The organism is Neorhizobium sp. LjRoot104 (assembly GCF_964253725.1).
GTDB lineage: Bacteria > Pseudomonadota > Alphaproteobacteria > Rhizobiales > Rhizobiaceae > Neorhizobium.
This window is the reverse complement of record NZ_CAXURS020000002.1, coordinates 1,193,682-1,307,193: the sequence shown is the minus strand read 5'-3', so window position 1 is coordinate 1,307,193 and position 113,512 is coordinate 1,193,682. Positions and strand designations below refer to the sequence as shown.

102 protein-coding genes and 1 riboswitch (2 of these 103 only partly in view) are annotated in these 113,512 nt (G+C 61.2%); of the genes, 48 read left to right on the top strand and 54 right to left on the bottom strand.

Annotated elements, in window-relative coordinates; all coding sequences use genetic code 11:
• From ACSQ8R_RS28270 to ACSQ8R_RS28260, 3 genes are all read right to left on the bottom strand, one after another.
• Window positions 1-166, bottom strand: the 5' portion of a protein-coding gene (locus tag ACSQ8R_RS28270) for a LysR substrate-binding domain-containing protein (protein WP_436256652.1). It extends 776 nt beyond the left edge of the window; only the first 166 of its 942 coding nucleotides appear in the window; it begins with the start codon at window positions 164-166; its stop codon lies beyond the left edge, outside the window.
• A 460-nt stretch (window positions 167-626) separates the two neighbouring features.
• On the bottom strand, window positions 627-1,235 hold the full coding sequence (locus tag ACSQ8R_RS28265) for an ABC transporter permease (protein ID WP_436256651.1): 609 nt from the start codon (window positions 1,233-1,235) through the stop codon (window positions 627-629).
• Window positions 1,236-1,245: 10 nt separating this feature from the next.
• The gene (locus tag ACSQ8R_RS28260) at window positions 1,246-2,154 is read right to left on the bottom strand and encodes an ABC transporter substrate-binding protein (protein WP_436256650.1); all 909 of its coding nucleotides are present in this window, start codon (window positions 2,152-2,154) and stop codon (window positions 1,246-1,248) included.
• Window positions 2,155-2,196: 42 nt separating this feature from the next.
• On the opposite strand from ACSQ8R_RS28260, the gene tnpA reads away from it, so the two are divergent.
• From tnpA to ACSQ8R_RS28240, 4 genes are all read left to right on the top strand, one after another.
• Entirely contained in the window at window positions 2,197-2,583 is a 387-nt protein-coding gene (gene tnpA, locus ACSQ8R_RS28255) for an IS66-like element accessory protein TnpA (protein ID WP_436252705.1), read from the top strand.
• Window positions 2,580-2,927 carry an IS66 family insertion sequence element accessory protein TnpB gene (gene tnpB / locus ACSQ8R_RS28250; protein ID WP_132442462.1) on the top strand — a complete coding sequence of 116 codons (348 nt, stop codon included), beginning with the start codon at window positions 2,580-2,582 and terminating at the stop codon, window positions 2,925-2,927. Before tnpA ends, tnpB begins: the two co-directional genes overlap by 4 nt.
• Before the next feature lie 72 nt (window positions 2,928-2,999).
• Window positions 3,000-4,565 carry an IS66 family transposase gene (gene tnpC, locus ACSQ8R_RS28245; protein WP_436252704.1) on the top strand — a complete coding sequence of 522 codons (1,566 nt, stop codon included), beginning with the start codon at window positions 3,000-3,002 and terminating at the stop codon, window positions 4,563-4,565.
• Window positions 4,565-4,870 (top strand): hypothetical protein, encoded by a 306-nt coding sequence (locus tag ACSQ8R_RS28240; RefSeq protein WP_436252703.1) that lies wholly within the window; start codon window positions 4,565-4,567, stop codon window positions 4,868-4,870. The genes tnpC and ACSQ8R_RS28240 overlap by 1 nt, the downstream gene beginning before the upstream one ends.
• Before the next feature lie 6 nt (window positions 4,871-4,876).
• On the opposite strand, the gene ACSQ8R_RS28235 is transcribed toward ACSQ8R_RS28240, so the two are convergent.
• A complete protein-coding gene (locus ACSQ8R_RS28235; protein WP_436256649.1) occupies window positions 4,877-5,986 on the bottom strand; it encodes an ABC transporter substrate-binding protein in 1,110 nt (369 codons plus the stop codon).
• A 531-nt stretch (window positions 5,987-6,517) separates the two neighbouring features.
• Entirely contained in the window at window positions 6,518-7,417 is a 900-nt protein-coding gene (locus ACSQ8R_RS28230) for a LysR substrate-binding domain-containing protein (RefSeq protein WP_436256648.1), read from the bottom strand.
• A 173-nt stretch (window positions 7,418-7,590) separates the two neighbouring features.
• On the opposite strand from ACSQ8R_RS28230, the gene argH reads away from it, so the two are divergent.
• The 6 genes from argH (at window position 7,591) to ACSQ8R_RS28200 (ending at window position 13,965) form a co-directional block, all read left to right on the top strand.
• Window positions 7,591-9,057 carry an argininosuccinate lyase gene (argH, locus tag ACSQ8R_RS28225; RefSeq protein ID WP_436256647.1) on the top strand — a complete coding sequence of 489 codons (1,467 nt, stop codon included), beginning with the start codon at window positions 7,591-7,593 and terminating at the stop codon, window positions 9,055-9,057.
• A complete protein-coding gene (locus ACSQ8R_RS28220; RefSeq protein ID WP_436256646.1) occupies window positions 9,054-9,923 on the top strand; it encodes an amino acid ABC transporter permease in 870 nt (289 codons plus the stop codon). The genes argH and ACSQ8R_RS28220 overlap by 4 nt, the downstream gene beginning before the upstream one ends.
• 10 nt (window positions 9,924-9,933) lie before the next feature.
• Window positions 9,934-10,704, top strand: a complete 771-nt coding sequence (locus ACSQ8R_RS28215; RefSeq protein WP_436256645.1) for an amino acid ABC transporter ATP-binding protein — start codon at window positions 9,934-9,936, stop codon at window positions 10,702-10,704.
• Window positions 10,705-10,764: 60 nt separating this feature from the next.
• The gene (locus tag ACSQ8R_RS28210; RefSeq protein ID WP_436256644.1) at window positions 10,765-11,595 is read left to right on the top strand and encodes an ABC transporter substrate-binding protein; all 831 of its coding nucleotides are present in this window, start codon (window positions 10,765-10,767) and stop codon (window positions 11,593-11,595) included.
• 88 nt (window positions 11,596-11,683) lie between these two features.
• Complete coding sequence (locus ACSQ8R_RS28205) at window positions 11,684-13,075, top strand: MmgE/PrpD family protein (protein ID WP_436256643.1); 1,392 nt, start codon at window positions 11,684-11,686, stop codon at window positions 13,073-13,075.
• Window positions 13,076-13,086: 11 nt separating this feature from the next.
• Window positions 13,087-13,965: a polysaccharide deacetylase family protein gene (locus ACSQ8R_RS28200; protein WP_436256642.1), complete on the top strand. Its 879-nt coding sequence runs from the start codon at window positions 13,087-13,089 to the stop codon at window positions 13,963-13,965.
• 80 nt (window positions 13,966-14,045) lie between these two features.
• On the opposite strand, the gene ACSQ8R_RS28195 is transcribed toward ACSQ8R_RS28200, so the two are convergent.
• From ACSQ8R_RS28195 to ACSQ8R_RS28175, 5 genes are all read right to left on the bottom strand, one after another.
• On the bottom strand, window positions 14,046-14,462 hold the full coding sequence (locus ACSQ8R_RS28195) for a cyclophilin-like fold protein (RefSeq protein ID WP_436256641.1): 417 nt from the start codon (window positions 14,460-14,462) through the stop codon (window positions 14,046-14,048).
• On the bottom strand, window positions 14,459-15,100 hold the full coding sequence (locus tag ACSQ8R_RS28190; RefSeq protein ID WP_436256640.1) for a DUF4405 domain-containing protein: 642 nt from the start codon (window positions 15,098-15,100) through the stop codon (window positions 14,459-14,461). The genes ACSQ8R_RS28195 and ACSQ8R_RS28190 overlap by 4 nt, the downstream gene beginning before the upstream one ends.
• A gap of 75 nt (window positions 15,101-15,175) precedes the next feature.
• Window positions 15,176-15,649 (bottom strand): hypothetical protein, encoded by a 474-nt coding sequence (locus tag ACSQ8R_RS28185; RefSeq protein WP_436256639.1) that lies wholly within the window; start codon window positions 15,647-15,649, stop codon window positions 15,176-15,178.
• Between the two features lie 167 nt (window positions 15,650-15,816).
• Window positions 15,817-16,923 (bottom strand): alpha/beta hydrolase, encoded by a 1,107-nt coding sequence (locus tag ACSQ8R_RS28180; RefSeq protein ID WP_436256638.1) that lies wholly within the window; start codon window positions 16,921-16,923, stop codon window positions 15,817-15,819.
• Between the two features lie 62 nt (window positions 16,924-16,985).
• The gene (locus ACSQ8R_RS28175) at window positions 16,986-18,218 is read right to left on the bottom strand and encodes an MFS transporter (RefSeq protein ID WP_436256637.1); all 1,233 of its coding nucleotides are present in this window, start codon (window positions 18,216-18,218) and stop codon (window positions 16,986-16,988) included.
• Between the two features lie 427 nt (window positions 18,219-18,645).
• On the opposite strand from ACSQ8R_RS28175, the gene greA reads away from it, so the two are divergent.
• The 8 genes from greA to ACSQ8R_RS28135 all read left to right on the top strand — a co-directional run bounded on the left by greA (window position 18,646) and on the right by ACSQ8R_RS28135 (window position 26,518).
• Window positions 18,646-19,128, top strand: coding sequence for a transcription elongation factor GreA (greA, locus tag ACSQ8R_RS28170; protein WP_436256636.1), 483 nt, complete (start codon window positions 18,646-18,648; stop codon window positions 19,126-19,128).
• A 125-nt stretch (window positions 19,129-19,253) separates the two neighbouring features.
• Window positions 19,254-20,186 (top strand): MYG1 family protein, encoded by a 933-nt coding sequence (locus ACSQ8R_RS28165; RefSeq protein ID WP_436256635.1) that lies wholly within the window; start codon window positions 19,254-19,256, stop codon window positions 20,184-20,186.
• An 89-nt stretch (window positions 20,187-20,275) separates the two neighbouring features.
• Entirely contained in the window at window positions 20,276-21,499 is a 1,224-nt protein-coding gene (locus tag ACSQ8R_RS28160; RefSeq protein ID WP_436256634.1) for a LysR family transcriptional regulator, read from the top strand.
• A gap of 304 nt (window positions 21,500-21,803) precedes the next feature.
• Window positions 21,804-22,982: an ABC transporter substrate-binding protein gene (locus ACSQ8R_RS28155; protein ID WP_436256633.1), complete on the top strand. Its 1,179-nt coding sequence runs from the start codon at window positions 21,804-21,806 to the stop codon at window positions 22,980-22,982.
• Window positions 22,983-23,161: 179 nt separating this feature from the next.
• Entirely contained in the window at window positions 23,162-24,019 is an 858-nt protein-coding gene (locus ACSQ8R_RS28150; RefSeq protein ID WP_436256632.1) for a branched-chain amino acid ABC transporter permease, read from the top strand.
• Window positions 24,016-25,053 carry a branched-chain amino acid ABC transporter permease gene (locus tag ACSQ8R_RS28145; protein ID WP_436256631.1) on the top strand — a complete coding sequence of 346 codons (1,038 nt, stop codon included), beginning with the start codon at window positions 24,016-24,018 and terminating at the stop codon, window positions 25,051-25,053. The genes ACSQ8R_RS28150 and ACSQ8R_RS28145 overlap by 4 nt, the downstream gene beginning before the upstream one ends.
• Window positions 25,053-25,802 carry an ABC transporter ATP-binding protein gene (locus tag ACSQ8R_RS28140; RefSeq protein WP_436256630.1) on the top strand — a complete coding sequence of 250 codons (750 nt, stop codon included), beginning with the start codon at window positions 25,053-25,055 and terminating at the stop codon, window positions 25,800-25,802. The genes ACSQ8R_RS28145 and ACSQ8R_RS28140 overlap by 1 nt, the downstream gene beginning before the upstream one ends.
• A complete protein-coding gene (locus ACSQ8R_RS28135; RefSeq protein WP_436256629.1) occupies window positions 25,799-26,518 on the top strand; it encodes an ABC transporter ATP-binding protein in 720 nt (239 codons plus the stop codon). Before ACSQ8R_RS28140 ends, ACSQ8R_RS28135 begins: the two co-directional genes overlap by 4 nt.
• A 134-nt stretch (window positions 26,519-26,652) precedes the next feature.
• Here the strand turns inward: ACSQ8R_RS28135 and ACSQ8R_RS28130 are convergent, their stop codons facing one another.
• The 3 genes from ACSQ8R_RS28130 to ACSQ8R_RS28120 are packed head-to-tail and all read right to left on the bottom strand — an operon-like array spanning window position 26,653 to window position 29,612.
• Complete coding sequence (locus ACSQ8R_RS28130; protein WP_436256628.1) at window positions 26,653-27,405, bottom strand: ABC transporter ATP-binding protein; 753 nt, start codon at window positions 27,403-27,405, stop codon at window positions 26,653-26,655.
• Window positions 27,399-28,469, bottom strand: a complete 1,071-nt coding sequence (locus tag ACSQ8R_RS28125; RefSeq protein ID WP_436256627.1) for a FecCD family ABC transporter permease — start codon at window positions 28,467-28,469, stop codon at window positions 27,399-27,401. The genes ACSQ8R_RS28130 and ACSQ8R_RS28125 overlap by 7 nt, the downstream gene beginning before the upstream one ends.
• 6 nt (window positions 28,470-28,475) lie before the next feature.
• Window positions 28,476-29,612 carry an ABC transporter substrate-binding protein gene (locus tag ACSQ8R_RS28120; protein WP_436256626.1) on the bottom strand — a complete coding sequence of 379 codons (1,137 nt, stop codon included), beginning with the start codon at window positions 29,610-29,612 and terminating at the stop codon, window positions 28,476-28,478.
• A 115-nt stretch (window positions 29,613-29,727) separates the two neighbouring features.
• Here ACSQ8R_RS28120 and ACSQ8R_RS28115 point away from each other — a divergent pair, with 115 nt between their 5' ends.
• The 3 genes from ACSQ8R_RS28115 (at window position 29,728) to ACSQ8R_RS28105 (ending at window position 34,682) form a co-directional block, all read left to right on the top strand.
• The gene (locus tag ACSQ8R_RS28115) at window positions 29,728-30,513 is read left to right on the top strand and encodes a class I SAM-dependent methyltransferase (protein WP_436256625.1); all 786 of its coding nucleotides are present in this window, start codon (window positions 29,728-29,730) and stop codon (window positions 30,511-30,513) included.
• Window positions 30,514-30,831: 318 nt separating this feature from the next.
• Window positions 30,832-31,335, top strand: coding sequence for an invasion associated locus B family protein (locus ACSQ8R_RS28110; protein WP_436256624.1), 504 nt, complete (start codon window positions 30,832-30,834; stop codon window positions 31,333-31,335).
• A 245-nt stretch (window positions 31,336-31,580) separates the two neighbouring features.
• A complete protein-coding gene (locus ACSQ8R_RS28105; protein ID WP_436256623.1) occupies window positions 31,581-34,682 on the top strand; it encodes a response regulator in 3,102 nt (1,033 codons plus the stop codon).
• A gap of 143 nt (window positions 34,683-34,825) precedes the next feature.
• On the opposite strand, the gene thiD is transcribed toward ACSQ8R_RS28105, so the two are convergent.
• Genes thiD through thiM form a run of 3 tightly spaced genes read right to left on the bottom strand, consistent with a single transcriptional unit; the run spans window position 34,826 to window position 37,061 of the window.
• On the bottom strand, window positions 34,826-35,629 hold the full coding sequence (gene thiD / locus ACSQ8R_RS28100) for a bifunctional hydroxymethylpyrimidine kinase/phosphomethylpyrimidine kinase (protein WP_436256622.1): 804 nt from the start codon (window positions 35,627-35,629) through the stop codon (window positions 34,826-34,828).
• Window positions 35,626-36,264 carry a thiamine phosphate synthase gene (gene thiE, locus ACSQ8R_RS28095; protein ID WP_436256621.1) on the bottom strand — a complete coding sequence of 213 codons (639 nt, stop codon included), beginning with the start codon at window positions 36,262-36,264 and terminating at the stop codon, window positions 35,626-35,628. The genes thiD and thiE overlap by 4 nt, the downstream gene beginning before the upstream one ends.
• Window positions 36,261-37,061, bottom strand: a complete 801-nt coding sequence (gene thiM, locus ACSQ8R_RS28090; protein WP_436257298.1) for a hydroxyethylthiazole kinase — start codon at window positions 37,059-37,061, stop codon at window positions 36,261-36,263. The genes thiE and thiM overlap by 4 nt, the downstream gene beginning before the upstream one ends.
• Before the next feature lie 50 nt (window positions 37,062-37,111).
• Window positions 37,112-37,207, bottom strand: a riboswitch (TPP riboswitch).
• A 112-nt stretch (window positions 37,208-37,319) separates the two neighbouring features.
• Here thiM and ACSQ8R_RS28085 point away from each other — a divergent pair.
• Entirely contained in the window at window positions 37,320-39,569 is a 2,250-nt protein-coding gene (locus tag ACSQ8R_RS28085) for a heavy metal translocating P-type ATPase (protein ID WP_436256620.1), read from the top strand.
• Window positions 39,570-39,591: 22 nt separating this feature from the next.
• Here ACSQ8R_RS28085 and ACSQ8R_RS28080 read toward each other — a convergent pair whose 3' ends face one another.
• Window positions 39,592-41,286, bottom strand: a complete 1,695-nt coding sequence (locus ACSQ8R_RS28080) for a glycoside hydrolase family 13 protein (RefSeq protein ID WP_436256619.1) — start codon at window positions 41,284-41,286, stop codon at window positions 39,592-39,594.
• A 143-nt stretch (window positions 41,287-41,429) separates the two neighbouring features.
• Here ACSQ8R_RS28080 and ACSQ8R_RS28075 point away from each other — a divergent pair, with 143 nt between their 5' ends.
• The gene (locus ACSQ8R_RS28075) at window positions 41,430-41,612 is read left to right on the top strand and encodes a hypothetical protein (protein WP_345928358.1); all 183 of its coding nucleotides are present in this window, start codon (window positions 41,430-41,432) and stop codon (window positions 41,610-41,612) included.
• Window positions 41,613-41,623: 11 nt separating this feature from the next.
• A complete protein-coding gene (locus tag ACSQ8R_RS28070) occupies window positions 41,624-41,851 on the top strand; it encodes a hypothetical protein (protein WP_436256618.1) in 228 nt (75 codons plus the stop codon).
• A 78-nt stretch (window positions 41,852-41,929) separates the two neighbouring features.
• Here ACSQ8R_RS28070 and ACSQ8R_RS28065 read toward each other — a convergent pair whose 3' ends face one another.
• The 3 genes from ACSQ8R_RS28065 to ACSQ8R_RS28055 form a co-directional block, all read right to left on the bottom strand.
• A complete protein-coding gene (locus tag ACSQ8R_RS28065) occupies window positions 41,930-42,736 on the bottom strand; it encodes a class I SAM-dependent methyltransferase (RefSeq protein WP_436256617.1) in 807 nt (268 codons plus the stop codon).
• 276 nt (window positions 42,737-43,012) lie between these two features.
• A complete protein-coding gene (locus ACSQ8R_RS28060; protein WP_436256616.1) occupies window positions 43,013-43,783 on the bottom strand; it encodes a gamma-glutamyl-gamma-aminobutyrate hydrolase family protein in 771 nt (256 codons plus the stop codon).
• 81 nt (window positions 43,784-43,864) lie between these two features.
• Entirely contained in the window at window positions 43,865-44,194 is a 330-nt protein-coding gene (locus tag ACSQ8R_RS28055; protein ID WP_436256615.1) for a DUF6665 family protein, read from the bottom strand.
• 364 nt (window positions 44,195-44,558) lie between these two features.
• On the opposite strand from ACSQ8R_RS28055, the gene ACSQ8R_RS28050 reads away from it, so the two are divergent.
• Window positions 44,559-46,007 (top strand): hypothetical protein, encoded by a 1,449-nt coding sequence (locus ACSQ8R_RS28050; protein WP_436256614.1) that lies wholly within the window; start codon window positions 44,559-44,561, stop codon window positions 46,005-46,007.
• Between the two features lie 123 nt (window positions 46,008-46,130).
• On the opposite strand, the gene ACSQ8R_RS28045 is transcribed toward ACSQ8R_RS28050, so the two are convergent.
• The 4 genes from ACSQ8R_RS28045 to ACSQ8R_RS28030 form a co-directional block, all read right to left on the bottom strand.
• Entirely contained in the window at window positions 46,131-47,201 is a 1,071-nt protein-coding gene (locus ACSQ8R_RS28045) for an HlyD family secretion protein (RefSeq protein ID WP_436256613.1), read from the bottom strand.
• A 37-nt stretch (window positions 47,202-47,238) separates the two neighbouring features.
• Complete coding sequence (locus ACSQ8R_RS28040; protein ID WP_436256612.1) at window positions 47,239-48,975, bottom strand: MFS transporter; 1,737 nt, start codon at window positions 48,973-48,975, stop codon at window positions 47,239-47,241.
• Window positions 48,962-49,417, bottom strand: a complete 456-nt coding sequence (locus tag ACSQ8R_RS28035) for a MarR family winged helix-turn-helix transcriptional regulator (protein WP_436256611.1) — start codon at window positions 49,415-49,417, stop codon at window positions 48,962-48,964. Before ACSQ8R_RS28035 ends, ACSQ8R_RS28040 begins: the two co-directional genes overlap by 14 nt.
• 694 nt (window positions 49,418-50,111) lie before the next feature.
• Window positions 50,112-51,533 (bottom strand): DHA2 family efflux MFS transporter permease subunit, encoded by a 1,422-nt coding sequence (locus tag ACSQ8R_RS28030; RefSeq protein ID WP_436256610.1) that lies wholly within the window; start codon window positions 51,531-51,533, stop codon window positions 50,112-50,114.
• A gap of 249 nt (window positions 51,534-51,782) precedes the next feature.
• Here ACSQ8R_RS28030 and ACSQ8R_RS28025 point away from each other — a divergent pair, with 249 nt between their 5' ends.
• The 3 genes from ACSQ8R_RS28025 (at window position 51,783) to ACSQ8R_RS28015 (ending at window position 56,093) form a co-directional block, all read left to right on the top strand.
• Window positions 51,783-52,610, top strand: coding sequence for an IclR family transcriptional regulator (locus ACSQ8R_RS28025; RefSeq protein WP_436256609.1), 828 nt, complete (start codon window positions 51,783-51,785; stop codon window positions 52,608-52,610).
• 287 nt (window positions 52,611-52,897) lie between these two features.
• Entirely contained in the window at window positions 52,898-54,133 is a 1,236-nt protein-coding gene (pepT, locus tag ACSQ8R_RS28020) for a peptidase T (RefSeq protein ID WP_436256608.1), read from the top strand.
• 1,228 nt (window positions 54,134-55,361) lie between these two features.
• On the top strand, window positions 55,362-56,093 hold the full coding sequence (locus ACSQ8R_RS28015) for a hypothetical protein (protein ID WP_436256607.1): 732 nt from the start codon (window positions 55,362-55,364) through the stop codon (window positions 56,091-56,093).
• A gap of 22 nt (window positions 56,094-56,115) precedes the next feature.
• On the opposite strand, the gene ACSQ8R_RS28010 is transcribed toward ACSQ8R_RS28015, so the two are convergent.
• Window positions 56,116-57,192, bottom strand: a complete 1,077-nt coding sequence (locus tag ACSQ8R_RS28010; RefSeq protein ID WP_436256606.1) for a glycosyltransferase family 4 protein — start codon at window positions 57,190-57,192, stop codon at window positions 56,116-56,118.
• A gap of 7 nt (window positions 57,193-57,199) precedes the next feature.
• Entirely contained in the window at window positions 57,200-58,618 is a 1,419-nt protein-coding gene (locus ACSQ8R_RS28005) for an NAD(P)-binding protein (RefSeq protein WP_436256605.1), read from the bottom strand.
• Between the two features lie 302 nt (window positions 58,619-58,920).
• Here ACSQ8R_RS28005 and ACSQ8R_RS28000 point away from each other — a divergent pair, with 302 nt between their 5' ends.
• On the top strand, window positions 58,921-60,885 hold the full coding sequence (locus tag ACSQ8R_RS28000; protein WP_436256604.1) for a hydrolase: 1,965 nt from the start codon (window positions 58,921-58,923) through the stop codon (window positions 60,883-60,885).
• Between the two features lie 180 nt (window positions 60,886-61,065).
• Window positions 61,066-62,502 carry a lipopolysaccharide biosynthesis protein gene (locus ACSQ8R_RS27995; RefSeq protein ID WP_436256603.1) on the top strand — a complete coding sequence of 479 codons (1,437 nt, stop codon included), beginning with the start codon at window positions 61,066-61,068 and terminating at the stop codon, window positions 62,500-62,502.
• A 4-nt stretch (window positions 62,503-62,506) separates the two neighbouring features.
• Here the strand turns inward: ACSQ8R_RS27995 and ACSQ8R_RS27990 are convergent, their stop codons facing one another.
• The 4 genes from ACSQ8R_RS27990 to ACSQ8R_RS27975 all read right to left on the bottom strand — a co-directional run bounded on the left by ACSQ8R_RS27990 (window position 62,507) and on the right by ACSQ8R_RS27975 (window position 68,380).
• Complete coding sequence (locus tag ACSQ8R_RS27990) at window positions 62,507-63,598, bottom strand: glycosyltransferase family 2 protein (RefSeq protein WP_436256602.1); 1,092 nt, start codon at window positions 63,596-63,598, stop codon at window positions 62,507-62,509.
• Window positions 63,595-65,265 (bottom strand): Wzz/FepE/Etk N-terminal domain-containing protein, encoded by a 1,671-nt coding sequence (locus ACSQ8R_RS27985; protein ID WP_436256601.1) that lies wholly within the window; start codon window positions 65,263-65,265, stop codon window positions 63,595-63,597. The genes ACSQ8R_RS27990 and ACSQ8R_RS27985 overlap by 4 nt, the downstream gene beginning before the upstream one ends.
• Window positions 65,262-67,292, bottom strand: coding sequence for a glycosyltransferase (locus ACSQ8R_RS27980; RefSeq protein WP_436256600.1), 2,031 nt, complete (start codon window positions 67,290-67,292; stop codon window positions 65,262-65,264). The genes ACSQ8R_RS27985 and ACSQ8R_RS27980 overlap by 4 nt, the downstream gene beginning before the upstream one ends.
• 368 nt (window positions 67,293-67,660) lie before the next feature.
• On the bottom strand, window positions 67,661-68,380 hold the full coding sequence (locus ACSQ8R_RS27975) for a sugar transferase (protein ID WP_436256599.1): 720 nt from the start codon (window positions 68,378-68,380) through the stop codon (window positions 67,661-67,663).
• A 286-nt stretch (window positions 68,381-68,666) separates the two neighbouring features.
• Here ACSQ8R_RS27975 and ACSQ8R_RS27970 point away from each other — a divergent pair, with 286 nt between their 5' ends.
• The 3 genes from ACSQ8R_RS27970 to ACSQ8R_RS27960 all read left to right on the top strand — a co-directional run bounded on the left by ACSQ8R_RS27970 (window position 68,667) and on the right by ACSQ8R_RS27960 (window position 71,639).
• Window positions 68,667-69,785, top strand: a complete 1,119-nt coding sequence (locus ACSQ8R_RS27970) for a glycosyltransferase (RefSeq protein WP_436256598.1) — start codon at window positions 68,667-68,669, stop codon at window positions 69,783-69,785.
• A gap of 125 nt (window positions 69,786-69,910) precedes the next feature.
• Window positions 69,911-71,146, top strand: a complete 1,236-nt coding sequence (locus tag ACSQ8R_RS27965; RefSeq protein WP_436256597.1) for a polysaccharide biosynthesis/export family protein — start codon at window positions 69,911-69,913, stop codon at window positions 71,144-71,146.
• Window positions 71,147-71,285: 139 nt separating this feature from the next.
• Window positions 71,286-71,639, top strand: a complete 354-nt coding sequence (locus ACSQ8R_RS27960) for a hypothetical protein (RefSeq protein ID WP_436256596.1) — start codon at window positions 71,286-71,288, stop codon at window positions 71,637-71,639.
• On the opposite strand, the gene ACSQ8R_RS27955 is transcribed toward ACSQ8R_RS27960, so the two are convergent.
• Window positions 71,620-72,603, bottom strand: coding sequence for an NAD-dependent epimerase/dehydratase family protein (locus ACSQ8R_RS27955; protein WP_436256595.1), 984 nt, complete (start codon window positions 72,601-72,603; stop codon window positions 71,620-71,622). The genes ACSQ8R_RS27960 and ACSQ8R_RS27955 overlap by 20 nt on opposite strands.
• A gap of 16 nt (window positions 72,604-72,619) precedes the next feature.
• Window positions 72,620-74,266 carry a GMC oxidoreductase gene (locus ACSQ8R_RS27950; RefSeq protein ID WP_436256594.1) on the bottom strand — a complete coding sequence of 549 codons (1,647 nt, stop codon included), beginning with the start codon at window positions 74,264-74,266 and terminating at the stop codon, window positions 72,620-72,622.
• A gap of 185 nt (window positions 74,267-74,451) precedes the next feature.
• On the opposite strand from ACSQ8R_RS27950, the gene ACSQ8R_RS27945 reads away from it, so the two are divergent.
• Both ACSQ8R_RS27945 and ACSQ8R_RS27940 read left to right on the top strand, forming a co-directional pair.
• Entirely contained in the window at window positions 74,452-75,594 is a 1,143-nt protein-coding gene (locus ACSQ8R_RS27945) for a glycosyltransferase (protein WP_436256593.1), read from the top strand.
• A gap of 40 nt (window positions 75,595-75,634) precedes the next feature.
• Window positions 75,635-76,564: a glycoside hydrolase family 16 protein gene (locus tag ACSQ8R_RS27940; RefSeq protein WP_436256592.1), complete on the top strand. Its 930-nt coding sequence runs from the start codon at window positions 75,635-75,637 to the stop codon at window positions 76,562-76,564.
• On the opposite strand, the gene ACSQ8R_RS27935 is transcribed toward ACSQ8R_RS27940, so the two are convergent.
• Both ACSQ8R_RS27935 and ACSQ8R_RS27930 read right to left on the bottom strand, forming a co-directional pair.
• A complete protein-coding gene (locus ACSQ8R_RS27935) occupies window positions 76,555-77,991 on the bottom strand; it encodes a hypothetical protein (RefSeq protein ID WP_436256591.1) in 1,437 nt (478 codons plus the stop codon). The genes ACSQ8R_RS27940 and ACSQ8R_RS27935 overlap by 10 nt on opposite strands.
• 28 nt (window positions 77,992-78,019) lie before the next feature.
• Window positions 78,020-79,120 carry a sterol desaturase family protein gene (locus ACSQ8R_RS27930; RefSeq protein ID WP_436256590.1) on the bottom strand — a complete coding sequence of 367 codons (1,101 nt, stop codon included), beginning with the start codon at window positions 79,118-79,120 and terminating at the stop codon, window positions 78,020-78,022.
• Window positions 79,121-79,507: 387 nt separating this feature from the next.
• On the opposite strand from ACSQ8R_RS27930, the gene ACSQ8R_RS27925 reads away from it, so the two are divergent.
• The 4 genes from ACSQ8R_RS27925 (at window position 79,508) to paoC (ending at window position 84,464) form a co-directional block, all read left to right on the top strand.
• On the top strand, window positions 79,508-80,407 hold the full coding sequence (locus ACSQ8R_RS27925; protein ID WP_436256589.1) for a LysR family transcriptional regulator: 900 nt from the start codon (window positions 79,508-79,510) through the stop codon (window positions 80,405-80,407).
• Between the two features lie 264 nt (window positions 80,408-80,671).
• A complete protein-coding gene (paoA, locus tag ACSQ8R_RS27920; RefSeq protein WP_436256588.1) occupies window positions 80,672-81,307 on the top strand; it encodes an aldehyde dehydrogenase iron-sulfur subunit PaoA in 636 nt (211 codons plus the stop codon).
• Window positions 81,304-82,254: an FAD binding domain-containing protein gene (locus ACSQ8R_RS27915; RefSeq protein ID WP_436256587.1), complete on the top strand. Its 951-nt coding sequence runs from the start codon at window positions 81,304-81,306 to the stop codon at window positions 82,252-82,254. The genes paoA and ACSQ8R_RS27915 overlap by 4 nt, the downstream gene beginning before the upstream one ends.
• A 5-nt stretch (window positions 82,255-82,259) precedes the next feature.
• On the top strand, window positions 82,260-84,464 hold the full coding sequence (gene paoC / locus ACSQ8R_RS27910; RefSeq protein WP_436256586.1) for an aldehyde oxidoreductase molybdenum-binding subunit PaoC: 2,205 nt from the start codon (window positions 82,260-82,262) through the stop codon (window positions 84,462-84,464).
• A gap of 118 nt (window positions 84,465-84,582) precedes the next feature.
• Here paoC and ACSQ8R_RS27905 read toward each other — a convergent pair whose 3' ends face one another.
• From ACSQ8R_RS27905 to ACSQ8R_RS27890, 4 genes are all read right to left on the bottom strand, one after another.
• Window positions 84,583-84,813 (bottom strand): hypothetical protein, encoded by a 231-nt coding sequence (locus ACSQ8R_RS27905; protein WP_007773523.1) that lies wholly within the window; start codon window positions 84,811-84,813, stop codon window positions 84,583-84,585.
• 156 nt (window positions 84,814-84,969) lie between these two features.
• A complete protein-coding gene (locus ACSQ8R_RS27900) occupies window positions 84,970-85,752 on the bottom strand; it encodes an SDR family oxidoreductase (RefSeq protein WP_436256585.1) in 783 nt (260 codons plus the stop codon).
• Between the two features lie 76 nt (window positions 85,753-85,828).
• Window positions 85,829-86,248 carry an HD domain-containing protein gene (locus ACSQ8R_RS27895; protein ID WP_436256584.1) on the bottom strand — a complete coding sequence of 140 codons (420 nt, stop codon included), beginning with the start codon at window positions 86,246-86,248 and terminating at the stop codon, window positions 85,829-85,831.
• A gap of 57 nt (window positions 86,249-86,305) precedes the next feature.
• Window positions 86,306-86,680, bottom strand: a complete 375-nt coding sequence (locus tag ACSQ8R_RS27890; protein ID WP_436256583.1) for a GFA family protein — start codon at window positions 86,678-86,680, stop codon at window positions 86,306-86,308.
• Window positions 86,681-86,842: 162 nt separating this feature from the next.
• On the opposite strand from ACSQ8R_RS27890, the gene ACSQ8R_RS27885 reads away from it, so the two are divergent.
• On the top strand, window positions 86,843-87,346 hold the full coding sequence (locus ACSQ8R_RS27885) for a hypothetical protein (protein ID WP_436256582.1): 504 nt from the start codon (window positions 86,843-86,845) through the stop codon (window positions 87,344-87,346).
• A 24-nt stretch (window positions 87,347-87,370) separates the two neighbouring features.
• Here ACSQ8R_RS27885 and ACSQ8R_RS27880 read toward each other — a convergent pair whose 3' ends face one another.
• The 6 genes from ACSQ8R_RS27880 to ACSQ8R_RS27855 all read right to left on the bottom strand — a co-directional run bounded on the left by ACSQ8R_RS27880 (window position 87,371) and on the right by ACSQ8R_RS27855 (window position 95,815).
• Complete coding sequence (locus tag ACSQ8R_RS27880; RefSeq protein WP_436256581.1) at window positions 87,371-88,747, bottom strand: FAD-binding oxidoreductase; 1,377 nt, start codon at window positions 88,745-88,747, stop codon at window positions 87,371-87,373.
• Window positions 88,744-90,399 carry a thiamine pyrophosphate-requiring protein gene (locus tag ACSQ8R_RS27875; RefSeq protein ID WP_436256580.1) on the bottom strand — a complete coding sequence of 552 codons (1,656 nt, stop codon included), beginning with the start codon at window positions 90,397-90,399 and terminating at the stop codon, window positions 88,744-88,746. Before ACSQ8R_RS27875 ends, ACSQ8R_RS27880 begins: the two co-directional genes overlap by 4 nt.
• Window positions 90,400-90,428: 29 nt before the next feature.
• Window positions 90,429-91,658: an alpha-hydroxy acid oxidase gene (locus ACSQ8R_RS27870; RefSeq protein ID WP_436256579.1), complete on the bottom strand. Its 1,230-nt coding sequence runs from the start codon at window positions 91,656-91,658 to the stop codon at window positions 90,429-90,431.
• Between the two features lie 13 nt (window positions 91,659-91,671).
• Entirely contained in the window at window positions 91,672-93,372 is a 1,701-nt protein-coding gene (locus tag ACSQ8R_RS27865; protein ID WP_436256578.1) for a thiamine pyrophosphate-requiring protein, read from the bottom strand.
• A gap of 46 nt (window positions 93,373-93,418) precedes the next feature.
• Window positions 93,419-94,882, bottom strand: a complete 1,464-nt coding sequence (locus ACSQ8R_RS27860) for an NAD-dependent succinate-semialdehyde dehydrogenase (protein ID WP_436256577.1) — start codon at window positions 94,880-94,882, stop codon at window positions 93,419-93,421.
• Between the two features lie 141 nt (window positions 94,883-95,023).
• Entirely contained in the window at window positions 95,024-95,815 is a 792-nt protein-coding gene (locus tag ACSQ8R_RS27855; protein WP_436256576.1) for an SDR family NAD(P)-dependent oxidoreductase, read from the bottom strand.
• A 287-nt stretch (window positions 95,816-96,102) separates the two neighbouring features.
• Here ACSQ8R_RS27855 and ACSQ8R_RS27850 point away from each other — a divergent pair, with 287 nt between their 5' ends.
• Both ACSQ8R_RS27850 and ACSQ8R_RS27845 read left to right on the top strand, forming a co-directional pair.
• Window positions 96,103-96,834 carry an alpha/beta fold hydrolase gene (locus tag ACSQ8R_RS27850; protein ID WP_436256575.1) on the top strand — a complete coding sequence of 244 codons (732 nt, stop codon included), beginning with the start codon at window positions 96,103-96,105 and terminating at the stop codon, window positions 96,832-96,834.
• Window positions 96,831-97,991, top strand: coding sequence for an LLM class flavin-dependent oxidoreductase (locus ACSQ8R_RS27845; protein ID WP_436256574.1), 1,161 nt, complete (start codon window positions 96,831-96,833; stop codon window positions 97,989-97,991). The genes ACSQ8R_RS27850 and ACSQ8R_RS27845 overlap by 4 nt, the downstream gene beginning before the upstream one ends.
• A gap of 455 nt (window positions 97,992-98,446) precedes the next feature.
• Here the strand turns inward: ACSQ8R_RS27845 and ACSQ8R_RS27840 are convergent, their stop codons facing one another.
• Window positions 98,447-98,749, bottom strand: a complete 303-nt coding sequence (locus ACSQ8R_RS27840; protein WP_436256573.1) for a hypothetical protein — start codon at window positions 98,747-98,749, stop codon at window positions 98,447-98,449.
• On the opposite strand from ACSQ8R_RS27840, the gene ACSQ8R_RS27835 reads away from it, so the two are divergent.
• A complete protein-coding gene (locus ACSQ8R_RS27835; protein ID WP_436256572.1) occupies window positions 98,749-99,420 on the top strand; it encodes a spermidine synthase in 672 nt (223 codons plus the stop codon). The genes ACSQ8R_RS27840 and ACSQ8R_RS27835 overlap by 1 nt on opposite strands.
• Window positions 99,421-99,472: 52 nt before the next feature.
• On the opposite strand, the gene ACSQ8R_RS27830 is transcribed toward ACSQ8R_RS27835, so the two are convergent.
• Complete coding sequence (locus ACSQ8R_RS27830; RefSeq protein ID WP_436256571.1) at window positions 99,473-100,180, bottom strand: GntR family transcriptional regulator; 708 nt, start codon at window positions 100,178-100,180, stop codon at window positions 99,473-99,475.
• 200 nt (window positions 100,181-100,380) lie between these two features.
• On the opposite strand from ACSQ8R_RS27830, the gene ACSQ8R_RS27825 reads away from it, so the two are divergent.
• The 5 genes from ACSQ8R_RS27825 (at window position 100,381) to ACSQ8R_RS27805 (ending at window position 106,337) form a co-directional block, all read left to right on the top strand.
• Window positions 100,381-100,992 carry an NADPH-dependent FMN reductase gene (locus ACSQ8R_RS27825; protein ID WP_436256570.1) on the top strand — a complete coding sequence of 204 codons (612 nt, stop codon included), beginning with the start codon at window positions 100,381-100,383 and terminating at the stop codon, window positions 100,990-100,992.
• Between the two features lie 69 nt (window positions 100,993-101,061).
• Window positions 101,062-102,186, top strand: a complete 1,125-nt coding sequence (locus tag ACSQ8R_RS27820) for an LLM class flavin-dependent oxidoreductase (RefSeq protein WP_436256569.1) — start codon at window positions 101,062-101,064, stop codon at window positions 102,184-102,186.
• A 14-nt stretch (window positions 102,187-102,200) separates the two neighbouring features.
• Entirely contained in the window at window positions 102,201-102,980 is a 780-nt protein-coding gene (locus tag ACSQ8R_RS27815; RefSeq protein ID WP_436256568.1) for an alpha/beta fold hydrolase, read from the top strand.
• Window positions 102,981-103,252: 272 nt separating this feature from the next.
• Window positions 103,253-105,604, top strand: a complete 2,352-nt coding sequence (locus ACSQ8R_RS27810; protein ID WP_436256567.1) for a xanthine dehydrogenase family protein molybdopterin-binding subunit — start codon at window positions 103,253-103,255, stop codon at window positions 105,602-105,604.
• Window positions 105,605-105,614: 10 nt separating this feature from the next.
• Window positions 105,615-106,337 (top strand): enoyl-CoA hydratase/isomerase family protein, encoded by a 723-nt coding sequence (locus tag ACSQ8R_RS27805; protein WP_436256566.1) that lies wholly within the window; start codon window positions 105,615-105,617, stop codon window positions 106,335-106,337.
• 108 nt (window positions 106,338-106,445) lie between these two features.
• Here ACSQ8R_RS27805 and ACSQ8R_RS27800 read toward each other — a convergent pair whose 3' ends face one another.
• The 8 genes from ACSQ8R_RS27800 to ACSQ8R_RS27765 all read right to left on the bottom strand — a co-directional run.
• Window positions 106,446-107,435, bottom strand: coding sequence for an AraC family transcriptional regulator ligand-binding domain-containing protein (locus tag ACSQ8R_RS27800; protein WP_436256565.1), 990 nt, complete (start codon window positions 107,433-107,435; stop codon window positions 106,446-106,448).
• Window positions 107,436-107,510: 75 nt separating this feature from the next.
• Window positions 107,511-108,326 carry an SDR family oxidoreductase gene (locus tag ACSQ8R_RS27795; RefSeq protein ID WP_436256564.1) on the bottom strand — a complete coding sequence of 272 codons (816 nt, stop codon included), beginning with the start codon at window positions 108,324-108,326 and terminating at the stop codon, window positions 107,511-107,513.
• Window positions 108,327-108,434: 108 nt separating this feature from the next.
• A complete protein-coding gene (locus ACSQ8R_RS27790) occupies window positions 108,435-109,382 on the bottom strand; it encodes a thioesterase family protein (protein ID WP_436256563.1) in 948 nt (315 codons plus the stop codon).
• Window positions 109,379-110,437, bottom strand: coding sequence for an alcohol dehydrogenase (locus tag ACSQ8R_RS27785; RefSeq protein WP_436256562.1), 1,059 nt, complete (start codon window positions 110,435-110,437; stop codon window positions 109,379-109,381). Before ACSQ8R_RS27785 ends, ACSQ8R_RS27790 begins: the two co-directional genes overlap by 4 nt.
• 285 nt (window positions 110,438-110,722) lie before the next feature.
• Window positions 110,723-111,223, bottom strand: a complete 501-nt coding sequence (locus tag ACSQ8R_RS27780; RefSeq protein ID WP_436256561.1) for a MarR family winged helix-turn-helix transcriptional regulator — start codon at window positions 111,221-111,223, stop codon at window positions 110,723-110,725.
• Window positions 111,220-112,089 (bottom strand): fumarylacetoacetate hydrolase family protein, encoded by an 870-nt coding sequence (locus tag ACSQ8R_RS27775; RefSeq protein ID WP_436256560.1) that lies wholly within the window; start codon window positions 112,087-112,089, stop codon window positions 111,220-111,222. The genes ACSQ8R_RS27780 and ACSQ8R_RS27775 overlap by 4 nt, the downstream gene beginning before the upstream one ends.
• Before the next feature lie 28 nt (window positions 112,090-112,117).
• Window positions 112,118-113,167, bottom strand: a complete 1,050-nt coding sequence (gene gtdA / locus ACSQ8R_RS27770; protein WP_436256559.1) for a gentisate 1,2-dioxygenase — start codon at window positions 113,165-113,167, stop codon at window positions 112,118-112,120.
• Between the two features lie 122 nt (window positions 113,168-113,289).
• Window positions 113,290-113,512, bottom strand: partial view of a hypothetical protein gene (locus tag ACSQ8R_RS27765; RefSeq protein ID WP_436256558.1) — the 3' end only. 404 nt of this gene lie beyond the right edge of the window; the window shows 223 of its 627 coding nt (coding positions 405-627); its start codon lies off the right edge, out of view — the gene reads right to left on this strand; it ends in the stop codon at window positions 113,290-113,292.

The following is a 113,512-nucleotide window of genomic DNA, read 5'->3' as shown; positions in this document are numbered from 1 at the left end:
GAATGCCGCGGCCGACACGGCTGAAGAGCTTGAGTTTCGAGACCTGCTCCAGCCGCTCGATCTGACGGCTGACGGCCGGTTGGGAAAGGTTGAGCAATTCGGCGCCGGCCGTGATGCTGCCGGTGCGCATAACGGCCTGAAAAACTTCGATCTGCCTGAGGTTCATCGCCGATCACCCCCGTATCGGGATGACAGCCCCGGTTGGGCGGAGACGGCGACGTCCAGGTCCGCGTCAACGAACAGAAAGAACCCGCGGATTTCAATCGAAGCAAAGCCAGATGTCGTATGAAAATTCCCAGCCAAGGGCGACCCCGAAACCGTCCGGCGCGGGCATGGCGAGGTGCCATCTCGGTCCGGACGTTACCCAAAGGCGAAATGCGCGGGCGTAAATTCGCGCGGTCCCTTGCCGACGACAGCAATGGATTTATGGCAGAAGATGCCCGGTCGCGCAACGGAACACCGGGCGCCGAGCGAGGTGATCGCAACGTTCGCTCAAATTTGACGAGCGCCCATCGATCCGAGAATGGCGGGCAAGCGTTTCCCCACTTAGTAGCGCCACGCAATCAAAGCTGTACCCCACGCGTAAGAATATTGGGAAGATACCACCGCATGCTGCTGGCGGAAGGTTACGGTGCAGTTTTGAGGTGGCACGAGATTAAACCGGGCAAGGTGCTCAACAGGATCAGCATCTGCAGATGTTGAGCGGGATTGGTCGCGAAGGCGACATAACCGCCGGCCGGCAGCCAGCCTAGGATCTGCGCGAAGAAGTAGATGAACAGGGTGCCGAGCACGAAACCCGGCACGGAGGTCAAGAGCGCGTTGATGGCAGACGTGGCAATGTCGAACTTGCCGCCGGCCCGCAATCCCGCCGCCGTGCCTGCCGGAAGTGCCAGCAGCAGCGCAAAAATCGTACCGGCGACGATGATTTCCAGCGTGCGCGGCAGGCGCAGTGCGATGACGGACGAGATCGCGCCGTTATCGACGATCGATGTGCCGAAATTCAGCCGTGCCGTGTTGTAGAGGAAGGTTACGTATTGAGTAAGGACGGGCTGGTCGAGCCCCATATTGGCCCGCAGATTGGCAATGGCTGCTGCGGAAGCGGAGCCGCCACCCGTCGACAGCAGGAGTTCGGCCGGGTCGCCCGGTACAACGATGAGAAGCGAGAAGATGATCGTGCCGATAACCAGCAGCATGGCAGCAGCTGCTGCCATGCGACGAGAGATGAAGGCCAGCATGCAGCGCTCCTTATGCGAATTTGGTCTCGTCGAGTACGTAGCCTGATGAACCGCTGAGGAAGCCGGGCAACTGTTCGAACCCTTCGACCGATTGCTTCATCGCATAGGCCTGGATGCGCCAGTTGAGCGGAACCTGCGGCACTTCCTCGTAATAGGCGACGGCCAGTTGCTGGTAGATCGCCTTGCGCTTGTCCGGATCGACCTGGTTGCGGCCCTGTTCGAGCAGGCCGTCGATGCGGGCGCTCTTGAAACCGAAGGACTGTAGGTAGGACGGATTGCCGGAATAGAGCAGCGACCAGAGCGCATCCGGATCATTGTAGTTGCCCGACGTGCCGTGGACGGCGATGTCGTATTTGCCTTCCTTGCCCGCCGTGACGCGTGTGCCCCAGTCGGGAAGGTGGAGCGTTGCATTGATGCCGATGGCGCCAAGATAGGCCTGAACAACGGAGGCAGTGTCCTGATGCATGCCATAGGTTGCGGTGGCCAGCAGGCGGCATTCGAAGCCGTTGGCATAACCGGCCTCGGCGAGCAGTGCCTTGGCTTTCTCGACGTCGTATTTCCATTCATGTGCCGGATCGGCCAGATCGAATTTGGACCCTCGAGGGTTGGGGAGACCGTAAAGCGGCTCGCCCCGCCCGGCAAAGGCGGCATCGACGACATCCTGCCGTTCGATCGCATAGCCGACTGCCTGGCGCACCTTTGGATTGGCGAACGGGCCGCTGGTGACGTTGAACAGCAGGAACATGAACGGTCCCAGAGTGGTCTTCATTTTCAGCGCCTTGGAAGCTTCGACCGCGTCGAACTGCGTCCAGGGAAGATATTCGATGAGGTCGACGTCGCCGGCTTCGAGTGCTGCATAGCGTAGATTTTCGGTGAGCGTCCGGTGAGCCGGTTTTGGTCGTGTGCATAATTGGCGCAAGTTACGTCACAGATGAATCATTTGTGACGTAACAGGGTATGAATGGCCAAGGTTGAGATCCTGACGGGTGCGGAGCGACAGCGGCGGTGGTCGACAGAACAGAAGCGTTCGATATTGCGCGAAGCGTTCAGCGCGGATGGCAGCGTGTCGGATGTGGCACGTCGGCACGACGTTCTTCCACAGCAGATTTACGCCTGGCGAAGGAAGCTCTCGCCACCCGAATTGAAACCTTCAGAGACCGTATCGTTCGTCCCGGTGTCGCTTGTCGGGGGAGCTGAGAGCTTGAGTGACGGCTTCAAGAGGAGCGGCGCTCGGTCTCGATGGAAAGGCGTTGAAATTGTCCTGAGGAATGGCCGCTTGCTGAGAATTGCGGCTGACATGGATCTTGAGGTGCTGTCCTCACTGGTCGCTTGCGTGGAGGCGGCATGATCGGGCCTTCCGGGAATGTACGGGTCTATCTGGCCTGCGGGGTAACCGATATGCGGCGTGGCATTGATGGTCTATCGGCGCTGGTCGAAACGGTCGTGAAGGAGGCACCGAGTTCCGGTGCGATCTTCGGCTTCCGCGGCAAGCGCGCTGACCGGATCAAGCTTCTCTGGTGGGACGGTCAGGGGTTCTGCCTGTTCTACAAGGTTCTGGAGCGCGGATACTTTCCGTGGCCGACGGCGAAAGAGGGCGTAGCGCACCTGACGCAGGCGCAGCTTTCCATGCTCGTTGAGGGGATCGACTGGCGCCGCCCGGCGTGGACGTCCGCTCCTGGTCGAACGGGGTAAAAGCTATATTTTGCAGGGAGATCCGGGGCAAAAAACTGGCGTTTTTGGCGCAAATCGGCTACCTTTGCGGGTATGGAAACAACGCCGCTGGACAGTCAGGACGAGCTATCTGCTTTGCGCGCGCTCGTCGCCGAGCAGGCGGCGAAACTTGAGAGCCAGGAAGCCGAGGTCATCAAGCGCGACTCCATCATCGGGCTTTTACGCGCGCAGTTGGAACTGCTCCGCCATCGGCAGCACGGCGCTTCTTCGGAAAAGGTCGACCGGAAGATCGAACAATTTGAGCTGATGCTGGAGGAGATCGAGGCCTCCCGTGCCGAGGCTGAACTGCGCTCCGGGAAAACTCCTCTGCCGGAGTTGGACCACGCATCCGAGAAGCCGAAGCGCAAGCCATTGCCCGATGGTCTTCCAACCGAAGAGCTGGTCTATGCGGCGCCCTGCAATTGCCCGACCTGTGGTGGCACTTCGTTCCTGAAGGCGGCCGACAGGGTGGTCCAGGTGTTGGAGCATGTGCCGGCGTCGGTCAAGATTGTCCGTCATGTCGAAAAGCGCATGATCTGCAGGGAGTGCGACACGACGGTAGCGGGTGAGATGCTGACCCTGCCGATCGAGCGCGGCAAACCCGGGCCGGGATTGCTGGCCCATATCATGGTCGCCAAATTCGACGATCACATTCCCCTCTACCGCCTGTCCGAGATGTACGACCGGTTGGGGATAGACATCTCCCGATCCGTGATGGCGGACTGGGTCGGTCGCGTCTCCGTTCTACTGGCTCCTCTCATCTTGCTGATCAGAGCCCATATTGCCGCGGTCGACCGAATACATACGGACGATACCCCGGTCGATGTTCTCGACCCCGGGCGAGGAAAGACGAAGACCGGCAGGGTCTGGGTCTATGTCTTCGATGGAAGCGGTTACCAGGACCCCACTCCCGGCGCGATCGCCTACTACTATAGCCCTGACCGCAAGGGCGAGCATCCGGCTGACCACCTCGCCACCTTCAGCGGTGTGATGCATGCCGACGGCTATGGGGGCTACAAGAAACTCTACGGCAACCAGATCATCGAAGCCGCGTGCATGGCGCATGTGCGCCGCAAGTTCCATGATGTGATCAAGCTGAAGCCGTCTCCGATCGCTGAGGAAGCGTTGTCGCGGATCGGAGCGCTCTACGATATCGAGGATCGTATCCGCGGCATGCCGGCTGACGAGCGGCGTACCCTGCGCCAACAACATGCCAGACCCATACTGGGAGAGTTGAAGGCCTGGATCGAGGATACGCTTCCGACGCTGCCACAGAAGCAGAAGCTGGCCGAAGCAATGCGATACGCCCTCTCGCGATGGACAGCCTTGAGCGTTTACATCGACGATGGCCGGGTCGAAATCGATAACAACATCGCTGAACGGGCCATGCGTCCGCTTGGAATCGGAAGAAAAAACTGGCTGTTCGCCGGCTCCGACAAGGGCGGCGAGCGCATCGCCAACATACTGACCATCATCGAGACTGCCAAACTCCATGGCCACAATCCGGAGGTCTATCTCACAGACGTGCTGACCCGGATCCAGGATCACCCCAAGAACCGACTTGAGGACCTGTTGCCCTGGAACTGGACACAGGCGAAAGACCGATACGAGGCGGCGTGATGGCACGATCGAGGTTCATCTATACGCTGAAAGAGGTCGCCAGTATGATCGGCGAGAACCTCGAACTCATCGAGGAGGTGACCGCCAACTCGGACAATATCGCCGGGGGTGAATTGGTTTATGTGCGCGATGGCAGTGAAGATGGCACGAAGGGTCTGACCGAAAATGGAATCGACGACCTTCAAAATCTACTCGCCGACATCAGGACCTGGGATGGTGGTATCCGCCAGTTCCTCGTCGACGAAAAATGCGATCCCGAGCTCATCGAGCGAGTCATGGCAGATGAGGTGAAGCGCGTCCCATAGATTCCTTCAACCACGCCATAATTCGTTCGCCGGACGCTCACGATTTTCGTCGGCATAGGCGACGAAGCGGATGCCGTCGACCTTCGGCTGATCCGCCTGATAGAAGTCCTTGAAGCGGGCGACCTCGATATAGACGTTCTTCTCGCTGCTCTTCAGCGTGAACGGACCGGCGCCGATGATTTCGCTGTCGGTACTCTTCTTCGAAATGACCGGGCAGCAATAGCTGGCCATCAGGTCGAGGAAAATCGCGCTCGGCGCTTTCAGCTTGATATGCACCGTCTTGTCATTGACGGCCTCGACGGCGACGATGATCTTCAGGTCGCTCTTCAGGTAGGCCGTGGAGCCGTCCTTGGTGATTTCGTTGAGCGAGTAGGCGACGTCGGCGGCGGTGACCGGGCTGCCGTCATGGAAGACCGCGTTCTGACGCAGTTTGAAGACGGCGGTCGTCGGGTCGGTCCACTCGACGCTTTCGGCGAGTTCCGTGACCAGCTTTCCGGTCGCGTCGTAACCCATCAGGCAGCGATACAGCATCAGCTTGACGGTATTGGCGGCGCCGCCGGTATTGTCGAAAGGTTTGATCGTCGGCGGGAAGGTGGACAGTCCGAATTTCGGCACCGGGCCGCGCGCCTGGGCGAAGGTGACCTGCGGTAGGGTGAGCGCGACGACACCTGTGCCGAGGCTGATCAAGACGCTGCGTCTGGTGGGGTTCAGGCAATCGGAAGGTGTCACAGCTACCTCGAATTTGTTGGGAGGGAAAGTGCGGCTTCGGTCTGTTTCATCAGTCCAGCTTCCTTGCCGTCGGCTGTCCAATCGAAAATATTTTGATGGAATATAGATTTCTTTGCCGGCCAAGGCGTTGAAGGGTGTGCCGTTTAATTTGGCGATTGATTCATATGCATAAATCGTAGCCATGATGGAGTGACCGGCAATCCTAAACCGACGATAAGCTTTTTGCGCGATCACCGATTTTGTTTGATCCGGCTGGAGCCGGCGGTGCAGCTTCTGCCGGAATGGACGATCACGCCGGAATCCAGCGTCTACATTGCCTAAGCCAGCAACAAGCACCTGATGCCGAAGACGCGAGTGTTTTCCGGATTCCTGGTTGAGAAACTGCATGACGTGCAATGGTGATCGCTTAGTCGCAGAGGATCACCAGATCGCGCGGCATGCTGTTGACGACTTGGGCGCCGGTCTCCGTCACCGCTGGCGATCAAATCGTCTGACTTAGTGCGCCTTTGAGCGCGCAAAATTGACTAGGCGATTGACATAGCGGATCTCATCGTTGCCAGCGGTCAATGATGGCGCCGACAGGCCGGACAATATACTGGGCCGTCCGACGGTCGTTTGCGCTGAACACCTTGCTAAGCGGGCCGTTCCACATATGCGTCAGAGTCAAGATTCCACGCCCATAACCGGTCCCGTTACGGCGCCGATTGACCGACAGTGCAGGCCTACGTTCCCGGCTGCAGGCTCAAGCAGAAAGTCAGGTTCGACGTCATCGGCGACAACGCGCCGGTCCGGGTGCGTGGCATAGGGCCGACGACTGGCCTGAGGACCGCGGTGTTCATCAAGGACGAAGGCGCGCGGGATCTCAACTACTATGACGGGATATCTGAGCGGTTTGCCGCCAGGGAGGATATGAGGGCCTCAATCCCTCATGCCGACTGCGACAGACAGAAGCCATTCCTCGAAAATGCGCATGGATTCGCTGACGCTTGCTTTATCGGGCCGTGCAAACCAATAGCCGTAGTCGCTGCGGTAGCCAAAGCCGCCCGGATTGACGAGGCGACCGGCGGCCAGATCGTCGATCATCAGGCCACGCGGAACAAGCGCCATACCCTGTCCCGCCAGCGCTGCTCGGATGACCATGGTATAGTAACCGAAACGTGTGATGTGGCGGACCGCAAGATCAGGTCTGCCGGAGCTGGCCGCGAAATAGCGCCAGTGAAGCTCGGTCTGCGGATGTTCCAGCATAACGCCATCAGCCAATTGCTCGATGGTCCCGGGAACGCCGTTTTTCTGCCAGTATGACGGCGCGCTGACCATCAGGACGTCGTGACCGAACAGGTATTGCGTCCGCTCGCCCGGCAGAGGGGCGACGAGAAAACGGAATATGCCGTCCGGTGCCTCCGACTGGGTGGCAGACACGAAAGTGGTGAACTGTACCTCGATCTCGGGATGCGCCTCGGTGAACTCGGCAAATCGCGGCAAAAGCCAGCGATCGCCGAAGATCGGCGGCACCTGCAGGCGCAATACCTGCGGGCCGGGTTTGAGGCGCGCCACCTGCAGGGCAGCATCTTCCATCGCCTTCAGCGCCGTGCGCGCATGTTCGAGATAGATCGTTCCGACCTCGGTCAAAATCATACCGCGTGGCGTCCGCACGAAGGCCGGGCTGCCGATCAGCTGTTCCAGTGCCAGCAACTGCTTGCTCACGGCGCTTTGCGTAAGATTGGTGCTGTCGGCGGCAGCGCTGGTCGATCCGCGCTCGGCCACGGCCATCAGAACACGCAGCGCTGTTGTCGAAGGCAATGGCCGTCCTCTTGACATTTGGTCGTTCCCAGCCAGCGCGTGTCGAATGCGGAGCAATTCCGATTTCACAATAATCATCAAGGCCAAAGCGAGCTAGTCGTTTTCTTCATACCGTTAAGAAATAAATTCGTTTGGCCAAGAATTCGGCACATGCAAACCTTGCCTAAAGTCTAAACAAGCAGGGCAATCGAATGTCAGAAAGTACACAGCTCTGGGGCGGTCGCTTCAAATCCGGTCCTTCCGAAGCCCTGGCCAACCTGTCGCGCGCGCCGTCTTCCTATTTCCGCCTGTATCGCGAGGACATCACGGGCTCCCGCGCCCATGCCTCCGAACTGAAGCGTGCCGGCGTGCTGGATGACGCCGAATTCACCAGGATCCGCGCCACTCTGGATGCCATCGAAGCGGATATCGACGCCGGCAACGAAAGGCCGATCGCCGGCGACGAAGACGTTCACACCTTCTTGGAGCGCCTGCTGATGGCGCGCCTCGGCGCGCTCGGCGGCAAGCTGCGGGCCGGTCGCTCGCGCAACGACCAGACCGCCAACAATACTCGTCTTTATCTGCGCCGCATGGCCCGCGAGCTGAGCGCGGGTGTCATTGCCGTCGAGGACGCCATCCGCGAACAGGCAACAAAACACACCGAAACTGTCATGCCGGGCTTCACCCACCTGCAGCCGGCGCAGCCGGTCGTTCTCGGCCACCACATGATGGCGCACGCGCAGTCGCTGCTGCGCGACCTGCAGCGTTTCTCCGATTTCGACCGTCGTTTCGATCGCTCGCCGCTGGGCGCCGCAGCCCTTGCCGGCTCGGGCATCGTCAACCGTCCGGATCTGTCCGCCGTCGAACTGGGTTATTCGGCCGCCTGCGAAAATTCCATCGATGCAGTCGCCTCGCGCGACCTCGTTGCCGAATTCCTGTTCATCTGCTCGCTGGTCGCCATCGACCTGTCGCGGCTGGCGGAAGAAATCTGCATCTGGAGTTCGAAGCAGTTCAGCTGGGTGCGCCTGCATGACAGCTATTCAACCGGCTCGTCGATCATGCCGCAGAAGAAGAACCCCGACATTGCCGAACTGACGCGCGGCATGACCGGTACGCTGATCGGCAACATCGCCGGCTTTTTGGCGACGATGAAGGCTATGCCGCTTGCCTATAACCGTGATCTCGCCGAGGACAAGCGCTCGCTGTTCGAGACCATCGACGTGCTGGAACTGATCCTGCCCGCCTTTGCCGGCATGGTGGCGACGATGGAATTCAACACCGAAAAACTGCGTGAAGAAGCACCACGCGGCTTCACGCTGGCAACCGAAGTGGCCGACTGGCTGGTTGCCCGGAACATTCCTTTCGCCGAAGCCCATGAAATCACCGGCGCCGTCGTGCGGTATTGCGAAGAGCGTGGTTACGACCTCTCGGGCCTGACCGAGGCCGACCTGCCCGCCATCGACAGTCGCCTCGACGTCGGCATGCTGGAAGCAATCACGCTGGAACACGCGCTGGCCAGCCGTACCGGTTACGGCTCGACTGCGCCGGAGCGGGTGCGCGAACAGATCGCCCGGTTCGAAACGGCCATCGACGCATTCCGGACGTTCTCCACCTCACGCCTGTCGGGCTCGGCCTTTTCCGAAGCTGGCGCAAGCGGAAAGAGGACGGCCCTGCGATGAACGCTTCCTCCGCTGGACCGACCGACGCCTCCAAATACGAAATCGCCCATCTCCAACTGGTGCCGAAGCGTCATATCGGTCGTCTGGTAGCAGCCGGCATCGTGCTGCTGCTGCTGGCGGGCCTTATCAGAGCCTTCACCGTCGGCCAGATCGAATGGCGCTATGTCGGCGACTTTATCTTCGCGCCGACGATCCTTGCCGGTCTTGTCAACACCTTGCTGATGACTGTCGCCGCCATGGCGCTCGGCATCTTCCTCGGTGTCGTCATCGCAATCATGCGCATTTCCGGCAATCCGGTGCTGTCGTCGATCGCCGTGGGTTATGTCTGGGTGTTTCGTGGCGCACCGGCGCTGCTGCAGTTGATGATCTGGTTCAACCTGGCGCTGATCTTTCCGACCATGGGCATTCCCGGCCTGTTCGAATTCCGCACCGTCGACCTGATGACGCCCTTCGTGGCCGCCATGTTGGGCCTTGGAATCTCGCAAGGCGCCTATACGTCGGAAGTCGTGCGCAGCGGCCTCCTGTCAGTCGATACGGGTCAGTACGAGGCAGCCCGATCGATCGGCATGACGCATATGCGCATGCTGCGCCGGATCGTGCTGCCGCAGGCGATGCGCGTCATGGTGCCGCCGATCGGCAACGAGGTGATCGGCATGGTCAAGCTGACCTCGCTTGCCAGCGTCATCCAGTATTCCGAAATCCTGCACAACGCGCAGATCATATACTTCGCCAACACCCGCGTTCTCGAACTGCTGCTGGTGGCGTGCTTCTGGTACCTCGTCGTCGTGACCATCCTGTCGATCGGCCAGTTCTACATCGAACGCTATTTCGGCCGCGGCGTGAAGTCGATCCGGTCGTCGGTGTAAGGAGATCGAGATGACACACGAAATCATCGTCAAGGCCGTCGACGTCAGCAAGCGTTTCGGAGATTTTCTGGCCCTCGACAAGGTCAATGTCGAAGTCAGACGCGGCGAAGTCAGCTGCATCATCGGCCCGTCCGGCTCCGGGAAAAGCACGTTCCTGCGCTGCATAAACCTGCTGGAACGCATGGACGGCGGCGCGATCTGGGTCAATGACGAACTGGTCGGCTATCGTCGCGATGGCAACAGGCTGCACGAGATCAGTGATGCCGAGATCGCCCGTCAGCGCCGTCGCATCGGCATGGTATTCCAGCGCTTCAATCTTTTTCCGCATATGACGGCGCTGCAGAACATCATGGAAGGACCGGTTCAGGTTCTGGGCGAAAGCCTCAAGACGGCCCGCGAGCATGCCGAAATGCTGTTAGACCGCGTCGGCCTCGGCGATAAGAAGGGGCATTATCCATCGGAGCTGTCCGGCGGCCAGCAGCAGCGCGTCGCCATTGCCCGCGCCATGGGCATGCGTCCCGAACTGATCCTGTTCGACGAACCGACCTCGGCGCTCGACCCGGAACTGGTGTCGGAGGTGCTCGACGTGATGCGCGATCTCGCCTCCTCCGGAATGACGATGATCGTCGTCACCCACGAAATGGGCTTTGCCCGCAATGTCGCCAACACCGTCACCTTCATGGAGGCCGGCAAGGTGGTGGAAACAGGATTGGCCTCGGAGGTTCTCAGCACTCCGAAGAACGCCAGGACGGCGGCCTTCATCCAGGCCGTCCAGAGCTGAGAGACACATCGATAGCGGCGGTTGTCCGCCCTGTAAGCATCAACGAAAAGGGGAATTCGCATGAACAAATATTTCGCCACGCTGGCCCTGGCCTGCATCACCGCAACATCCGTCACCGCCGCGGAGTTGCCGGAGCGCATCAAATCGGCCGGCAAGGTGGCCGTTGCCAACCAGCCGAACTATCCGCCGATGGAATACAAGGATCCCGCCACCAATGAGCTGAAGGGCCTCGACATCGATCTCGGCCTGGCGTTGGCCAAGCAACTCGGCACCAAAGTCGAATGGTCCGACATTGGTTTCGAACAGATGATCCCGTCGCTGACCACCGGCCGAGTCGACCTTATCCATTCCGGCATGAGCGACCTGCCCAAGCGCCGTGACACGCTCGACTTTGTCGATTACATGAAGTCCGGCGCCCAGTTCTACGTCTCCTTTTCCCGCAAGGACGAGTTCAAGACCCAGGCCGATATGTGCGGCAAGACCATCGGCATGAGCCGCCGCACCTCCTTCCCGGATGAAACCGCCAAGTGGAGTGCCGCGAACTGCGAAGCTGCCGGCAAGCCAGCGATCAAGGTGGTCGGAACCGAAGGGTCGGCCGATGCCCGCGCGCAGCTGAAGCAGGGCCGTGTCGATGCCGCAGTGCAGGGTTCGGAAACGATCCCGTATCTGATGAACCTCGAAAAGGACACCTATGCAGTCGTCGGCGAGCCCTTCACCGCGGTTTACCAGGGCATTGGTTTCGCCAAGAAGGACACCGAACTGCGTGACGCCTATGCCGGGGCTCTCAAGGCGTTGATGGCGAGCGGCGAATACAAGAAGATCTTTACCAGCTTCGGCCTCGAAGGCGCCATGCTCGACGGCATCTACATCAATGGCGAAGCCGCAAAGTAAGGCAGCAAGCCCGGACTGGCAGCGGTCCGGGCTTTCTTATAGGCGGCGACTACCTCGCCCAGAATATTTCCCTCCGAGAGACTGGCATATGTCCCGCAGCCTGGGCACGAAACCGATCGACCTCCTGACGCAGTTCACATCGACGCTGCAGTTCGAAAACCTGCCCGCCGATGTCGTCGAAAAAACCAAGATCCATATCGCCGATACGCTGGGTGCCGCGCTTGCCGGAACACGTTCCGCGGAATTTCGCATCGCCAGCGCGGTGGCGACGACACCTGGCGAGACCATGGTGTGGGGCACCGGACGAAAAGCATCGGCACGCGACGCAGCCTTCCTGAACGGTGTCGCGGCCCATGCATTCGAACTCGACGATTCCGGCGGCTGCGACCATTCCGGCGCCGTCGTTCTGCCGGCAGTTCTGGCGGCAATCGGCAAGGTTGGCAAACCCGTGTCGGGCAGGGACCTGATAACCGCCGTTGTTGCCGGTTACGATGCCGGCCGCCGTCTTCTCGAGGCAGCCGGCGGTTATGACGCGCATAACGGCCTCGGCTGGCACTCGACCGCAACCTGCGGCACATTTGCCGCAGCCGCGGCCGCTTCACGCCTGCTTGGGCTGGATGCCTCGGCTTCGCGCGACGCGATGACGCTGTCCACCAGCTTTTCCTCCGGCCTCTGGGCCTTCATCCACGATGGTTCGCAGGCGAAAAAGATCCACGCGGGCCGCGCTACAGAAGGCGGTTTGCTGGCGACCGAACTGGCGGCAGGCGGCATGACTGGCCCCTCCCAGGTGTTCGACGACGTCTGGGGCGGGTTTTTCCGCACCTTCAACAAGGATGCAGGCCAGCCCGAAAAGCTGTCCGAAGATCTTGGCGTCAATTTCAAAGTCCGCCGCGCTGTCCTGAAACCGTATGCCTCGTGCCGCGGCGCCCATTCCGCAATCGATGCACTCAACGACATGCTGGCCGAGACCGGCCGTAAGCCGAACGATATTGCCGGCATTGACCTTGCCATGAGCGGCATGTTGCTCGGCATGTGCGGCGCCCGCGAAAACGGTGCCATGGCGCCGACCCAGATGAGCCTGCCTTATGCGCTTGCCGCCCGTTGCGTCCACGGCAGCGCCGGCTTGGAAGCCTACACCGCGGAGTGCCGCAGCGATCCGCGTATCACCGACCTGATGGCGCGCATGACGCTGACCGTCGACGACACAATGCAGCCTCTGGACGAACCGATCGTTTCGCTGGAATTCCGCGACGGTTTCCGTATCGAGCGCATGGTGCCCCGCGCCACGGGTTCGGCGGAGCGGCCGATGTTGCGGTCGGACATCGCTGCCAAATTCCATGCGTTGGCCGGGATGGCAACCGATGAAGCCTGTGCCGGCAGTCTCTGGGACATGCTGAACGATCTGGAACGGATCAACGACGTCGCTGACCTGGTGTCGCACCTGTCGGGCGATGCAGACAACCGCGCCCTTTTCCGCTGAGGAGAACCACCGTGACATTTGACCTTTCCCCGCGCCCGCTTAATCCGGCACCTCCAACGCCTCGGATGGCCTGGCCGAATGGCGCAAAAAGCGCTGTGTTCGTGGGTTTCGACGTGGATGCCGAAACCGCCTGGATCGGCAACAACCCATCCAATATCGACCGCATGGTGACAACGTCGCATGGCGGTTACGATGCCCGTGTCGGGATCAGCAAGATCCTCGAACTGATGGATGAACTTGCCATCAAGGCGACCTTCTTCACACCCGGCTGGACCGCTCTTGCGCATCAGGCGATATGCGAAAAGATCCTGACGGCTGGCCATGAGATCGGCCATCACGGCTACATCCATAAACTGCCGGAACGCGATAAGCTCGATGAGGCTTTCGAGGAGATCGATCGCGGCTTCGAGGCGTTGCAATCAGCGCTCGGCGTGCGACCGGTCGGATACCGCGCGCCATCCGGGGAGAATTTTCCGGAATTGCTGGCCTATCTCGCCAAGTCCGGCATCCTTTATTCGAGTTCGTTCCGGGATGACTTTCTTCCCTATCGCCATGCGACGCATGGTGCCGACAGCGGGCTGGTGGAAATCCCGGTGAATTTTGCCTTCGACGATTGGAATTTCGGGATGTCCAGCCGCACCAGTTCAAGGCCGTTGTTTGGCCGCGACGCCGTGCTCCAGCTATGGATCGACGAGTTCGAGGCGACCCATGCCTGGGGCGGCGTCACCACAATGGTTCTCCACCCGCAGGTTTCCGGGCGCCCCATGCGCTGGCACCTGCTGCGCGATTTCCTGCGCTATGTACAAGCAAAGCCGGACGTCTGGATCGCCACGGGCCTCGAGATAACCAGGCATTTCGAGTCAATCGAGATGTCGCGGGCCGAAAGCTGAAATGGCGCCTCGTCGATCGTGTTTGGAAGGCCCCGCGTGGTCACCCCTGATGGGATCTCAAGGCGTTGGATATCGGCGCATTACTCCTTGTGAATTTTAATTGTCACTTTACCGGGACGGTCAAAGATCGAGACGTCTCCTTGGATTTGACCCAGAATGACGATGCCAGGCGACGGGACGCGTCCATTACGGTAATAAATGACGAAATCGCCCGAGCTCCAAAGACCAAGCGTCCTTGCGGAAAATTCGCGCTGGCGCGAAGCCGCGGGCAATGCAGCTGGCAGGTTGCCTGTCTTTTCCTGGCGCAGATGATCGTCCATCTCGATCGTTAGCGGCAGCATTCCGGCAAGCGCACGAGCAGCGGCATTGTCGGCCAACTCGGCGGTGACGTTGCCCCAGTCGGATGAAATTAAAATGCGATCCTGCGCCAACGTGGATCCTCCAAGCAATAGGGTGAGCAAAGCGGCTATCATCGATGTTTCTGTGAGACGTTTCATGTGTCACCTTTCGTTGATTGAATGTGAATCCTCCCGGTCGGCCTCAAGAGGACCATGCCGTAGTGGGAGAGCACCGCGACGGCGGCAATAACCGCCGTCCAGTGCGCAAAAAACGGGGTAACCGACGCGGTGAAATCCCAAAAATCGAGGCTGTAGCCAAACATCAGTTTGGTCGATACGCCGAGGACAGCGAAACTCCATGCGCCGAGAACTACGAAGCTGGCCGCAACAAGTCTGAGCACGCCGGTCCTGATCCGCGACGGAGAGAGCCTGAATACCGTTCCGGTCGTCGTCATCACGCGCGTCCAGTGGTTGCCGGCATGCACGGCGATGATCATTGCCACCCAGTTGGCAGAAAACCAGTGGAGTTCGATGACGCTGACATTGTCGCTGAATTGGGTGAAGCTCGGCAATGATCGGGAGATCAGCAGACTGGTCACCAACAGCAACGCTATATTGATCGCGAGCCAGGTATGTACCACCGCGACGGCCCACCGACGGGCGTTATAACTCCCGATGCGAAGTTTCAGAAACCAACGTCTGTTGGCATAGAGGTGAAATGCCAAAAGTCCGAACATGGCTGTTCCGAAGATCTCGTGCGGGCCGTTGTCGAGCCACCAGTAGGCGAGCGACAGCATCAAGAGCACGGCCATGCCGGCGGGAAGAAGGAGACGATCGGTTGCTAGCCGGAGCATGGCGACGCCTCGCTGCGATCAAAGCGCATCGTCATCGGAGATCGCTCCATCGAATGTGAACATGAACTGTTCGGCCTGACGGGATCGGTGGCAGGAATAACAGCGAGCGACATTCTCGTCCGCCTTGATGGTCCTGTCGGGCCAAAACCACTGGTATTCCCACTGCTCGGCTCCAGCGCCGATCTTTTGCCCGACAAGATAGCGCGTGAGAACATCGCTCTGATAATCGACAAGGACCATATGGGTGCCCGTGGGAACCGGCTTGCCAGCTTTGAGTGCTGCGAGGGCCTCGGGGCTTGTCAGCATATGCTCGCGGGTGATCCCCCGCCGAACCGTCGTGTAATGCTCGAGCTGATCGAGGGGCGGGAATGTCACGGAGTTGGAGGCAGCGAGTGCTGTCGTCGGAGACAGCTCGGTTTCGACCAGAAAATAGCCTGCCGGAACGACCACGAAGGGTAGCGCCACCAATCCGGACCAACGAAAGATTCTCATAGTGTTCATCCTTTATGCGGATCCAATAACGGCCGCCGCACTCTCCGCGTCGCAAAACGCAGGCATATTCTCGAGCTTGCCACGATGTCTCGGTCGCCGAACGACGGCCGAGACAGATGAACGGACTGAAACCACAAGCAACTCCTGCGGCTCGTTCCGCTTCATGTTCAGGCGAGATGTTGAGCGAAGAAGCCCTTCAGCCTGTCGAACGGGATAAGATCGACGCGGTCGTAGAGATCGACGTGACCTGCGCCCTTAACCCAGACCAGCTCCTTCGGCTCGGCGGCCCGATTGAAGGCGTCCTGGCTAAATTCTTTCGAATGCGCCTGGTCGCCTGAGATGAACAGCATCGGCCGCGGCGAAATCGTCTCGATGTCGTTGAATGGGTAGAAGTTCATGAATTTGACGCTGCTGGTCAGGGTCGGCTTCGTCGTTGTCTCTCTTGCGACGCCTGCAGGGGTGAATTCGCCGCGCGGCGTCCGGTAGAAGTCGTAGAACTCGCGCTGTATCGGATCCGTATCGGCCGTCAGTTCGAGTGTGGTGCCACCGATGTACCGGATGTCTGCGCGATCAGCCTCTGCCCAGCGCTGTTCGGCAGCCGTCGCGATGAACTGCTTGCGCTGTTCGACCGTCTGGGACTTGTTGAGCGCGTCTCGAAACGCAGCGCCCATATCGTACATGCTGACTGTTGCGACAGCCTTGATACGCGGGTCGATCTTGGCGGCGCTGACAACGAAGCTGCCGCTGCCGCAGACCCCGATGGCGCCGATATTGGCGCGGTCGATGAAGGCTTGCGAGCCTAGGAAATCGACACCGGCGCTAAACGCCTCCGAATAGACTTCCGGGGAAACCAGGTTGCGCGATTGTCCTTCGCTTTCGCCCCAGAAGGGTAGATCGATGGACATGGCAACAAAGCCCTGTTCCGCCATCTTGGTGGCATAGAGATTGGCGCTCTGCTCCTTCACGGCACCCATAGGATGGCCGACGATGATGGCCGGACTCTTCGTCGCGCGGTCCAGATCTTTGGGAAGGTAGAGGTTTCCGGCGACACTCGTCTGGTACTGGGTCTTGAACGTGACCTTCTGCAGGGTCACGCGGTCGCTGGTGTAGAAATTGGACGCGCCGTTGGACATGTCTTGAGCCGTTGCATTTGTCATGTTGAGGATGGACATCGCCCCGAGTGCCGCGACGCCGGCGCCCGTCATCTTGAGCAAATGGCGGCGATCGATGCCGGGCGTCGAAGTCCGTGTGTCATTTTGATTTGGGTTGGTCATCTGCATGTCTCCTTGAGTGGTGATGCGATGGAAATTGAGCTGGGTGGAGTGACCGCCGCGTTTCATCGGCGTGTGGAACGCCTTGCGGCGATTGCGAAGAGGAATGAGCCGACAAGTAGCCCTGCGGCGAACAGGAAGGTGGTCCACCAGCCGTAGCCGTCGAAAAGGACTCCGCCGATGGAGGCGCCAAGCGTGATCGCGAGCTGGATAGTTGCCACCTGCAGCCCACCTCCGGCCTCCGCATCGTCGGCCATGGTCCGGCTGAGCCAGGTGCCCCAGCCAACGGGAGCAGCAGTGCTGGCCAGGCCCCAGCCGGTTAGAAGGAAAGCGGTGGTGGCCGTGGACGAACCGAATGCGATCAATCCCACTGCAATGAAGGCCATGATCAGCGGGATTGCGGCGAGAACGACGAACAATCGTTTATGAAGCAGATGACCGACGATGGTGGTTCCTGCGACACCCGCCAGGCCCATCAACAGGAGCAGGAGAGAAAGGGTCGAAATCGAGACCGACGTCACGGTTTCGAGGAATGGGCGAAGGTACGTAAACAGCGCGAACTGGCCCATGAAGAGCAGCATGATCGAGGCCATGCCGATGGCAACCGGGGGCCGGAGAAGCAACCGGAAGACATTCGATGAGCCCTCGTTGCGAAGCGGAGGCAATGACGGCAGGCTGATCCATTGCCAGGCAAGCGCCAGCAGTGCCAACGGAACAACGGCAAAGAAAGCGCCGCGCCAGCCGATGTAGCCGCCGAGCAGGCTTCCCAGAGGTGCTGCGATCGTGGCCGCAATGGCATTGCCTGCGTTCAGCATCGCAAGGCCTTTGGGGACGGATTGTTCCGGAACCAGCCGCATGACGATCGAGGTAGACATCGACCAGAAACCGCCGATGGCGATACCCAGCAAGGCCCGGCCGATCATCAACATGAGATAGTTGGGGGCGAAGGTGACGATCGTTCCCGAGATCACCAGGATCAGTGAAAACGACGCAAGAACCAGCCGCCTGTCCAGCCGACGCGTCAGCCCGGCCACCAAAATGCTGGTGAGGACCGCAAAGATGCCGGAGATCGAGATCGCCTGTCCGGCGCGCCCCTCCGTGATACCCAATTCAGTTGCGATTGGTGAGAGAAGGCTGACCGGCATGAACTCGGATGCGATCAGGACGGATACGCACAAGGCCATCGAGATCACCGCGCCCCAGGCTGCAATCGGCACGGCCGAGGTCGATCTTATCGCGACCACGGCTTCGGTGTCGCTTTTGTTGAAGTCGGATCGTGTGAGAGTCTGCTGTGTCATGGCGGCAATATATGCTGGGGGGAACTTTGAAGATTAGCCATTGGAATTCGCTTGGACTTATCGATATACGACATCAATCGAAGATGCTGGGAGGTGGCCATGAAGCGGGAGATCTCAATGACATCCCCTGGTTTCCGGCGGCTGCGGAGGAGCGCGGCTTCACCAAGGCGGCGGCGAAGCCCGGGAGCTGCGGCAATTGCTGCTGCCGCGCCGCAGCGCACCAGGATGCGCAGATCATTGCGCCTTACATGGAAGATCTGGCCGAGACGCGAAGCAAAGGCATTCCTCGAATTCCTCATGCGTGCCAGATGCGCCGATGGATCGGGATTGGCGGTTCTTCCGTTGTTGTCGTATGCATGTGTCCGACAAACGGGCAGGCTAGGCGCTCCATGCGCTGCAAGGGCGCCGGACCAGACGGAGTTTGAGATTGAGTGTTGCCTTCACCAAGGAAGAGAGTTCCGAAACCGCTGCGGAAACCCTGCTGCCCGACCGTCCGATTTCACCTCATCCGAACCTGGTGACGGAAGCGGGGTTGAAGGCTTTGGAAACGCAGCTCCGGCAGGCGCGCGCCGCCTATGAGGCGGCAAGTGCGATCGAGGACGTCAACGAACGGCGGCGACAGCAGGCCAATCCCATGCGCGATGCGCGCTATTTTGCAGCAAGGGTTCACACCGCCCAGCTCGTTCCCGACCCGACGTCCCTCGAGAATGTCGCTTTCGGCAGCACGGTGACCTTCAGCCGCGACGATGGGCGCGTCCAGACCTATCGGATCGTCGGAGAAGATGAAGCAGATCCCAAGGCCGGATCGATTTCCTTTGCCTCACCGGTCGCAAGACTGCTGATGGGCAAGGCTGTCGGGGATGTCGTGAGCGTCGGCGGGCAGGAGCTGGAGATCCTCGCGATCTCCTGAGGCGTTCGCATAACGGCTGAATACGCGTCCAAATGACCGGATTACGGGTTGAGCCGGCGTCCGGCAATGGCTATCAGGTGCTGACTGCAAACCGACCTTCCGCGAACCACAAGGCACATTCCGGCATGACCCCAGATTTTCTCGTCACCCATTCGGGGGGCTTCCATGCCGACGAACTGTTGTCGAGCGTCGTGCTGACCCGGCTCTTCCCGAAGACTCGGATCGTTCGTAGCCGGGCGCCGGAATGGATCACGCCCGGTGCTGATCGCATCATATATGACGTCGGCGGCGCCTATGACGCTGCGGCGCAGGTCTTCGATCACCACCAGCGCGGTGCGCCGCTGCGCGACGATGGCCAGCCCTATAGTTCGTTCGGATTGGTCTGGAAGCACTATGGCCGTGATTACCTTGCCGCCCTGGGCCTTCCCGAGGGCCATGTCCAGACTTTGCATGCCTCTTTCGATTCGAGCTTCGTGCTTCCGGTCGATCTGATGGACAATGGCGCGCTCAGCCCGTCGGTCGCGGGACCGCTGGCCGGCCTAACTCTGCCAGCTCTCCTGGAAACCCTGAAACCGGTGTTCGACGAAAAAGACCCGGAAGCCGAAAACCGCGCCTTCCACGCGGCACTCGCCATTGCCCGCAGTTTCGTCGAGGCGAGGATCGCTCAGAGCGCCGCAAAACTTCGCGCTGAAGCGCTTGTGCATCAGGCGATCGTGGATGCGGGCGAGGGGCGCATTCTGGAACTCCCTGTGGGAATGCCGTTCCGCCCGGCGATCATCAAGGCGGGCGCCGACCATCTGCTGTTCGTCGTTCATCCGCGCGACAAGGACTGGTGCCTGACCACCATCCGCCGCGCGGATGAAGGTTTTGAGGTGCGCGCCGATCTGCCTGCCGCCTGGGCGGGTCTGACCGACCGTGATCTCGAGGCAGCCTGCGGCGTCGAGGGCGCCAGCTTCTGCCATAATGGCCGGTTCGTCGCCGCAGCCAGGACCCGCGAGGCCGCTTTCGCCATGGCGGAGCTGGCGGTCAGGGAAGCTGTCGCCAACGGGATAAGATAACGGCGACAGGCAACCGCGGCGGCGAGGGGCGCGGTCCAGGGCTGGGCTTCGGCTTTCGGCGTCAAACAGATGTGCTAGAAGAGCCCATCATGAGTTCTTCGCAGCCCGCAGCGGCATCCACGATCCTGCATCACAGCCTCAGGCACCTGAGGGCGTTCCTCGCGGTCGTCGATACCGGTTCGGTGACCAAGGCGGCCGAGCTCTGCTTCGTCTCCCAGCCGGCGGTCACTCAGGCGCTTTCGAAGATCGAAAAAACCGCGGGCCTGCCGTTGTTTGCCCGCACGCCGCAGCGGATTTTTGCCAATGGCGCCGGCGAGATTCTGGCGCTGCGCATCAAGCGGGCCTTCGGATATCTTGATCCCGCCTTGTCGGAATTGTCGCCACGACTGCGGGTAACGGCGACGACCGCACAGCTCAAATCGCTGATCGCGGTTCGCGAAACCGAGAATTTCACGCTGGCGGCGGGCCGCCTGGGCCTCAGCCAGCCGGCAGTCTACCGCGCCGTCAGCCAGCTGGAAGAGGAGGCGGCGCGACCGCTGTTCGAGCGGACTTCCTACGGCATCGTCGCGACGCGCGCGGCCCATGCGCTCGCTCAGGCGGCAAGGCTCGCCTTCATCGAGCTGCAGCAGGCGGATGCGGATCTTGCGGAGCTGACGGCCGCCGAGATCGGCCAGATCGTCATCGGCGCCACCCCGCTTGCCAAATCCTACGTGCTGCCGAAGGCGATCACCAGTTTCCGCAAGATCCGCCCGAACCTGCCGATCCAGATCCAGGAGGGGCCTTACCCCGATCTGCTGGGTGCGCTTCGCCGCGGCGAGGTGGATTTCATGCTCGGAGCGCTTCGTGTGCCCGCGCCGATCGGCGATGTGGAGCAGAAAGTGCTGTTCCACGACACGGTGGTCATGGTTTCGGGGCAGGCGCATCCTCTGGCCGGGCGTGAGGAACTGACTGTCGAGGACCTCGCCGCGTTCCCTTGGGTCGTCAACCAGAGCGGCACGCCGATGCGCCGGTATTTCGACAGCGTCTTTACCGGTTCGGCAAGCGGCCCGCCGAGGAGCATCGTCGAGACCGGCTCGCTGATCCTGATGCGAGAACTCCTGGATTCCAGCGATCACCTCGGCTGCACGTCCCGTCTCCAGGCGGAAGCGGAGATCGCCAGGGGCCTGATGCAGGCGCTGCCCTTCGACCTCAGTCACACGTCGCGGCCGATCGGGGTGACGACGAGGCAGGACTGGCTGCCGACGACCGCACAGCAGGCGTTCCTGGAGCTTCTGCCCACCTGGTCCGAGCGCCCGGCCGCTCGGCCACTATAACCATAACTTATGAGTCCGGCAGATGAACTGATTGAGCGTGGAGCCGTGGCCAGGCTAAGGTGCGAATGGGCCGGAGAGGTGGAGAGGTCGAGAGATTGGCGTTTGGCGCGGGTATCGCGGTGTCGAGGCCCATGGAGGTTGACGAAAAGTTGAAAATGGTGGGCCGTCAAAGCATCTCGACCCGTTGACTGACCCATCGGCAGTCAACGATATAGGCTACCGGTCGTGACAGGCCTTGGCTGGAGTCGGGATCCGGTCCGGCAAGGCCTCTATAAGAATATTCCGCACTCGGAGGAGGAAATACATGCTGAATAGAAGAATGCTCATCGCAGCGGCAGGCGTGGCGCTCAGCTGCCTTGCTGCCATCCCGGCAGCCGCCCAGGAAACCATCAAGATCGGCCTCATCCTGCCGATGACCGGTCCGTTCGCGTCGACCGGCCGGCAGGTGTCCGCCGGGGCCAAGACCTTCATGGCGATGAAGGGCGACACCGTCGCCGGCAAGAAGATCGAACTCGTCATCCGCGACGACGCCGGCACGGCGGACCAGACCCGCCGCATTGCCCAGGAACTGGTCGTCAATGACGGCGCCAAGGTTCTGGCCGGCTTCGGCCTGACGCCGCTCGCCATGGCGGTAGCCCCGGTGGCGACCCAGGCGAAGATCCCGTCGGTGGTCATGGCCGCCGGCACGGCTTCGATCACCAAGGCTTCGGAATACATCACCCGCACTTCGGGCACCCTGCCGCAATATTCGCTGCCGGTCGGCACCTGGGCCGCCGCCAACAACATCAAGAAGGTCGTGACGCTGGTTTCCGACTACGGCCCGGGCATCGATGCCGAGAAGTGGTTCACCAAGGAATTCAAGGCGAAGGGCGGCGAGATCGTCGAAGCCGTCCGCGTGCCGCTCGCAAACCCCGATTTTGCGCCCTTCCTGCAGCGCGTTCGTGATGCGAAGCCCGATGCCGTTTTCGTGTTCCTGCCGTCGGGCGCCGGTTCGCTGTTCATGAAACAGTTCGCCGACCGTGGCCTTGCCGACGCCGGCATCAAGCTGATCGCGACCGGCGACGTGACCGACGACGATATCCTCAATTCGATGGGCAAGCCGGCCATCGGCACCATCACCGGTCATTTTTATGCAACTGCGCATGACAGCCCGGAAAACAAGGCCTATGTCGCGGCCTTCAAGAAGGCCAATGCCGACATGCGCCCGAACTTCATGTCGGTCGGCGGTTACGACGGCATGGCGCTGATCTACGCGGCGCTTGAGAAGACCAAGGGCGATGTTGCCGGCCCGGCCTTCATGGCAGCCGTCAAGGGTCTCTCCTGGACGAGCCCGCGTGGCCCGGTCTCTATAGATCCGGAAACCCGCGACATTATCCAGAACATCTACATGCGCGAGGTCAAGGACGTGAACGGCGAGCTTCAGAACGTCGAGTTCCAGACGTTCAAGGACCTCAAGGATCCGGAAAAGGCCGACGCCAAGTAAGGCAGGCCTTGCAACCGGACGGCGGGAGGCAGCTTCCGCCGCTTCGTGCGAAAAATATCCTGGCATCGCCGTTCTTGACCGCGGTCTCCCGAGTGGGAATGTTAGGATCTGTTGATCGGTAAACGAGCGCGCGGCCGCGGGTGGAAAATCGCCGGCGGTTGCTCTCAAAGAAGAGCCAAATGCTGACAATCCTGTTCGATGGCATCGCCTATGGCATGCTGCTTTTCATTCTGGCCTGCGGGCTGACGGTGACGCTTGGTCTGATGAACTTCATCAACCTGGCGCATGGCGCCTTTGCCATGGCCGGCGGCTACGTGACCGTCGTCATGATGAACCGCTACGGCATCTCCTTCTACTGGTGTCTGCCGGCCGCCTTCATCGTTTCGGCGCTCATCGGCCTCGTGCTGGAGCGGACGCTTTACCAATGGCTCTACCAGGCGCCGCATCTGGACCAGGTGCTCTTCTCGATCGGCGTCGTCTTCATGGCGATCGCCGCCACCGATTATTTCATGGGCGGCCAGCAGCAGCTGATCAACCTGCCGCCGGAACTTTCCGGCCGCATGGACGTGTTCGGTGTCGGCGTCGGCCGCTACCGGCTCTTCACCATCATCGTCTGCGCGGCACTTGCGGTCGCGCTGCAGCTCATTCTCTCGAAAACCCGCTTCGGCAGCCGGCTGCGCGCCGCGGTCGATGACCGGCGTGTTGCCATGGGGCTCGGCATCAACGTGCCGCTCGTCTTTGCACTGACATTTGCCTTCGGCTCGGGCCTTGCAGGCCTCGGCGGGGCGATGGGTGCGGAAATTCTCGGGCTCGATCCGAACTTCCCTCTGAAATTCATGATCTACTTCCTCATCGTCGTCTCGGTCGGCGGCACGTCCACCGTCTCCGGTCCCTTCCTCGCCGCCCTGCTGCTCGGCATTGCCGACGTGGCCGGCAAATATTACGTGCCGGCGATCGGTCCCTTCGTCATCTATGCGCTGATGATCGTCATGCTGATCGTGCGGCCGAACGGCCTGTTCACGAGGGGTGGCCGATGAGCGTTCTTCCGCAGGAAACCACCGTGTCCGCAAATTCCTCCACCGCCGCAGCCGAAACCCGTGCTGCCAAGTTGATGAAGCGGCGGAGCCGCATCCGTTTTTACGAGATCATCATCTGGATCGCCGCGATTGCCGCTTATTTCCTGCTGCCGTCGAAGATGCTGATCCTCACCGAGATCGCCATCCTGGCCCTGTTTGCCGTGTCGCTCGATCTTGTCTTAGGGTTTGCCGGCATCGTCTCGCTCGGCCATACCGCCTTTTTCGGGCTCGGCGCCTATGTGGCAGGCCTGATGGCGCAGCATTTCATCGCCGAACCGGTGACCGGGCTGATTGTTGCGGGGATCGCCTCCGGCGTGCTCGGCCTTCTCACCAGCTTCCTCATCCTGCGCGGCTCCGACCTCACCCGGCTGATGACCACGCTCGGCATCGGCCTGATGATGGCCGAGGTCGCCAACCAGATGGCCTGGCTGACCGGCGGTGCGGACGGCCTTTCCGGCTTTTCGCCCGGCCCGATCCTCGGCATGTTCGAATTCGACCTGTTCGGCAAGGTCGGTTATCTCTATTGCGTTGGGGTGCTTTTTATCGGCACGATGATCATGCGCCGCATCGCTTTTTCGCCCTTCGGCCTGTCGCTGAAGGCCATCAAGGGCAATCCGATGCGCTCGGCCATGGTCGCCGTGCCTGGCCGCAAGCGCATCGTCACCGCATATACGATCGCGGCGGTGTTTGCGGGCATGGCAGGGGCGCTGCTCACCCAGACGACGGCCTTCGTTTCCCCCGACGTGCTCGCCTTCCACCGCTCGGCCGACGTGCTGCTGGTGCTCGTCATCGGCGGGACCGGTTATCTCTATGGCGGCATTTTCGGCGCGATCCTGTTCACCCTGGTGAAGGACTGGCTGTCGGTGATCACGCCTCAATACTGGATGTTCTATATCGGCCTGCTGCTCGTCATCCTGGTGCTGATCGGGCGTGACCGGCTGTCGCGCTGGGTGGAATACCTGCCCGAGCGCTTCTCGAAGAAGGAGGACCGCTGATGAGCGACATCGTTCTCGAAACCCGTCATCTCGTGCGCCGCTTCGGTGCCTTCCTCGCCACCAACGACGTCAGCCTGAAGGTGGAACGTGGCGCCCGCCACGCCCTGATCGGCCCGAACGGCGCCGGCAAGACGACGCTGATCAACCTCTTGACCGGGGTCCTGCCGCCCTCGGAAGGCCAGGTCTTTCTCGAAGGCGAGGACATTACCTCGATGGCTTCGTTCCGGCGCGTCAAGCGCGGCCTTACCCGCACCTTCCAGATCAACCAGCTGTTCAACGAGTTCACCCCGCTCGAAACCGTGGCCCTGGCGATCGCTGAGCGCGAGGGCGTCGGCCACAATCTGTGGCGATCGATTGCCGGGTACGGCAAGGTGGTCGATGAGGCGGCCGCACTGCTGGCGCGCTTCGGCCTCTCCTCCGTGATGGGCGAGCGCACCGTGATCCTGCCTTATGGCAAGCAGCGCCTGCTCGAGATCGCGCTCGCCTTCGCCTCCAAGCCGCGGGTTCTGCTGCTCGACGAACCGGCCGCCGGCGTGCCGGAGGACGAGCGGCACGAGGTGCTGCAGATCGTCTCGGACCTTCCGGCCGACGTCACCGTGCTCCTGATCGAGCACGACATGGATCTGGTCTTCTCGTTCGCCAACCGGATCTCGGTTCTGGTGGCGGGCGCCGTCTTTGTCGAAGGATCGGTCGCGGAAATCTCCAGCGATCCGCGCGTCAAGGCCGTCTATCTCGGAGAAAACGCATGAGTGCCCCGGTCCTGGTCACCGAAAAGCTGGTCGCGGGTTATGGCGAGGCGAGCGTTCTCGCCGGCATCAGCCTGACGATCGAGGAGGGCAAGACACTGGCATTGCTCGGCCGCAACGGCACGGGCAAGACGACCTTCGTCAATACACTCGCCGGCGTCACCACGCATCACTCCGGCACGGTCCACCTGATGGGACGCGACGTGACGAAACTGCGTGCCGACCGCCGGGCAGCTGCCGGTATCGGCTGGGTGCCGCAGGAGCGCAACATTTTCAAGTCGCTGACCGTCGAAGAAAACATGACGGCGATCGCGCGCCCCGGCGTGTGGACGCTGGAACGGGTCTATTCGATGTTCCCGCGTCTGAAGGAGCGCCGCAAGAACCTCGGCAACCAGCTCTCAGGCGGCGAACAGCAGATGCTGGCGGTCGGCCGGGCGCTGATGGTCAATCCGAAACTGCTTCTCCTCGATGAGCCGACCGAAGGCCTGGCGCCGATCATCGTCGACGAACTGCTTGCGGCGATCCAGCGCATCACCCAGGGCGAAGGCATGTCGGCCATCATCATCGAGCAGAAGGCCCGCAAGGTCCTGCCGCTCTCCGACGACGCCGTCATCCTCGATCGCGGCGCGATCGTCTACCAGGGCACCAGTGCCGATCTGCTCGCCAACGACGATATCCTCGGCAAGCACCTGACCGTGGAAAAAGGCGCGGGGCATTAGTTCTGCGACAGCGGGAAGGGCGGCTCCGCCCTTCTTTCGGCGACGGACAAATATCGGAAGCCATGGCCCCTGAGGCGTTCGCTCGGCTGTCCGCGCGGGCGAAACCGTCGCGGAGCTGATCTCGGAAGATTCGATCAGTGTGCCGTTCCGTCGACGATCACGTGGTCGTGGTCCATCGAGCATTTCTCGATGCGGGCGTGGACCTTGTAGACGTCTCGCAGCATATCGACTGTCACCACCTCGCGAGCGTTGCCGCAGGCGCGCATGCGGCCGTTGGCGATCACCAGGACCTTGTCCGCAAAGCGCAGTGCCTGGTTGAGGTCGTGGATGGCGATCATCACGATCATGCCTTTCGAGCGCGCCCGGCGCTGCATGAAATCGAGCACTTCCACCTGGCGGTGAAGATCGAGCGCGCTGGTCGGCTCGTCCATCAGCATGATTTCCGGCTCGCGCACCAGCGCCTGGGCGATCGACACCAACTGGCGCTGGCCACCGGAAAGCGCTCCGAGATCGCGAAACGCGATGGAGGTGATGTTGAGCGCCCTCATGATTTCGTCGATGAACGAGAGGTCCCGGTCGCTGACGCTCCAGGACTGGCCCTGCTTGCGGGCGAGAAGAATGGATTCGTAGACGGTCAGCACCGCGTTGGCGGACGTATCCTGCGGCATGTAGGTGATGGCGTTCTTCGTCTTCGCGCCGTCGATGACGATATCGCCGGGTCCCTTCAGGAGGCCGGTGATGCGCTTGAACAGTGTCGACTTGCCGGCGGCGTTCGGGCCGATCACGGCGATCAGCTCGCCTGCCCGCATGACCGGCGTCGTTACGTCTTCCACGAACAGCTTGCGGCCGTGATAGGCGCCGACCGATTGCAGTTGCAGCGCTACCATGACCGGCTCCGGTTCGAGAGGATGAGCGAGAAGAAGAACGGTACGCCGACCAGTGCGGTGATGATGCCGATCGGGAAGACCACGCCCGGAATGATCGATTTCGAGACGATCGAGGTGACCGACAGCAGCAACGCTCCCGACAGAATCGAGCCCGGCAGGAAGAAACGCTGGTCTTCGCCGAGGATCATGCGGGCGATATGCGGGCCGACCAGGCCGACGAAACCGATCGTGCCGACGAAGCTGACCGGGACGGCCGCGAGCAGCGAGATGATCAGCATGGTTTCGAGCCTGATGCGCCGGACATTGACGCCGAAGCTCGCCGCCTTGTCCTCGCCGAGCCGGATGGCGGTCAGCGCCCAGGCATGACGGGCAAACAGCGGCAGCGCGATCAGCAGGACGGCAAGCGTGATGCCGATCTTCGGCCAGGTCGCCTTGGTGAGGCTGCCCATGGTCCAGAAGACGACGGCGGAAAGCGCCTGCTCGGAGGCGAGATACTGCAGGAAGGCGAGCAGCGCGTTGAAGGTAAAGACCAGCGCTATGCCGAGCAGCACGACCGTCTGCACCGAGACGCCGCGCATCTGCGAGATGAAATGGATGAACAGCGTTGCGATCAGCGCCATGATGAAGGCGTTGGCCGGCACAAGCAGCGTGGCCGCAACCGGCAGAATGGAGACGCTGGTGACGATCGCCAGCGCTGCCCCGAAACTGGCGGCGGCCGAGATGCCGAGCGTGAACGGGCTTGCGAGCGGATTGGCAAGAATCGTCTGCATCTGCGCACCTGCCACCGATAGCGCCGCGCCGACCACGATCGCCATGACGGCGACCGGCATGCGGATATCCCAGACGACGGCGCGGATCTGGGGAGAGACGGAGGAGGGATCGGTCAGCGCGGCGATCACTTCGCCGAGGCTGTAGCGGGCAGGCCCCCAGGCGAGATCGATCGCAAATGACAGGCAGAGAGCGGCTGTCATGGCGGCGAGGATCGCGAGTTTGCGGCGGGCGAGGGCGCGATAGCGCTCCCGCCCGGCTTCGGCATCGATCGGCAATGCGGCGATCTCGGCCATATCGGTTTACTTTGCCGCCTTGGCGTCGATCCAGTAACCCGGCTGATACGGAACCGGCAGGAACTTCTCGTGGAATTCCTTGAAGGTGGCGTCCGGATCGAGATCGGCGAACAGGTCCGGGTGGAACCACTTTGCCATCTGCTGCACGGCGACGAACTGGTAGGGGCTCGTATAGAACTGGTGCCAGATGGCATGCACATTCCCGCCCGCGACCGCCTTGGAACCGGTGAAGGCCGCGTTCTGCATCAGGGCGTTCAGCGCCTGGCGGCTGTTGTCGGCGGTTGCGGCGGCCGTCGGACCGACATTCACGAAGTCCTTGGCGTTCTTGGTCTGGCTCCAGTTGGAACCGGTGACCACGACAACATCCGGATTGGAGGCCACGACCTGCTCGGCATTGATCGAGCCGGTATAACCCGGCAGGAAGTCCGAGCCGAGGTTGCGGCCGCCGGCCCAATCCACCATCAGGCCGAAATTGTCCGGGCCGAACGTGCCGCAGCACTCGACCAGCCCGGCCGCGCGATACATGAAGACATTCGGCTTCTTGGGGTTGGCGGCCTTGAGCTTGTCGGTCACCCGCGCCATCTGCTGCTTCCAATAGGCAGCGACGGCCTCAGCGCGGTCCTCGTGGCCGAAAAGCTTGCCGAGAACCTTGAGACTTGGTTCGGTATTGGCCAGAATCTGCTCGCGGAAGTCGATATAGACGATCTTTACGCCGATCTTGCTCAGCATGTCCTCGAGCTTCACTTCGTCTGCAGCCTTCTTGTTGCCGATCGGCAGCAGCAGCACGTCCGGGTTCAGTTTGACGACCGTCTCGGTCTGCAGCGTGCCGTCGGTCAGGTTGCCGAGGAAGGGCAGTTCCTTGCCCTTCGGGAATTTCGCGAGATAGGTGTCGTAACCATCCTTGTCGGTGGTCAACAGGTCGTTGCGCCAGCCGACGATCTTGGCGAAGGGATCTTCCTTCTCGATCGGGGCGACCGAATAGAGCATCCGGCCTTCACCGAGAATGACGCGCTCGACCGGCTTGTCGAACTTCACCTCGCGACCGGCCACGTCCTTGACGGTGAACGACTGGGCCAGCACGGAAAACGGTAGAAGGCTCGCAAGCGCAACCACCGATGTTGCTAGCATTTTTGCGAAATTCATCTGGAAACTCCCCCGATGTCTGATAATGTCCGCATGCATATGAAATACGACTTTTGGAATCAAGTTTTATGTTTTAGAGCTTTTCCAAAGTAGTCTGACTATCGGGGCGCCTGTAATGAATTCGATGAACTCCAACTATTCCATCCGTGACGAGATACGGGACTTCTGGTCGGAAAGAGCCGCGACGTTCGACGAGAGCGTCGGACACGAAATCTTTTCGGAGGAAGAACGTAAAGGCTGGCAGCGCCTGATCCGCAAGCATCTGGGCGATGGCACCGGCCGCGCCGCTCTGGATCTTGCCTGCGGAACTGCGGTCATCTCGCATCTGATGAACGATGTCGGTTTCAAGGTCACCGGCCTCGACTGGTCGGATGCGATGCTGTCTCAGGCGCGCGCCAAGGCCAAGAAGCGGGGCACAGATATCCGTTTCGTGTCTGGCGATGCCGAGAATACGATGGAGCCGAAAAACAGCTACGACGTCATCACCAACCGGCATCTGGTCTGGACGCTGGTCGATCCGCCGGCCGCTTTCGCGGAATGGTTCTCTGTCCTGAAGCCGGGCGGCAAGGTGCTGATCCTTGACGGCAACATGGGCAAGGAGACCTGGGTCAAGGGTCTGCAGAAGCTCTGGTCCAAGGTGACCGGCAAGCCGGCGCGAAGCCACATGAGCCCGGCCATGGCGGCGCGCCACCAGAACATCCGTTCGCGCGTCTATTTCTCGGACGCGATGCCGGCGGAGGCGGTGGTCGATCTGTTGACTAAGGCGGGCTTCGTCAACATCGTCGTCGATCGAAAATTGTCCGACATCCATTGGGCCCAGGCCCGCAAAATGCCGTTCCTGCGTGGCTTGGAACGCATGGTGCAGGAGCGCTTCGCCATCTGCGCAATGAAACCGCAATAATCTCCCGGCATGGGGTGGCCCTTGGCGGCCACCTTTCGACCCATTGCAATATTCACAGCATTTACGGCCGCCTGACATGATTGTGACCGGGCTGTGACCGCAGGCGTTAACCTTTCACTGCTTTCCCCGAAACGCGGGGGCGGTGCGGAGTAACGCGGATCACGATCCGGTCCCATTTGGCCCCCTGGAGCGCCTCGTTCCGGGGCGCCCGCCCGACGAAATTAACCTTGTGATAACCGATTGGTTTCTGAATGGACTATCTTCTGCGCGCGGCCCTGCCGTCCGCCTCCCTTTCCATTTCCGACCATGGAGACAAGATTGTCCATCAAGCTTTTCGCCCTCGCCTCGCTTGCTCTTTCCACGCTCGCATCGCCTGTGCTGGCCCAACCGAGCCCGAGCATGGTGAAGAAGTTCGACGCCTGGGGCCTCTATTCCTACAAGGGCGATGGCGGCACGACCTGCTATGTGCTGACCACGCCCACCCAGATGCAGCCCGCCGCTGTCAATCACGGCGACAACTTTTTCCTCGTCGCGCCGAAGCCTTCCGGATCCGGCTTCTATCCCCAGGCAATCATGGGTTACGACCTTAGGGGCGGATCAAAAATGACGGTTACCGTCGATGGCCAAACCTTCGCCCTGGAGCCGAAGGGCAATTCCGGCTGGACGAAACAGGAGAGCACCGATGCAGCCCTCATCGCCGCGATGAAATCGGGAAGCAGCATGACGCTCGAAGCGGTCTCCCAGCGCGGCACGCAGACCAGCTACACATTTTCGCTTTCCGGCGTGAGCGCGGCCTTGGCCCAGGCAGGGCGTTGCGGTTGATCGGGTTTGGCTCGCTTGTCATGACGGATGTGGTATCCGTCATGACGACGGGTTAAGGGTCTACCAGGCGACGATTTTGCCCTTACGGACGTTGCTTGAAAGCTTCCAGATCGGGTCAAAAATAGCCGATCCCACCTATGGCTTTTTCGGGGCAACGCCCTAATTGACGATTGTCAAAAAGGCTGTCCCAGGTGATCGTTGTCATGTAAGACGGCAGCATAGTGCCTATCGCCGCCGAAAGCCCGATGATGAATCATTCGACTGCCGAGACAGCCTTTCTTTCCCATAGCGGCGAAATGGCCCGTCTTATTGCGGCCTTCGATTGGGCAGGAACCTCCCTCGGACCGATCGCCACCTGGCCGCAGAGCCTCCGGACGACGATTTCGCTCATGCTTCGTTCGCCGGTCCCAATCGTCACGCTGTGGAACGAAGACGGGGTGATGATCTACAACGACGCCTATTCCGATTTTGCCGGACGGCGCCATCCCGGCATCCTCGGCTCGAAGGTGCGCGACGGCTGGCCTGAAGTCGCCGACTTCAACGACCACGTCATGAAGGTCTGTTTCGCTGGCGGTACGCTTGCCTATTCCGATCAGGAGATGTTGCTCGACCGGTCCGGCGTTCCGGCCTCGGCATTTATGAATCTCTATTATTCCCCGGTCTATGACGAGGCCGGACAGCCTTTCGGCGTTGTAGCGATCGTCGTCGAGAACACGGCCAAGGTGCGGGCCGAGCGGCGGCTTCAGGGCGAGGGCGAGCGTCTGAGGCTGATGTTCGATCAGGCGCCGGGCTTCATGGCCATGGTGAGCGGGCCGGATCATGTTTTCGAAATGGCCAACGGCGCCTATATGCGCCTCGTCGGCGGCCGTGAGCTGCTCGGCCGGCCGATCCGGGACGCCTTGCCGGAAGTGACGGAGCAGGGTTTTTCCGACCTGCTGGATGAGGTTCGCAGAAGCGGCCGTCCACATCTCGGACAGGGGGTGAGCGTGATGCTGGCGCGCCAGCCCGGCCAGCCGACGGAAGAGCGCTTCGTGGATTTCGTCTATCAGCCGATCGTCGACGACGCCGGCCAGCCGACCGGCATCTTCATTCAGGGCAGCGACGTCACCGACCAGAAGAAGGCGGAGATCGCGCTTCTCAAGGAGACCCGGCATCTCGAGGTGCTGAACCGGCTCGGCGCCGAACTTTCCGCCGAACTCGACCTCGAAAAGGTGGTGCAGATGACCACCGACGCCGGCGTCGAACTGACCGGCGCGCAGTTCGGGGCCTTCTTCTACAATGTCGTCAACGACCGCGGCGAAAGCTACATGCTCTATGCACTGTCCGGCGTTCCGCGGTCGGCATTCGAAAATTTTCCGATGCCGCGCAACACGGCAGTTTTTGCGCCGACATTCAGCGGCGAGGGCGTTATCCGCTCCGACGATATCATGACGGATCCGCGCTACGGCCGGAACGAACCGTATTTCGGCATGCCGAAGGGTCATCTGCCGGTGCGCAGCTATCTGACGGTTCCGGTAATCTCCCGCTCCGGCGAAGTGCTCGGCGGCCTTTTCTTCGGTCATGCCCAGCCCGGCCAATTCCGCGAGGAGCATGAGCGGCTGGTGGTGGGGGCTGCGGGCCAGGTGGCGATCGCCATCGATAACGCGCGGCTCTTCCGTGCAGCGGAACGCGATCTTGCCGAACGCCAGCGCGCCGAGGAGGCGCTGCAGGCGTTGAACGCCAGCCTCGAACAGAAGATCGCGTCCGAGATTTCAGAACGTCTGAAGGCGGAGGAGGCGCTGCGCCAGAGCCAGAAGATGGAAGCGCTCGGCCAGCTGACGGGCGGCGTGGCGCATGACTTCAACAACCTGCTGCAGGTGATTTCCGGCAATCTTCAGCTCCTCGCCAAGGACGTCGCCGGCAACCAGCGCGCCGGCCGCCGGGTGGAGAATGCACTTGCCGGCGTGCAGCGCGGTTCCAAGCTCGCAAGTCAGTTGCTTGCCTTCGGCCGCCGCCAGCCGCTGGAGCCCAAGGTCGTCAATATCGGTCGGTTCCTCACCGGCATGGAAGAGCTGCTGCGCCGAACGCTCGGCGAGGATATCGAGGTCGAGACGATCCGTTCCGGCGGCCTTTGGAACGTGCTGGTCGATCCGACCCAGATCGAGAACGCGCTGCTCAACCTCGCGATCAATGCCCGCGACGCGATGGAAGACGGGGGCAAGCTGACGATCGAGGCGGGCAATGCTTTCCTTGACGACAATTATGTGCGCCAGCATGCGGACGTGCCGGCCGGCCAATATGTGATGCTGGCCGTGACCGATACGGGCACCGGCATGACACCGCAGGTGATGGAACAGGTGTTCGAACCGTTCTTCTCGACCAAGCCCGTCGGAAAGGGAACCGGCCTCGGCCTTTCCATGGTCTATGGCTTCGTCAAGCAGTCTGGCGGCCATATCAAGATCTACAGCGAACTCGGCCAGGGTACGACCGTCAAGATCTATTTCCCGCGCGTCCAGCGAAGCGAGGATCTCGTCACGGACGCCGATTTCGGTCCGGTGACCGGCGGCACCGAGACTATTCTGGTGGCGGAGGACGACGAGCAGGTGCGCGCCACGGTCGTCGAGCTGCTCGGCGATCTCGGTTATGCCGTGCTGAAGGCGAAAGACGCCGCGGGTGCACTGAGTATTATCGAAAGCGGCGTGCCGGTCGATCTTCTCTTTACCGACGTGGTGATGCCGGGACCGCTGAAGAGCACGGAGCTTGCCAGGCATGCCCGCGAGCGGATGCCGGATATCGCCGTGCTGTTCACCTCCGGTTATACGGAAAACTCGATCGTGCATGGTGGCCGGCTCGATCCCGGCGTCGAACTGCTCTCCAAACCCTATACCCGTGAGGCCCTGGCGCGAAAGATCCGCCACGTGTTGAACGGCCAGCAGCATCGCAACCAGGTGAGGGCGTCGTTCTCAGCCAAGCCGCCCGCCCCGCCGATCGGGCAACGGCCGGTACTGCCGCGTTATTCCGTGCTGCTGGTCGAGGACGATTTCCTGATCCGCATGAGCACGGCCGACCTCCTGGCCGAACTGGGGCATGAGGTTTCCGAAGCCTCGACGGCGGAGGAGGCAATTGGCATGATAGAGGCGCGCAGCTTTGACGTGGTGGTTACCGATCTCGGCCTGCCGGGTCTTTCCGGCGGCGAGTTCGCGCAGCAGGCGCGCAGACTATCTCCCACTGTCGGTATCGTGTTTGCGACCGGCAACGACCGCATTCCCGACGAGGCGGCAGTAGATGGCGCCGTGCTTCTGAAGAAGCCCTACGGCAGCCAGGAAATCGCAATCGTCTTCGAGAAGATTGCAGCGCAGAAGGGCTGAGAACCCGTCGCCACCCTTGTCGAGCCGGCAGCTATGTTCTCACTTTCAACTGCGGGAAGGTCGCCGGCGGGACCCCTTCGACGGCTCGGGATAAAGGATGTCGTGCCCCGATGCGATCGGGGCCCTTCACCTTGGGGATCGCCTCACCACCACTCGTAAAAATGCGATACCGGTCCGTGGCCGGTGCCGACGGTGAGGGTGTCGGCGGCGGTGATCGCGCCGGCGAGATAGGTCTTGGCGACCGTGATCGCTTCAGCCGGCGAGGCGCCCTTGGCAAGTTCCGCCGCAATCGCGCTCGAAAGCGTGCAGCCGGTGCCGTGGGTGTTGCTCGTCGCGGTGCGCTTGCCTTCAAACCAGTGGATGCCGGTGGCGTCGGCGAGCACGTCCGGGCTGTCCTCGCTTTCCAGATGGCCTCCCTTCACCAATACGGCCTTGGGGCCGATCTTCAGCAGCCGCTCGGCCTGGTCCGCCATCTGTTCGCGGGTCGTGGCGATCGCCTCGCCGAGCAGGGCGGCGGCTTCCGGCAGGTTGGGGGTGACGACGGCGGCAATCGGCATCAGCTTATAGGTAACGGCATCCACCGCATCGAGCGCCAGAAGCGGCGATCCGCCCTTGGCGATCATCACCGGATCGAGCACGATCGGCACGCTGTCCCGGTAGGGGCGCAGTATGTCGGCGACGATCCCGGCGATTTCCGCATTGGCGATCATGCCGATCTTCACCGCATCGACGCGCACGTCGAGGAAGATCGTGCGGATCTGGTTTGCGACAAAAGCGGCAGGCACCGCGTGCACTCCCGTGACCCCTTGGGTATTCTGGGCCGTCAGCGCGGTCAGCGCCGCCATGCCATAGGTGCCGCGCGCCGCGAAGGTTTTCAGGTCCGCCTGGATGCCGGCGCCGCCGGAGGGATCCGAACCGGCAATCGACAGGACGTTTTTGATGGTCATGCGCGTGCTCTCTCGATTTCCGCAGCGATCCTGCGGGCAGCGGCTTCGGGATCGGGCTGGCCGCAGATGGCGGAAACCACCGCGAGGCCCTTTGCGCCGGCGGCGAGTGCCGGGCCGGCATGTTCCGCCTTGACGCCGCCGATTGCGACAGCCGGAACCGGTGCCATGGCGGCGATGCGCCCAAGCCCGTCGAAACCGATTGGCTGCTTGTGGTCCGGCTTGGTGCTGGTCGCAAATACCGGGCCGATGCCTACATAATCGACGATCGACTGATCCACCCGCCGCGCCAGCTCCTCGGTTTCCACCGAGAGGCCGAGGATCATGCCTTGACCGACACGCTGCCGCGCCATCGCCGCGACCATGTCGCTCTGGCCGACATGCAGGCCTTCGGCACCGATCGCGACAGCCGCCTCCACGTCGTCATTGATGATGAGAGGCACGCCGGTACCGGATAGCACGGCCTTCAGCGCCCGGCCGGTTTCGACCATTTTTGCCGTATCCGCCTGTTTGTCGCGGAGCTGGACGATGGTGGCACCCCCGGCAACCGCAAGCCTTGTCGTCTCGATCATACCGATGCCGCGGCAGAGATCCGGGTCGAGGACGAGATAGACGGAAAGATCGAAAATCTTGGTCATGCCGCGACGATCCTTGCTTGGGCATCGAGCGACTCACCGGTCAGGGCAGCGAGGCGATCAAGGAAGATGGGGGAGAAGAAGCCGGGGCCCGAGGCGGTGAGGGCGGCTTCCTCGCCCGCAACGGCGAACATGGCCAATGCGGCGACCGTCGCCTCGAAGGGGTCGTCCGCGCTCGCGGCGAAGGCGCCGACAAGGCAGGTGAGCGAGCAGCCGAGCGCGGTGACGCGCGGCATCAAGGCCGAACCGCCGGAGATGCGAACCGAACGCCGGCCGTCTGTGACGAAATCCACCTCGCCGGTGACGGCAACCACACAGGTCTTCTGCTGAGCGATGGCAATGGCCGAGCCTTCGGCCGCCGTGACGCTGTCCCCGCTATCGACGCCATGGCCGCTCGACTGGCTGCCGGCCAGCGCAATGATTTCCGAGGCGTTGCCCCGTATGACCGTCGGCCGCAACTCCATGAGCTCGGAAAGTGCCGCGCGGCGGTATGCAGTGGCGTAGTGGGCGACGGGATCGAGCACCCAGGGCCTGCCTGTATCGGTTGCGGCGGTGGCGGCGGCCTTCATTCCGGCCAGGAAATCCGGTGACAGCGTTCCGATATTGATCGTCAACGCCGCGGCGATGCGGGCGAATTCGCCGGCCTCTTCCTTTGTATGAACCATGGCGGGAGAGGCGCCGGCCGCGAGCATCACGTTCGCGGCGATGTTCATCGCCACGAAATTGGTGATGTTCTGGACGAGCGGGTTTTTGGCGCGCATCGCGGTCAGCAGCTGGCCGGGGGTCTGTCCAAGGGGCATTGTCGTCTGCATGTCTGCCTCGTTCGGCGGAGCAGGCGCGGGGCGCAATGTTGAACGCCCGGGCGACTCCCTCCGCCAGCATGATCTGGTTCAGGTTCTAAGGGTGCTTCTCAGCCCGGCTTTGCCGGACGCCCCTGTCTTCACCACGGCTTACAGCAAAGACAATGCGCTTCGCCAGTGATTTTTTCTTGGAGGGGCCTTGCAGCTCTAGTCGCTAGAGGTTGTAGACAGGTGGCTCGATCCAACGGGAATGAGACGATGAACGCGACGACACAGGCACGATACAAGGTTGGCGGGATGGATTGCGCCAGCTGCGCGACGAAGATCGACACGGCGGTGCGCCGCATGCCGGGCGTCGAGGACGTGTCCGTTTCGGTCGCCTCGGGCACGATGACGGTGAAGCATGACGGCACGGGCGATTTCGTCGCGATCGAGAAGAAGGTCGTCGGGCTGGGGTATACGCTCCGGGCTTTGGGAAGAGGCAAACGCCCGGTCTCCCCCCTTGCGGGGGAGATCGGCAAGGCGCGCGATCACCATCATCATGACCATGACGGGGGGCACGATCATTCCAACCACGCGCATCACGATCACGACCACGGCTCCAGGGAAATCGAAGGCCTGCACGGCCACGATCACGAGCCGATGGATGGGCCGTGGTGGAAATCGGCCAAGGGTCGCCTGACCATCCTGGTCGGCATTGCATTGGCCGTGGCTTACGGGATCGGCCATCTCATTCCGGCCTATGACACTTATATCTTTACGGCCGCGATGTTGATCGGCCTCGTGCCGATCGCGCGCCGCGCGATCATGGCCGCATTCGCCGGCACGCCGTTTTCGATCGAGATGCTGATGACGATCGCCGCCGTTGGCGCGGTGGTCATCGATGCCTCCGAAGAGGCTGCCGCCGTGGTCTTCCTCTTTCTCATCGGCGAACTGCTGGAAGGGGTCGCGGCCGGCAAGGCGCGGCAGAGCATCCAGAGCCTGACCGCGCTGGTGCCGAAGAACGCGCTCCTTGAAGAGAACGGCCAGACCCGTGAAGTGCCGGCGGAAAACCTTGCCGTCGGCGCGATCATCCTCGTGCGTCCCGGTGACCGTATTTCGGCGGACGGCGTCATCGTCGCCGGTGAAAGCGCGATCGATGAAGCGCCGGTGACGGGCGAAAGCACGCCGGTCTCCAAGGGCGTCGATGACACGGTGTTTGCCGGTACGATTAACGGTGATGCGGCCTTGCGGGTTCGCGTGACGACCGCCGCCGAGGACAATACCATCGCCCGCGTCGTGCGGCTGGTCGAGGAGGCGCAGGAAAGCAAGGCCCCTACCGAACGCTTCATCGACCGTTTCTCGCGTTATTACACGCCGGGCGTTGTCGCGGTTGCCGCTCTGGTCGCTATCCTGCCGCCGCTTGTCGCCGGCGCGTCCTGGAGCGAGTGGGTCTACAAGGGCCTGGCGATCCTCTTGATCGGCTGCCCCTGCGCGCTGGTGATCTCGACGCCGGCGGCGATCGCCGCATCGCTGTCGTCGGGCGCCCGCCGTGGCCTGCTGATGAAGGGCGGCGCGGTGCTGGAAACGCTCGGCAAGATCACCGCAGTCGCGCTCGACAAGACCGGCACGCTGACAGCGGGTAAGCCGCAGGTGACAGACGTGATCGCCTTCGGCCGCAATGCGGAGGACGTGCTGCGTTTTTCCGCCGCGCTCGAAACCGGCTCCAGCCATCCGTTGGCCGTCGCGATCCTCGCCAAGGCTGCGGATGACGAGGTCGAGATTCCGACTGCGACGGATGCCAGGGCGCTGGGTGGCAAGGGTGTCACGGCCGTGGTCGAAGGCGAGGAGGTATTCCTCGGTTCGCCCAAGGCAGCGGCCGAACGCGTGTCGCTGCCGATGGCGCATTCGCGACGGATCACCGGTCTCAACGACGAGGGCAAGACCGTCTCGGTGCTGATTGTCGGCGGTGTGCTTGCCGGCGCCATCGCCATGCGCGACGAACCGCGCCCGGACGCCCGGGCAGGCCTCAAGGCGCTCACCGATGCCGGCATCAGGACCGTCATGCTGACCGGCGACAATGCCCGCACCGCGACTGCGATCGGCAAGGACCTCGGCATCGAGGTCCGCGCCGAGCTGATGCCGGAAGACAAGCAGAGGATCGTCGGCGAATTGAAGCGTGAAGGTTTCGTGGTCGGCAAAGTCGGCGACGGTATCAACGACGCCCCGGCGCTTGCTGCCGCCGATGTCGGAATCGCGATGGGGGGCGGCACCGATGTCGCACTGGAAACAGCCGATGCTGCAGCGCTGCATGGCCGGGTCCGCGACATCGCTGCGATGATCGGGCTGTCGAGGCGGACGATGCGCAACATCTACCAGAACATTTCGATCGCGCTCGGCCTGAAGGCGGTCTTCCTGGTGACGACGATCATCGGCGTCACGGGATTGTGGCCGGCGATCCTCGCCGATACCGGGGCAACTGTGCTGGTGACGATCAATGCCCTGAGATTGCTGCGGGTGAGGAGCTAGGCACCGGCGTGCGGCCCCGTTTTCAAGGCTCCCGGGCCAGAACCGCAAAAGCCTCGTAGGGCTTCAGCGTCAGGCTCTCGCCAAGCGCATTCACCGGCTCATAGTTCGAGATCAGGCCTTCGCCCGACATCTGCAATTCGCCCGGGAGCTCGATCGTCACGTCGCGGGCCGTGAAATTGGCCACCACCACCAGGCGCTCCTCGTCGAGCGTTCGCGAATAGACGAATACATCCGGGTGGCTGTCGAGCCAGCCCTGATAGAGCCCGTAGACGATCACCTCGTGGGTTTTCCGGAGCGCGATCAGCTTGCGGTAGTGGTTCCAGATCGACTTTTCGTCGGTCATCTCGCGTTCTGCGTTGATCGTCGGGTAATTGGGGTTTACCTCGATCCAGGGCACGCCGGTCGAGAAGCCTCCATAGGGAGCGGCGCTCCATTGCATCGGGGTGCGGGCATTGTCGCGACCGTTCTCGTTGGCGCCCTTGATGAATTCCTCGGGCGACAGCCCGGCCTCGACATGGAGGCGGTGCATGTTGAGCGTTTCGATATCGCGATACTGCTCGATCGTCGTGAACGGCATGTTGGTCATGCCGATTTCCTCGCCCTGATAGATGAAGGGCGTGCCCTTCATCAGGTGCAGCACGGTCGCCAGCATCTTGGCCGATTCCACCGGATAACCGGTTGCGTCTCCATATTTGGAGAGGGCGCGCGGCAGGTCGTGATTGCCCCAGAACAGCGAGTTCCAGCCGTCGTCGGAGAGCGCATATTGCCATTTTCCAAGCACTGATTTCAGCTTCACGAGGTCGAACGGCTTCGAGCGCCATTTGCCGTAGATCTCGTCCCATTGCTGGGTGACGTGCTCGAACTGGAAGACCATCGACAGTTCGTGGCGGTTGCGGCCGGAATAGAGGAGTGCGGAACCGGGCGTCGCGCTCCAGGTCTCGCCGACGGTGAGGATATCGCGGTTGCGGAAGGTTTCGTGGTTCATTTCCTGCAGGTAGTCGTGCAGGTGCGGGCCGTCATGGATGATCGCCTGGTCCACCTGCTTGCCGATATAATCGATGACGTCCATGCGGAAGCCGGCGATACCGCGCGCCAGCCACCAGTTCATCATCGTGTAGATTTCGGTGCGGACTTTCGGGTTTTCCCAGTTGAGATCCGGCTGGCGGGTCGAAAACAGGTGCAGGTAATATTCGCCACTCAAGGTATCGAGCGTCCAGGCCGGCCCACCGAAGGAGGACTTGAGGCCGTTGGGCGGCCCGCCGTCCTTTGCCGGTTTGCGCCAGATATAGAAGTCGCGGAACGGATTGCTTAGGCCCTTGCGGCTTTCGACGAACCACGGATGTTCGTCCGACGTGTGGTTGACGACAAGGTCGAGCACGATGCCTATGTCGCGCTTTTTCGCCTCCGCCACCAGCATGTCGAAATCGGCAAGCGTGCCGAATTCCGGGGCGATGTCCTGATAATCGGAGATGTCGTAGCCGTTGTCGTCCATCGGCGACCTGTAGATCGGCGAGAGCCAGATCACGTCGATGCCGAGTGATCTCAGATAATCGAGCTTCGAGGCGATGCCTGGGATGTCGCCGATGCCGTCGCCATTCAGGTCGCAGAAACTGCGCGGATAGACCTGGTAGACGGTGGCGGTATGCCACCACTTGCGCTCTATCGGCAGCGTGGCCTGCTGCATGACCGCTGCGAGCTGATCCTGAAAGTTGTTCATCGAAAGCCCTCCCTGCCTCTCAACCTGTTCGAACGCGAGAGTGCGGCGCGGGGTTCCTCACCCAAGGCGGCACTCTTCCGATGGAACATCGGGACTCTCCGCTGGTTAGACCAGTGGGAAACCTGAAGAAAAGGAGGCCCTTCATGAGCAGCAGACTTCCCCCGACGCCCTCTGAAAACCTAAGCCACAAAGGCTCCGGCGAACAGACCCATGCGTCCGATATCAAGCGTGGCAAACTTCAGCCGGCGAACGATCCCGGCAAGCAGGGTCAGCAGGGCAATACCAAGGTCAACACGACCCATCAGGGTCATCAGCAGGACCGTTAGGGAGTTTCATCATGTCGACATCGACCAAGACGCCTGCGAGCATCCGCCAGGGCGGCCCGGGCGCTTCCCATGAAAATGCCCCCAATGCGAAAAAGGGTGTACCGCTCGAGGTAAAGAAGCCGCCGGCCGACGACGACCAGCGCTCAAGAAGCCGCGTGTCCGGCGGCGGTGGCGAACGCCACAGCCACCACGCCCATGATGCGAAAAAGAAGGGCGGACAGGCGCATTCGGCGCATTGAGCCGCCGCATCGGGCTAGTGACGAAACGCCCTCGCGGTGGAAACGCCGGGAGGGCGTTGAGTTTGCGTCTCCAGCCCATCAGGCGGCGGGCACGACCCCCCGGCAGGCCCAGGCGACGGAGACAAACGAGCGTGGGCCGTCGGGTTTGCCCGCCTCATAGGCGCTTCTGACAGCGGCATCGGTTTTCGAGCGCAACACCGGGTCGAGCGACGTGACATATTTGCCAAGCGGTCCTTCGCCGGCGGCGATCGGTGCCCAATAGTCGTCGAAGGACTGGAAATCCATTCGGATCATCAGAGACACCTCCGCCACATCGACAAGACCCTGCCGTATGAAGCTCTGCTTCATCTCGCCCGGCTGCATCATCGGCTGGAAGAAATGGTGGCTTCGCATCTGGCGGGCGTTATCGTCCAGCATGGACACGGTATCCCACATCATCCGCATCGCCGGCATGCCGCCGAGATGATCCCAGACGGCGGCGGCGACCACGCCGCCGGGGCGCACCACGCGCCGCATTTCGGCCACGGCTTTGTCCGCTTCCGGCACGAAATGCAGGACGAGAAGCGCCATCGCCCTGTCGAAATATCCGCCTTGGAACGGCAGCGAGCAGGCATCCGCCTGGCTGATCCTGATCCTCGGGTCCGTGTTGCGACGGATCGCCTCTTCGACGAAGACCGGCGAATAGTCGATCGCCGCGATCTCGGAGAGATTGGCTGCTTTCGGCAATGCGAATGTCAGGCTCCCGGTGCCGCAGCCGACGTCGAGCACCTTTTCGCCATCGTCAAGACCGGCGAAATCGATGAGCAGTGGCGCCAGCTTCAGGCTCCAGCGCCCCATCAGTTGCTCGTAACCGCCCGCGCTACGGACATTGAAACTCGATGTCATGGCGCCCTCCCAAAGTTTCCGAGGGGAGGCTATCCCCGGCCTTTCCAATTGCCAAGACGGCAGAACGGGCTACGTAGCCCGATCGAGATGCCGTATCGCCTCGGGCGGGATACGATTGTGCTGCATGTTTGGCGGTCACGGATCGGCGGCGGCCTTGTCCACTATTGCAGCACTGAAAACCAGAGTGATGAGCATACCGAATTTCGCAGCAAGCAACCCGGGACTGCGAGTGGCCGGCGCAGTTCGAGGCGGTAGGGCGAGGTAGCGGATTTTTGTCTAGGAGCCGTTCTTGCGTGACCTGACGGCCTCGCCAAACGCCTCGAACAGGGCACGGTTGATGGGATTGATCTGCGGATCATATTCGGCATGCCATTGCACGCCAAGGGCAAACCCTTGCGCCTCCTTGAATCGGATTGCCTCGATCGTGCCGTCTTCGGCCACGCCCTCGACGACGATGCGGTTTCCCAGTTCGTCTATCCCCTGGCCGTGGAGCGAATTGACCCGGATCGTCTCGCGCCCCAGCAGACGCGCGAACACGCCGTCCGGGGTAAGCTGCACGTCATGGCGGTCGGCGAAGACGACGGTCATGTCCGGATGAATCTCGCCGTTTTCGAGCCGCGGCATGCGGTGGTTCAGGCGTCCAGGCAGTTCGCGGATCTCCGGGTGCAACGAGCCGCCGGCGGCGACGTTCATTTCCTGGAACCCGCGGCAGATGCCGAAAACCGGCACGCCGGCAGCAACGCAGGCATCGATCAGCGGCAGGGCCACCGCATCGCGGTTCTGGTCATAGGGCTCGTGGCGGGCATGGGGCTCGGTATTGAAATGGCTCGGATGAACATTGGCCCGGGCGCCGGTCAAGAGGATACCGTCGACGGTATCGAGCAGCGTCGGAATGTCGGTAATCTTAGGATTGCCCGCAAACATCAGCGGCAGGGCTCCCGTGACTTCCGCGATTGCCCTCAGGTTCTGCTCGCCGACGAGCTGGGCGGAGAAGCGGTTCTCGACATTATGGGTATTTCCGATGACGCCGATCACGGGTCTGGACATTGCTCAAATCCATCTTCCAGCCGCAGCGCTCCGATAGGCAGCCTGCCGGCAATTTCAAATTTCACTGAAACGGGCCGAATTTCATTTGCGGACCGCCCCGATTCTCGCGAGGACTTCGTTGGGGATCGCATAACGCTTGATGATTTCGCGATTGTTTCGAAGACCGCAGGTTTCGCGCTGAATGAAAAACCCCCAGACGGCATCCGCCGCATCGTCGCGAAGGCTCTCCCGTAGTACCTCGCTGTCGCGCTCTGGATCCCAGGCATTCAACGCCGCAAGCGCCTTTTCCACCTTCAGCCCCTGCCGCCCGAGAGCGGCGGCGCGCTCGGACATCAGCTCGTATTCGAGCACGTTGAAGCCGGTATTGGTAAAGGCGGGCTGATAAAACGACTGGGGAGGGCGGACGCTCATGGGATACCTGGAGTTTCCGGCAATGTTAGCCAATTGGTGCGTTGCGTCAAATGGGGAATGGGGTCAAAGCGAGTTTGAAGATCGCATTTCCGACGAGGGGACCCAGGCGGTGCGGTGAGGCGCAGCCACCATCCGGACCGGTCTCGAGCCGCGACCATTTTCGCGCCCCTTACGCCCATTGGTCAACTTCGCCGCGCGCTCTGGTAGATGTACCGTGTCGCCCTGCACTCGGGAGGATGGGATGAACAGGTGCCTCATCGCTATATTTCTCGCGTCCTGTCTAAGCAGTGTCGCTTTGGCAAACGAAACCTTGAAGGGCCAATGGAGGGGACGTTTTAGCTGTGATGCAGATAAAAGTGTGCAGATGGTGCTTTCCATCAATGAGATTAGCAACGATCGGCTGAAAGGGGTCTTCGAGTTCCGTTCCGGGGGGAGCCTAGCGAAGTACAATGTCACAGGTACCGCCACACCGTCAGGCACGTTTGAGCTGGAGCCCGGCGCGTGGACCCTCCAACCTCCACGCTTTCGCGCCACGGCGTTACGTGGAGAAATCGTTGAAATGGGAGGTCGGAAGGCCATCCGGGGCACGCTCACGCAATGCAAGACTGGAAGCTTCCTGGCATTTCTGCAGAAGCCGATCGAGCCGCCTCCACCCCCTCTGTCGAAAGGCATGTTCGACGCCAAAGGCCCTGCCTGGATCGATGCGGTTCGCGGCAGAATTCGTGAGTTTGTGGAGAAGCGCGAGGACAACCAGCATTGGTGGAATATGCTCGAGAACGAGGTCATATTCAGCCGCGTCGACAGGCCGACCCGGGATCAGCTGCTGGCGGAAGTTCGGGAGGCGCGAGCCAATCTCGGGGCAGATTCCCTGCTCGCCGACCTTGCTTCCGGCCCACGGGAATTTCCTCAGGGCATCGGACGGGCCCTCATCATTTTTCGGCAGGCCCAGAAGTCGGAGTGGCCGAACAAGATCAAACTCCGAGTCTACCAGGCATGTCAAAAACGGGTGGGCGAGGTGCTCAGACCATTGTTGACGCAAGCGGCTGCATCGGCGGCCGGCCTGCCGACCTCCCTGGATGGCCTGATCAGGGCGCGCGCAATGCTGGCGCCCCTTGAAGAATACCGAGGGTCGCTGGAGCAAGCCTTTGGAACGCTCGATCAGGAAAATCTGCTGACGCCTTTATGGCAAAGGATCGCAGCGCTGGAATCGAATCCGGCTGTTGCAGTTGAGTTCCGCGCAGCACTTGAAAAAGCGCGACAGCAGCCCGATCCTCGCTCTGCTACCGAGAACGTGATCTTCAGCGTACTCGGTCAGCAGGAATTTGCATCTCCCCTGACCGCAATTGCAAAGGAGGGAAGGCGGCTGGCCGCATTGACTGAAGTTGAAGTCGCAAACAATGCTCAAAATGAGGACGGCTCTGAACCAGGTGCAAACGACATTGCGGCTTACATGCACGGTCTCACGGAAACCATCAACGCGACGTTTGCCGCGATGCGATGCGCCCCCGGCAAATACGACTTCGACCCGATCACGATCGCCAGATGCAAGATGGGGGAACTGGAGGTGCGGCTAAAAAGGGTCGTCAAGATCGCGTGCCGCGCCGAGAAGCCACGACAGCAATATCTCTGCCAATTCGACCACCGTTCGCAACTCGTTTCCTTCCGCACGGGACAGCCCGTGCCATTGGAGGAGAGCTTGTCGCTTCAGGCCTATTTTCCAGGTGGCAGGCTTGCGGGTTCCTCCAGAGCGCGTTTTGTCCCCAACGTCCTCGGCTCGGGATGGACCGGCTCGCGCGTCGGAGATCAGGAATAGAAACCAAGGGTCGCGGGCGATGCCGCCCGGAATACAAAACGCCCCGCGCCCAAAATGCTGAACAGGCGCGGGGCGTTCTCCGTCGGATCGTCATAGGTCGAGTTCGTGATAGCGGGGTCGCGATCAGTCGAGCTTGGCCTCGGCTAGAGCCGCGCCGCCTTGCGCGAGGTCTACGCTTGCGACCACCGACATGCCAGGGACGAGCCTGTCGGTGAGCGGCTGTTGCGGCTCGATGGCGATCCGGACCGGGATACGCTGGGCAACCTTGGTGAAGTTGCCAGTGGCGTTGTCGGCCTTGATGACGGAGAATTCCGAGCCCGTAGCCGGGGCGAAACGCTCGATCCGGCCGGTGAATTTTCCATGTCCCAAGGCATCGACGGTAAAGGTCACTTCCTGGCCGGCGGTCATGCCATCCAGCTGGGTTTCCTTGAAATTGGCGACCACCCAGACATGCGTGGGCACGATCGAGCCGATCTGGGTGCCGACCGAGACATACTGACCGATGCGGCCGGCGACTTCGCCCAGCGTGCCGTCCTGCGGGGCGGTGATACGGGTATTGGCGAGGTCGATCTCGGCGAGCTTTACAGCCGCCTTGGCGCTTTCGACATTGGCCTCCAGCGATTTGCGGCTGACCACGATCGTGTTGAGGTCTTGTTCGGCGACGAGTTCCGCGGCCTGCGCCTGATGCACGGCGGCCTGGGCCTGGTTGAAGGCGGCGCGGGTCTTTTCCGCGTCGCTCTGAGTGGCGACGTTCTTTTCGAGCAGGCCCTGGGTGCGGTCGTAGGCGGTCCTTGCGGCATCGAAGGCGGCGTCCGCACTTTCGACGGCGGCCTTGGCGGACTGGATCTTGGCTTCGGCCGACTTGCGGCTCTGTTCGGAATTGGAGAGCGAAGCTTCTGCCGTCGCCAGTGCTGCTTTCGCCTGTTCGAGCTTCTGGGCGTAGATGCGGTCGTCGATCCTGGCGATCAGGTCGCCTCGGCTCACCCGCTGGTAGTCCTGGACCGGCACTTCGGTAAGGTAGCCGGCAAGCTGGGGGCTGAGGATCGTCACCTGGCCGCGCACATAGGCGTCGTTGGTGGTCTCGACCGAGCCGTGGAAGGGCGGCAGGTTCCAGGCATAGAGCACGACGACGATGCCGGTGGCGCCGATGGCGAGAGCCACGTAGGTGGCGACGAAGCGGAAGATCTTTGTCATGGCAGTTTCGTTTCTTTTTGGGGATTGGCGCAGGGCGTCAGGCGGCGGCGGGCATCGGATTGCGGGTTGGCAAAAGCCGGTGGCGGTTGCGCCAGGCGACGTGAAGGACAAGGCAAGCCAGGGCCGCAAGCGACGCCCAGGCGGTCAGCAGGAAGGAGTCGTTATAGGCGAGCGCATAGGCCTGTTGCTGCACTTGCCTGGTGAACAGGGCGGCACCCTGGACCACCTGCTGGTTCGGGTCGGTCAGCACCTTGCCGTAGGCGCCGCCGAGCTGTTTCAGGCGGGCGGCGACCAGCGGATCGGTGGGGGCAAGTTCGGAGACCAGCCGGAAGGAGTGGAATTGCTCGCGCCACTGCACGAAAGTGCCGTAGAGCGCGCTGCCGAGATAGCCGCCGATCTTCTGGGTGGCGAGGAAAACCACGATGAAGGACAGGATGTAGCTCGGGCCGCGCTTCATCGCCGCACCCATGCCGATCATCAGCGCCGGCGGCAGGAAGAGGCCGCTCGCGAAGCTTACCAGGAACTGGCTGAGATACATCTGTTCCGGGCGGGTAAGAATGGTCGATTGGCTGTCCATATAGCTGCCGACCGCGACCAGCAGCAACGAGACCGCGTGGATCAGCGGCTCGCGGCCGGGCTTCATGATCATGGCGCAGACAAGCCCGGAAATCACGGCCCCGGCGAGGATGACCCAGTAGAGCCCGGCCATCTGCTCGTTCAGCATGCCGGCATTGCGCAGGAAATTGACCGCGCCGCTGGTCTGTTCGGAGAGCACGAGGCGGGAGACCATCAGCGCGCCCGTGAAATGTAGGATCTCGCGGGAAGTGAGCCAGCGGATATCGACCAGGTGGTTCTTGCGGTTGAGTTCGATCGCTGCGAATATCGCCGAAGCGGCGATGCCGGCGATGATCATCCAGGCGAGCCAGTCGACCGCCGTCCACCAGTAGAGCTTGCCGACCGTGAGCACGACGGCAAAACAGCCAAGCCCGATGGCGAGGAAGATGTAGCTGACGACATCGAGGCTGCTGATCACTTTCGCACGCGGCGGGGAGGCGAGCGGCAGCACGTAGACGAGGCCGAGTGAGATCATGGCGAGCCCCATCTCGACCAGATAGAGCGCGTGATAACTGCCGATGTCCAGGAGATGGGGCGAGATGATGCCGGTCACCGGGGTGGGAAGGGCAAGCGCCGTCAGCGAGGCGCAGAGGCCGATGCTCATCTTCTTTGCCGGGGAGACCGGCTCAAGAATGTAGAGGAAGCCAAGCGAGGTCATCGGCGCGGCGGCAACGCCCGCGAAGAAGCGCAGCGCCAGCGCGCTTTCGTAGCTGTCGATCCAGAAATGCGCCAGGCACACCAGCACATAGACGACGATCGCCACTTCGGCGAAGTTGCGCAGTCCGTATTGGGCCCGCACCTTGAAGAGCAGCAGCGTCAGGCTGGCGTTCGGGAAGAGATAGGCCGCCATCAGCCAGGTGGCTTCTGTCTGGGTCAGATCCATCGGGCCTGCGATCTGCTGCAGGTTGCTGGAGATGAAGCTCATGCCGAGCCCTTGCGTCAGCGCGATCAGCGTGCCGGCCAGCATGTAGGCGGCGATCATTGTCGGCGACTTGGGCACGAAGGCGGGCGGAGCGGCCGGCGCAGGCGCGGCGGTGGCTGCAGGTTCCGGCGGTGGTCTGACGGCCTCAACGGTTTCGGCCGGCTCCGCGTTTCTGCGGAAATCCGGCCGTATGATCGTTGCGTCTTCCTCTCTTGCTATCGCCTCACGCGGGGACATCGATGGCCTCCAGCTCGCCGATATTGGCGGTGATGCGCTCGAACAGCGCCATCGCGACATGCATCTGGTCGGGATCGATATCCTGAAAGATCTGCTCGCGCATCCGGTCGGCGATCGAGCGGACGAGGTCGGCCTGTTCCTCGCCATAAGCGGTCAGGAACAGAAGCTTGACGCGGCGGTCGTTGGGGTCCGGTCGGCGTTCGATCAACCCGTTTTCCTCCATCCGGTCGAGAAGGCGCACCATGGTGGCCTGTTCCAGCTCCAGCTCGCAGGCCAGCTCGCTCTGCGTCATGTTCTGCTTCTTGGCCAACCGGAACAGGGCCCGGGCGCGCGGATAGGTCAACCCGTGGGCCATCACCTGCTGGTTGAAGGCTGTGCGGATCTTGCGGCTGACCTTGGTCAGCGCTTCGAAGAATTCGGATGCGACTGGATCGGGGTTCATCGTGAGCTTACGGTTAGTGTGCTAAGTTTATATGCACATTAGTTAGCGCACGAACTAATTTGTTTCAAGGGGTAGCCATCTGCCTGGCGCGGATTTAGCAGAGAGCGACGAAGGAGGTTGCAGAGGCAAGTGCTGAACGTCGTGTGCCCTCGATCCGTCGCAGTTTTGCCGTCCATGACCGAATTAACGCGCCATTAACCATGGTTGGCTAGAAATGCTGGTGCGCGAATGACCTGCGCGCCTAACCTCTATGGGATCAACATGTACGTTGTATCGGTGCTCGATAATGGCGACCAAAGGACATTCGTGTCCGAAAGCCTGAAAATACTGGACCGGATCGTCTACGCAACCATTTGCGGTTCTCCGAAGCAGTTTCTGCTGTCCGAGATAGTCGATATCGTTCCGGTCGATGCAAAGCCTAGCAAAGCTCCAACCACGCGAAACCTCGCTTCGCAGGTCCAGTAGCCACCTGGGGCCGCAAGACCCGAAAGAATAAACGAATCGCGTTTCCGCGACCCGCCCCCGGCGCGTCCGTAGCCCTGAGCTATGGACGGACCTGGCCGAGTGTCCGTCCACGCGCGTCTTCTCACGTTGGCTGCAACCGATCACACATGGGGTCGCGGCCACGGAGGGCTCGCCGGCCGATGTCGGCGAGCTTTAATACAGCCATGCCTGCCTCGAGCCGGCCGACGCCTCATTCCGCCGCATTGGCCTGTTCGGCCACGATCGGCTCTTCCTTCACCTTCCTGTTGCGCCCTGAGAGCACGTCGCCGGCCGTCTCGGACAGGCGGAAGAAGGAGATGCAGGAAGACGCCGAGATGATCGCGATGATAACGAACGACATGGCGAATGCGAAGTTGGTGAGCGTGTCGGAGCCGCCGGAGAAATAGTTCAGCAGCATCGCCGACATCGCGACCCCGGTGCTCTGGGCGATGCGCTGCGCCATCTGTGACAATGAGGTCGCATGGCTCATCTCGGGGTCCTCGGTTTCGGCGAATGTCAGCGTGTTGAGCGAGGTGAACTGCAAGGCCCGGAAGAAGCCGCCGAGCAGGATGATGACGACCATGACGACCGGCGCCGTGCCGGGCGTGAAGGTAGCGAGAAACGCCATTGACGCGCTGGCGATCAGCGCGTTCCAGAAGAGCACGCTGCGGAAGCCGAAACGACGCAGGATGCGTCTCGTCATGGTACGCATCCCGAAGGCGCCGATCGTCGAGACGAAGGTGATCGCGCCGGATTGCAGCGGCGTGTAGTGGAAAATTTCCTGCATCAGGAGTGGCAGCATGAAGGGCAGGGCGCCCATGCTGATCCTAAACAGCGAGCCGCCGGTGACGCTGGCACGGAACGTCGGATAGCGGAAGAGTTTAAGGTCCAGAATGGCGTTCGGCGTCTTGCGCGCATGGCGGATATAGAAGCCGAGCAGCGCGAAGCCGCCCACGGTGAGGATCAGGGCACTGAAGTTCGCGCCGCGGGCGAAGGAATCGAAGCCGAAGATAACCGCGCCGATGCCAAAGCCGGTGAGGATGAAACCCGGAAAATCGAAAGATGTGCGTTCCGTCGGCGGGATCTTTTCGATGAGCGCGAGCGTCAGGATGATCGCGGCGATGCCGACCGGCAGGTTGATCCAGAAGATCCAGTGCCATGAACTGATGCCGGTGATGAAGCCGCCGAGCAGCGGCCCGATCGCCGGCCCGACGACGGCCGGCATGCTCATCAGCACCATGGCGGAAACCAACTCTTCGCGTGGTACGGAGCGCACCAGGATCAACCGCGCCGTCGGCAACATCAGGGCGCCGCCGAAGCCTTGGAGTGCGCGGGCCGCGATCAGCATGGTGAGGCTGGTCGAGGCGGCGCAGAGCAGCGAGGCGAAGGTGAACAGCGCGATCGCCGAGCAGAACACCCGCCGGGCTCCGAAACGGTCGGCGAGCCAGCCGCTCAAGGGCAGGAACACACCCAGCGAAAGCACATAGACGGTGATCGTCGAATGCAGCGCAAGCGGCGGCTCGCCCAGTGCGTCGGCAATCGTCGGCAGGGCCGTGGCGATCGCCGTCGAATCGATCTGCTGCATGATGAGGGCCGATGCGACGATCAACGGCACGGTCTTGCGGGTATCCAATTTGGTATTCTCTTCGGTTCAAGCTCTTGTTTCGCAAGCCCGGTGTCTGGTGCCACCTAAGCCGTGCGGCCACCAATCGTGTTTCCGCTTGCTTCAGCCGGTTTCATGTGTTCTTCTATGTGGAACGATGGTCCATATCTAGAATATTCTCTCGGATACTGGGCTGTCAACGGCGCTGCTGTAATCGCTGTGTTGAAGGCGCGTGTTATCCAAGTGGCTGCGACCAGCTGGCATCGGAGCGGCATTGAGATGAAGACCACGGGGAAAATGAAGATCGCGGGCGTGCAGGACGAGGACCAGAAGGGTCGGCTCTCCTCGGTTTCGATGGCCATCCGCATCCTCAAGGCGTTCGAAGGTGACGATGCGGAGATCGGCGTTACCGAGCTCGCCCGCCGTCTCGGCATTGCCAAAAGCACCGTCCATCGCCTGGTCGTGACGCTGATGGCGGAGGATTTCCTCGAGCAGAATCGCGAGACCGGCCGGTATCGACTGGGGCTCGGGCTTTTCGCGCTCGGCTCGCTGGTGCGCAACCGCATGGACCTCTCTACCGAAGCGCGCACGCTGCTCATGGACCTGCGCAACGAGACGGACGAGACGGTGCTGCTCGGCGTGCCGGCCGGGCCGGAGATCATGTATATCCGCGTCCAGCCTTCCCGGCAGGCGGTGCGCATCAGTGCGGAAATCGGCATGCGCGCGCCTTATCATTCGACGGCGGCCGGCCGGGCGATGCTCGCCTTCCAACCGGAAAGCCGCGTCGCGGCCCTGACCGGGGCGAGCTTGGCCGCGCGTACGCCGAAAACCGTCACCGACCCGGAAAAGCTGCGGAAACTGCTCGGCAATATCCGCCGCCTCGGTTATGCGGTCGAAGACGAGGAAAACGAACTCGGCATGCGCGCCATCGCCGCACCCATTCACGACGCCCAGTCGGACGTGGTGGGCGCGGTCGTGATCGCCGGTCCCGTCCAGCGCCTGTCGTTGAAGAACCTCAACGGTTTTGCAGAACCGCTGCTGGTCGCGGCAAGGGCGATCTCCGCCCGTCTCGGGCATCGCGGCTCGCTCGGAGCCGGCGATTCCTGACGATCACAGCCGTGACGATCTACGGTTCCGGAAAGGTTGCCAGGGAGCAATGCCGCGCCGTCGGTCGGGGCCCTCGGATATCGGGGCGCAACGTTGGGACTGTGCCAGCTCTGCCTTTTTTGGGACAGGGCGGTGCGTCGGGCTCCCTCTGATCTCTACACTTGAGGGGGGCTCCAGCCTGAACGCTTGATGGCATCCGTCAGCCCTCCTTCATTTCCCCGCTTCCCGTCATCCATTCCCCTCGCTACAACTTCATTTTTCCGTTCTGCAATTTTGGATTTCTCGCCATGGCCGACAGTGTTACCGATCGTTTCCTCCGTTACGTCGTCATCGACACCCAGTCCGACGCCAAGTCGCCGACCCAGCCCTCCACGATGAAACAGAAGGATCTCGGCCGATTGCTGGTCGAGGAAATGCTGGCGATCGGCATTACCGACGCACATCTCGACGAGCACGGCTATATCTACGGGACGATCCCGGCGACGACTTCGAAGAACAATGTGCCCGTCATCTGCTTCTGTGCCCATATGGACACCGCCCCGGATTTCTCCGGCACCAACGTCAAGCCGCAGATCGTCAGAAACTACCAGGGCGGCGATATCCAGCTCACCGGCGACCGGAACCAGGTGATCCGGGTGTCCGAGCATCCTGTGCTTAAGGACCAGATCGGCAACGACATCGTCACCTCGGACGGCACGACGTTGCTCGGTGCCGACGACAAGGCCGGCATTGCCGAGATCATGGCGGCGGCGGAATTCTTCATCAACAACCCGGATGTCAAGCACGGCGCTATCCGCATCCTCTTCACCACCGACGAGGAGATCGGCCGCGGCGTCGACAAGGTCGATCTGAAGAAGCTTGGCGCCGATTTCGGCTATACGCTCGACGGCGAGACGGCCGGCACGATCGAGGACGAGACGTTTTCGGCCGACGCGGTGGAAATCGTCATCAAGGGCGTCGCCATGCATCCGGGCTTTGCCTTCGGCAAGATGGAGAACGCCATCAAGATCGCCGGCGGCATCATCGCCAGATTGCCGAAGGACATCACGCCCGAGACCACCAAGGGCCGCGATGGTTTCATCCACCCCACCGGCATATCCGGCGTGATGGAAAAGGCGAACCTCTCCTTCATCATCCGGGACTTCACGGAAAGCGGCCTGAACACCAAGGAGACCCTGCTCGAAGACATCACCAGGCAAGTGATCGCCGACTATCCCGGCTCGTCCTACACCTTCACCGTCAAGGAACAGTACCGCAACATGAAAGTGGTGCTCGACCAGCACCCAGGCATCATCGACTATGCGGTCGAGGCGATCAGCCGGGCCGGCATGACCCCCGTGCGTGGCAGCATCCGCGGCGGCACGGATGGTTCGCGCCTGTCCTTCATGGGCCTTCCCTGCGCGAACCTCTTCGCCGGCGGCCACGCCTTCCATTCCCCCCTGGAATTCGTCAGCAGCCAGGACATGGAACTGGCGGTCAAGACTGTGATCGAGCTTGCGAAACTGTGGGAAGAACGGGCTTAGGCATTTGAGGCAACCGAGATATGCCGCTCACCTCTCGGCGGGGGTCCTCTTCCCGCAGGTGAGAACATAAGGGTATCGAGGCAAGCACAACGTAGGCCGGGTGCCGATGATATGCGGTGGAACGGGTGTGGTTTGTCTATCTGCTCCAACACTCTGCTCGGGAGTTTTCCGTCGTAACAATAATCGTCGCCGGATGCTTCTGCGGTTATTGGGGAAAGAGGAAGTTGTACTGAGCTGCCAACAACGCCATTCCGAGAGCAAGGAGCACCATGGAAACAGCGAAGTGCGTCATAGGATGAACCTCAAAAGACCGTCTGAATGGGCACTCCGCCGTTTCTCTCTGCGAACCACTGTGACGGCGTGATCAGTTTTCCGGGTTTCCGGCGATGTCACCGGAAACCCGTAGCCGGGCGCTCATTTTGACGCCCGCTTCCGGCGATGGTTTTGCAGCGTTTTGTGCGTTGCACAATAGCTAAGCAGAAAATGGAGGCCATGAACAGTAACTCGATTCAACTAGAAGCTCTGGTGGCTTTGTCAGCAGTGAGCATCGACGTACACCGATAGGCGTAGTGCCATCATCACAATGGTTTCCTTCCTTCCCGGTCCGATTTGCTGTTCGCTTCCAAGAGAACTCTTAAATGCAATCATCGCTCGGCCGGCTTAATCGGCGGCAAAGCGGTGAAGGCTGAACGATTGATTGCCCGCTCGCAGGTGAGCGCATCCAAAGGCGGGCGAAGCGAGCACCACATGAGCCTGTTCTCGAGAAAGTCCGTGAAATTGGTGGCTTCGCCAGCGAGCTTGCTTCACATAACCATTGTGTCAATCGTCTTTGGAATGATTGCATATTATTACGATCAGGATTTCGGTAGCTCTCTCGTCTATACATCAGTTTGTTTTCTCCTCCTGCAATTCGGTTATTTCGCTGGCAGCATCTACATGGCCTGGTCGGAGCACAGGCGGCGATCGAGTGGTTAATCTTGGAGGCGATAATTCTGCCCGACCAGAGTTGAATAAAGACGGACGACATCCTGCAAGGGTTGCGCATCGAGTTTGTTTGACCTGAAGCTGGCTGGGTCTGTTTTCGCGGAAGCATCACGGAGCCATGAGCGGCATCATCTTCGCTGCCGCGCCGAATGATTACCTTTCCGGATGACCCCGTCGATGTTGCGGCCCCGGTTAATGTCCGGTGCTTTCTGGGACAGAACTACGCTCTCACATGGAGCCTGCCATGCCTTATCTAAGCAATGCGAGACACTGGTTGCGTGGACTGTCGGATGGGGACGTTCGTCGCATCGCTCAACAGGTCAACCAAGACGGAATTTCCTGTATTCCGAACTTCCTTACGACCGAAGATCTCGGCCATATGCGAAGTTTTGTTTCCGCCACGATCAAGCGTGCAGGCCAGCAGACGGTTTCGCTGAAAAGCGATGAACTCGCAGGATCAGGCCTGGATGATCTCGGCAATTCTGCAGAGTTCAAGGCTCTCTTTGCCCGCCTGTATTCCATTGGTCTGGGGCGACCCGCGCCGGAGGTCAAATTCTATCAGATCCTTCGCTGCCTCACGGGAAAAAGCGTGGCAGACCACTCTTTGATATTTCACTATGATTCCTACGCGATCACCGCACTTATCCCGGTGGAGATCCCGGAATCCGGTCGACGAGGCGACTTCTTGATAATCCCGAACACCCGGGGGATTCGATCGAGTTACCTCTTCAACCTCGCCGACAAAGCGATCCTTGACAATGCGCTCACTCAGCGCGTCCTGAGGAGGCGCGCCTCCGGGGGCAAAGGTATGAAACACGTGTCCATGGTACCGGGTAGTCTCTATCTCTTCTGGGGCTATCGCAGCATTCACACCAACGAGCCCATCGATGAAGGGGCCGTGCGGGCAACGGCGCTGTTTCACTATGCCGATCCGCATGCTGACAGCTATCTGAAGCGGCAACTCGGCCGCGGTTGATCCCGATCGTTCCGACAGATTGTTAAGCTGAGGCGGTTTCGGCCCCATGCGACCTGACGGATTTGTAAATGCTGAGCGTTTCGCGAGCGACCCGCTCTATCGTCAGATTGTTGATATGCAACTGACTTCTTGCCTTCCACATATCCAATCGTTCGGGATCCGCCAACAGTTCGCACAGAACCGCTGCCAGGGCTTGTGGATCGCGCGGGGGGACGAGAATGCCGGCTTCGCCGAAGCCGAGCAGTTGCGGGATTCCATCCACGTTGGTGCCAATCACGGCACAAGCCGCTTCTCGCGCCTCAGACAAGACCAGCGGAGCGGGATCGGCATGGGAGGGCAGGACGAAAATGTCGGCCGCCAGCATGTAGGGGAAAGGTTCATCGATTGCGCCGACAAACGTGATGGCATTTGCACAGCCCGTTTCGCTAGCCAATTGCAGGTAAGCGGCTTCGAAGGGGCCACCGCCGGCGATATACAGATGGCTCTCTGGATATTTCTCATGTGTCATGCGGAAGGCTTCCAGGAGGTCGGGCAATCCCTTTCTGGGGTGAAGCCCACCCACGAAAAGAATGCTTCGCCCCCGCAGTGATGCGGGCGTCCTGTCGCGGCCCTCGAACCGGGCCGATCCGATTGTGCCGTTGAGAACGACGTGCAGCTTTGATGCTGCGATACCGCGCTGCTGCATCGACATCCCGACGGCTTCACTGACGGCAATCACGCGAGTGCCAAGCCCCATCAGGACTGCGCTTTTTTCGAATGCGTTGTGAACGGTGGTAATGAGGGGCGTCGATGATAAACGACATATGGGGGCTGAAAGGACAGCACTCGTCATCATATGCGCATGCACGATATCCGGCTTCCAGTCCCGGATGAGTCGCCGCAAGGACCAAAGGGATTTGAGAAGGCTGAGTGGCTTTCTCTCCTGATTGAGGAACGCCACTTCGACGGCGTTGCGAGCGAGCAATCTATCGAAGTCACCTCCGCCGCTTGCCATGCAGACATCGTGCCCAAGCTTCACCTGCGCGCAGGCGAGATCGACAGCAGCATGCACATTGCCGTTTAACCGTCGGGTGTGGTTCAGAATATGCAAGATCCGCACGATACGCTCATGGGGTTGTCGGAGAGGATGCTAGGAGCGGTGAAGGTGCTCGCTCGTTGTGAGGAGAAATCTCGACCGCTTCAGGTGGCTGGGCGACTTTCCGTTCGAACCCGAGAGCGGTCTCTGCATCGAGGGTGGAGACCCGTGCCGTCGGCTGATAGTTGAACCCGCCGTGGCGTCCGTAAGACTGTACCCCGAAGGCGTACAGTTCGGCGATGGCTTCATCTGCCCGGCGGGCCGCATCGCGGCTGTAGACCGGATAGGCGTTGGTCAGGACCTGGCTGCCCTCGAGTTTCAAATCTCCTCGAAACAGACCATTCGCCGAAGCGTGCGCGCGAAAATCCGATTCCGACATTTCGGTCGAGTAGCCGGGTTGCTCTGCGACGACTTCCACGCCGAAATATTCACGCCCGTGGGCCGGACCGTAGAAGTCGGAATAGACCGTCAGCCGTTTCCAGGCGCCTTCGTGCGAGAAATTGTAGACGATCGGCTGGTGGAAGCCTCGATTTCCGCTGAAGCTGAAATAGAGGCCGATGAGCGTGGTGGTATTGAGGCTGTGCTGCCGCTCGATGGCGCACAAAGCCTGTACCGTCTCGATCGGGATCGTCGAAAACAACCGGGCTGCGGTAACCGCCCGATCCGCCAGCCTTAACCGGAAGCCGTTTTCCAAGCGGTCGATAGCGACCGGTTTGACGCCGAGCGCGAATTGCACGCCTCGTTTCTCCAGGTTTTGTTGAGCAAGCCGGTATAGAGGCGCAAATCCGGCTTTCGGGCGTGCAAGCTGTCTGTTTGTCGACCCCCGGCGCTTGGGCCGGAGAAGGCGACGAGCCAGGTTGCCCAGCGAGGCATGTTCGCTGATCCACAGCATCCTTTTCGTCGCCAGTTCGATATCGATCTGATCGAGGGCGATCCCGTAGAACCGCCGCATATAGGATTCCAGCCCGGAGCGCCGGAGAAGCTCGGCTCCGATCCAGTAGCGGGTAAATTCTCTTGCGTTGTTCATTTCGCGCTGGAACAGCCGCGCGTAGAATACCGAGCCGAAGATCCGCGCCATCCCCCTGGCGCCGGCTCGCAAAATGTCGTCCCGCAACGAAATCGGATAATCGGTAACAATTTTCTGGGGGGTCAGCCGACCCCAGCGAGGCTCAATCGGCACGTACAGGGAGAGCAACTCGGGGAAATGCGTCAACAAGGGGGAATCGTCCTGGAAAATCAGGCTTCCTATGTCGAATGTGTATCCGTCCGCCGACCAGTCCATGTGGTTCCCGCCGACGTGTTCGTATTCATCGACGATCAGTATTTTCCGGCATCCTTGTTTGGCCAGGACGGAAGCTGAAACGAGACCGCTAACACCTGCCCCCAGAACAATGGCGTCATAGTTTATGTCCGCCGCCCGCTCTGGGGTGGAGAAGTAAGTCTCATTCATGCAAACCTCCATCGTTTGATCTAGTACTTTCGGGCTGCGTGGTTGAGATAAATGCAGGACTGCCTCTTTAAACATAGTTTCTGCTTAAATATGTGAAATCATGACTATATTTTCAGCAGGTATACTGATTGATATATAATAATTTAACTTGAAGGCGTTTGTCTATGTCTGTTACACTCCCTTATCGACGTGGAGGCCTCCTCTCTTTTGGGGATGCGCTCGGGGAAAATTCCATCTGTGATTTGGGTTCGTGCTCTGCCGTCAAGGCGTGCTGATATCGATGATTTGCGAGGGAATGTTGGATGCCGCGCCGTAGCCTCGATGATTTCAATCGACCATTGCATTCCGTGGAGCTGATTGCGACGGATGTGTTCGATACGCTTTTGCTGCGCAATGGTCTGTCGCAGCGATCACGCATCATCACGGGTGAAAAGATGTTCGCCCGTTTTCTGAAAAGCCAGGGTTTGAGCTTGCCCGCCGAAGAACTCATCCGAGCCAGACTGCTGGCTGAGAAGATGGCTTATCGGGCCCTGAATATGGGAGGCGGTCGAGGCGAGGTGCGTCTTTGCGATATCATCTGCCGCCAGCTGACTATTCTCGGATTGCCTCAATCCCTGATCGAGAAACGGATCGCCGTCGAGATCGAAATCGAAAAGCGGGCCCTGTTTGCGAATGGCGATTTTGCCATGCTGTTGAGACGACATCGTCAAACCGGCGTCAGGGTGGTGGCGATCACGGATACAGGGCTGTCCGGTGAAAAAGTCGGCGAACTCATCGACCATTTTCACGGCCCGGGCCTTCTGGACAAGATCTATTCAAGCGCGGACTTGAGGGCCAGCAAGCGACAGGGCGACCTGTTCTCCCTGGTCTTGCAGGCTGAAAGAGTAGACGCTTCCCGTGCCTTACACATAGGAGACGACCTGCTTGCCGATTGTCTCGTGCCGAAGAGCATGGGGATCCAGACCATCCATATGCCGAAGAAACGCCTCAAGCGGCTCGTTTCACAGGGCAATGCAGCCCTGGCCGAAGGAATGCGGCACGTCAAAAGTGGATTGGCCTCCCGCGAGGCCATCCCGTCGATCAGCGATCAGGCTCACTTCGGGGAACATGTGTTCGGCCCGATCGTCGCTGAATTCTGTCTCTTTTTATGGCTGTATAGCCAGGAGGCGAGTTTGAAGGGTGACGCGGCAATGCTCTTTTGCGCGCGCGGCGGGCTTGGCATACGGGAGGCTTTCGAACGCCTCCAATCCGTGCTCGGCTTGCCTCTTTCATTGAAGCGCGAGAACATCCTGATTTCGCGCCTGGTCGCTGCCCGCACGGCTGTGGCGGCTAGGAACCCGGCAGTCCTGGACGAGTTGGCGCGCGAATTCGAGGGCTCAAGCTTCGCTGCCGTTGCATATGCGCTCGGTGGTCGGTCTTTCCATCTACCCGCCCAATGGCAGCAGGTTTTCGATGCGAACGGCTTCTTCGACCTGTTGGATACGGCTGGCGGCGGCGCTGTCGCGCAGGAGATCGACCGTCAGAATGAGCACTTCAAGATTCATATCGAGCAGATCGTAGGTGATGCCAAACGTATTATACTCTGCGACACCGGGCTCTATGGCAGTACGCAGAGGCTTCTGTCCGCAGGGCTGCCGGAGCGTCGCTTTGAAACGGTGCAGTTTGCCCGATGTAACTACAAGGGGCTCAGCGAAGATCATTTCCCCAATGTGGCGGGTCTCGTGGTTGAGGATCGCTTCTACAATCCCTTCAAGACGAGGACGGTGGTCTTGCGATATTGGCATATCATCGAGAGTCTCTTTGAGCCGGCGATACCTTCCGTCAAAACACTGAGCACAGGGCAAGACGGCATCGTGATCGGGAACTCGGGAGATATTCGTTTCGGTTGTCTCGATCCCGCAAACGGCAATCCGCTTCTCACCGGCGCGCTGCGCTACATCGACGGCCTTTCCAGCGGCGCGCAGGTTCTTCGCGACGCGGATCGGGCCTGGCTGAGGCTTAAACAGGCGATCACCAACCCGTCCAAGGCGGATATGATTGCGCTGGGTGTCGCTCCCCGTTCGGTTGATTTCGGGCGAAGTGAATTTATCGCGACGCTTGCACCAGCGACCAGGGCAGGGATGGCACGCAAGTTGATGGCCGTAAAATCCGAGTTGTGGCGCGAAGGAGCGATTGCCCAGGAGTTTCCCCGGCTGAAGCCGGCCTTGCTCCGCGCAGTGGGTCTGGCGCATGTTCTCCGAGGCTTCTCAGCCAAGCTGAACCGCTGAATGGCGCCCGGGAGGCCGGCAGCAAACGGAACTTGTCTGACCATGGCCATCTCGGACGGCGCAGCACGATCTGGCATTGCCTTTGAGCCAGCCCAAGGTCTTTCAACGAAGTGAGGGCCTCGTCGCGCATGAAGCCCTCACTTCGACGATGACGGCAGTGAGACAGAGGCGTGGTGAAGAATGCTTGCGTTCGCAGCTCTCAAAGGTGCCAGTTGGCTTGTGTTTTCCCGCTTCGTTGGGCGGTTTATCGATTTTTTCAATGTACTTATTCTGGCGCGCCTCCTGTCTCCGGCGGAATTCGGACTGGCGGCGCTCGCAATGGCGCTGGTCGTGGTCATCGATACGGTCCTGGAGGTTCCGGTTACGCAGGCGCTGGTACGGCTTCAGGTGCTCGATAAGAGCCACCTTGATACCGGCTTCACTCTCGGCGTCTTGAGAAGTCTGGCAATCGCCGTGATCTTTCTCCTGGCGACCTGGCCATATTCGCTGATCAACGGAAATCCCGGGCTCGTCCCGGTGATTGCGGCCATGGCGCTCGGCCCGATCGTAAAGGGATTCATGAGCCCAGCCATGGTGCATTTTGCCCGGGCCCTCGAATTCCGCCCGACGTTTGCGGTCGAGACGATCAGCAAACTGTGCGCTTTTGCGGCCGCCGTCATCACCGTGGCTGCCGGGGGCGGCTACTGGGCGATCGTCGTCAATTTCGTAACAACGGCATTTGTGGCCACCGTCGCCTCTTATCTGGTGGCGCCCCACCGGCCCGCGTTCTCGCTGAAGCGGCTCTCGGATTTCGTGGGCTTTATCGGCTGGTTCAGCTCGGCGCAACTTGTGTCCGCTTTGAACTGGCAGTTTGATCGTTTCCTGATCGGCTCTGCCGGCAATAACGCCATGCTCGGCCGCTATGCCGTCGCAAGTGACATCGCCGTCATCCCGACCCAGAGCATCATCGGCCCGGCCCTGCAGCCGGTCATGGCAGCGTTTTCCCAAATAAGTTCGAACGCGGACCGGATGAGGATGGCCTTCCTCAAGGCGAGCCGTTTCGCGATGCTGATTTCGCTTCCGATTTGTGTGGGTATCTCCCTGACGGCAGACCTCGTGACCGATATCCTGTTGGGAGAGCAATGGAGCGACGCGGCGCCCTATCTCAGCCTGCTTGCCCTTTCCGTCATCCCCATACCCTATTTCCAGACGCTTTATTCCGCGAGCCTTGCTCTTGATCGCCCCTCCGTCGTTTTCAGGCTCAATACCATCGACCTGTGCTTCCGGGTTCTTTTCATCTCTATCGGCTTCCACCTGTTTGCCGCCCATGGCGCGAGCATTGCCCGAATCCTGGTCGCATCCGTCATGGCCGTTTTCTACGTTGCCGAGGCTCGGCATTTGTTCGGGCTCGGGCCATGGAGGCAGTTCCAGAACAATTGGAAAGTTCTGGTTTCCGCCGCCGTCATGGCAACCGTCGTCACGTGGTTACGGACGGAAATGCCGGTGTCGGATCTGCCCGTCTTCATACAGCTTGGCGCGGCGGCGAGCGCGGGCGCAGCAACCTATTTCGGGACATTGTTCGGTCTGGGTATGCGGATTGCCCGCACGGCAGGAAGGCCCGAGCTGGTCGATCGGTAATCTGTCAGGTCAAAGCCCGGATGAGCCCGCGTGTCGAGCGGACGCGCGCACCCAGGCGATAGGCAAGCGCTCTACGGGCGCGTTCTCTGGGAAGCAGACTGATGGCGGTGAAAAAGAGTGTCATGGAGATCTTCATCCGCAGCGGATTTTTGTCACGCCACAGCCGCCACACCAATCCGGACAGGCTTGCGAAGGAAACGTGTTCATCCTCCGCCACCGCAAGATAGAGGCGCCGCTCCCGATAGAAGTAGGCCTGTTCAGCTGATATCAGGCCCGATTGGTAACCATAGCTTGGCAGGATCCGGCGCAGATGCTCGGTTCTCTTGACGAACCTCTCGAGGTCCCGACGCAACGCCTGGGTATTCAATTCATCACCGAAGCCGGAATCGTTGCGGTCATGGACCCGGTAAAGACCGAGCGTTTGCGGCAGGCTGACCACATCGCCGATAAACGGAGCCGCAAACAGGATAATTCCATCAACCGCCTGATCGTAGTCTGCGTCCTTCAGGAGCTCGCAGACGTCGCGTCTAAAGACGTTTCCCGAGGTTGGGGGTGTCGCATACGCACCGCTGCGCAATACCTTACCCGCCAGTTCACGCCCTCTGGACGCCCGGAGTTCGGGTATCGGGCCGCTGATGACATTGCCGTCGCCGTCGATCCGCTTCAAGGGAAACTGGAGCTTTGCGACGCCATCGTCCAGGTTGGCGATGATCACTTCCAGCGCTCCGGGAAGAAGTTCATCATCGGCATCGAGGAACAGGACGAAGGGTGTCCGTGTCTGCTCCAGGCCAAAAAGGCAGGCCCTGCGCTGGCCGCCATTCGCAAGACGAAACGCTCGAACTCCCAGGCCGCAGATCACCTCCCATGAATCATCGGTGGAGCCATCGTCGATTACGAGGACCTGGCACTGGCGGCACCCTTGCGAGAGGACGCTTTCAACAGCGCGCCTGATATACTGTGAATAGTTGAAGCAGGTGATGATGATCGCGAGCTTGAAGATTGAGGCGTTCTGATCGTCCGCGTACCGGTCGGATCCGGAGGTATCCCAAACCTGGGAAGCCGCCTGCGGCAAGGCTGCGGTGTCCCGGGCGGTCATGACCTTGCCCGATTGATTATGGTACCGATCACGGGCGCCCCGGCGCGCCGCAGTTGGTTGTGAACGTCCTTGACCTCGTCGATTGTCGTGCGACCGCTCTTTGCGACGATCAGCACGGCATCGGCATGGAATGCCAATGCAAGTGCGTCCATGGACGTATCAAGGGCGGGAAGATCGAAGATCACGTCCCCCTTCAGGCGAGCGGTTTCCAGGACCCGCAGAACGCCGGGATGCCGGAAATCCGCGAAAATATTGGTATGAAGGTCCTTCGAGTGGATCGGGAGCGTCGCAATGCCGTCGAGATCGCCGAACGACAGCTGGTCCGCCTTCAGGCCGGAGATCGCCACATCGGCCATGGAGGTTGACGAACTGGACGTTTCTTCGACCATCGACGGCAGCCCCGAATAGAAGAACGTCACATAACGGCCGCCTCGGCTTAGAAGCTGGGCCATACTGAGCGACAGGGTCGAAACGCCGCTCTCAGTCGTTGCAGCGACGAGTGCGACGACGATGTTTCTTTCCCGTCGTTGCGAGCAAGCGACATCGATCGAGATTTTCAGGTCACGGATGACGTTGGCATAGCGCTGCAGCGCCGGACTATCGATATGCCAGGAAATACCAGTCGTTTTCCCGGTGTCCGGAACGGTTGCGAGACATGGAATGCCCGTTTCCTGTGAGAGTTCCTTGGCATTGCGCACGCGGCGATCAAAGGCCACGTTGATGGCGATAGTCGACATGCTTATCAGAAACCCTACAAGCCCACCCAGAGCGGCGATGAGTTTTGTGCGCGGGCCGGAGGGATTGAGAGGTGGAAGTGCGGCGCCAATGATCCGGGCATCGGCATCCGGCGTGGCGAGAGCGGGTAACGTGCCGTTTCTCATTGCCTCCCTGGCAGCATTGACCTGTGCGGCCAGCGCATCCAGTCGCCCCTGCAGCGTGTCCGTGCCAGCTCGCGCCATCTGCTCCTTGGAGGCAATCGATTGGAGAATGTATCCCGACACCATCGCATTTGCGACGCGCGCAGGAAGCGTTTGATTATATGACCAGAATTCGATCTCGACGACATAAGATTGCCCCACGCGTCGCGCGCTCAGCCGCTTGACGAAATTCGCAAAGGCAATGCGGCGGGCGTTCTCGCGGGGATCAGCCGTCGGGTCCAATGCGTCTTCCGCCCGCCTTGGCGACTTCCCAAGCGTTTTTAATCCACTATCGACGAGCGTCGACATCGTGTCCTGCATCTGTACCGCCAAGCCTCTGAACTCTTCCGGTGGTCGCGGACCAAGCTCGGCGTCGCCTTGAAGGACAAGGCTGTCGAAGACTGCTGAGAGAAGCCGTTCCGAACGGATGATCTGCAATTCGCTCTCGGCATTGTTCAGGTCGAGGTTCTGCTGCGCATTGATATCGCGCCCGATGTAGGCAAATTGCCGGGGCTCCAGCAGAAGCGTGGCAGTCGCGTTATAGACCCGAGGGAGAGAGTTTGCGTAAAGGAAGGCGAGCAGGAACCCCGCAGCCGTACATGCGATGAGCCGCACCTTGTTGCGCCAGGCAAGGGCAATCACCAGACGCAACAGGGCGAGGGGACCTTCGCCCGCATCGCCCATAGGCGTGCGATCCGTGCGCCAGAGACGGGAAGCTCCCTCCAGAGGACCAGGTCTGTTGATTGTCATCTGGCCTTGCCTCCGGTTCTCAGCGGAAGAGTGTTGAAAACTGACAACCGAGCAGCGCGCTCAGGCTCCAGGCGTCCTCGTAGAACATCCGCAACGCCCATGAGATTGCCTTTGACCCTCCCGCGTCGATCGATAAATGGCTCCGCCCATAACATCCGGCCGAGATTGCTGGCGATGTTGCGCAGAACCTGGTCGGTAACCTGCGCAAGCGTCATGGTGCCCTTGCGCATCATGTAGAGCGGGTTGACGATCTGTGAATACCCCAGCCGCTCACCGCTGACGCGACCGCTCTTGACGCCCATGTGTACGCCGGAAGCCTCGTCCGATTTGACGAAGCGCCCACCCCGCTTGGCAAGGGCGGCCGCGAAGTCACGATCCTCCAGCCACCCGTACAGAACCAGCCGCTCATCGAACCTTGTATCGCCGATGGCAGACACGCGGAAGGCCATGTTGCAGCCATAGGGACTGTAGGGCTCATGCCATCTGGAGCCAGGCGACGGCGCGCCATCCAGAAGGCGAAGGGCCTCATCGAAGGGGATGCCGGGTCCTTTGATTCCATCGGCGACGACGTGGCCCGTTAACCCCACGAGGCGACTTTCATCGCGAAAGGCGCAGGCCGCCGACGCCAGCCAATTTCTATGGGCGACGAAATCGTCGTCGAAGAAGACGACCACGTCCGTTTCGGGGGGCAAGTTGGTAAGCGCCAAGTTGCGTTGGGCCGCAAGGCCGGGCTTCCCCGTCACGATCGTCACTCTCGGATCGGAAACAAGGTCGCCGACGTCACTTACGTCTACACAGGACACGACCAACGTGTCCGGACGGACCGTCTGGGTCGCGAGAAGATGGCGCACAGTTGCGCTGACGACGGTGGGACGTCCGCGGGTCGCAATCACAACCGAAAGTCTCGGTGCAGCCGAGCGTGACCTGGCGTGCTGAGCCAGGCCTGTCGCGGGGTTTTTAAGCAGTTCCCGATAACCCGCCGCGGTGTTCGCCCAAGAGAAATTGCGCACCTGTTCCAAGCCCCGACCACGCAACTCGCCCTTGAGCAGATCGGACCGCTTCAATGCTTCGATATGGCCGATCCACTCGTCCGGTCGGAAGGGAGAGGCCATCAACGCCGCCGTGCCACATACTTCCGGCATGCTGGCGCAATCGGACGCGACGACGGGGCAACCCAAGGCCATGGCTTCGACAATAGGCAGCCCGAAACCCTCGGTCACGGAGGGAAACACGAGACAGAGCGCGTGTTTCAGGAAATAGGCAAGGTCGTCGTCCGAAACCCGCCCGACGAGGAGAACGTTAGGCAGTTTTTCGAGAAGCTCGGAGGCGAAAATCCCGTCGCTCCCTCCGGCAACGACGATGTCGATATGCAGGCCATCCAGAGCTTCCGCAGCCTTCGTCAGCAAGCCAAGGTTCTTGTGTTTGGCACGCGAGGCAAGCGCCAGAACGAACTGGCGACCCCTCCCGCCTATCGCGCTGACGACTTGCGGCGCGGTCTCCGCCCGCTCGGCGTCCCATTCGAGAGCGTGTTCATGTCCATTGGGAAGGATGGCGATGTCTTCCTGCCGGACAGGCAGGTAGCGCGCAAGCTGCCGGGCCGATGCATGAGAAACCGTCGCAATACGGGCGGCGCTTCGAACCAGAAGCGGCTGCAATCGAGAATAAGCCATGCGGAAGGCGGGGCTATAACTTTCCGGGGCGGCGAAAATGTTGGCATCGTGGATGCAGACGATCTGGTCCTTTTTGAAGGCTGGCGCCGAATTGCAAAGATTGAGCAGCGGACCTTGTCCAGTCCGGGCAAGCACGGTCTGCTCCCACGCATGCCCCCCGAACGGACCGGACGTGACCAGCGGAATTCGGGCAAAGCCCGGCTCCGGAGTACCGGTGGGCGCGATCATCGGCAGGCGCTCGTCATTACCCAAGGTGCGATCGAGCGCCTTGACGACGTTCATCGCATAGCGTTGAACGCCCGTCGCATTCTGCGTCAGAAACCGCCCGTTGATGGCGCAGTGCTCAATTGAGCTCACGATCGCCCTCCGTCATGGTTCGCCCGTTGCCCCGGACGATGGAGAGATATCACGAACGGTGCGCGGGAAGGGGAAAGCGCGGCCTTGGCTGGCGGATAACGAGACCACAACAACAGGTGGACTGCGGTCTCTTTTCGGTGGGAGTTTCTACTGAAGATTACAGAACTGGCTTGCAAGATGTACTGATCCCTCGAAACTGCTTCATTGTGTTTGCCGTATGCGCTAGATCCCTCCCGCCGTCCGCCACGATCCGAATTGCCGCTCTGGACCGGGAGGAGCCTGTAGGCGAATTTATCTGGATAGGAAGCGTGAGAAGGTGGTCGCCGTTCGGCAGACCTGGCCGCTACCTGCACCTATCCCCGAGATACTCAATAGCTTCCCTGCGCCCTTAGGACCGCAGGGACGGTTTTGGCCATAATGACGATATCGCCCCAGATGCTCTGCTCGCGGACATAGCGCATGTCGAGTTCGACGCGCGCATTGTAGCTGATGTCATTGCGGCCACTAATTTGCCAGAGTCCGGTCAGGCCAGGTCGAACCCTGATGTAGTCGACGAAATAACGGCCATAAAATTCCGCCTCACTCGATACGATGGGGCGCGGGCCGACGATGCTCATATGCCCCAGCACGACGTTGAAGAGCTGTGGGATTTCATCGACACTGCTTTTGCGCAACAGGGCGCCAAGCGGCGTAATCCTGGGGTCGTTCTTCAGTTTGCGCGTGGCTGCCCATTCGGCCCGCACCGACGGATTGGCCGCTAGATGCCGAAGCAGGGCCTCCTCTGCATTGGGGACCATCGTCCTGAACTTGAGGCAAGGGAACATAACCCCGTTCCTGCCAACCCGGCGGTGTCTGACGAAGATCGGGCGGCCCTGGACGGCATAAAGCAGGGCGATCAGCATCACGATCATCGGCATGAGGACGATAAGTCCCACAAGGGACATTGCCGTATCGAGGGCGCGTTTGAGAGGGATCGAGAGGCGGTGCGACGCTTCATTTCCGATCTTCGAGAAAGCGAATTGCTCAGGTGCGTGGAGATGCGCGCTGTTTATCGCATTCAAATTACCACTGACATTCATGTCATTCATCTGCGTGCTCCGTGCTCCAGAAAAAGACGAAAGGATGTGGGCAGATAATTTAGAGCGGCATCCAGACTTAGGTTAGCCCTTGGTATTTCATTTGACAATACTTTTATTGCGGCGCACTATTTAGAACAATCAGGGTACATATGCCTATATTTGCCGATATATATAACGATTAAACTGCATGATACGGGGTAAATCATTGTATTTACCTCTTTCGATCTATATGGCGACCTAAATTGCTACAGTCGTTGGGCAATTCGGCCTGTAATTGATCCTAGGGGAGACTTCCATGCGGGTGGCAATTGTCCATTATTGGTTGGTCGGAATGCGAGGCGGAGAAAAGGTTCTGGAGGCCCTCTGCCGGATCTATCCGGGCGCCGACATCTACACGCATGTTTATGATCCTGCTGCGATTTCCCCGGAAATTCGGAAGCATCGCATTCATACGACCTTCATCGATTCCCTGCCCTACGCGAAGCGGCTGTACAAAAAATACCTGCCGCTGATGCCCATGGCCCTGGAGCAACTGGACCTCAGCGCCTACGACCTAGTCATTAGTAGCGAGTCAGGACCTTCAAAAGGAGTAATACCTACCTCCCCGGCCATCCATATTTGTTACTGTCACTCGCCGATGCGATACATTTGGAACATGTACAACAAGTACTATGAAACCTCCGGCAGGCTGACGCGGATTATGATGCCGCCTCTGGCGCACTATTTGCGGACCTGGGATGTCGCGACGGCCAGCCGCGTTGATGAATTCATCGCCAACTCCACGACGGTGGCGCATCGGGTGAAGAGCTATTACCGCAGGGATGCCCAGATCATCCATCCGCCCGTCGATACCCAGGCGTTTCGACCGGTCGCCGCCCGCGACCTCGAGGATTATTATCTGATGGCCGGGGAATTGGTGAGCTACAAACGACCGGATCTGGCCGTGGAAGCGTTCAATCGGATGAAGGCGAAGCTGGTGGTTATCGGCGGCGGCGAGATGTTGGATCGCCTGCGCAAGATCGCCGGCCCCACCGTGACGGTCATGGGTTCTCAACCTTTCGAGGTGCTTCAGCACCACTACGCGCGCTGCAGGGCGCTCGTTTTTCCGGGAGAGGAAGATTTCGGCATCGTACCGGTTGAAGCGATGGCGAGTGGCCGACCCGTCATCGCCTATGGGCGGGGCGGCGCGACGGAAACCGTTGTTGCCGGCAAGACCGGCGTGTTTTTCTCAACCCAAACGGTTGAGGCAGTCATCGATGCCGCGGAGCGCCTTGATAAAATGGATCTCAATCCCGCCGATGCCGTTGCGCGGGCGCAGGATTTCAGGACGGCGGTTTTCATCGAAAAGTTCAGATCCTACGCCAATCACCTCACCGGTCAGGCGCCGATCTGGGATGACATGAAAATAGCCTAGCCAGCGTGGGAAACAGGAGAGACTGGATGCAGCAGCCGAGCTTCTTGCGGCGCCCGTTTGAGATCCGTATCGGGTCATGGGCGGCATCAGCCTGTCGGGCATGCTCCCTGGCAAGGCTCCTCCTTATGCTGACGACCTGGTTTGCAGCTTTCTCCGTGGGCATGCCGGCAAGCGCGGCCGACTATACGCTTGGCCCGCAGGACGTTCTTAAAATTCGCGTTTTCGAATGGCGGCCGAATGCCGGCGTCGCATTCGAATGGGTGCCATTGACGGGTGAATTCGCGGTTTCGGCTGGGGGCACGTTATCGCTTCCGATCATCGGCACGGTTTCGGTCGCCGGCAAGACGCTGGATGAGGTGTCAGGCCTGATCGGAGAACAGCTTCAGAGACAGGTCGGCTTGCAGAAGCGCCCCAATGCTTCCGTCGAGGTCTCGGTCTATCGGCCATTCTTTGTGACGGGCTTGGTGTCCAAGCCGGGGAAATACGGTTACGTTCCCGGCCTGACCGTGATCCAGGCAATCAGCATGGCGGGCGGGCTGGGAGGGGCCGATCCCGAAATGATCGGTCTCCAGCGCGACGCGCTCGTCACTCAGGGAGACCTCGGCCAGTTGGAAATAGAGCACTATGGCCTTCTGGCACGCCAGGCTCGTGTCGAGGCGCTTCTCGGCGGAGCAGCCACGGTCTCGTTCCCACAGGAGTTGACATCGCAAGCCACGCGGCCGGCCCTGGCGCGCATGATGCAGGACGAACAGGCATTGTTCGAAACCCGGCAGCATCTCATGAACACGGAACTCGACAGGCTCGGCCAGGCGAAAATCCTGGCGACGAACCAGCTCGAAACACTACGGCTCAAGGAAATCTCGCTCGCCAGGCAGACCGAGATGGCGACCAAGGACCTCAGTTCCATCAACAAGATGGTGTCCCAGGGGCTGACTGTATCCTCGCGGCAGCTGGGTGCGAACCAAGGGCTTGCGGATCTCGAAAGCCGCAGCCTGGATGTCTCGCTCGCAATTCTCAAGACGCAGCAGGATCTCGCCAAGCTCGATCAGGAAATGGGTGACTTTCGCCAGAAATACCGAGGTGACGCGCTTGCCGAGGCCGTTGACCTGCGCGACCGGTTGGCGGCCAATTCTGAAAAGACGAAAACGGCGCGGGCGCTTCTGGCAAATATCGAACTGCGCGCTCCTGCCGTCCTCGCCGCACTGGAAGCTGACGGCAAGCCCGCCTTTATGACAATGGTGAACCGCACGATCAACGGTGCGATGCAGACCTTGGTCGTGAGCGACAATGATGAAGTGGCCCCGGGCGACGTCGTGCGGGTGGAGAGACGAGTGAAAGACGTTCGTCCGAAGAATTTCTGAAATTCGGCCAGCGCTGACAGCACAAAATCGTCACCCAGCTCGATGCCGGAAGCTAGCCAATTCCTGCTTGCTTGGAACATTCGGCACATGGTAGGATAAAATTCTAAATTACCGGAGATTAAGCTGGTAAAGGACGCTGATGACTTGGGATTTGGTCATTGCATTCATCATCGGTCTGCTCTGCGCGGTCCGATTGCCAATTTTGATCTTTACGCTTGTCGTTCTGGTGGTCATCGTCGTCTTGACGGCAACGGCAATTGTTCTTGGTCATTCGGTATTCGAGGCGCTGACCTGGGCATTCCTCGTTGCGACGGCGCTTGAGGCGGGATGCGTAGCTATGAACGCGCTCTTTTATCTGCTCTATGTCCGAAAGCACGTAAACGAGCGCAAGCAATCCCCGCTGGAAGTGAATTCGAAATTTTCTGGAACGAGAGAGCTCACGGCTTCGCGCCCGGGTGCATTCATGCGGCGCCTCATCGCTCGGCTTCTCTGATTTCGGCCCTTTTTTCGAGAGTGGAAAGCGCAAGCCTTTGAGCATCTGCCATGCCGTAGCGAAAGCGATAGCCGGCCTCCTTCAGACGCTGGTTGGAAAAGCGCATTCGCCATAAAGGGTTTCTCACCGGCAGGGTCCTGAATCTCAGGAAATCGTGGAGCCAGTCGGCAATTGCCGGTATCGGCATGCTTTTGTAGCGTCGGTCGCGACTGACGGAGTACGCCTTTCGCATGAAATCGATGTGCCGCGGATCGGGGCAATCATCCTCCGCGAGGTTATAGACTTCAACGTCGCCCGGGAGGCCGCAGCCTGCCAGGCCACGCTCGATAAACCAGATCATCGCATCGGAAACATCGCCGACATAGATGTGATGCGCATGACGATGCGCGGCAAGCAGCCGTTTGATCGGGTTCCAGTCACGAATCCCGATCAACTGGTTGATATCGACGACCACGGCGGGACGCACGATCGTAAAGCGGGTCCGTTTTGCCACGGCGCGCAGCGCAAGTTCGCCCGCAAGTTTGGTCCGCCCGTACATCCGAACGTAGTCGAGAGCCCAATATTGCGAGGCGATATCCCGATCGGCAGTCAACACCGGCGAAGTCTCGTCGATCAGACGGTGTCGTCCGCTCCCATAAACCGAAACAGTGCTGGCATAACAGAAAGCGGTAATGCCTTGACGCTCGGCGGCCTGGGCAAGTTGTCGCGTCGCTTCCACATTGACCCGCTGCATGCGCTCCATCTTGCCGAGTTCGGCGGCAAGGTGCAGGACCGCGCAGCAGCCGTTGACGAGGCCGTCCCAGTCATCATCCACCATGAAGTCGAACTGTCGCCATTCCAGGAGATCGTCAACCTCGCCCCCATCCGTCGCCAATGGCTTCGACGTGGTGGCTCGTACGGCATAACCCCGTTCAATCAGATCCGCGACGACGACCTTGCCGATCCTGCCGGTCGCGCCAGTCACCAGAACTGGCCGGGCCTCAGGCAGATCTGGCATGGGCCGTCACCGGGACTGGTTCTCGATATTGGTGCTCCATCTTGATGTGATCAGCCAGGCGGACAGCCAGTGCAACGATCATCTGCGTCGGATTGCAATGCCCGGCCGTCGGGAAGATCGAGCTGCCCAGCACGAAGAGACCGCTGACGCCGTGCACTTCGCAATTGGCATCGACGACGCCGCGGTGGGGATCCTCGGACATGCGCGTCGTTCCGGTCGGATGGGCAACGTCCACAAATGTCGAGGGAATTTCGGCGCCATCCTTGACCCATTCCTCCAGCTTCGGTGCGGGCAGGCCGACCTTCGGCAGTTCCCGGGCAGCCAATTCCGCCGTTCTGCGCATGGTGCGGGACTCGTCGCTATGGCTGCGCCAATCCACGCGCGGCAACCGCATGCCCAAGCGATCGCGTCGTTCCGACAAGGTCACGCGGCTATCGGGATTGGGCACCTGTTCGCACATGCATTGCAGGTTGAGTTCGGTCAGCTTGCGCGGTACGCCGTTCTTCGCGCTTAAAAAGTCCTTCAATCCCCTGACGAGCAAATTGCTGTTCGCAATGATGCTGAATATGTCCTGCGGCAGCTTCGGAGCGCGCCCCGCCATACGCCGCAAGGCATCCCAGGGGTCATCGGGAGCCAGCACCTCACCGAGCCAGCCGGCGCAGTTGAGCAGTTCTTCGCGTCGTTGAATATCCGGGCTCAGCCGGAATCCGGCGCGAAAGAAATGGCGGCTGACATTGTATCGGCCAAAGCGTCTTTGAAGCGCATCGGACCCAGCAAGCGAAAATGTCGCCACCGAACCCCGTAAATGGTCCATGAGGTAACGTCCCACCTGGTCATGGTCGTTTCCCACGCCATGAGGTTTTGTCTCGCTGGAGTTCAAAAGCGTCCGTGCGTTTTCGATGCCTCCGCAGCACAGGACCACGACGGAAGCGGTCAGGACTGCCCGGCTGCCGTCGGCCGTGGCAAATCGTACGCTGCGAACGGCGCCTCCCGATTCCGATACCTGGACGCTCTGCACAGTCGCCCCGGTAACGAGCGTCACGTTGGGGCCGATCCGCTTGGCCAGATGGCGACCGAAGCGCATATATTCGTACGGGTAAGCCTCTTCAGCGTCACGGCTGAATTGCCAGAAGAAAGGCATCAAAACGTCCGGATCGAGATCGGGCGTCGGCCGCTTGCGACCGGCAATAGACCAGAACCGCTCATCGTTATAGCCATTGCCAAAGGCCAGGCCGAGATGGGTGGTGGTGCGCGCCAGATAGGGTTCGAGGTCTGCGCCATTGATCGGCCAGCCGGAATACGCAACCCAAGGCCGCGCCTCATAGTCGATGGGGTCGAAGGGACCGCAACGTCCACCCCAGGTATGGGAGCTTCCGCCAACGACCCGATTGCGAACGGACCATTGATCGCTCGCGCGGGGGCGCCCGACATTGTCGATCTCGTCAAGCGCATCCGCCTGGGGATCACGGACGATGCCGCCGCTTTCCAGAAGTGTGACGCGCAGGTTTGTGTTCGACAATTCCTGGGCAAGTGTCGTGCCGGCCGGCCCTGAGCCTACGATGCAGATGTCACAGTGCGACAGAGCAAGTACAGTCTCCCCCGGTATCGCATTTAATTCAATGAATGACATCCAGGAAACCTTTACTGTTGCAATTTGTTCGACAATAGCTCAATCTTATTGAGCAGGCGGCGAGTGATTTTCTTGTTTATCGCCGCGTTTTGACTTGTCGTTTCAGCAGGGATGTTTCCGACGTTTTTTATGGGGGGTTGCACTTACTGTACAATGTCTGGTGAAGAATTCAAAGAGGTAGTTGTATGCAAACAGCAACCATGCCCTACGCCGAAAGACTTAGTGGCCATACACCTTTGAAGATACTCTACGTCCAACCGGGTACGGGGGCTTTCGCCGGTATCGAGAGGGTCGTGGATACGATCTGTTCCGGCCTGATCGATCAGTATGGAAACGATTTCGACGTGGACGTGCTCTACACCGCGGTTCACAAGAACCGCCCCACGGAAGACAGGAAGTATACCATTATCGACCGGGTGGCTTCGAGCCGGATCGAGTTGATGCGCAACTTCCGCAACGTCATTGCCAGCAAGGACTACGACCTGATCGTTGTGCCGCAGATCGAGCCGACGGTAATCTGCATGGCCTCCTGTATCGGTATCCGGCGGCGGTTTGCCGTCCATCTTCACGGCAATCCCAAGCTGGAGTGCAGTCATATCAAGGCCAAGGTGCTTTTCCTGTTGATGAAGACGCTTTTCCTGCCGAAGATAGCGTCGGTTTTCGGAACCTCGCCGCGGCAGCTCAAGTCATTCAATGCGATGTTCAAGAGCAAGCGTCCGCATTACTGGGTGCCCAACCCGGTGCGAAAATTCGACCTCTCAAATATCGACCACACCCGCGCTGACGATACCGTGACTTTCGTCAATGTCGGCCGGTTCTCGTTTCAGAAAGGCCAGGACATTCTGCTTGCCGCGTTTTCCGAACTGCGGAAGAAACGCAGCAACGTCCTGCTGAAAATTGTCGGTTTTGGCGACGGGGAGGCGGCCTTGCGCGCCGAGATCGATCGCCGCGGGCTCAGGAATGCGGTCAGCCTGGAGCATCATCCAGAAAATCCCCAACCCGCGCTGGCGGCAAGCGACGTGTATGTCTCCACATCACGCTGGGAGGGCTGGTCGCTCGCCATATGCGAGGCGTTGCGTTTCGGTTTGCCGGTCATCGCGACCGATTGCGAATTTGGCCCGAGCGACATTCTCGTCGATAGCAGGCTGGGCCTGCTTGTGCCGGTGGATAGTCGCGAGGAACTCGTGAACGCGATGGTTTATTATTGCGACAATCTGCGTGCGGAGCAGGCCCATGCCGGCTTCCGGCAGGAGTTCATCGACTGTTACAGCCCGGAGCGGGTGGTCGAGGTGCATGCCAACGCGTTGCGGGGCGCGGCAGCGGCGTAGGTGCCCAGACCAGCCGGATGAAAGTTACGTGAGGTGTATCATGACGAGATTGCTGTCCCGCCGTTCGTTCGCCCTCGGCTCGCTGGCATCGGCCGGTCTCGTCGGCGGCCTCGCCTGGCGATCGAAGGCTTCCGCCCCCCTGGAGGATCCAGCAAGCGGACGGACGGTGATATTCGAGGACAAATTCACCGCGCTGGATTGGTCGACATGGAACGCAGGGCCGAAGCCGACCACCTCCGATCCGGGTTTTTACGGCCGTTCGGCCTTCGCCAGAGACAGTGGTGAAGAGGGGTTCAATCCCTATGCGATTGTCGACGACCCGAACGCAAGCGACGGCAAAGCATTGCAGGTGGCCGCAAAATACATTGGCCAGCCTATGAGGGTGCCCAATTATTACGGCAATGACCTCGCCGAGTTTCAATGGATATCGGGCAACATCCAGACGGCGAGGCGGGATGGTACGATCTTGAAAGGTTGGCGCCGCGGTTATTTCGAGGCGCGGATGCTGTTTCCGAAGCACCCGCTGAGCTGGCCGGCTTTCTGGATGATGAACGGACGCAGCGTCCTGCATCCTCAGACGAGCATCGAGATCGACGTCGTCGAGCATAAGGGCTGGGAACCCACGCTCTACGGGGCCTATCTGCACGAGTGGGGGCAGCCCGGCGAGCACCACGAAGGAACCGGCGTGCCGACCCCGATCGATATGACAGCCGGGTACTGCCGATACGGGGTGCTCGTCACCGATACGGAATGCACGATCTACTTTGAACGGCAGCCTATCATTGATACCAAGACTGGAATGCCGGCGATCTGGACGATCGCCCGCTCCGCCGAACTCGACGCCGATGAGGACGTGTTCTGGCCAGTCCTCACGCTTGCCCTGCGTTCGGATGTCCCCTATCCGCAACCGCTCTTACCCGCCGACACGGTCACCCACATGCGGGTTGATTATTTCCGGGTCTACGCCTGACGGAAAGGCTTTGGGCGTGTCGTGAATTCATCTTCCCGGGCATGTAGAGGGGGCGAGGGAACCGCCATGGCTTCGTGCTCCGGTTCAGCGCTCGCAAGGCCGGCCAGGATGAAGAACACAAGGCCGAGATCGACTGTCGGCCCCGCAACCATGGCTCCGATCATCAGGCAGGCGCAGCCGTTGCGCGCGGCAAGCCGGACATCCGAGGTGACGGTACGGGGCGTCCCGCGCCGTTTGGAAAATGCCGTAATCGCAAAGAGCATGAACATGATCGTTCCCGGTATCCCGACGTTCGAAAGCAGGGCGAACAGAAAGCTTGACGTGCGGGAGGTGCCGAGGCCGACGCCGAGACCATAGGAATCGAGGAAATTCTGGTATCCGTAGGTGTTCCAGGAGCCGCGCTCGACCGCGGAATGCGAGGTGGATTTGCTGAAGATGAGCAGGTCCAAATAGCTGTAGAGCTGCCGGAAAAGCTCTTCGTTGAGGGCTATCGCTAACGCGACGAGGCAAATCAGGGGCGGCGCGAACAGAACAATCGCCGAACTGTTCCGGGTTCCAGACCGTCCGCCGCAGCGGAAGAAGGCTGTGACGTACAAGATCAGGAAGCACAGCGGCAAAGCCAACAGTCCCGCCGAAGACGTGGACCGTATTATCAGCAGCGTCGTGACCAGAAAAAGCGCCCCGCTCCACCTCAGGTCGCGTCCGCAGAGCCAGAGCGTGCCCGTAAACCCGACTGAGGCGAGGCTTATGCCGGCGAATGCCGACGCCTCCGGCCACGAGCCGACGATACGCTTGACACCGGCCACGACGTCATCGTCGTGAAATGTGTATTGGGCGTTGCGGATATAGACAAAGAGCTCCTGCGCTCCCGTGCCATAGGTCACGAGGTCGAGGAGAGCAAAGAAGGCATTGGCTCCGGCGAACACCAGAACGCCGACGGTGATCGCCCGGAAGCCGGCAAGAGTGGATCCGATTGCCAGGATCAATACATAGGCAAGAAGATCCGCCGAGACATAGACCGCCTGGGTAAAGTTGCTGGAGACCGGCCCCAAAGGGACGGTGCTTCCGGTGGAGGGATATTCGGTGGTGCCGAGTGGGATGATGTCCGTCATGCGGGCGAGCAGGCGCGGCGCAAAAAAACCCAGCACCGTTCCGTAGATCAGCAGGCAGGCCAACCAGAACCCTGGCCTGGGGAAGGATAGCGCCTTGACCGCGATGCCGAACTTGTTTCGGTAGGTTAGGACGCTAAGGGCAAGGAATGCGAGGAAGAGGTGCGCCGGCTGGATGTTTGCAGATCCCATCAGGATCGCGGCAGCGGCGCCGAAAACCGATAGGCCGATGAAAACGACGATGCTGGCATGGTACCCCGCAAACAGACAATAGATACCCAGAACGAGCGTAAATATTCCAATCGGTTCCAAACTCATCCGCGATACCTGTTGCTGCCGGCGCCCATCAGCCAATCGGCCTGGTATTTGATGCCACTGAAGAAGATGCCGTGCCGAGGGAAGTCGGCGTCGAGTTTTCCGCCTGAGCCACTTGCTCGGTCCGTCTCTGCTTTTCGACGACAAAAGTCGGCGAATGTCGCTCGGCGCCTGGCTTGGCACTGACAACAGGGCGCACCAGCGTGAGGATCGCCTTCCAACTCCTCAGCATCGGGTCCAGATAGGCGCCCTTGATCGTATTGAATTTCTGTAACGAAGCATCGCTGTAGCCCGAGATGCCGAATATCGCCTTCTCTCCTTTTTCGGGCCTGTAGCCGGTTCCAAACATCCAGTCGAAAATTGAGAGATTGGTTCCGAAATTCTTGTCCCAATGGCGCTCGACCTTGCTGTGGTGGATCTGGTGCATGTGGGGGCTGATCAGGAAGTGGTCGAACCATCCGAGACTGATCGGAAGATGCGAATGCTTGAGGGGGTCGAGCGTCCAGATGGTGAATATCTTGCTTGCAACGGCACGCAGGGCTACGGCCTCTATCAGACTGATGCCGAACAGAAACATGAATATCCCGGCAACCGTGCCGGTGATCACGCCCGCTACCATGCCACCATATACCAGCGGGAGCGAGTGGCCGCGCCTGGATGTCAGCGGATTGAGGAAATCGGCGGAATGATGGACTTTGTGCAGTTCCCATAAGGCGGGTACCTTGTGTTCGAGGTAGTGCACCAGATAATCGGCGAACTCGGCGGCGATCAGCATCAGGATCGTGCATGAGACCGTGACCAGGTAATTTATGCCCAGCGGCGAAAAATCGGGAAAGGCGGACCGCAGGCCAAAGTCGGTCGCGGTGGAAATCAACGCCGTGGTCGCGAGGCCTGGAGCGACGAAGAGGAAGTCTGTCAACTTTCTCCAGACATAGATGATGACATCCATATGGAAACTTTTCGATGTAAGTACATTGAAAGGAACGCAGTGCTCGAACATCTCCCTGAATGAAAAGTCCGAACTGTTACGCCATAGCGAGAAGAAGAAGGTCACCAAGCCCGCTCCAAAGAAGATTCCCCATGTGATGGCGAACTGCGGAAAATTGAGAAAATATGACTGCAGATTTTCCATCTCGATCCCTTTCACTCGCTCCGCGGAGCCGAACTTGCTTCACGTCTGGACGCATTGGGGGACTGTGTATGGTCGATGTGTATGACAACGAATGGAATGCAGCGGCGGATGTGCTCGTAGCAAATTGTCGTTTAGGCAAAACGTAAGGCCCGGTCGTCTTGTTGGACCGAGCCTTACGTTTTCTGAGTATCGCAATCAGATTTTACGGTTTTGAAACACCCTGGCAACCGGATCAAAAGGTTTAAGCCTTGGAACTCCAGATGGCGTTTCTGGAAGACGACCCGTACAGGAATTCTTCTAGCGGGGCGATAAATAGCAGCCGCGTATCCTGAGGATTAGAAGCCGCAATTCACTTGCATTTATCGACGCATGGCATAAATTGCCGGGATGGACAGAAAGGATCTCAACGATCTCCTGTGGTTTCTATCGGTGGCCGAGGAGCGCAGTTTCACGCGGTCGGCCGCCAAGATCGGTATTGCGCAATCTACCCTCAGTCATACGATTAAACGCCTGGAGGCACGCCTTGGGCTCCGGCTGCTGACCCGGACAACGCGAAATGTCGGGTTGACGGAAGCAGGTGAGCGGCTTCGGCAAAGCCTTGCGCCGCGGATGGCCGAAATCGAGACCGACCTTGCATCGATCATGTCGATGCGGGAGACGCCATCCGGGACGATCAAGATTACATTGTCCGATCACGCCTACGAAACCCTAGTCTGGCCAAAGCTCCGGCCGGTTCTCCGCAATTATCCCGACGTGAAGGTCGAGCTCGACCGAGACAACGGTTTCCGCAACATTATCGAAGACGGTTATGACGCCGGCGTGCGCTTGGGCGAGAGCCTCGAGAAGGACATGATCGGGGTTCGCATCGGGCCGGACTGGCGCATGCTTGCGGTCGCATCCCCATCCTATTTCGAGGCGCATCCCAAACCGCATCATCCACAAGAGCTCATCCAGCATATTTGCATCCGGGTCAGGCAGGCCACCGCCGGCGGGACTTATGCATGGGAGTTCGAAAAGGACGGGCAGGAATTGCGGGTGCGCGTTGACGGCCAGCTGACCATCAACAGCTCGCTGCCCATGGTGGATGCGGCGCTGGCTGGCTATGGCATCGCCTTTGTCCCGGAAGACCTGGTGAAAATCCACATTGAAGCTGGCGAGCTTGTGGCGGTCCTTGAAGACTGGTCGCCGCCCTTTCCCGGCTATTATCTCTATTACCCAAGCCGGCATCAGAATTCCCCGGCATTCAAGCTGATCGTCGATGCGCTTCGCCAGCGCTCAGGGAGCTGAAAATACGGCCATCGAAAGTGTGGTTTGTATACTCAGAAGCCTCGCCGGTTGCGGAAATGCAGCGGGATATGCGGCTGCAGGTCTTTTCAAGATCGAAGGCCGTCGGAAGCGGCGATCTTCATTGATTTATGCTCCTTGTCGATAAGACCTATCGATTGCCTGCCGCTACTGGCCGACCGATCCTGCGTTAGTTTCAGTGCTCCGTGCCGTCGTCCGTGTGACGCACGACCTTTCGTTATTCCGACCAACGAAGTGGAACTGGACATGCCAGGAACCAGCCAGCTTGAAATCTCACGCCGAAACTTACTTATCTCCTCGGCCGCAACCGTTGCAATCACCGGCGTCGCCGGGGGAGCGGCAGCGCAGTCCGCAGGAGGAACCATGAATCACGCTTCAAGCGTATCGTTGAAGGTCAACGGCCAAATCCGCGACCTCGAAGTCGACAATCGCACAAGCCTTCTCGACGCTTTGCGCGAGCATCTCCATTTGACCGGCACCAAAAAAGGTTGCGACCATGGTCAGTGTGGCGCCTGTACAGTGATGGTCGATGGACGCCGCATCAACTCCTGCCTGACGCTTGCAGTCATGCACGACGGTGAAGAGGTGACAACGATCGAGGGCCTGGGTCAGCCGGGCAACCTCCATCCTATGCAAGCCGCCTTCGTCAAGCATGACGGGTTTCAATGCGGATACTGCACGCCTGGGCAGATCTGTTCCTCCGTGGCCGTGCTCGAGGAGATGAAGGCGAACATCCCAAGCCACGTCACCGGCGACCTGACCGCGCAGACGTCCATCACCGAAGCGGAAATCCGCGAACGGATGAGCGGCAACATCTGTCGTTGCGGCGCCTATTCGAACATCGTCGATGCCATTGTCGAAGTCGCGGGGACAAAAGCATGAGAGCCTTCACCTTCGAGCGCGCCCTCTCCGTCGAGGCAGCGGTCAGGACGGCCGCGTCCAATCCGGATACAAAATTCATCGCCGGCGGCACCAACCTCCTCGACCTGATGAAGCTCGAGATCGAGACGCCGACCCATCTGATCGACGTGAACGGCCTCGGCCTGGACACGATCGACCAGACCCCTGACGGGGGGCTTCGCATCGGAGCGCTGGTCCGCAACACCGATCTTGCTGCCGATGACACCGTTAGACGCGATTACGGACTTCTTTCCCGCGCACTGCTTGCGGGGGCATCCGGTCAGCTCCGCAACAAGGCGACCACCGCCGGCAACCTCTTGCAGCGGACGCGCTGTCCGTATTTCTACGATACCGCCCAGCCTTGCAACAAGAGATCACCGGGAAGCGGCTGTTCCGCCATCGGCGGTTTCAGCCGTCAGCATGCCGTGGTCGGGGTTAGCGACGCTTGTATCGCCACGCATCCGAGCGACATGGCGATCGCCATGCGCGCGCTTGACGCGGTCGTCGAGACCGTCAAGCCAGACGGCGGTCGTCGCGCCATCCCGATTGCCGAATTCCATCGCCTGCCGGGCGATACACCGCACAACGAAACGGTTCTCGAACAGGGCGAGTTCATCACCGCCGTTGTATTGCCGCCCCCGATCGGTGGAAAGCACATCTACCGCAAGGTCCGCGACCGTGCGTCCTATGCTTTCGCCTTGGTCTCTGTGGGCGCCGTTATCCAGCCGGATGGAACCGGGCGCGTGGCAGTTGGCGGCGTCGCCCACAAACCCTGGCGCATCGAAGCCGCCGATAACGCTTTGCCAAACGGAGCCAAGGCGTCGGCCAAGGAATTGCTCGCCGACGCCCGTCCCACCGAGCAGAACAAGTTCAAGGTCGATCTCGTCGAGCGCACGCTTGGCGCCGTGATCGCCGAAGCCAGAGGGTGATGGCCATGAAGTTCGACACGCCAGCAACGACCAATCCGATCGACCAGCTCAAGGTCGTCGGCCAACCCGTCCACCGCATCGACGGCCAGCTCAAGACGACAGGCAGGGCGATGTATGCCTACGAATGGCATGATCCGACCGTGCCGTATGCCTACGGCTACCCTGTGGGATCGACCATTGCCAGGGGCCGCATCACCTCGATGAATGTCGATGCGGCCAAACGCGCGCCGGGCGTTCTCGCGGTGGTCACGACGCTCGACGTTGGCAAGCGGGAAAAAGGCAGCTTCAACACCGTCAACCTGTTCGGCGGAGACCAGATCCAGCATTACCACCAGGCCATCGCCGTCGTCGTCGCCGAAACATTCGAACAGGCCCGCGCCGCCGCCGCTCTGGTCAAGATCGACTACGCCGAGGAAAAGGGCGCCTACGACCTCGCGGAAGCAATGAAGTCGGCGATCAGGCCGAAAGACGCTGGCGGGGCCCCGCCCGACACCGCGGTCGGCGATTTTGACGGCGCATTCAGGTCCGCCGAGCTCACTTTGGACGAGACATATTCGACGCCGGATCAGTCGCATTCGATGATGGAGCCGCATGCGTCGATCGCCGCCTGGAACGGAGATGAATTGACGGTTTGGACCTCTAGCCAGATGATCGACTGGTGGCGTTCGGACCTCGCAACCACACTCGGCATCGACAAGGAAAAGATCCACCTCATGTCGCCGTTCATCGGCGGCGGCTTCGGCGGCAAGCTGTTTCTGCGTGCCGACGCCGTTCTTGCGGCCTTCGGCGCCAAGGCGGCGAAACGTCCCGTGAAGGTCGCTCTTCCTCGTCCCTTCCTTCCCAACAACACCACGCATCGTCCCGCAACGATCCAACGGATCAGGATCGGGGCTGGCCGCGATGGAAAGATCACGGCAATCGCCCACGAGAGCTGGTCCGGCGATCAGCCGGGCGGCCAACTGGAGACGGCCGCCATGCAGACGCGTCTTCTCTATGCCGGCGAAAACCGCATGACGGCGATGCGGCTGGCGACGCTACACCTGCCGGAAGGCAATGCCATGCGGGCCCCCGGTGAAGCGCCGGGGCTCATGGCGCTTGAAATCGCCATGGACGAAATGGCCGAAAAGCTGGGCATCGATCCGGTGCAGTTTCGAATCCTGAACGACACCCAGGTGGATCCGGAGAAACCCGAGCGTCCGTTTTCTCGCCGGGACCTGGTCGGCTGTCTCAAGCTCGGAGCCGAGCGCTTCGCCTGGAACCGCCGCGGCAAGCCTGGAACGCACCGCGACGGCAGGTGGCTGATCGGGACGGGCGTCGCCGCCGCTTTCCGCAACAACCTGCTGCTTCCCTCCGGAGCCCGCGTTCGTCTGGACCGGGAGGGTGTCGTCACCGTCGAGACTGATATGACCGATATCGGGACCGGCAGCTATACGATCATCGCCCAGACTGCCGCGGAGATGATGGGCCTGCCGATCGACAAGGTGGCCGTGCAACTCGGCGATTCCCGGTTTCCGGTCTCCGCGGGCTCCGGCGGCCAGTTCGGCGCGAACTGTTCGACCTCAGGCGTCTATGCCGCCTGCGTCCAGTTGCGCGAAAAGGTGGTCCGGAAGCTTGGGCTCAACGCTAGTGACGTCGTGTTCGAAAACGGCGCGGTACGTTCCGGCGCCAGATCGGTTCCGCTTGCCGAAGCCGCTGGTCCCGACGGACTTGTCGGAGAGGACAGCATCGAATGGGCCTCGCTTTCCGACAGCCACCAGCAGTCCACTTTCGGCGCGCATTTCGTCGAGGTCGGCGTTGATGTCGCGACAGGCGAAAGCCGCATCCGCCGCATGCTCGCCGTCTGCGCTGCCGGCCGGATTCTCAATCCGATCACGGCCCGTAGCCAGGTGATTGGCGCGATGACGATGGGCGCCGGCCTGGCAATTTCGGAAGAGCTGGCGGTCGATACCCGTCGCGGCTTCTTCGTCAACCACGACCTCGCCGGCTACGAGGTGCCCGTCCATGCCGACATCCCCCACCAGGAGGTGATCTTCATGGACGAGACGGATCCGATGTCGTCGCCGATGAAGGCGAAGGGCATCGGCGAACTTGGCCTCTGCGGCGTTTCCGCAGCGATTGCCAACGCGATCTACAATGCGACCGGCGTTCGGTTGCGCCATTATCCGATGACGCTCGACAAGCTGCTCGGGGGACTTCCGGAGGTCGCATGATATTGGTCGGCGGCCTACCTGGCCGCCGCCGTATCTTCAAGGACAACCGCAGACCAGCTGTTCTCGCCCACGGTGAAGCGGCCAGATCACCGCCGCCCTCCCGTTGGCAATCCGGCGATCAGCGGCAGACGCGGGTGGTCTTGACGACGACCCGGCCGTGGTAACGGGTCTTCACCTTCTTGACCATGCAATCATGACGGGGACGATGCGGACGGTAGACTTCGCGAACGGTATGACGGGGAGCGACCCGCTCATTGGTGGTGATGGTGACGCTGGCCGCGTTGGACGGGCCGGCGACGGTAAGGATGGAAGAAATGGCCAGAGCCGATGCGATAAGCAGGTTCTTCATGGATGATTCCTCAATGTTTTGCGAGGCATGAACGCAGATTGAGGTTTCGGGTTCCAGGAAAAGCATTGGGACTGAAGTCCTATATCTAGTTTTCAACCGGCCGTTTTCTCATTCAAGGCTACAACTTGATGGCTCCGGTCGACGCCGAAAAAATTCCTACCTGAGCAATCCCTGGCCGCCGTCCACATAGATCGGCGTGCCGGTCACATGGCGGGATCGGTCGGAGGCGAGGAAAGCGATCACTTCGGCCACGTCCTCGCTTTTTCCCGGCTTGCCGTCGCTGATCGGGACCTGGCCTTCGGGCCATTTCACGGGGATCGCGGTTTCCTCCTCGTGGCGGAGATCGGTGTTCTCGCCGATATTGGTCTCAATCTCGCCGGGGCAGACGGCGTTGACGCGGATATGATGTTTGCCGAGTTCCAGCGCCAACTGCTGCACCATCGCCACCTGCGCGGCCTTGGTGGCGGTATAGGCGGTCGCACCGGGGGTCGTGAAGGTTCGGTTGCCATTGATCGAGGATACGACGACGATCGACCCGGCCCCCTGTGCCTTCAGATGCGGCACGGTGAAGTGAAGCGTCAGGTAGGTGCCGCGCAGGTTGACGGCGATCGTTTTGTCGAATTCTTCCGGCTTGAGGTCGTCGATCGGCGCCCAGACGCCGTTGATGCCGGCATTGGCGACGACAATGTCGAGCCGCCCGAATTTCTCCGCAAGCTTATCGACCGCCTCGCGCATCCGGTTTTCATCGGAAACGTCGGCAACGAGCACCAGCGCCTCCCCGCCAGCCTTCTCGATTTCCCGGGCGGTCCTGTCGATCTCGCTTCTCGTATGGCCGAGCAGGCCGACTTTTGCCCCTTCCGCCGCGAGTTTGAGGGCGGCAGCCTTGCCGATACCCGAGCCCGCCCCCGTTACCAAAGCCACCTGAGATTTGAGTTCCATGAGCCCATCCTGTCGCCGGATCGCCGCTTCTGTCGCGCGACAACGAACGGCAAGGGATGGCCCAAGGTTCCGCGGATCAGGCCGGATACCGCTCGCTGAGGATACGCAGGCCCTCGGCGAATTTCGAGCCGTCGCCGCCCATCCGGCGCATCTGGTCAAGATTGTCGGTAAGGTCGGCGCGTTTCACTGGCCGGGCGAGCGGATTCTCGATCGAACGGCGGACGAAGGCGAAGTATTCCTCGCCGTCGCGCTTGCTCATCGCATCGACCGCATCGACGACCGCTTCCGAAAAGCCCTCTTCGCGCAGCCTCTCGAATGTCCAGCCGGGGCCTTTTTCGACCACGTCATGCAGCCAGGCGACCTGTTTTTCCTCTTCACCGGCGACGTTTTCAGCGACTCGTCTGACGTGATCGATGAACGGACCGCCGGTCTTCGACGATTGTCCTGCATGCGCCCGGGTCGCGATGGCGATCGCCTTGTCGATCTGTTCGGACATCTGTTTGTCTCCCTTCAGTTCGGCGGCTGTCTCTGGGGCCGGTGGGTGACGATTGCGTCAATTGCGATCTTCCTCGAACTGCGGGACGGGGAGCGGGGTAAGCCAGTTCTCCCGCCGCTTCACCCATATCTCATAGACCGGTTCGAGATCGGTCGGCGCCATGTCGAGAGAGCCGACACGAATCTCGATCTCGTCACCGTCGCTCTCGTTGAAGACGCGCGAGCCGCATTCGGGGCAGAAGCCGCGCCCGTGGAAATACCTGACCTCGCCCGTGCTCTCAAAGCCATGCCGTGGCCAGATGGCGAACGTGACGAAGCTTGAGCCGCTTTCCTTGCGGCAATCGGCGCAGTGGCAGAGCCCGATCCTGAGCGGTGCATCTTTCACGGAATACCGCACCTTGCCGCAAAGGCAGCTTCCAGACCGGATGATCATTCTCGCTCCTCCTTCTTTTTCGCCCGGAAACGCAGTTAGGGCAGGGGAGGATGAAGGGAAGATGAGGCTGGTTCAGGGCCGGGTCGATGGCGGCCGGGGAGCCGGGATGGAACGGAACGGCTCGACCGGCGTTTGAAGCGGGCACTCAGATGGATCGTCGCCATGCGCTCATTTATCGCCTCCGCCGCATTTACCGCGTTTGCCTTTTCGCCGGGCTTGGCCCTGGCGGCCGAAGGCGATTTCTTGAAAACGCTTGCCGGCAACTGGAGCGGCAAGGGCACGGTTCTGACACGTATCGGGGCAAGCCCCATCGATGTCACCTGCAGCTTTACCTCGAAGGCCGGCGCGACCACCCTGTCGATGCAGGGAACCTGCCGGGGCCTGCTGGTCGTCCGGCGCAGCATATCAGCCGACCTCCAGGCTTCGGATCGAGGTTATCGTGGCACCTATGTCGGTCCATCGGGCCAGCCATCGGTCCTTTCCGGCAACCGGCGAGGCAATGCGATCAATCTCGGCGTCCGCTGGGCGAGGGTAATCAACGGCGATCGGACAGCCAGCATGAGCATCGAGAAGGTCGGCAACGACCGCCTCAGGCTCCAGACGATCGACAGGGATCTTTCGAGCGGCAAATCGGTGGTGACCAGCCGTATCGATCTCAGCCGCTGACCGACCTGACGCTGGCGTCTGCCTTTACTCCACCTGTCCGAGCTTGCCGGGGTTCATGATGCCCTTGGGGTCGAGGGCTGCCTTAATGGCGTTCATCATGTCGACGGCATCCCCATGTTCGCGGCGGAGATATTTCAGCTTGGAAATGCCAATCCCGTGTTCGCCGCTGAACGTACCGCCCATGTCGATGGCGCGCTGGTAGAGACGCTCGGCGAGCCGTTCCGCTTCCGCGAGCTCTTCCGGGATTTCCGGCTTGATCAGGTAGCCGACATGGAAATTGCCGTCGCCCACATGGCCGATGATCTTGCCAATCACGAAGGAATTGTCGATGTCCTCGCGGGCGGCAAGCACCGCTTCGGCAAGCCGCGAGATCGGTACGCAGACGTCGGTCGTGAAGGCCTTGCAGCCGGGGCGCAGCGTCTGGTTGGAATAGATCGTCTCGTGACGCGCCTTCCACAGCCGTTCGCGGTCTTCGGTGCGGGTCGACCAGGCGAAGTCCGAGCCACCGAATTCGTCGGCGATCTCGCGCACGGTGTTCGACTGTTCCTCCACCCAGCGCGGACTGCCGTGGAATTCGAGGAACAGGGTTGGCGCGAGCCTCAGGGTGAGACCCGCGTGGCGGTTTGCCGCCTCAACCGCGACCTCATCCAAAAATTCGATGCGGGCGACCGGGATGCCGCTCTGGATGGTGGCGACGACCGCCTCGACCGCGCCGCGCATCGTCTCGAAGGCGCAGACGGCGGAGGCGATGGTTTCCGGGATCGGGTGCAGCTTGACGGTCACTTCGGTGATCACGCCGAGCGTGCCTTCGGCGCCGACATAAAGCTTGGTCAGGTCGTAGCCGGTCGAGGATTTCTTGGTACGGCGGCCGGTGGTGATGATCTTGCCCTGGGGGGTGACGACCCTGAGCGCCAGCACGTTTTCGCGCATCGTGCCGTAACGCACAGCGGTGGTGCCCGAGGCCCGCGTCGAGGCCATGCCGCCGAGCGAGGCGTCGGCGCCGGGATCTACGGGGAAGAACAGGCCGGTATCGCGGATATGGGCGTTCAGCTGCTTGCGGGTGACGCCCGCCTCGACCTGCACGTCGAAATCCTCGTGGTTGACCTGGACTATTCTGTTCATGCGGGTGAGGTCGAGCGAGATCCCGCCCTTCAGCGGGATCGTGTGGCCCTCCATCGAGGAGCCCGCCGCGAACGGGGTCACCGGGATGCCGGCCTCGAAACAGGCCGAGACGACGCGCGCTACCTCGTCCTCGTTTTCCGGATAGACCACCGCGTCCGGCAGCCTTGTCGGCTGGCGGGACATATCGTGGCCGTGGTGCTCGCGCACCGCTTCGGTGGTCGATAGCCGGTCGCCGAAATGGAGCCGCAGGGTGTCGAGGGTGGATTGCAGGGAGGTCATTTTTTCTCACCCGTCAGCATGCGGTGGTAACGCGAGCGGGCGATTTCCTGCCGCGTGATGAATTCGAGGAGAACGGGCACGCCCCTTTGTGTCTGCTCGATGCCGCGCTTGATCGCCGGGATGATCTCGGCGGGATCGGTGACGCGTTCGCCGTAACCGCCAAGCGCACGGGCGAAGGCGGCGTAGTCGCCGGAAATGTCGGTCGAGCGGTACTTTTCCGTAGACACCTTCATGATCGGCAGTTCCATCGCCATCGAGAAATTGTTGAGCAGGATCGACAGGATCGGCAGGCGTTCGCGCACCGCGGTTTCGAAATCCATGCCGGTAAAGCCGATCGCCGCGTCGCCCCAGACATTGATGCAGAGCTTGTCCGGATGCATCAGCTTGGCGCCCATGGCAAGGCCAAGGCCGTAACCGAGCTGGGTGGACTTGCCCCAGCCGATATAGGTGAGCGGCTTCACCGACTTCCAGAACGGCGAAAGCTGGTCGCGCGGGCTGCCGGCATCATGCGTGATGATGGTGTTTTCGATATCAACCGTGTGCTGCAGGTCCCAGAGGACGCGGTAGGGGGAGAGCGGCGCTTCGGGTGCCGTCAGCTTCGGCATCCATTCCGCCAGCCACTCGGCCTGAACCTTGGCGATCTCGGCTGCGACGTCAGTGTGATCGCGCGGCTCGATCTTGCGGGCTTCGAGCTCGGCGAGAACCGCGTCGAGCGTCAGTGCGGCATCGCCGACCAGCGCCACCTTGGCTTCGAGATCCTTGTTGACATGGTCGGGATCGAGCGTCGCGTGGATGACGGTCTTGTCGAGCGGCATCTGCACGCCGAAGGCGGTCTCGGTGAATGAGCAGCCGATGCCGAAGATCAGGTCGGAGGTATCGAGGAAATGGCGCAGCGTCTTGGAGATCGCCGCACCGCCGGCGCCGACCGACAGCGGATGGGTTTCCGGAAAGGCGCTCTTGCCTTCGAGGCTGGTCGAGACCGGGATCGCCAGAAGTTCGGCTAGCTGTTTCAGCTGCGGCCAAGCCTCGGCATAATGGATGCCCTGGCCGGCATAGAGGATCGGGCGCTTGGCGGCGAGCAGCAGATCGACGGCGTCGCGCACGGCGGCCGGATCCGGTCCGTAGCGGGTGGAGAGAACCGGCCGGTAGTTCAGCGGCTCCGGCACTTCGTCCTGCCACATGTCGTTCGGGATCTCGACCAGAACCGGACCGCCGCGGCCGTTGCGCAGCTTCGAGAAGGCGCGGCGGAAGATGTTGGGGATTTCGGCGGCGGAGGTGATCGGCTCGGCGGACTTGGTGATGTCACGCATCGAGCGGCTCGCATTGTAGTTCGGATCGACATGTGCAACGCGGCGCTCGTAGCCCATGGGCAGGACGAGCAGCGGCACGGATTCCGAATAGGCCTGGGCGATGCCGCCATAGGCGTTTTCGGTGCCCGGTCCGAGCTGCATGGCGAAGACGCCGATCGTCTTGCCGGAGCTCAATCGCGACATGGCGTCGGCCATATGCAGGCCGTGACGTTCCTGGCGCACGATGATCGGGCGGATATCGCCCATGGCCGCATGTTCGAGAACGTGGTTCACGGGGTAACCGCAAATGATCTCGATTCCCTCGCGCTTCAGGATTTCCACGATGGCGTCGGCAACTTTCATGAGCTTCTCCTCCCCGGAGACGTGATCGATTACAAATGAGGTTGGAAATCGTGCGCCGTCCAGGCGCCCGGATGGCGCACGGGTGCACGGCGGGCCTGGTCGGTATTCAACAGCCCGCTCTGGCCGAGCGTGATGCGGTATTCCTCGATGAAGGCCTGCGCCATGTGGGCGGCTCCATGATCGCCAAGTGCGGCAAGGCCGAGCATGAAGGCACGACCGGCAAAGGACGAATGAGCGCCGCAGGCAACCGCGCGCACCATATCGACGCCGGACACGACGCCGCTGTCGAACAGCACCGTGCCGCGGGTGCCGACGGTCCGGGCGATTTCCGGCAGGACGTCGATGGTCGCCGGCGCCGCGTCGAACTGGCGGCCGCCGTGGTTGGAGACGACCACGCCGTTCAAGCCGAGTTCCAGCGCCTTTTCGGCGTCGGCCGGGTGCATGACGCCCTTGACCATCATCGGCCCGGGCCATGTGTCGCGCAGCCGGGCGATCTGCTCCCAGGGGAAGCCGCCGCCGATATGTTTCTGCACGAAGGCGGAGGTGGTCACGCGGTCCGGCGCGCCGGCGAAACCGGCCATGTTGGCGAAGGTCGGCATGCCCTTGCGGCGGATCGCGTCCAGCCAGAAGGGGGCCGCGGCGGCGGCCATCATCGTTTTCGGCGTCAGCTTGAAAGGCATGGTGAGACCGTTGCGAAGGTCACGCGGGCGCTTGGCGCGCACCGGCACATCCAATGTCGCGACCAGTACCTTGGCCCCGGCGACGCGGGCGCGGGCGGCCATTTCCAGGCTGTACTGGTGATTGTTCGGTGCCATTGGATAGAGCTGGAACCACGTGACGTCGGGCGCCCATCCCACCACCTTTTCAATGGTCGAGCAGGCCAGCGTGCCGACCATGTAAGGGATGTTGTGGGCCTGCGCAGCCTTGGCGAAACGTTCGGTCGCGCCCGGCCACATCATGCCGTCGAACCCGATCGGCGAGATGCCGATAGGGGCGGCGTAACGATGGCCGAAAAGCTCGACGGAGGTATCGACCTCGGACACGTCGATGCCGTAGCGCGGAACGATTTCGACCGCCTGCAGCGCAGTGCGGTTTCGGTTGAGGCCGGTTTCATCGCCGGCGCCGCCCTGCAGAAATTCATAGGCGAAACGCGGAATCCGCCATTTTGCCCGTTTCTCCAGGTCGCCGACCATTGGATAACGCCGGCGGAGTTCCGCCAACGTCTCTATCGTCCCTGCGTCGTCTTCGGCTCCCCCCATGATCGACGCCCCCCTAGTAGGAAACCATGACTTCGAGCATGGCCTGCCTGCCGCTCCTGGTCGCGGCAAGTGCCCGCTGCAGCGCCGCCGGCAGGTCGGCACCGGTCTCGACGCGTTCGGCATGGGCGCCATGGGCGCGGGCGACGGCGGCATAGTCGGGAGCCGGGTCGAGCGCGGTGATCGGCATGGTGTTGGCGGTCGCCGCACTTCCGTCCGGATACATGTAGAGCGTCGAGCGGCGCACGGCGTTCCAGATGCCGTTATTGAAGACGATCGTCAGCAGCGGCAGCTTCAGCGCGGTTGCCGTCTGGTGGCAGGCGACAGGGTTGGCGAACATGTAGGAACCGTCGCCGATCGTGGCGATCACCTGGCGGCTGCGGTCTGCGAGCTGGGCGCCGAGGGCCGCGGTGAGGCCAAAACCGAGGCCGCCGGACAGCGGCGTCGAGAAATAGGACTTCGGATACCTGAAGCTCATCACGGTGGGATCGATGCCGAGTTCGTTTACGACAGTCGTTTTCTCGTCCATGATGTCGGAGACGCAGCGGCTGACATAGGCCGGCGTCATCGGCGAACCGTTACCGAGCGCTGCCCGCTTGTCTGCCGTCTCGGCCTGAGCCGCCTTGATTTTCGCCCACTTTTCGCGACGCTCGGAGAAGGTCTCCGACGCCGGTACGCGCTCCGCCATGGCGGCAGCAAGCGCTGCGATCGTCTTGTTGGTGCCGCCGGCAAGCGCGATGTCGATCTCGAAGCTGCGGATCGGCACGCGGCTATGCTGCGGGTCCGGCCCGATGGCGATAACCCTGGCGCCTTCGGCAAGGCCGGTATGATCGGAAATCCACGGCACGGCGGCATTGATGACGACGACGACGTCGGCTTCCTTCAGCACCTGGGTGGAGTCTCGTCCGATCATCATCGGGTGGTCGCTCGGCAGCGCCAGGCGCGTCGCCCACATTTCAACGGTCGGCAGTGCGAATTTCTCCACGAAGCCGGCGAGCGGTTCGAAATCGGCAGCGAGCTCCGGGCTCTGGGTGATAATCAGCGGGTTCTTCGCCTTGGCGAGCAGGTCGGCGGCCTCGGCGACCAGTACCGGATCGGCCGGGCCGAAGGTCGTCGGGGTCACCGTCGAGCGGTGATTGGCCTCGATCTCCGTGCCTTCGGCCAGCGCCTCGCGCGGCAGGCTCAAATAAACCGGGCCGCGCGGCTCGCTCATGGCGATGCTCATGGCGCGGTCGATGACGATGCCGGCCTGTTCCGGGTAGCGCAGTTCGTAGTCCCATTTGACCACTTCGCGCACCATGCCGCCCTGGTCGAACATTTCCTGGCCCCAGTGGATCGGCGAGGAACGCGAGCCGAAACGGCCGGCTTCGGTGATCGGTGTCCGGCCGGAGAACATCATGACCGGCACGTTTTCGGAACGGGCGTTGATCAGGCCCATGACAGAGTTGGCAAGGCCGACATTGACATGGACGATGACGCCGGCAGGCTTGCTGGTCATCAGGTAATAGCCATGCGCCATGCCGACCGCGACACCCTCATGCGGGATGACCAGGGCTTCCGGCATCTCCAGGCCGCTTTCCGGCTGGCGCGCATAGGCTTCGATGATCGACGGGAAATCGGTGCCGCCATTGGCGAACAGGACATCGATCCCGGCGGCTTTCATGTGGGTCAGAACGGCCTCGGCGGCGAATGTGCCGGTCGGTTTTTCGTGTTTCATGCTGCGATCCTCGTGGAAATTCTTGAAAACCCGCCGGAACTGGTCCTCAGGTGATGCTGACCGTCTTGGTGACCATATAGGCCTCGACGCCCTCGATCCCGACTTCCGAACCGTGGCCGCTCGCCTTCACCCCGCCGAACGGCGTTTCCGGCATGGAGATGTTGAAGGAGTTGATGCCGACCATTCCCGCTTCCAGCGCATCGGAAAGTTTTGCGATGGTCTTGTGCGAATTGGAGAAGGCATAGGCCGCAAGGCCGTAGGGCAGGTCGTTCGCCTTGGTGACCGCGTCGTCGAAATCCGAAAAACGGTTGAGCACGGCAACCGGGCCGAACGGCTCCTCGGTCATGATCCGCGCGTCGCTTGGCACATCGGAGAGAACCGTCGGGGCGAAGAAGAAACCTTCATTGTTGATGCGGTGGCCGCCGGCCAGAAGCTTGGCACCCTTGGAGGTCGCGTCCTGTACCAGCGCCTCGATCGCGTCGCGGCGGCGACCGTGGACCAGCGGACCCATGCCGGTTGCCGGATCGAGGCCGTCCCCGACCTTGATCTTCGAGGCGCGCTCGGCAAAACCGGCGCAGAAGGCCTCGTAGGATTTGTCCTGCACATAGAAGCGGGTCGGCGAGACGCAGACCTGACCGCCGTTGCGGTATTTGCGCTGAACCGACATGTCGAGCGCTGCCGTCTGGTCGGCATCGTCGAAGACGAGCACCGGCGCATGGCCGCCGAGTTCCATCGTCGTGCGCGTCAGGCTTTCCGAGGCGAGGCGGATAAGATGCTGGCCGACCGGGACCGAACCGGTGAATGAGATCTTGCGGATGACCGGCGAGGCGAGCAGGTGCCGCGAGATGAAGTCCGGCACGCCATAGACGACGGCGATGACGCCGGCCGGAACGCCCGCATCGAGAAGGCATTGGGCGACGGCTGCTGCCGATGCCGGGGCCTCTTCGCCGGGCTTGTAGATCATCGTGCAGCCGGCTGCGAGCGCCGAGCCCATCTTGCGGGCGGCATTGCCGACCGGGAAATTCCATGCCGAGAAACCCGCTGTCGGGCCGACCGGCTCCTTGACAACCTGGAAGCGGGTTTCGCCGATGCGGCCGGGAATGACGCGGCCGTAGGTGCGGCGGCCTTCCTCGGCGAACCACTCCATTTCTTCCGTGGCGAAATGCGTCTCCAGTCGGGCCTCGGCGATCGGCTTGCCCATTTCGAGCGTCGCGAGTGTGGCGATCTCTTCCTGCCGGTCGTGCATAAGCTGGGCGGCGCGCTTCAGGATACGACCGCGTTCGCGCGGGCTCGTCGCGCGCCACAGCGGAAAGGCGCGTTTGGCAGCCTCGAGCGCCTGGTCGAGATCTTGCGCCGTCGCATGCGGCACCATGCCGATCGCCTTTTCGGTGGCCGGATTGATGAGGGGGTGCGTTTCGCGGGCGCCATTCTCCAGCCAGACGCCGTCGATCAGCAGCCGTGCGGAAACGTAAGCCTCGGACGAGGGGACGGAATTGGTCGCGATATTCATGGTGGTTTCCTCCGGCGTCATGAGACGAGTGCGGTTTACATTCGTCAATTTCGGGCTCTTCTCGAGCCCGGCTACCTCATCCCTCTCCAAGGAGATAAAGCAGGGACCCTGATATTGTCAATTACGACATTTCGCGCAGCCTCAGATAGCCACCGTACCGCCGTCGATCGGGATTACCGTTCCGGTCATGAAACTCGATGCCCTCGATGCCAAAAGCAGGGCAAGGCCCATGATCTCGTCCGGCTCGGCAATGCGGCCGAGCGGCACGGTGTCGGCGAAGGCCTTTTCCACCGCCGGTTCGCGGATGCGGCCGCCGGCGATATTGGTGCGGAAGGGGCCGGGGGCGATGCCGTTGACCAGCACGTTATAGGGCGCCAGTTCCCAGGAGGCCTGCTTGACGAGATTGACGACGGCGCCTTTGCTGGATGCATAGGCGTAGCCGGTCATCGGATCGGCGCGCAGGCCGGCGATCGAGGCGATCGCGACGATGCGGCCTTGTCTCTGCTTCTTCATATGCCTGGCGGCCGACTGGATTGCGACGAACGTGGCGGTGAGGTTCACGTCCATTACCTTGTTCCACAACTCGTCACTGACATTCTCGATCGCGCCGGCCTCGGTGCGGGAATTGGGGCCGCCGCTGATGCCGGCATTGGCAACGAGGATATCGAGGTGTCCGTGCTTTCCGGCGATACCGTCGATCGTCTCGCGCAGGGCCGTGCTATCGGAAACATCGACCTGATGGCTTTCGGCGGAAAAGCCCTGGCCGTTCAACCATTGAGCGGCGGCGGCCAGCGTCTCGGCATTGAGGTCGAGCAATGCCACATGCGCGCCGTTGGCGGCCAGCGTCTTGGTGATCGCAAGCCCAAGGCCGCTCGCCGCGCCCGTCACGATCGCTACCTGACCATGGAGATCAAACAGTTTTTCGGCCTGCATTTCTATCCTCCCTGCGAACCGGGCGAACATGATCCTCCCCACCCGGGCGGCGCTTACTTTGTATGCAATTATCGAAGATGCAAGTTAGAAATTTGCTATTATCAATCAAAATTTGACAGAATCATATTGACCCGCCTGCCAAGGTTATACAGATTGCCCCCAATACAGGCATTCGGGTGGGTGCAGAGGAGCGCTCGCCGTCCGTGATAACCGGCTCTTGGGAGGGGCGGAAACCGATGAGCTTTGCCGAAAGCACGCAAACGATAAACGGCTGCAAAGTCCGGTTCATGCGGAAAGGAACTGGTGCGCCGCTCCTGTTCCTGCATGGCACGAGCGGCGCCTCGCGCTGGCTGCCATTCATGGACAAGCTCTCCGAAACCCATGAGGTCATTGTGCCGGAACATCCAGGTTTCGGCGCCTCCGACAGTCCCGAATGGCTCGACAATATTTCGGACCTCGCCTTCTTTTATCTGGATGTCATCGACCATCTCGGTCTTGAGAAGGTCAACCTTGTCGGCACGTCGATCGGCGGCTGGCTGGCGGCCGAGATCGCCATCCGCAATGCGACCAAGCTCAGTTCCCTGACCGTCGTGGCACCTGCCGGGATCCGGGTGAAGGGCGTGCACAAGGGGGACGTCTTCATGTGGAACCCGGAAGAGACTGCACGCAACCTCTTCCACGACCAGTCGTTTGCGGAAGCGATGCTGGCGGTTCCGCAGACCAGGGAGGGGATGGAAATTCTGCTGAAGAACAAGCTGACCTCGGCCAAGCTCGCGTGGGAGCCGCGTTTCCTCAATCCCGACCTCCACAAGTGGCTGCATCGCATTCCGGCGCCGACGCTGATCGTCTGGGGGGACGACGACAAGGCAATGCCGGTCGGTTATGGTCCGGCATGGCGCGACCTCATTCCCAATTCGCGGCTCGAGATCATCGAGAACTGCGGACATCTGCCGCAGATCGAGAAGGCCGACCGTTTCGTCGAACTCGTCAATGGCTTCATCGGGGAGGTTACGCGATGAAATTCTACTTCATGCACCTGATGCCCTATGCGGATCTGGATCTGTCCTATGACGAGAAGCACAATTCCGCCTGGGTCACCCTGCCGAACAGCTACTACGACCCGAAGAAGGGCCATCAGCTCTACAACCGCTATCTGGACGAGCTTGAATATGCCGACCAGCTCGGTTTCGACGGCATCTGCGTCAACGAGCACCATTCGAACGCTTATGGCCTGATGCCGATCCCCGGCGTCATGGCCGGCGCTCTCGCCCGCCGCACCAAGAACGTCAAGATCGCCATTCTCGGCCGTGCCCTGCCGCTTCTCAACAACCCGCTCACCGTCGCCGAAGAATTCGCGATGGTCGATAACATCACCGGCGGCCGCCTGATCGCCGGCATGGTGCGCGGCATCGGCGCCGAATACCATTCCTGGGGCGTTAACCCGGCGTTTTCGCACGAGCGTTTCCAGGAAGCCCACGACCTCATCCTGCAGGCCTGGACGCAACCCGGCCCGAGCGTCTTCGAGGGCAAGCACTACAATTTCGAATATGTGAACGTCTGGCCGCGGGTCTACCAGGACAACCCGCATCCGCCGATCTGGATCCCCAGCCAGGGGTCGAGCGAGACGATCGAATGGGCCGCGCATCCGGATCGCAAGTACACCTATCTCCAAACCTTCGCCTCGGTTTCGACCGTCGCCCGCTACATGAAGATGTATAAGGACGTCGCTGCCGGCTACGGCTACGAGGCGACCGAGGACCAGCTCGGCTGGTCGCTGCCGCTCTACGTCGCCGAGACCGACGAGATCGCCCGGAGGGAAGCCAAGGAGCATATCGAGGCCTTCCTACAGAAGTTCCTGCGCATGCCGATGGAAATGCTTCTGCCGCCCGGCTACACCTCGGCGAAGTCGATGGTGGGCGCGATGTCGGCCAAGGCCGGTCATTCGATGAAGCAGACGATCGACAGTGTCATCGAAGAGGGCAAGTTCATCTGCGGCAGCCCGGCGACGGTGCGCGAGAAGCTGGAAGAATACCAGGCCCAGATCGGTTTCGGCCATCTGCTGACGCTTCTGCAGTTCGGTACACTGCCGGCCGAGCTAACCCGCAAGAACATGGAGATCTACTCCAAGGAGGTCATGCCGTATCTGCGCAGCGTGACCGCCAGGCGGGCGGCATGAGGGGGATGTCGATTTGATGATTTTGGTAAGGCTATGAAGCCTTTGGGCGTAGCCATATCACCCAAGGTTCATCTTGATGTGCGATCACTATTGTCGTCATTTGAGCCGCAGGACCGCACTATTGTCACCCCCCAGTCGCTGCGGTCTTAGCGGCCGGCGCCCCAAAAGCCGGCCGCTCCCCTCGGGGCTATACCCCTTGTGCTAGGTCTTTTGGACGAATTGAGGACTTTGCAGTGGAGAGTACAATGGTGTTCTCCTAAGTCGAGCGTAGAAGAGGTTACGTCTTAGGAGAGGCCCGCGCAGGGGGAAAAGGCGCGGGCCTTTTTATTTTGCAGCACAGCATCAAAAAGTTGGTGCTATTTTTGAAATTCCATGCATGTTCGCCGCGGGCTGGGGCGAGACATGATTCCAAAAAACAACGATGGGTGCTCGGATGGTCTTCCGATTGGAGACGATTATTCCGAGTTTACCGATGGCGAACTCGAAGAGCTCGCTTTTGTGCTGATCCAGGCGCTGACCATTCCGCCACCGTCGGCCTGTTCCAGGTCGGGCGTTGCAGAGCCTGCCCCGCCACCGCCATCGGAATGAAGGGAAAGGCCTCCAGCCATGGCGGCCTCTTCGAGATCGGGGATGTCGATTTTCACCATCTCCGGCATCTCCTCGGCGGCCCGATTCTCTCGCCGACCGCCGATAGTCTGGTGTTTCCCCGCAACGCCTGTATTAGGAGGCTTCCAACACACGACGACGAGATAGGCCAATGCTTCCCTGGATCCAGCTTGACAGCGCAACCATTCCCGGAGAGGGCGGCGAGCTGCGCCTGAAGCAGCGCGGGTCCGAATTTTCGATCATGCTCGGCTCGACCGAGCTGATGAACAGCCGGCTGAGCGGTTCGGAAGAGGCGCTGGCGACGCTCTCCTGCGAGCGGATTGCCGGCCGGACAAATACTCATATGCTGATCGGCGGTCTCGGCATGGGATTTACCCTGCGGGCCGCCCTGAGCGCTCTGCCGGGCGATACCAGGGTCACCGTCGCGGAACTGGTTCCGGCCGTGGTGGACTGGGCGCGCGGGCCGATGGCTGATTTTCACAAGGGCACGCTCGACGATCCGCGTGTCGATATTCATGTCGGCGACGTCGGCGCGCTGATCCGGTCGCGCAACGCCGCTTACGATGCCATCCTGCTCGATGTCGACAACGGCCCCGACGGGCTGACGCGGGCCTCCAACGATGGCCTCTACAACCACGCCGGTCTTCGAGCCGCCAAGGCTGCGTTGCGCGACAACGGCGTCCTAGCCGTCTGGTCGTCGGCGCCGGATGCCGCCTTCACCCGCCGGCTGCGGGACGTGGGATTTACCGCCGAGGAGATTTATGTGCGCGCCAACGGCAAGCGGGGCGGGCGACACGTCCTGTGGATGGCCACCAATCGGTAGCAGTCGGCAACTGCCGGTCCGCGGGAGCCTAAAGAAAGCGGAGCTGCCGCACTCATTTCGCTCCGTCTTCATGCGCCAGCGAGCCCGAAGCGGTCGGCAGCAGCGAGAAGAGATGGGCGTTCATCGCCGCCTGCGCCCATTCGGGATTGCGGGCTCTCAGCGCGGCGAGGATTTCCCGGTGCTGGGCATGGGTGCGGCGGGTGCGAACCTCGACCGGCTCCGAATAACGGTTGAAGATCGAAGCCGGCAGTTCCAGCGAGGAGGCGAGGATCTTTTCGAGCCTCGGGCTTTCGGCGGCGGCGGCGATCACTGCGTGGAATTCGGCGTTGAGCTTGTCGAACCCTTCGAGATGCTCGTTCCAGCCGAGTTCCTCGAACTGGGTCTCCATCACCCGTTCCAGATCCTGAAGCCGCTGCAGGTCGGCTTCCGAAATGCGAATGGCGGCGCGGCTGGTCGCATGGCCTTCGAGAATGGCGCGCAGGCGAAAGATCTCGATCGCGTCGTCGAGAGAGAAATCCGCGACGATCCCTCGTCGATAGCGTTCCAGCACGACGAGGCCCTCGGCATTCAGACGGTTCAAAGCCTCCCGGATCGGCGTGCGGGAAACGCCGATTGCAGCGGCGAGCTGGTTTTCGAGCAGCTTGTCGCCAGAACGCATCTCGCCGGTGAGGATCAGGTGCCGGATGCGATGATAGGCGGTTTCGACGGCGCTCTGCGTCGCCACGTCCTTGGCTCCGTCTCTGGTTGTCTCGTTCGTCAAGCCGCCACCCGTTCCTCTCATGATGATCCGGGAGATTACGATAAACTTTCCCCTGAGGCCAATCGTCAAGAAGTGTATACCAGATGATCTATAAATGCTTCTGGATGGCGATACGTTCTTGACTTTCGATATAAAGGTATACAAATATTCCTCAGGAGGCCTGATAAGGCAATCGGCTGCGGCCGAAGGAGGAGACCGCCATGACGCAGACCCGCAAACCCTTTGTCGTCGGTATCGGTGGGACCCAGCGCCCCGGCTCGAGTTCCGAACTCGCCCTGCGCTACTGCCTCGTGGCTGCCGAAAATGCCGGCGCGGAAATCGACCTCATCTGCGGACCCGAACTCGAACTGCCGCTCTTCGACCCGGGCGTGACGCACCGCACTCCGGCCGCCCTTCGCCTGCTCCAGTCGCTTCGCCGCGCCGACGGCATCATCATCGCGACGCCGAGCTATCACGGCGGCATGTCCGGCACGATCAAGAATGCCATCGACTATACGGAAGACATGCGGGGCGACGTCCGCTCCTATTTTGACGGCCGTGCCGTCGGCTGCATCGTCTGCGCCGCCGGCGATCAGGCGCTCGGCGCAACGCTGATCGGCCTGCGCTCGGTCGTGCATGCCTTGCGCGGCTGGCCGACCCCTTATGCGGCAACCATCAAGTCCAACGAGAAACCTTTCGTCGACGGCAAACCGGCCCGCCGCGAGGTTGCGCAGCCGCTCGAAATCGTCGCTTCTCAAGTCGTCAGCTTTGCTGAAATGGCGATCGCCAGCCGGATCGACGATGTCGCGCCGCGCCTCGTCGCCAGCAACTGATCCCATTTCCAATCGTCATCGTCGGATCCGTTTTGCCTTCATCCGGCGACGGTCTCAGCGGAGCTTTCCATGAAGTTCAACTTCTTCCACCTGATGCCCTATCCGGACTACGACAAGCTGCCGCATGAATGGCCGGTCAGCACGCACGGGATAGACAGCACCCGCATCCAGGCGCTCTACAACGAATATATCGACGAGATGGTCGATGCCGAGAACTACGGTTTCGACTGGGTGGGCTGCAACGAGCACCATTTCAGCCCATACGGCCTGATGTCGAACCCGAACCTGATCGCCGGCGCGCTTGCCCGTCAGACCTCCAAAGCGAAGATAGCGATCGTCGGCAACCTTCTGCCGCTTTTGAACCCGGTCCGCGTCGCCGAAGAATATGCGATGATCGACGTGATGTCGGGCGGCCGCCTGATCGCCGGCTTCCTGCGGGGCATCCCGCACGAATACATTGCCTACAACATCCCGCCGAGTGAATCCCGCAGCCGGCTGCGGGAAGCGACCGAGCTGATCATCAAGTGCTGGACCGAGGACGAACCGTTCGGTTGGGAAGGCGAGCACTATCAATTCCCGGCGGTCTCCATCTGGCCGAAGCCGATCCAGAAGCCGCATCCGCGCATCCTGATGTCCGCCAGCAACGCGGAATCGGCCGAGTTCGTCGCCAAGATGCGCGCCATCATGGGCATCACGCTGATCCAGGACCTGTCGATCGCCAAGGCTGCGGTCGAGAATTTCAAAAAGACCGCCCGCTCCTACGGCTGGGAGCCGACACCGGACGACATCCTAGTCGGCCAGCAGATCTGCATCGCCGACACGGACGAGGAGGCAAGGCACCACATGGCCGCCGCCCAGACCTATTTCCACCAGACGCTGATGCGCCCGCAGCGCTCCGCCCAGCAGCTCGTTCTAGGGCAGAGCCGCTACTACACCGAGGCCGATGCCGGCGAGAACTTCCAGAAGCGCCTCGCCACGCTGCGCGGCCGCACGGTGGAAGAGCAGATCGAGGCTGGTTCGATCATCTGCGGCAGCCCGCAATCGGTGATCAGGCAGATCAAGCGCCTGCGCCAGGAACTGGATTGCGGCCTGCTGAACCTGACGATCAAGGTCGGCAACATGCCGGGAAGCGTCGTGCGCCGCGGCATGGAACTGTTCCGCGACCGCATCGCCCCCGAAGTCGCCGGCCTGTAAGAGGAGTTTGATCCATGGCCTTTGAATTGAAGACGATCGAGCTTTCCCGCGGCAAGCTCTCCTATCATGTCGGCGGCGCCGGCACGCCGGTCGTCTACCTGCATGCCGCCGGCGGCGTGATGCTGACCGAGCCGCTGAAGTCGCTGACCGGTAGCCACACGGTCTATGCGCCGATCTGCCCCGGCTTCGACGGCACGGAGGGCAACGACAGCCTGAAGACGGTGCAGGACTGGGTGGCCATGGTCGCCGAGTTCGCCGAAAAGCTGGTTGGCCCGCGTTTCGACGTGATCGGTTCGTCCTTCGGCAGCTGGTCGGCTTTGTGGCTTGCCGCCGAACATCCGAAAATGGTCGATCACCTGATCCTCGGAGTGCCGGCCGGCTTCCGCTTCGGGGGCAGGGGTGGTCTCCCCGCCGATCCGGAAGAGCGTTTCAAGGCGCTCTACGCCCATCCGCAGAAGATCAGGTCGGTGCCGAAATCGCCTGATGTCATGGCCATTAACGGCAAAACCTACGAGCGCCTCGCCAATGATGTTCAGGTTGACGAGGCACTCAGTGCGCGCCTGCCCTCGATCGAGGCGGTCACGCTGATCCTGCTCGGCACCGAAGACAAGGTCGTGCCGGCGGAGGCAGGCGCGCACCTGAAGCGCAACATCCCGACATCGCAGCGCGCCTTCATCTTTGATGCCGCCCATTCGATCGAGGTCGATCAGCCGGAGCGCACGCTGCGGCTCTGGTCCGATTTCCTGAAGCGCGGCCCCGGCTATGTGCTCAATCAGGGGCCAGAGGCCGCCTGAGACGTAAATCCCTTCCCAGGGAAGCTTGGCCCAGACCTCGGTTTGGGCCTTTTTTCTTGTGGGACCCTTCGGTTTCCCCCATTCCGTGGGCTCGCCCGTCGTCAAAAGGAAAGGCTTGCGAAGCCAATTTCCGCAATTATGAGTTTTCAACATTGACGGATATAATGTGTCTATTATGAATTGATTTGCGTTTCGCTCCAGGAAGGCCCAAGAGCCGCATGCGGAATGCCATCGTCCGGGATATGTGGGACGATGTGAATGGGAGGAATGGCATGATCGGTGAAGACGTCAGGCGCAAGGAAGACAACCGGTTGATCACCGGCCAGGGCCAGTATGCCGACGACCTCCAATTCGAGAACACAGCTTATGCCGCCTTCGTCCGCTCGCCGCATGCACATGCAATCATCCGCAGTATCGACACTTCGGTTGCCCGCGACATGCCGGGCGTGCTGGCCGTCCTGACCGGCAAGGATATCGTTGCAGCCGGCATCGCGCCTATCCCGCACGCGATCGGCAGTTCGCAATTCGGCTCCGACATCCGCATCAAGAACCGCGATGGTTCCGAGCGCGCCCGCACCCAGCACCAGGCGCTGCCGACAGACAGGGCCCGCTTTGTCGGCGAGGCGGTCGCCATGGTCGTCGCTGAAAGCACCAATCTCGCCAAGGATGCCGCGGAAGCGATCGAGATCGACTGGGAGGAGCTGCCCTCCGTGGTGCGCGGCGTCGATGCGCTGGAAGAGGGCGCGCCGCAGCTTTGGGACCAAGTGCCCGGCAACAAGGCGATGGACGGCGAAGTCGGCGATAAGGCCGGCACCGCAGAGGCCTTCGCCAAGGCGGCGCATGTTCTCGAATTCACGAGCTGGGCTCAGCGCGTCACCGGCGTCCACATGGAGCCACGTTCCTCCTCAGCCGAATACGATCCGGAGACCGGCAAGTTCACCATCCACGCCTCGGGCGGCCACGGCGTCGTGATGATGCGAGAACAGATCGCGGCGTCTCTCGGCGTCGACATGGCCTTCGTGCGCGTTGTTGCGCCCCGCGATGTCGGCGGCAATTTCGGCACCCGCAACGCCACCTATCCGGAATTCGTGCTGCTCCCCTATGCGGCCAAGCTCACCGGCCGGCCCGTCAAACACCAAGCGGAACGCATCGAGGCGTTCTTGTCCGATTTCCAGGGCCGCGACCTGCATGTCAAGGCCAGGCTTGCGCTCGATGAAAACGGCAGGTTCCTCGCCTTCCATTCGGTCAATACCAGTAATATCGGCGCCCACACCGTCTCTTACACGCCCCTCAACAAGGGCATCCAGCTGATGACCAGCCTCTACCGCGTGCCGGTCGCGCATGTGGAATTTCGCGCGGCGATATCGAACACCGTGCCGACCATCCCCTATCGCAGCGCCGGGCGTCCGGAAGCCATGTACATCATCGAGCGGATGATCGACCTTGCCGCCCGCAAGTTCGGTTTCGACAGGGTGGAGCTGCGCCGCATCAACATGATCCCCGATGATGCTTCGCCCTATTCCAACCCGATGGGCGTCACCTACGACAATGGCGACTATATCGGCTGCATGGACAAGGTGCTGGACATGGCCGACTGGACGGGTTTCGAGGCGCGCCGCGCTGAAGCCCGCAAGCGCGGCATGTATCGCGGCATCGGCCTGTCCAACTATATCGAGGGCACCAGCGGCGTGCCGCGAGAGCGCGCCGAGATTACCGTCGATCCGACCGCCGGCATTGTCGATGTTGTGATCGGCACCCAGAATACCGGCCAGGGCCACGAGACCGCGTTCGCCCAGCTGGTCGGCTCCTTCCTCGGCGTTTCCCACGAGGTGGTGCAGATCCGCGCCAGCGATACGGATTTCGTCTCGGCCGGTGGCGGTTCGCATTCCGGCCGCTCGCTGCGTTTCGCCAGCATCGTCATGCACAAGGCGACCGCCGAGATCATCGAGCGCGGCCGCAGGATCGCCGCCTTCATGCTCAATGTCGTGCCGGAAGAGATCGACTTCACCGATGGCCATTTTCGCGCCCGCGGGTCGAACGGCGTAGTCAGCCTGTTCGAGGCGGCCCAGGCTGCCGAAAACGATCTCGGCCTGCCGGACGAGCTGCGGGGCGTGCTTGCGGCGGTGTCCGACGAGACCACCCATGGGCTTGCCTATCCCTACGGGGCCGCGGTCTGCGAAATCGAAATCGACCCGGAAACCGGTTTCTTCCATATCCCGCGTTATTCGACGGTCGATGACGTCGGCAAGGCGCTGAACCCGATGATCGTCGATGGCCAGACCCATGGCGGCATCGTCCAGGGCGCCGGCCAGGCGCTGTTCGAGTGGTCGCATTACGACCAAGAGACCGGCCAGAACCTGTCGGCCACTTTCATGGACTATCAGGTGGCGCGTGCTTCCGATTTCCCGAGCTTCGACACCCATATCAGCGAAGTGCCGGCGAAAAGCCATCCGCTCGGTTTCCGTCCGGGCGGCGAGGGTGGTACGACACCGTCGCTCGGCGTGACGATCAACTCCATCACCGATGCGCTCGCCGATCTCGGCGTCACCCATATCGAAATGCCGGCAACGCCCTCCCGTATCTGGGAAGCGATCCGGGCGGCAAAAGCCAAACAAGAAGCATGAGGAAAAAGTCTTGTCCGAAGTCCTGATCAACACCCGGGGGAATGTTCTCGAGATCACCCTCAACCGTCCCGACAAGGGCAATGCGCTGACCCCTGAGATGGCGCAGGCGATCACCGTCGCGCTGAAATCGCTTTCGCCGGACACCCGCGTTGTGCTGATGAACGCCAAGGGCGGTGACTTCTGCACCGGCCGCAGCGCCGCCATGCCGGCCGCGGGCAGCCGTGCGACCGCGCTCGATCTGCGCACCGCGATCTCGGATCCGGTCCTTGATTTCTATGAGGTGCTGCGCGAAATCCCGGTTCCGTTCATCACCGCCATCCGCGGCAGGGCAGCCGGCGTCGGCTGCGCCATCGCGGCCCTTGCGGACGTGGCGATCGCCGCCGAAAGCGCCACCTTCCAGGTGCCGGAAATGAACCACGACATCGCCCCGACCCTGGTCCTCAACGCGCTCGCCGACCGGGTCTCCCGCGCCACGCTTGCCCGCATGGTTCTCACCCGCGACGTGATCCCCGCAACGGAAGCAAAAATGCTCGGCATCGTCGGTATCACGGTCGCAGACGCCGGCATCGACGCGGAAGTGGAACGCATCGTCGGCCAGCTTGAAAAGAATTCGGTCCCCACCGTGCGCGGCATCAAGGCCTTCCTCTCGATGAGCCCGGAGACCTCTTTCGCATCGCGCAAGGAACTGGCCGCACTGATCAACTGCGTCGCGACGGCGGAGAAATTTCGCTGAGCTGGATCAGCGGTAGATTAGCGTCTGCCCCAGCGGCTCCTGTCCGTGAGAGGTACGCAAATCAATAGCAGGCCGCAGCGCCATGTCTTAGAAGCCATCATCACGAAATCAGGCATGCTGCCTGACACTGTCGGGCGTTTTCCCCGTCCAGCTCCTGAAAGCCCGATAAAAGGAATTCGGTTCGTCAAAGCCCAGGAGGAATGAAATCTCCGACGCGGGCAGGGCGGTCTTTTCAAGATAGTGCCGCGCCAGTGCTTCCCGCGTCTCCTTCAGAATCTGCTGGAAGCTCGTCCCCTCTGCTTCGATCCGGCGCTGAAGCGTGCGCTTGCTCACCGCCAGTTTGTTGGCGACGGCCTCCATGGTTGTCAGGCCGCTCGGGATGGCTTCGTGAAGTGCCGCCCGGACCCGTTTGGCGACGCTCACCGATGCGTCGAGATCTGCCAGGCGCTGGCGCAGGTCGGGCTCGAACGCCGCCCAAAGAGGCTCGTTCGACGTCAGGAATGGGCGGAAAGCATCGGATCTTGCAAACCGGACCATATGACCAGTACCGCGGCGGAGACGAGCGCCGAGGAAATCCTCATACGGAGCGAGCGGCGACGGCAGGTCTGTCGTCGTGACTTCGATCGGAGAGATGGCCTCGCGAGTGCCGGTTCGGGCAAGGGTGACACAAAAGAGCAGCTCCATTGTCACCAGCGATACGGGCGGCGACAGCGGCGCGTCAAGCCAGGCGAATTCGATGGTCAGCGTGTCGCGATCGTCGCGCACTTCCATCTGCATCGGGCCGATCAGCTTTTTATACTTGGCGACGCGCTGCGCTGCCACCTGCAGATTGGGACTGCACAGCGCCGCAAACAGCGGCGGCGAGAAGGATTCGGCGCGAACGGCTTCGCAGACCCGAATGGGAAAAAGCGGGTCGCCCTTCTCCTGTTCGGCGCTGTCCCACAGGCGATAATAATCCTCCGGTACAAGCCGCACCGAAGGCTGGTGCAACAAATCGTCCGGCAGGCCGGCACGGCGCAGCACATTCGCCGAACCAACGCCGAGATCCGCGAGCAATGTGCGCCACGTCGTGTCGAGAGCATAGGTGAGCGTCTGCATGAGGAACCTTAGAATCCAGTCGTGCCGGTTGTCTATCGCCCCGCGCACGGAATGGCGCGGGGCGATAGGAGATGGTCAAAGCCCGAACTGCGCTTTCATACCGCCAAAGAAGGTCGCGTCGTCGGATGCAGCCCGGCTTCCGAGGATCTGGATCGAGTCTGCGCCGGCCGCGTAGCGAAGCTGGTCGGTTCCGTCAGTGGCGGCGCCGTAGATCACTTCGGCCACAAGCTCCGGCTCAGAGGCACTCTCCATCATCGGGCCGAAGAAGCGGAACAGCGACTGCACGAGCGGCTGGTATTCGGTCAAGCTCTCATCATTGCTCATGTCGAACGAGCGGCCGCTGAAGTCGGTCCTGATGCCACCCGGCTCGATCACCTTGACGGTGATACCGAGCGGCGCGAGTTCGTATTGCATCGACTCCGACAGGCCTTCCACGGCGAATTTCGTGCCGTGATAAAGCGTGCCGAGCGGGAAGGCCATCCGGCCGCCGATCGACGAGATGTTGACGATGATCCCGCTGCGGTTGGCGCGGAAATGAGGTAGCAAGGCCTGCGTCGTCGCCAGCAGGCCGAGGACGTTGACATCGAACTGACGGCGGATTTTTTCCAGAGGCGTCGCCTCGAGCGGACCATATGCGCCATAACCCGCGTTGTTCACCAGGGCGTCGATGCGCCCGAATCTGGCGATCCCGGCATCGGTTGCCGAGCGGATCGAGGACACGTCCTCAACGTCGAGGCGGGCGACCAGCATGTTATCGAGCTGCGTGAGCTCGGTTTCCCGCTCCGGCGTGCGCATTGTGGCGATGACATTCCAGCCCTTCTCATGGAAGAGCTTGGCGGTGGCGCGTCCGAGGCCGCTGGAAGTGCCGGTGATGAGGATGGTTTTGGTCATGGGTTTCTCTCCTTCGTGTTGATGAACACAAAGGTATGGGCAGACCGCGCCACGCGCACTGGCGAGAGATGCCAATCGACTATCGGATCGCGCCAGGGCGCCGCTGCCTCAAAACGACAGCCCCTCGGTGACCAGAGGAGCCAGCGCCTCCGTGGCGGCCGGTGAGATCTGCACGATCGCCCGTGCATCGAGATCGAACACGACAGCGACGGATTGCATCGCGCCGAACACCCGGCCGGTGAACGGATCGACCATCCAGAAGATCAGCGACATGACCCGCTGGTCGGTCTTCTTCAGCCCGCCCCAGATCTCGAAACAGTCACCGACGCGCGGGGTCTCGCCATAGAGAATGCGGAATTCCAGCACCGCTCCGCCGACCTTGCCGGGCGGCGTTTCGGCGTGCTTGCTGACGATTTCGCGGATCGGGCCGGTGAGCTGCTTCACCCCGCCGCCGACCGCGCCGATAAACTTCTGCGGGCCGAGGCGGTTGAAGGCGTCGCAGGCTTCCCGTTCGATCAGGCTCATCGCGGTGCGCTTCAGGCCGAGCGCAACCGCCCGGTCGCGGGAGGCGCTGATCGCCACAGCTTCGTCACCGGTGCCGCGGGCGAGAGCTTCCTTGGGGGCCTCGACCAGCGAAGTGGCGGCCTTTTCGCGGAAAGTCGTGGGCCAGGGGCGGGGCGTCTTCAGGTCAGCCGTATCGACATGGGTCAGCCGCACCCTGAAGCTCGCGGCAAGCTGGCCGGAATGGCTGTTGTGCAGCATGAGAACCGCAAACGCCGTCGTCTCGCCGATGTCGAGGAAACCTGCGGTCATGTGCAGCGAGGTGCCCGCATGGGCCTCGCGATGGAAGCGGATATGATGCTCGTTGTAGGCGATCGTCGTGGCGGACGAGGGCGAGAGGAGGCCGGGCAAGCCGTTGAGACCGAACAGAACCGCGAGGCCCTCGTTGGCGCGGGCTACATAATATTGCGTGTTCCAGTGGGCGTTCTCATCAACTTCCCACTGGCGCACGCTGCCGCGCCAAACTTCATGCATTTCGCCTTGCTGTGCACTCACGCCGGCTCCTCCTTGAGAACGATACGTCCCTTGACCGCACCTTTGGACAACCGGTTCATCGCGTCGTTGATTGATGATTTCGGCACCGCCTCATAGGGAATGGCATCGAGTTTTCCGCTTTTGGCGAGCTCCACCAGCTCGCGCAGTTCCTGTAGCGTGCCGGTGATGCTGCCGATCAGGCTGAGGCCCCCCTGTGCCATGCGCATGGTCGGGACGGTGATCTGGCCGCCGAACATGCCGACCATGATGATGCGGCCGCCGCGTGCCAGCGCCGGGAAGCAAAAGGCCGCCGTCTGGCTGTTGTTGACGAAATCGATGATGGTGCGCACCGGCCGCCCGACCGCATCGACGATCGTTTTCGTCACGTCGTCGCTGGTCGAAAGCACCGTTCTGTGGGCGCCGGCATTCGCGGCGATCTTCAGCTTCTCTTCGGAAACGTCGGCGACGACGATGTTTTGGTGCCCGAGCGCCTTGAGGATGACGATCCCGCTGAGGCCCAGCCCGCCGGCGCCAACCACAACGACCGCCTCGTCAGGCCTGACCGGCATCGCCTTCCTGATTGCCGAATAGGCGGTGAGGCCCGAGCAGGCGTAGGTGGCGGCAAGTGCCGGGTCGAGGTCACCGATGTCGATGAGATAGCGGCTGTCCGGCACCACCACATGGCTGCCGAAGCCGCCGGGCCTGCGCATCCCGAGCGGTCGGCCCTGCATGCAGAGGTTCTCCTGTCCGGCGCGGCAGGTGTCGCATTCGCCGCAGCCGAGCCACGGATAGACGAGCCTGACATCGCCGACCTTGACGTCCATGGCTTCAGGTCCGACAGCGGTGACGGTGCCGAGGATTTCATGGCCGAGGGTGAGCGGGCGTTTCATGCCGATACTGTCGATCGACACCTTTTTGTCGCCCATGTCGAAAATGCCCTTCCACAGGGTCAGGTCCGAATGGCAGAGCCCGCAATGGGATACCGAAACGACGACTTCGCTGCCGGTGGGTTCAGGGGTCACCTCTTCGACCTCCCGCAGCACCTCCGATGCCTCGAATACCTTCCATGACCGCATGTCCTGCTCCTCCCAGATGCATGGAAATACGTATCAGGTCGCCTGTTATGTGGCAATCGGGGAAATGGCAGCTGGCCTGAGTTGATGGCAACGGCTTATCCCAACCGCTGCCGTCATCCTCGGGCTCGACCCGAGGATCCATTATCCGCACAGCCAGCCTCGTCGTCCTCGGGTCGAGCCCGAGGATGACGACGGAGAGGGAGGGTAACCGGGGATAGGTTGGAATGGCTCTCCATGAAGGAAGGGAGAATTACGGCAGCAGTGGGTATCTGTATCAAGCTCCGGCTACTCCGCCTTTTCCTGCCCCTCGATCGCGGCTTCGGCGCCGGCGATCGCCTTGTCGAGCAACTCCAGAAAAACCTGCCGTTCCTCCACGGAGAGAAACCGCAGCAGATCGGCCTCGTGCTGCGGCGTCGAACTCTCCACTAGGGCTGCGGCATCGAGCCCGGCCCTGGTGAGCCGCAGTTCGTAGACGCGGCCGTCATCGGCGGCGCGGTCGCGTTCGACGAGTTTGTGTTTGACGAGCGGTGCGAGCGTCTGGACCAGCGTCGGCGGCTCGATGCGCAGTCGGCGGGCGAGCGCGATCTGGCTGATGCCGGGATACCGGCGGATCAGGAGCAGCACGCCGCCCTGGACGGGAGTGACCGCGAGCGAGCGGGCGCGGAACCAGTTCTGCCAATGGCTGCCGAACAGCGCCTGCAGGCGCCGGATTCGGATGCCGACGACACCGTCGAGAAGAACGGCGCGGCCGTCCTTCTCTTCGGATGTGTTCGGCTCGGAACTCATGTCTTGTCCCAGTTGCCGTAGACCTTCACGTCCATCGAGCCGATGCCTTCGAACGTGCCGTGCAGGACGTCGCCGGGGGCGATCGGGGCGACGCCTTCCGGTGTGCCGGTCATGATGATGTCGCCCGGATAGAGCGTATAGGCCTTGCTGGCGAATTCGATCAGCTTCTGGACGTTGAAGATCAACATGCTGGTGTTCGATTTCTGGCGGCTCTCGCCACCGATCGTCAGTTCGAAATCGAGATTGTTCGGGTTCGGGATCTCGTCCGCGGTCACCACATAGGGGCCGAGCACGCTGAACGTATCGAGCGACTTGCGGTAGCTGCGCTCTTCCGGGCCGCGAATGGTGATGTCGTAACAGATCGCGTAACCGGCGATGTAGTCGAGCGCATCGGCCTCCGACACGCGAAACGCCTTCCTGCCGATGATAACGGCGAGTTCGATCTCGTGGTCGGTGCGGCGGTCGGCCCAGTCGACGACGACGCCTTCCGACGGGCCGATCAGCGAGCTTGTCGCCTTCAGGAACACGCCGGCCTCGGCGATCGGCTTGATCTTCATGCCGTGATGCAGCTGGTCGCTGTCCAGCACTTCGTCGAGATGGAGCCGGTAGTTGACCGGCGCGCCGACGATCTTGCCGGGATTGGCGATCGGGCTCAGCAGCGCGACATCCGACAGAGGCTTCGAAGGCGCGGTCTTTGCCATTTCTTCCATGACGGGGCGCAACTCAGCGAAATGCGCCATGAACTGGTCGCCATGCGGGAAGGGGTAACGGTAGTTGGGCAGGCGGTCGAGGACGCTGGTGACGTCCTTCACCTGATCGCCGACGACCACGCCGAGACGATTATCGTCATAGCGGCAAAAACGCATGATCTCTCTCCCTGATCCTGGTGTTCGCTCAGACGCGGGTGCGGTCTTCGCGGAAATAACCAAGCTTCTCCTGGGCCACGCGGTCGGAGAAGCAGAATACGACGACGTCCTCGTTCGCCTTGAACGAGCGCCATGACCAGCCGGGCACGACGATCACGTCCTTGGGGCCGAAGTCGAAGGTTTTTGCGCCGATCGTGATCGAGCCGGTGCCTTCGGCGATGCACATGACGATATGGTCCGTGGAGCGGATTTTTGCCGTTTCCATGCCCTTCGGGAAATGACTGAGCCAGGCGGACATGGTGGGCATCGTCCAGCCTCCGTCGAGCGGGTTGGAGTATCGCAGCGTCGTGCCGATATGGGCGTCAATTTCTTCGCCACGCGAGGCGCGATAGAGGGCTTCGCGGCTGCGCTCATAGGGATAGTTGAAGATCGGCGTCGTCTGGCCATAGGGGCTCGTGCCGCCGATCGGCAGCATGCCGGAACCGAAACGGGCAAGCGAGTCGCCTTCCGGCCGCAGCAGTTCCTGTTCGGTGTCGTTGGAATCCTCGCGGAACACCGCTTCGAAGAAGGCGATCATCGGCACGTCGAGACCGTCCAGCCAGGCGGCCGGGTCGGAACCGTCATTGCCGTGGTCGTGCCAAGCCCATACGGGTGTGATGACGAAATCGCCGAACGCCATGCGCGTGCGCTCGCCGCCGACGGTCGTATAGGCGCCCGAACCCTCCAGCATGAAGCGCAGCGCCGAAGGCGTATGGCGATGGGCGGGCGCCACTTCGCCCGGCATGATGATCTGGATGCCGGCATAGAGCGTCGATGTGGCGCGCGACTGGGCCGGGAAGGCGGGGTTTTCGAGGATCAGCACCCGGCGCTCGGCCTCTTCGGCGGTCAACAGGCTGCCGGATTCGAGGATCAGCGGGCGGATATCGTCATAACGCCAGCGATGCGCCTGCGCCTTGGAGGTCGGCTCCGGCGGCAACATGCCCTTCATGACTTCCCAGAGGGGCGCCATGTTGTGGGGCTTGATCCGCGTGTAAAACTCCTCCCGTTTCGCAACGGTGGCCGCATCGATCTCGTGCATGAAATCCTCCTCCTCGGCTCCTCCAGCCACAGATCGTAAGGTATACTAATTATTTTGAGGAGGTCAATTGAGAGCGCGAGACGTAGCGGGGGCTTTCTCAATCGCACCAACCGAAAGCGCCACTACTTTCCCATCAATTTTATAAAGTCGTCCATGTACGAGGCCGTAATCTCTTCGATCTCACCGGCGTATTGCAGCGTATGGGCCATGAAACTTAGCACAGATTCTTGGACCCACTGCGGAGCTTTCTCACTCGAGTAAAGAATGAGCGTATCGTTGATCGCTTTTTTTAGGTGCTGAGAGTCGACACTCGGAATATCGATCTCCTGTTCGACACGCTGAAGA

Coding starts and splice junctions, on each gene's coding strand:
- ACSQ8R_RS28265 (WP_436256651.1), bottom strand. CDS start 1,235: ATGCTGGCCTTCATCTCTCGTCGCATGGCAGCAGCTGCTGCCATGCTG.
- tnpA (WP_436252705.1), top strand. CDS start 2,197: ATGGCCAAGGTTGAGATCCTGACGGGTGCGGAGCGACAGCGGCGGTGG.
- tnpB (WP_132442462.1), top strand. CDS start 2,580: ATGATCGGGCCTTCCGGGAATGTACGGGTCTATCTGGCCTGCGGGGTA.
- tnpC (WP_436252704.1), top strand. CDS start 3,000: ATGGAAACAACGCCGCTGGACAGTCAGGACGAGCTATCTGCTTTGCGC.
- ACSQ8R_RS28240 (WP_436252703.1), top strand. CDS start 4,565: ATGGCACGATCGAGGTTCATCTATACGCTGAAAGAGGTCGCCAGTATG.
- ACSQ8R_RS28235 (WP_436256649.1), bottom strand. CDS start 5,986: ATGCAGTTTCTCAACCAGGAATCCGGAAAACACTCGCGTCTTCGGCAT.
- ACSQ8R_RS28230 (WP_436256648.1), bottom strand. CDS start 7,417: ATGTCAAGAGGACGGCCATTGCCTTCGACAACAGCGCTGCGTGTTCTG.
- argH (WP_436256647.1), top strand. CDS start 7,591: ATGTCAGAAAGTACACAGCTCTGGGGCGGTCGCTTCAAATCCGGTCCT.
- ACSQ8R_RS28220 (WP_436256646.1), top strand. CDS start 9,054: ATGAACGCTTCCTCCGCTGGACCGACCGACGCCTCCAAATACGAAATC.
- ACSQ8R_RS28215 (WP_436256645.1), top strand. CDS start 9,934: ATGACACACGAAATCATCGTCAAGGCCGTCGACGTCAGCAAGCGTTTC.
- ACSQ8R_RS28210 (WP_436256644.1), top strand. CDS start 10,765: ATGAACAAATATTTCGCCACGCTGGCCCTGGCCTGCATCACCGCAACA.
- ACSQ8R_RS28205 (WP_436256643.1), top strand. CDS start 11,684: ATGTCCCGCAGCCTGGGCACGAAACCGATCGACCTCCTGACGCAGTTC.
- ACSQ8R_RS28195 (WP_436256641.1), bottom strand. CDS start 14,462: ATGAAACGTCTCACAGAAACATCGATGATAGCCGCTTTGCTCACCCTA.
- ACSQ8R_RS28190 (WP_436256640.1), bottom strand. CDS start 15,100: ATGCTGTCGCTCGCCTACTGGTGGCTCGACAACGGCCCGCACGAGATC.
- ACSQ8R_RS28185 (WP_436256639.1), bottom strand. CDS start 15,649: ATGAGAATCTTTCGTTGGTCCGGATTGGTGGCGCTACCCTTCGTGGTC.
- ACSQ8R_RS28180 (WP_436256638.1), bottom strand. CDS start 16,923: ATGACCAACCCAAATCAAAATGACACACGGACTTCGACGCCCGGCATC.
- ACSQ8R_RS28175 (WP_436256637.1), bottom strand. CDS start 18,218: ATGACACAGCAGACTCTCACACGATCCGACTTCAACAAAAGCGACACC.
- ACSQ8R_RS28165 (WP_436256635.1), top strand. CDS start 19,254: ATGACCCCAGATTTTCTCGTCACCCATTCGGGGGGCTTCCATGCCGAC.
- ACSQ8R_RS28160 (WP_436256634.1), top strand. CDS start 20,276: ATGAGTTCTTCGCAGCCCGCAGCGGCATCCACGATCCTGCATCACAGC.
- ACSQ8R_RS28155 (WP_436256633.1), top strand. CDS start 21,804: ATGCTGAATAGAAGAATGCTCATCGCAGCGGCAGGCGTGGCGCTCAGC.
- ACSQ8R_RS28150 (WP_436256632.1), top strand. CDS start 23,162: ATGCTGACAATCCTGTTCGATGGCATCGCCTATGGCATGCTGCTTTTC.
- ACSQ8R_RS28145 (WP_436256631.1), top strand. CDS start 24,016: ATGAGCGTTCTTCCGCAGGAAACCACCGTGTCCGCAAATTCCTCCACC.
- ACSQ8R_RS28140 (WP_436256630.1), top strand. CDS start 25,053: ATGAGCGACATCGTTCTCGAAACCCGTCATCTCGTGCGCCGCTTCGGT.
- ACSQ8R_RS28135 (WP_436256629.1), top strand. CDS start 25,799: ATGAGTGCCCCGGTCCTGGTCACCGAAAAGCTGGTCGCGGGTTATGGC.
- ACSQ8R_RS28130 (WP_436256628.1), bottom strand. CDS start 27,405: ATGGTAGCGCTGCAACTGCAATCGGTCGGCGCCTATCACGGCCGCAAG.
- ACSQ8R_RS28125 (WP_436256627.1), bottom strand. CDS start 28,469: ATGGCCGAGATCGCCGCATTGCCGATCGATGCCGAAGCCGGGCGGGAG.
- ACSQ8R_RS28120 (WP_436256626.1), bottom strand. CDS start 29,612: ATGAATTTCGCAAAAATGCTAGCAACATCGGTGGTTGCGCTTGCGAGC.
- ACSQ8R_RS28115 (WP_436256625.1), top strand. CDS start 29,728: ATGAATTCGATGAACTCCAACTATTCCATCCGTGACGAGATACGGGAC.
- ACSQ8R_RS28105 (WP_436256623.1), top strand. CDS start 31,581: ATGATGAATCATTCGACTGCCGAGACAGCCTTTCTTTCCCATAGCGGC.
- thiD (WP_436256622.1), bottom strand. CDS start 35,629: ATGACCATCAAAAACGTCCTGTCGATTGCCGGTTCGGATCCCTCCGGC.
- thiE (WP_436256621.1), bottom strand. CDS start 36,264: ATGACCAAGATTTTCGATCTTTCCGTCTATCTCGTCCTCGACCCGGAT.
- thiM (WP_436257298.1), bottom strand. CDS start 37,061: ATGCCCCTTGGACAGACCCCCGGCCAGCTGCTGACCGCGATGCGCGCC.
- ACSQ8R_RS28085 (WP_436256620.1), top strand. CDS start 37,320: ATGAACGCGACGACACAGGCACGATACAAGGTTGGCGGGATGGATTGC.
- ACSQ8R_RS28080 (WP_436256619.1), bottom strand. CDS start 41,286: ATGAACAACTTTCAGGATCAGCTCGCAGCGGTCATGCAGCAGGCCACG.
- ACSQ8R_RS28075 (WP_345928358.1), top strand. CDS start 41,430: ATGAGCAGCAGACTTCCCCCGACGCCCTCTGAAAACCTAAGCCACAAA.
- ACSQ8R_RS28070 (WP_436256618.1), top strand. CDS start 41,624: ATGTCGACATCGACCAAGACGCCTGCGAGCATCCGCCAGGGCGGCCCG.
- ACSQ8R_RS28065 (WP_436256617.1), bottom strand. CDS start 42,736: ATGACATCGAGTTTCAATGTCCGTAGCGCGGGCGGTTACGAGCAACTG.
- ACSQ8R_RS28060 (WP_436256616.1), bottom strand. CDS start 43,783: ATGTCCAGACCCGTGATCGGCGTCATCGGAAATACCCATAATGTCGAG.
- ACSQ8R_RS28055 (WP_436256615.1), bottom strand. CDS start 44,194: ATGAGCGTCCGCCCTCCCCAGTCGTTTTATCAGCCCGCCTTTACCAAT.
- ACSQ8R_RS28050 (WP_436256614.1), top strand. CDS start 44,559: ATGGTGCTTTCCATCAATGAGATTAGCAACGATCGGCTGAAAGGGGTC.
- ACSQ8R_RS28045 (WP_436256613.1), bottom strand. CDS start 47,201: ATGACAAAGATCTTCCGCTTCGTCGCCACCTACGTGGCTCTCGCCATC.
- ACSQ8R_RS28040 (WP_436256612.1), bottom strand. CDS start 48,975: ATGTCCCCGCGTGAGGCGATAGCAAGAGAGGAAGACGCAACGATCATA.
- ACSQ8R_RS28035 (WP_436256611.1), bottom strand. CDS start 49,417: ATGAACCCCGATCCAGTCGCATCCGAATTCTTCGAAGCGCTGACCAAG.
- ACSQ8R_RS28025 (WP_436256609.1), top strand. CDS start 51,783: ATGAAGACCACGGGGAAAATGAAGATCGCGGGCGTGCAGGACGAGGAC.
- pepT (WP_436256608.1), top strand. CDS start 52,898: ATGGCCGACAGTGTTACCGATCGTTTCCTCCGTTACGTCGTCATCGAC.
- ACSQ8R_RS28015 (WP_436256607.1), top strand. CDS start 55,362: ATGCCTTATCTAAGCAATGCGAGACACTGGTTGCGTGGACTGTCGGAT.
- ACSQ8R_RS28005 (WP_436256605.1), bottom strand. CDS start 58,618: ATGAATGAGACTTACTTCTCCACCCCAGAGCGGGCGGCGGACATAAAC.
- ACSQ8R_RS28000 (WP_436256604.1), top strand. CDS start 58,921: ATGCCGCGCCGTAGCCTCGATGATTTCAATCGACCATTGCATTCCGTG.
- ACSQ8R_RS27995 (WP_436256603.1), top strand. CDS start 61,066: ATGCTTGCGTTCGCAGCTCTCAAAGGTGCCAGTTGGCTTGTGTTTTCC.
- ACSQ8R_RS27990 (WP_436256602.1), bottom strand. CDS start 63,598: ATGACCGCCCGGGACACCGCAGCCTTGCCGCAGGCGGCTTCCCAGGTT.
- ACSQ8R_RS27985 (WP_436256601.1), bottom strand. CDS start 65,265: ATGACAATCAACAGACCTGGTCCTCTGGAGGGAGCTTCCCGTCTCTGG.
- ACSQ8R_RS27975 (WP_436256599.1), bottom strand. CDS start 68,380: ATGAATGACATGAATGTCAGTGGTAATTTGAATGCGATAAACAGCGCG.
- ACSQ8R_RS27970 (WP_436256598.1), top strand. CDS start 68,667: ATGCGGGTGGCAATTGTCCATTATTGGTTGGTCGGAATGCGAGGCGGA.
- ACSQ8R_RS27965 (WP_436256597.1), top strand. CDS start 69,911: ATGCTGACGACCTGGTTTGCAGCTTTCTCCGTGGGCATGCCGGCAAGC.
- ACSQ8R_RS27960 (WP_436256596.1), top strand. CDS start 71,286: ATGACTTGGGATTTGGTCATTGCATTCATCATCGGTCTGCTCTGCGCG.
- ACSQ8R_RS27950 (WP_436256594.1), bottom strand. CDS start 74,266: ATGTCATTCATTGAATTAAATGCGATACCGGGGGAGACTGTACTTGCT.
- ACSQ8R_RS27945 (WP_436256593.1), top strand. CDS start 74,452: ATGCAAACAGCAACCATGCCCTACGCCGAAAGACTTAGTGGCCATACA.
- ACSQ8R_RS27940 (WP_436256592.1), top strand. CDS start 75,635: ATGACGAGATTGCTGTCCCGCCGTTCGTTCGCCCTCGGCTCGCTGGCA.
- ACSQ8R_RS27935 (WP_436256591.1), bottom strand. CDS start 77,991: ATGAGTTTGGAACCGATTGGAATATTTACGCTCGTTCTGGGTATCTAT.
- ACSQ8R_RS27930 (WP_436256590.1), bottom strand. CDS start 79,120: ATGGAAAATCTGCAGTCATATTTTCTCAATTTTCCGCAGTTCGCCATC.
- ACSQ8R_RS27925 (WP_436256589.1), top strand. CDS start 79,508: ATGGACAGAAAGGATCTCAACGATCTCCTGTGGTTTCTATCGGTGGCC.
- paoA (WP_436256588.1), top strand. CDS start 80,672: ATGCCAGGAACCAGCCAGCTTGAAATCTCACGCCGAAACTTACTTATC.
- ACSQ8R_RS27915 (WP_436256587.1), top strand. CDS start 81,304: ATGAGAGCCTTCACCTTCGAGCGCGCCCTCTCCGTCGAGGCAGCGGTC.
- paoC (WP_436256586.1), top strand. CDS start 82,260: ATGAAGTTCGACACGCCAGCAACGACCAATCCGATCGACCAGCTCAAG.
- ACSQ8R_RS27905 (WP_007773523.1), bottom strand. CDS start 84,813: ATGAAGAACCTGCTTATCGCATCGGCTCTGGCCATTTCTTCCATCCTT.
- ACSQ8R_RS27900 (WP_436256585.1), bottom strand. CDS start 85,752: ATGGAACTCAAATCTCAGGTGGCTTTGGTAACGGGGGCGGGCTCGGGT.
- ACSQ8R_RS27895 (WP_436256584.1), bottom strand. CDS start 86,248: ATGTCCGAACAGATCGACAAGGCGATCGCCATCGCGACCCGGGCGCAT.
- ACSQ8R_RS27890 (WP_436256583.1), bottom strand. CDS start 86,680: ATGATCATCCGGTCTGGAAGCTGCCTTTGCGGCAAGGTGCGGTATTCC.
- ACSQ8R_RS27885 (WP_436256582.1), top strand. CDS start 86,843: ATGCGCTCATTTATCGCCTCCGCCGCATTTACCGCGTTTGCCTTTTCG.
- ACSQ8R_RS27880 (WP_436256581.1), bottom strand. CDS start 88,747: ATGACCTCCCTGCAATCCACCCTCGACACCCTGCGGCTCCATTTCGGC.
- ACSQ8R_RS27875 (WP_436256580.1), bottom strand. CDS start 90,399: ATGAAAGTTGCCGACGCCATCGTGGAAATCCTGAAGCGCGAGGGAATC.
- ACSQ8R_RS27870 (WP_436256579.1), bottom strand. CDS start 91,658: ATGGGGGGAGCCGAAGACGACGCAGGGACGATAGAGACGTTGGCGGAA.
- ACSQ8R_RS27865 (WP_436256578.1), bottom strand. CDS start 93,372: ATGAAACACGAAAAACCGACCGGCACATTCGCCGCCGAGGCCGTTCTG.
- ACSQ8R_RS27860 (WP_436256577.1), bottom strand. CDS start 94,882: ATGAATATCGCGACCAATTCCGTCCCCTCGTCCGAGGCTTACGTTTCC.
- ACSQ8R_RS27855 (WP_436256576.1), bottom strand. CDS start 95,815: ATGCAGGCCGAAAAACTGTTTGATCTCCATGGTCAGGTAGCGATCGTG.
- ACSQ8R_RS27850 (WP_436256575.1), top strand. CDS start 96,103: ATGCGGAAAGGAACTGGTGCGCCGCTCCTGTTCCTGCATGGCACGAGC.
- ACSQ8R_RS27845 (WP_436256574.1), top strand. CDS start 96,831: ATGAAATTCTACTTCATGCACCTGATGCCCTATGCGGATCTGGATCTG.
- ACSQ8R_RS27835 (WP_436256572.1), top strand. CDS start 98,749: ATGCTTCCCTGGATCCAGCTTGACAGCGCAACCATTCCCGGAGAGGGC.
- ACSQ8R_RS27825 (WP_436256570.1), top strand. CDS start 100,381: ATGACGCAGACCCGCAAACCCTTTGTCGTCGGTATCGGTGGGACCCAG.
- ACSQ8R_RS27820 (WP_436256569.1), top strand. CDS start 101,062: ATGAAGTTCAACTTCTTCCACCTGATGCCCTATCCGGACTACGACAAG.
- ACSQ8R_RS27815 (WP_436256568.1), top strand. CDS start 102,201: ATGGCCTTTGAATTGAAGACGATCGAGCTTTCCCGCGGCAAGCTCTCC.
- ACSQ8R_RS27810 (WP_436256567.1), top strand. CDS start 103,253: ATGATCGGTGAAGACGTCAGGCGCAAGGAAGACAACCGGTTGATCACC.
- ACSQ8R_RS27800 (WP_436256565.1), bottom strand. CDS start 107,435: ATGCAGACGCTCACCTATGCTCTCGACACGACGTGGCGCACATTGCTC.
- ACSQ8R_RS27795 (WP_436256564.1), bottom strand. CDS start 108,326: ATGACCAAAACCATCCTCATCACCGGCACTTCCAGCGGCCTCGGACGC.
- ACSQ8R_RS27785 (WP_436256562.1), bottom strand. CDS start 110,437: ATGCGGTCATGGAAGGTATTCGAGGCATCGGAGGTGCTGCGGGAGGTC.
- ACSQ8R_RS27780 (WP_436256561.1), bottom strand. CDS start 111,223: ATGAGTTCCGAGCCGAACACATCCGAAGAGAAGGACGGCCGCGCCGTT.
- ACSQ8R_RS27775 (WP_436256560.1), bottom strand. CDS start 112,089: ATGCGTTTTTGCCGCTATGACGATAATCGTCTCGGCGTGGTCGTCGGC.
- gtdA (WP_436256559.1), bottom strand. CDS start 113,167: ATGCACGAGATCGATGCGGCCACCGTTGCGAAACGGGAGGAGTTTTAC.